This is a genomic window from Sinorhizobium chiapasense, from assembly GCF_045277575.1.
Classification (GTDB): Bacteria; Pseudomonadota; Alphaproteobacteria; order Rhizobiales; family Rhizobiaceae; genus Ensifer; species Ensifer chiapasense_A.
Map to the genome: position 1 here is coordinate 743487 of NZ_CP144206.1, position 114935 is coordinate 858421.

Genomic DNA, 114935 nt, shown 5'->3' on the forward strand with positions numbered 1-114935 from the left:
GGCGCGAACGAAGGGCCGAACGAGAAAGAGTGAAGTTCCTCCGAGGATGAGCAAGGCCATGCGTCAGATGCCGGGAGCGCCCGGGAGATTGGAGAAACAAGCGGGTGAAGCCCGTCGGAGCTCCAATCTTGACGAAGCCGAGCCCCCGCCACGGAACGGGAACGACACAGGCCTAACCTCAATCTCTCGAACCGCCCGGTGCGGACCCGCATGCCGGGTGGTGTGGCAGGGGTGCGATCACATCGATCGCCCCCTATGCCGATTTGGGCTTTTCCGGTTTACGCGCCGACTTCGGTCAGAGTTCGCCTTCCGTCGAGAAGTCGGCGGCGACGAGCTTCTTGTCGAGCCCGAACTTCTGCATCTTTTCGTAGAGCGTCTTGCGCGAGATGCCGAGCGATTCATAGACCGGCTTCAGGGCACCGCCATGGGCGGCAATGGCGCTGGCGATCAGGCTTTTCTCATAGGCGGCGACCTTGTCGGCAAGTCGCCCGCTATCTTCCTTCGCGGCATCGTGCGCCGCCGCATCTAGGCCGAGGACCAGACGCTCGGCGGCGTTGCGCAGTTCACGCACATTGCCCGGCCAGTCGCGCTCTGCCATTTCCGCCAGCATGGCTTGCGAGACCTCCACCTCGTCCCGGCCGTAACGGGCCGCGGATTCCCTGACCAGTTGCAGAAAGAGCAGCGGGATGTCGGCACGGCGTTGAGCGAGCGAAGGAACCCGAAGGGTCGCGACATTGAGGCGATAGAGCAGGTCTGCCCGGAAGCGCCCTGCGGCAACTTCCCTTTCAAGATCGACCTTGCTGGTGGCGATGAAGCGCACGTCCAACGGCACGACTTCGTTTGATCCGAGCCGGGTGATGACGCGTTCCTGCAGTACGCGCAGAAATTTCGCCTGCAGATCGAAGGGCATCGAGCCGATTTCGTCGAGCAGGATCGTGCCGCCGCGACCATGCTCGAACTTGCCGTAGCGCGGTCGGATAGCGCCGGGGAAGGCACCGGGCTCGTGGCCGAAGAGCTCGCTTTCGATCAGATTTTCCGGCAGCGCCGCACAGTTGATGGCGATGAACGGGCTGTTGGCGCGGGCGCTGAGATCATGCAGCGTGCGAGCGAGCACCTCCTTGCCGACGCCGGTGTCGCCGATGATCAGTGTGTCGGCGTCGGCGGCGCCGATCGCGCGGATACGATAGCGCAGATCGACCATGACCTGGCTTCGGCCGGGAAGCCGCTGCTCAATGTCGTCACGTTTGCCGGCCACTGCCTTCAGCCGCCTGTTCTCGAGCACCAGCGTCCGCCAATCGAGCGCCCGGCGGATCGTGCCGGCAAGCATCTGGGCTGCGAAAGGTTTTTCAACGAAATCATAGGCGCCCTCACGCATCGCGCGTACGGCAAGCTGTACGTCGCCGTGGCCGGTGACGAGAATGACCGGCACCTCGGCATCGATCTCGCGGACGCGCTGCAGAAGGGTCATGCCATCCATGCCGGGCATCCGGATATCGCTGATCACGACACCGGCAAAACTGAAACTGATGAATTCCAGGGCGCGTTCGGCTGCCGCAAAGGTCTCGACGCGAAAACCGGCGAGCTCCAGCGCTTGCGCACTCGAATGGCGCATATCCTCTTCGTCATCGACGAGCAGGATCCGGCTCTCGATCATTCGGCAGCCTCCCGGGCATTGTTGTTTTCGATGGCGAGTTCGATGCGGAACTCGGCGCCACCTTCCGCGAGATTGGTGGCGACAAGGCTGCCGCCGAAATCCTTGATAATGTTATAGGAAATCGAGAGGCCGAGGCCCAGCCCCTTGCCGACGCCCTTGGTGGAAAAGAACGGATCGAAGATGCGTTCGGCAATCGCCGGGGGGATGCCCGGCCCCCGGTCACTGATCGTCAGAACCACCTTGCCGTCTTCCCGCCGGGCACGAAGGCGAATGGTCCGGTCATCAAGCCCCTCGACCGCATCGGCCGCATTGGAGATGATGTTGACAAGCACCTGCTGCAAGCGGACGGAGCCGGCGCGCACGACGAGCGGTGCTTCGCCGAGGTCGATGTCGATGCTTGCCGCTGCGGCCTTCAGCCGAACCGAAACGATCTCCATCGTATCGCGCACCACCTCCTCGACCGGGACCGGCCCAAGCTTCTCGTTTGGTTTGCGGGCGAAGTTGCGCAGGTGCTTGCTGATTGCCGCCATGCGATCGACGAGCCCGGAAATACGCCGGATATTATCGCTCGCCTCGTCGGAGCGACCCCGTTCGATCAGCAGTGCGGCGCTATCGGCATAGGTCTTGGCGGCGGCAAGGGGCTGGTTGAATTCATGCGAGAGCGCCGCGGACATTTGCCCGAGGCCCGCCAGCTTGCCGGCCTGGATCAGATCGGCCTGGGTCCGGCGCAACTGCTGTTCTGTCAGTCGGCGCTCGGCGATCTCCTCCTCGATCTGGGCATTGACGCGCGCAAGGTCGGCGGTCCGTTCGTCGACACGGCGTTCAAGTTCCGCTTGCGCTTCCGCCTGCATCGAGATGCGTTCGTTGAGGCGGGCACGCCGTTGCAGGATAATGGCCACGCCGAGGCCGGCGAGGCAGATCAACAGAAGGGCGGCGGCGACTGTCGTCAGCGCTTGCGTGTAGGCCGAGGCCGTATCCACCAGGACGTTCACGGTCCAATCGGCATCGGGCATATATTGCGAAAGCACGAGATATTCGCGGCTTGAACCGTCGGAGGAGACGGTCATGAAGCGGTGGTCGGGCGAGTTGCTCTCCGCAATAGGAAGCGGTCGCAAGATGGTGTCGGCGTACCGCCTCGAGGCTTCGGTGCGCGCGAGCCGCTCCGATGTCAGCGGCAGGATGGAGGAATAGAGCCAGTCCGGGTCGCCGGACATGAAGATGATGCCTTCGGGGTCGGAAACGAAGATCCTGTATTCGCCGCCTTGCCAGGAGGCCTCGATGCTTTCGACATCGACTTTGAAGACGATCACGCCGCGGATTTCGTCGCCGATCTGGATTGGTGAGCCGAAATAGTAGCCGCGCTTCAGCGACGTGGTACCAAGCGCATAAAACCGCGACTGCTGTCCGCGAAGCGCTTCCTGGAAATAGGGGCGGTAGCTGAAATTCTGGCCGACGAAGCTCGTCGGCCCGTCATAATTGCTGGCCGCGATCGTATCGCCGTCCGGTGTGATCACATAGATATCAGAGGAGTGGAGCAGGCCGTTGATGTCTTTGAGATAGGCGTTCACCGCCTCCCGCAGTCGCCGGTCGCGCGGGCGGGTAACGAGTTCCTGGACATCCTCGTGATCGGCGATCAGGGCAGGCAATGCCTGATAGCGATTGAGATGGCCGTCGAGTGCAGTGACGGCGAGCCTAAGAGCGGTGGTCGCCTGAGCGGTCGCCTCGCGGAGATAGCCGTCGGTCGCGACTGCATAGCCCTTCCAGGCCAATATCGCCGCAAGCAACGGCAACAGCAACAATCCAGAGACCAAGCGATATTTCACAGAATGTCCGCGCGCCTCCTCGCGTGCTTGCGACCACTTGCCGCGCGGTGATCTTAAGCATCGGCGCAACGCGTCACAAGCGCAGCGCTGCCGGGTCTGTACTTGTTGACGAGCAGCCGGCGCCGTCAATGAAATGTTGACAATGCGTTTGGCCGTGGCCGGCTTTCGCTGCGGGCTGGAAGAGCGCATCTATGACGCAACGGAGCGCCCGGTGGCGCCGGAGAGAAAGGATCACGGCAATGCTCAATCAGATCAAGGGTCTGCATCACGTCACCTCGATGGCCGACGATGCGCGCGAAAACAATCTGTTCTTCACCAAGTCGCTCGGCCTGCGCCGCGTCAAGAAGACGGTCAACTTCGATTCCCCCGATGTCTACCACCTCTATTATGGCGACGAGGTCGGCACGCCCGGCACGGTCATGACCTACTTTCCGTTCCCGCAAATGCCGCGCGGCCGCGCCGGCACCGGCGAAGTCGGGACGACTGTTTTCTCGGTGCCGCAGGGCTCCCTCGGCTTTTGGAAAGATCGCCTGACGACATTGGGGGTAACCGGTCTCAAGGATGAAGAGACCTTCGGCGAGAAGCGCCTGAACTTTGCCGGTCCCGATGGCGACGGCTTCGCCCTCGTCGAGGTCAAGGACGACCAGCGTACGCCATGGACGGAAGGCGGCATCTCGGCTGATCATGCGATCCGCGGGTTCCATTCCGCAGCACTGCGCCTTCGCGACGAGGGCGCAACGGCCGAGCTCCTGAAGTTCATGGGCTACGAAGAACTCGACCGCAAGGACGGGGTCACGCGCCTGATCGTACCCGGCGGCAACGATGCCCGCGTCATCGACCTCGAGACGATGCCGAATATCGGTCGCGCTTCCCAGGGCGCCGGTTCGGTGCACCATATCGCGTTTGCCGTCGAGAATCGCGAGAAGCAGCTCGAAGTGCGCAAGGCCCTGATGGACACCGGCTACCAGGTGACCCCGGTCATCGATCGCGATTATTTCTGGGCGATCTACTTCCGTACGCCGGGCGGCGTGCTGTTCGAGATTGCCACCAACGAGCCCGGCTTTGATCGCGACGAGGACCTTGCGCATCTCGGCGAGGCATTGAAGCTGCCGCAGCAGCACAAGCACCTGCGCCCGATCCTGGAGAGCCATCTGCAGAAGATCGACGACTAGCACAGTCAACACCGAGGGCTCGCCCCGCCGGCGGGCCCTTTGCAACATTGGAATGCCCGGCAGATCATTCACAGTTTCGTCGAAACAGTGGATCTAACTCTTTGAAACAAAGCACTTCCGATAGCGAGCTCGTCAGGAGTTCGCCGGAATAGCGCCAGGAGACAAAAATGGTCGACTTTGGCTATGTCCACAAACTGAAGGCCGGCAAGCCCGGTCAGCCGATCTTCTTCGTTTTCCACGGAACCGGCGGCGACGAAAACCAGTTCTTCACCTTCGCGTCCGAGCTCTTGCCCGATGCGACGATCGTCTCGCCGCGGGGCGACGTATCGGAACATGGGGCTGCGCGCTTCTTCAAGCGCACGGGCGAGGGTGTCTACGACATGGGGGACCTCGCACGTGCCACCGAGAAGATGGCGGCTTTCGTCAAGGCGCTTGCCGCGGAGCATCAGGCTTCGCAGGTGATTGGCCTTGGCTATTCCAATGGCGCGAACATTCTTGCCAACGTGCTGATTGAAGAGGGTGTCTTCGACAAAGCGGTGCTCATGCATCCTCTGATCCCGTTCCGTCCAAAGGACAATGTGGGTCTCAAGGGGCGCAGAGTGCTGATTACGGCCGGGGAACGTGATCCCATTTGCCCGGCCCCGTTGACGCAGGCCCTGGCGGACTACTTCCAGGGGCAGGGCGCGGCGACCGAAACCGAATGGCACTCGGGCGGACACGACATCCGCCAGAACGAAATCACCGCGATCGCACAGTTTCTGAAGGAGTAGTGCTTTTGCGGCCGAAAGGAGTCGCTTCAGGCAATTCCGGCCGCAAAACCCCGTCTTTGCTGGAATTACCTGGCTATTCCAGCCGGCGGCGAAAAAGCCACGAGGCGGCCGAGAGGGTGACGATGGCGATCAGCAACAGCGGGATCGTCTGTCGCGCCACCTCGACCGCCGGTATGTCCTTCAGGAATACGCCCTTCACGATGACGAGGAAGTAGCGCAGCGGGTTGATATAGGTGATCGGCTGCAGCCAGGTGGGCATGTTTTCGATCGGCGTCGCGAAGCCGGAAAGCAGCATTGCCGGCACCATGAAGAGGAAGGCGCCGAGGATCGCCTGCTGCTGCGTCATCGACAGCGCCGAGATGAACAGGCCGAGGCCCACGACGGAAGCGAGGTAGAAGACCGCGCTGCCGTAGAGCAGGAACAGCGAGCCGCGCAGCGGTACGCCGAAAATGAAGACCGCCGCCAGAATGTAGATCGTGATGTGGAACAGGCCGATCATCATCGGCGGGATCAGCTTGCCGATCAGAATTTCGTGGGTTCGAAGCGGCGAGACCATGAGCTGATCGAAAGTACCAAGCTCGCGTTCGCGCGCGATCGACAGCGCGGTCACGATCAGGCCGATCAGGAGCGCGATGCTGGCGACGAGGTTCGGCACCATGAACCATTGATAGGTGAGGTTCGGATTGAACCAGTTACGCGCCACGACCGCGATGGCGCCGGATGCCATGCGCTTGCCGGCCGGTGTCTCGGCTCCCAGTGTTCCGACGATGCGCCCGAGATAGCCGGAAACAATCTGCGATGCGTTGGAGCGGCGTCCGTCGAGAATGACCTGTACCTCCGCCGGCCGGCTCGCCTCGATGTCGCGCGAGAAGGTGGGGCCGATTTCGATTGCGGCAATGACCTTTTGGGTGTCTATCGCCACACGCACCTCGTCCGGACTGTTGGTGAAGCGGATGCTGCGGAAAGTCGGCGCGCCGTCGATCTCGCGGACGAGATCCTGGCTCCAATGGCCGTTGTCGCGGTTCAGCACCATGATGTCGACATTCGTCACCTCCAACGTCGCGGCATAGGAAAACACCAGAAGCTGGAGGATCGGCGGGACGATCAGCACGGTGCGCCCCTTTGGGTCGCGCAACACCGCCAGCAACTCCTTGACGATCAGCGCCTTGAGCCTTGTCCACCACATCTTAGCCAATCCTCTTGCGGGTGCTGCGGGCGGCGAGCGCGAAGAAGACGCAGCCGATTAAGAGCATGACGGCGATGGCGCGTGTAAACATCGGCCAGATGTCGCCGGCAAGGAACACGGTCTGCAGGCTAGGGATCAGATAACGGGCCGGCACGATGAAGGTGATCCATTGAATAACCGTCGGCATCGAATTGATTTCGAAGAGAAAGCCGGAGAGAAGGAAGGCCGGCAGGAAGGCTGAGATCAGCGCGAGCTGTGAGGCGAGAAACTGGTTCTTCGTCGCCGCCGAGATCAGCAGGCCCTGGCCGAGCGCCGGCATCAGGAAGGTTGCCGAGAGCGCATAGAGCGCCGCGATCGACCCGCGGAAGGGAACGCCGAAGAGGAAGACGGCGAGCAGCACGCAAAGCGTCATCGACGTGAGCCCAAGGATAAAATAGGGCAGCAGCTTTCCGGCCAGCAGTTCGGCGGCCGATACGGGCGTTGCCATCATCGCCTCCATCGTGCCGCGCTCCCATTCACGGGCAACGACGAGCGAGGTGAGTAGCGTGCCGACGAGTGTCATCACGATCGCGATCGACCCGGGCACAAGGAAATTCCGACTGGTCAGCTCCGGATTGAACCAGAAGCGCTGCTCGGCCGAAATCGCCGGCGGCCGGCCGCCGCCGTCACTCAAGCGCTGGCGCTCCCAGTTGGCAAGGGTCGCCTGGGCGTAGTTCTGGACGAAATTGGCGGTGTTGGGGTCGGAGCCGTCGACGAGCACCTGCAACGCCGGATGCCGTCCCGCGGAATGATCCGCCGTGAAGCCGGCAGGGATCACGACGATGCCGCGCACGTGGCCGAGCACAAGGTCCTTTTCGAATTCACGCCGGTCGCGGCCGACCGTTACCTTGAAATAGCGGGAAGCCTGAAAACCCGCGGCGAGATCGCGCGTCAGCGGTGCCTCTTCCTCGATGACAAGTCCGACGCGGGTCTGGGTCGTATCGAGCGAGACGCCGTAGCCGAAAAGAAACAGGAGGATCATGGGCAGCACGAAGGCGATCAGGATGCTACTCGGGTCGCGGACGATCTGATAGCTTTCCTTGCGCACCAGCGCGGCAAAGCGACGGGCCCGGGCGGCGCGGCTTTCGATGTTGGAGGATTGCGCGCTCATGCCGCCTTTTCCTCCGAACCCTGAACCAGGGCGATGAAGGCATCCTCCATCGTCGGGTCCGGCAGCTTATCATTGGCGACCTGCGCCTTCAATTCGTCAGGTGAGCCGAGTGCGATCGACCGGCCGCGGTAGATCAGCGAAATGCGGTCGCAATACTCGGCCTCGTCCATGAAGTGGGTGGTGACGAGCACCGTCACGCCTTTTTCGACCAGGCCGTTGATGTGGGTCCAGAATTCGCGCCGGGTGATCGGATCGACGCCGGACGTCGGTTCATCGAGAAACAGCGCTTCCGGCTCGTGCAGCACGGCACAGGCCAGCGCCAGCCGCTGCTTGAGGCCCAACGGCAGATCCTTGGCCGACATGCCAAGCAGGCGGTCGAAGGCGAAGATCTCGATCATCAGCTGGATACGTTCGCGCTTGCGGGCGCCGGATAACCCGTAGACGCCGGCAAAAAAGCTGAGATTCTGGGCGACGCTGAGGTCGCCGTAGAGCGAGAATTTCTGCGCCATGTAACCGAGCCGGTTGCGTGCCTCGGCCGCGTCGCGGCGCAGATCGAAGCCGGCAACACGGCCTTCGCCAGCCGACGGTTTCAGCAGCCCGCAGAGCATCTTGAACGTTGTCGACTTGCCGGCGCCGTTCGGGCCGAGCAGCCCGAAGATCTGGCCGCGCGGAATATCGAAGGTAATGTCGTCGGCCGCCGTGAAGTCGCCGAAGCGTTTCGTCAGCCCGCGTGCCTCGATGACGGGTTTGCTGCTCTCCATTGCAAAGGGTGTCTGGGTTTCCGCCAGCCGCGAGCGGCCGCCAGGCCCACCGCCGAGCATATCGATGAATGCATCCTCGAAGCGGGGCGCGGTGACGGTCACACCAGGCGCTGACGAACCCTCGTCCGGCGTTGGTGGTTTGGCGTCCGGCTTCATGACCAGGCGGATCGCTTCACCCTGAATGACGCCGTCGACGACATCGTCCTCGTCGAGATAGCGCGCGAGCTTCTGGCGGCGTCCATGTGCGATCCCGGAAACCTTGAAGACCCGGTCGGCGACGCGATCGGTCAGTTCTAAGGGGCTGCCGGAAAACAGCAGCTCGCCCATATTGAGCAGGAGCACGCTGTCGCAGGCCTCGGCCTCTTCGAGATAGGCGGTGGACCAGACGACGCCGATGCCTTCGGCCGTCAGGTTTTCGACCATCTTCCAGAGGTCTCGACGGGAGATCGGGTCAACGCCGACACCCGGCTCGTCCAGGAGGAGCAGGCGGGGCTTGCGCAGGAGCGCACAGGCAAGGCCGAGCTTCTGTTTCATGCCGCCGGAAAGCTTGCCGGCAAGCCGTGCGGTAAAGCGCTTGAGATCGGTGAATTCGAGCAGTTCGTCGAAGGTCGCGGTGCGCTCGGCGAGCGGCAGGCCGCGCAGATCGGCGTAAAGGTTCAGGTTCTCCTGAACGGAAAGATCCTCATAGAGGCCGAAACGTTGCGGCATGTAGCCGATGGCCGCCTGGATGTCGGCCGCATTCGTGACCGTGTCGAAACCGAGCACCTCGACCTTTCCCTCGTCCGGCAGCATCAGCCCGGTCATCAGCCGGATCAGCGTGGTCTTTCCTGCACCGTCAGGACCGACGAGCCCGGTGATCCGCCCGCCGAGGATTTCGCCATTGATATGGTCGAGCGCCGGTGGGGCATCACCGAAGCGCTTGACCACATCCGCGATCCGGACGAAGGGTGCGTTGTCGCTCATCGCTTGGCCCCAGCCTGTTCCGGCAGCCGCACGGTCACCGGCATGCCCTGCCTTAGATCCGGGCCAGGCCTGTCGACGACAATACGCAGGCGATAGACGAGGTCGGTCCTGAGCTCCGGCGTCTCCACCGACTTCGGCGTGAATTCGGCCACCGGCGAGATGAAGCCGACCGTCGCCTTGTAAGGGCGATTCGGGGCGCCGTCCGACGTGACCTCGACGGGCATGCCGGGATGCACGCGGCCGAGGTCGGGCTCGGCGACATAGGCCCGGACCCAGACGGGCTCGTTCAGCGAAACGACATAGACCATGTCGGATGGCGCGACGATCGCGCCGACTTCGCGGACCCGCGAGAGGATCGTACCAGTGCTCGGCGCAAGAAGGCGCGTGTCGGCGAGCGATGTTCGGGCACTCTCGAGCTTGGCTTCTGCCGCCAGGACCTGTGCCTGAGCTGCCTCGATGTCTTCGATCCGGCTTCCTTCTTCGAGCAGGGCCAGGGCCTCGCGGGCGGACGTGGCGCGCGCTGCGGCCGCGGCCCTGTTGGCGCTCGCCTCGTCGAGGTTCGCCTGGGAGATGGTACCGTTCGGCCGCAACTGCCGGGCGCGCTCAAAGGCAAGGTCGGCATTCTTCAGATCGGCCAGCCGTTCCTCATGGACGGCCCGCGCCTGGGCGATTTCCGTAGGTCGTGCGCCGGCCTTCAGTTTTGCGAGATTGGCCTTGAGCGCGCCGAGTTCGGCTTCCGCCGCCGCCACTGCTTGCTCGAACGGAATGGCGTCGAGGGTGGCGAGAACGTCGCCGGGTTTCACCGCATCGCCTTCGTCGACGCCAAGGCTCGCAATGCGGCCATTGACGCGGAAGCCGAGCGAGACCTGGCGGATGTCGACATTGCCGTAAAGCACCGAGGTTCGTTCTGTGGCGGCCCAGCCGAGTTGCCGCGGCACATCGAACCACCACGCGCCGGCGGCGGCGCCGGCGAACAATAGGAGAGCGATTGCTGGCTTGTTCATGGCTGGCGCTCCTGCTGGCCGCCGAGTGCTGCGACGAGTTCTTCTACGTGGCGACGCAGAATATCGAGCTCGTCGCGACCGACAGCCTGCCAGTTCATCTGGCGGAGCATGGCCGCGTGGGCCATGCGGAAAACGAGGATGCTGCCGACGAAGGACAGGGTCTTCAGCCGGACATGTTCGGATTGCGGCGGTTCTGCGAGGATTGTTGCAACCAGCCTGCCGGCCATGCCAATCATCGGACCCATGACATTGGTGTAGACTCGTTCGAACGCCTCGGTCGGCTCCATCTGTTCGCGAATGATGAAGCGCGCCCAGCTTTCCGACTGCCGGCTGACGAAGATGGCGACCATGTGTTGCGCCATCTGGGTCAACAGGTCCCGGGCTTCCTCAGTCGACATTGCCTTGCCTTCGCTGTCGAGGCGGGCCAAGCGCTCGAGGATCACGTTTCGAAGTTCACTGACATGTCCAACAATGATCGACGCAAGGTGTTCTGCGGCAGCGATGTAGAGGCCTTCCTTGCCGCCGAAATAATAGGGGATCGCCTGCAGGTTCACGCCGGCGGTTTCCGCAAGCATGCGCGTGCTGGCGCCGTCGAAGCCGTAGCGCCCGAAGACATCGATGGAGCTCGTCAGAAGTTTCTCACGCGTGACGTCGCCGCGATCCTGCTTCGGTGTTTGTGTGGTGGATTTGTTTTTCATCATATCCTGAAATTACATCATTCCATCGATTAAGTCAATCGAATGAATTTGAAGTATTGTGCGCGATAGGGAGTTGGTAGCTCGTAGCGCCGGACGATCGGCGAACGGTCGGTTGCCCCGGCCGGGATCCAGATGGCAACGCAAAGAGCCGGCCGTCGGCGTCAGCGCAAATGGGCGCATGGCGCTAAAGGGCAGGGTCAGGAGGGGAGGGAGCCTATGCTCCCGGAGCGGCCAATTGGCGGGGCTCAGACCGCGGCGGAAAAGTCTATCGAGATCTTGGTTCCGCGCTCCGGCGCCGTATCGACCGAAATCGTCGCCTGATGCAACTCGCTGATGCGCCGGACAATCTTGAGGCCGAGCCCGAGCTGGCCGGAACTCTTCACGTAGCCGAGGTCTTCGTGGTGTTCGGGCAGATCGACGAGCCCTTTGCCATTGTCTTCGACGGAGACCACCGGGCCGGGACCGCAGGCGAGAACGATGCGGGTGCCCGGCGGATTGTGCTTCACCGCGTTCTCGATCAGATTTCGCAGCATGTTTTCGACGAGCGCCGGGATCGCGGTGACCGGTGGCGTGCCTTCGTCGACGAACTCGAGCGATTTGTCGTGGTCGAAGACGAACGGTGCGATGGCCTCCGCAACGGCGGCTCCGATCTGCGACAGGCTGGTGCGCTGGTAGGCGGAGGGATCGACCGCATCGGCCCGCGCCAGAGAGGTTAGCTGCTCAAGAATATGGGTCAGCGCGTCGAGGTCCCTTTCGGCGTTGCGAGCCCTCGGATCGTTGATGCGGCTCAACTCCATCTTGGCGATCGACACCGGCGTCCGGATTTCGTGGGCGATCGAGGACGAGAACAGCTTCTGCGACTGGATGAGGTCGGCCACCCGCGTGAGCATGCGGTTGACGGCAATGACCAGGCGGGCGATCTCCTGCGGCATTCGTGTCAGTGGCAGGCGTGCGCTGCTGTCGCGCGGGTCCAGCGCATCGGCCGCCCTGGCGGCCATCGCGACGGGCTTCAGTGCGCTGCGGATCGACCAGATCGTCGCGCCAATGACGAGACAGAACATCAGAGTCATCGGCACGATCATCGAATCGAACATCTCGTGCAGCAGCGCGCCGTACATGAAGCCGTTGGGATCGTTGAGAATCGCGAGTTCGATGAGCAGGGTGGTGCCGCCGCGTTCGAAAGTCTGGCCGCCGGCGACGCTGAAGGGCTTGCCGGGCGCGATCAGGCGCTTCCAGAATTGCGGTGCATCCATGCTGACCGGCAGGAAATGTCGGGCGCATTCGCTCGTGCAGTTCGAATAGACGATCTCGCCAGAGGCGGTGCGGATGCGGAGGAAGATCGAGCCACCGTTGTCATGACGGTCCTGATAACGCTCGCGCGTCTCGTGATTGGGCTCGTAGCTCACGACGCCATCGCGGACCTGGACGTAGGCCGCCACATTTTCGGTTTCCTGCTGGAGCATGAGGACGCTCAGCTTGTCGTCGTCGAACCAATAGTCGGCAAAGACGACGCCGATCTGAAGCGCCATGGCCACCAGCGAGAAGGCGACGATGCGGCGGGCGACGATGCCGATCAGCGACGGGTTGCGGGTTTTCATGAGGCGCGCCTGAGCAGATAGCCGATGCCGCGCACGGTCTCTATCTGTACGCCGGTGTCAAGCGGTTGCAGGCGCTTTCGGACGCGCGATACGGCGAGCTCGAGCGCATTTGGCGTGACTTCCTGACCGTATTCCGAAAGCGCCGTTTCGAGTTTTCGCTTCGGCACGACGCGGCCGACCTCCCGCATCAGGATTTCCATCAGCGACCGTTCGCGCGGCGGCAACGGCACGACGATGCCGTCACAGGTGAGGTCGGCGGTTGCCGGGTCATATCGCAGGGCGCCTGCCTCCAGCACCGGCTGGACGGCCTGCGGGTTGCGCCTCAGCATCGCGCGGCAACGGGAGAGAAGCTCCCGATGGTGAAACGGTTTTACCAGATAGTCGTCAGCTCCCGCATCGAGCCCGGCGATGCGCTCGTCGACGGATCCCTTGGCGGTGATGATCAGGACGGGCAGTCCCGGATAATCGTGTCGGAGCCGACGAAGCAGGGACAGGCCGTCGCCGTCGGGCAGGCCGAGATCGAGCAGCACGAGATCGTGTTCTCGTCCGGCAATTGCCGTCTCAGCGTCCGCAACGGTTGAAACGGCATCAAGCCTCCAGCCAGCGTCCCGCATGGTTTCGCCGACCAGTTCTACCAGTCGCGGACTGTCTTCAACCAGGAGCAGGCGCATTGAATCGTCTCGATATTACAGGGGCCGTTGTCGACCATATGGGCTTTCGCCTGGGCTGCCAACTCCTGGTCGCAATACCCACTGGCGCGTGCATGGAGCTGGCAACGAGCAATCTTGACGGGGTTTGGACAGCTTGTCCGTTGTATCTCGACCGATGAGGGAGAGGCTGCAACTGAACAGGTGGCCGTATTGCGGTCTCCACTTCGATGAAATGCCGGCGCTTGTGTCGACCATCTCTGATGTTCGCGCAGTCGCCGCTGGAGACCCGCTTTGATACTTTCGAGAATTCGCCGGCCAGAGATCGGTAGCATCGCTCTCAGCGCGCTCGTCAGCGCCTATCTGCTTCTTGTCACCAACAAATCTTTCTGGACCCACGCGGTCGCCTATTTCAACGATTCCGCCGCGGCGCTGCTCTCCTTCAGCGCCGCCCTCTGCCTGCTGACCTTTGCGGCGCTGACGACTGCCTCCGTCAAATATGTGATGAAGCCGGTGCTGATCTTCTTCATCATGGTGTCGGCGTCGGCCTCCTATTTCATCGATTCCTTCGGCGTCATCATCGACAAGGACATGATCGGCAACGCGGCCGTGACCACGCAGGCGGAAGCCGGTCACCTGCTGACCGGCAGCCTGGCGATGCATCTGCTGCTCTACGGCCTGCTTCCCTCGCTTCTCGTCGTCCTGGTCAAGGTCCGCCGCCGCCGCTTTCTCGCCAATGCTGCGGTCAATCTCGCGGTGATCATCCCATGCCTCCTCGTCAGCGGCGGGCTGGTCTATGCGAATTTCGCGAATGTCGCCTACGTGATCCGCGAGCATAAGGACCTGATGAAGCGGTTCAATCCGACCGGGCCGGTGTCGGCGGCGGTGCGATATGCCGCTTCGACCTACAAGGAGCGCAACATCGTCGTACAGCCGCTCGGTACCGATGCGCATCAGGGTTCGCGGATCGCAGCCGCCGGTAAGCCCGTGGTCGTTGTGGTCGTTGCCGGCGAAACCGCGCGCGCAATGAACTTCTCTTTGAACGGCTACGCGCGCGAGACCAATCCGGAACTGAAGGCGCTTGGTGTCGTCAACTACACCAACACGACGAGCTGCGGCACGGCGACGGCGATTTCGCTGCCCTGCATGTTCTCGGTTTATCCGCGCAATGAATATAGCGACTGGAAGGCGCGGTCGACGGAAAATCTGATGAACGTGCTGACGCGTGCCGGCGTCTCGACCACCTGGTGGGACAACAACACCGGCAGCAAGGGTATCGCCGACCTCATCAGCTTCGCCAGCATGACCAACCAGAAGAACAGTCCCCTGTGCAAGAACGGGGAATGCCTGGACGAGATCTTCCTCGGCGAACTCGACAAGAAGCTTCAGGCGACGACCTCGAACAGCGTGATCGTGCTGCACCAGCTCGGTAGCCATGGTCCGTCCTATTATCTGCGCTATCCCGAGCGGTTCCGCCGGTTCACCCCGGATTGCCGCACGCCGGAACTGATGAAGTGCTCGGTCGCCGAGATCACCAATGCCTACGACAACACGATCCTATACACCGACTACGTGCTGGCGAGTGTCGCCCGCCTTCTGGAGAAGCACCAGGACCGCGTCGCCGGGGCGATGATCTACATGTCCGACCACGGCGAGTCGCTCGGCGAAGACGGTATCTATCTGCATGGTGCGCCCTATGCGATCGCCCCGCGCGAGCAGACGCAGGTGCCGTTCGTCGCCTGGTTCTCGAAACCTTATCAGGCGTCCATGGGTGTGGATACCGCCTGTCTCGCCAAGGATACGGCGCAGCCGAAATCGCACGATAATCTCTTCCACACCGTGCTCGGCATGATGAACGTCGAGACCAAGGTCTACAAACGCGACCTCGATGCTTTCGCTAATTGTACGAGGAAGCCGCCCGCCGGCAACCCGGCCTTCCAGTCTGCCGATACCGCCAAGGACCTGCCGGCCGATACAACAGGCCCCGTCGCCTTGCCGGGCGCACTCTGATCTGACCACAAACGCGGTCGCATATCGCTTTTTTTCGGGTTCTCGGAACAAAAGCGCGTTTCGACGCTTCCTTGCATACATGTCCTCGACTCCGCACGGACGGTCGGCGACCCCGTTTGCCATGTCAGTCCGGTGGACAGAGGCGCCAATCCGCTTGCAGGAGGATTAGATGCGCGTCGTCGGTATACAGGTTTCCCCGGAACGGGCCGGTCGGGCCGGATTTAGTGTCGAGTTCGTCGGTGATGGCGGGGAAGTGGTGACCGTGATGTGCCCGCAGGATAGCGCCGGCTCGTTGAACCGGCTCAACGCCGTTGCAAAGGCAAAGGAGATGCTCAAGACGGCGCTCGACGCAGATGAAGCGTTGCAGGCCGCGGGCGCCCCGACGGGTTCGCTACGAGGTCCGCTGCTGAATGCCCGTCAGGCGCACGATCGGGATGCGATGGAAGAACAGCTCGACGAGGGGCTCGAAGATACATTTCCGGCGAGCGATCCGGTATCGATCGCCAGCTCGACGATCGCAAAGGGTCATTCCCGCCGCTGAGGGCTCAGCGGCGATGCCGCCTGTCCGCATCAGGGCGGCAGCCATGGCTTTGGTGAGTTCGTTCCAAAACGTACCTCCGCCTAGTTTCGGCCACCTCGGCGGACTATCGGCAAAATTGTCGGGCACTTTGACGTGATTCGGTTGTTTCGATCGATATCGCGCGCATACGTTTCGACGAAAGACTTGTTATAGTGTTTTGATTTATTGATATTTTCCCCTGGGATCAGCCCGGTCCGAGGGTATGGAGTATGTGTGGAGAGTAGACGCATGGCCGTCCGGCAACTCACCTTCGCGATCGGCGACATTCATGGTTGCCTTGAACAGTTGCGTGTGCTTCTGCACGAGATTGAAGCCTATGCGCCGGCGGGCAGGGTCATCTTTCTCGGCGACTTGATCGACCGGGGGCCTGACAGTCGCGGTGTCGTTGAATTGGTCATGGCCGGCCCCTCCAAGCCCGGTTGGACCTGGCTGACACTCAAGGGCAACCATGAAGATATGCTGTGGGGCGCCAGCAGCGGCGAGTACGACGTTGATTGGTGGCTCGTCAATGGTGGCCAGGAGACGCTGGTCTCCTACAACGGCGTCATTCCCGGTCGGCATTTGAAGTGGATGAAGGAACTCCCAACGATCCTTGTCGAACGACACCGTATTTTCGTGCACGCGGGTGTCGATGAGACGTTGCCGCTGGAGCAGCAAGGCGACGAGATCTTTCTCTGGATCAGGCGACCAGAGGACTATTCCGGCGAGTATTGGGGAAAGCATCTCTGTCATGGACACACACCCAGTACGGCCAACCCGCGTACGATCGGCAACCGGACCAATGTCGACTCCGGCGCCGTCTTCAGCGGCGTCCTGTCCTGTGCCGTTTTCGATGACGATCAGCCCGGTGGCCCGATCGATTTCCTCATGACGACACGAGTCCAGGCCGCGTGCTGAGCGAGGCCACTGGCAGTGCAGGCGCAAATAGCATTGTGTGTCTGATCGTCCGGTAGTAGGTGTGCCTTCTCCACGGGGCGATGTTGCTGCCGCCCGTTTCACCATCTCAGGGGATTGCCTTGGACGCCGCGCCTTCATCCGTTTTCACGAAGAATTTTGCTGCCCTATTGTTCGATATGGATGGCACCTTGCTGAACTCCATGGCCGTGGTCGAGCGTGTCTGGGGCGCCTGGGCCGTGCGCAACGGTCTCGACCCTGTCGAGATGATGAAGACCGTGCACGGCGTGCGCGCCGTCGATACGATCCGTAGCCTGCAACTGCCCGATATCGATCCGGAAAAGGAAGCCTACGATCTGGCGCTTGCCGAGATCGCCGATGTCGAGGGCATCGTCGAGATCCCTGGCGCCGTCGCCTTCCTGAATTCCCTGCCGCCGGAGAAATGGGCGATCGTGACGTCGGCGCCGCTCGACCTGGCGGTGCGCCGTCTTGCGGCTGCCGGCATCCCGACGCCGCAACTGATGATAACCGGCGAAGATGTTTCGACTGGCAAACCCGATCCGCAGGGCTATCGCATGGCTGCTGAGCGTCTGGGGGTGCGGCCGGAGGATTGCCTGGTGTTCGAAGACGCGCCTGCCGGTATCATGGCGGGCCTAGCGGCCGGCGCGGATGTCGTCGTCATCACCGGAGCCCATGAGGCTGCTGCCGACACCCCGCACATGACGCTTGCCCGCTACCATGACATCGAGGTGGAGCTTGCAAGTGACGGCATGCTGTCACTCCGCCGGACGCTCTGAATGCTTGCGAAGAAGCCGAAGGTCGTCACCGACCTTCGGCTTCTTTCTCATCTGCTAAGAGCGGAATGAGGAAAAGTGTTTTGCGGTTTTTCCACCGCATCCCGCTCTCACTTATGAGAATCGATCACGTGTACGGTTTTGGGGCGGTTCGCCCCCAAAGCCATCGTGATCTAAGCGTTGAGCCAGCATTTCGTCAGCGCGTGGCCACCCATCAGTTCGCCGTTCGGATCGTCCACCCAATCGCCGACCTTGTCGCTCGTCGCATCGATGTAGTTGTTGAACATCGGCGCGATGACACCGCCTTCGTCACGCAGAATCATGGCCGCCTGGCGATAGAGCGCCTTGCGTTTGGCCGTGTCGAGTTCGCCGCGGGCCGTGAAGATAAGCTTGTCGAAGTCCTCGCGGAAGAAGCGCGTGTCGTTCCACTCTGCCTTGGATGGATAGGCGATCGAATAGACCTGGTCCTGCGTCGGCCGCCCTGTCAAGTAAGACATGCTGAAGGGCTGCTTGTTCCAAACGTCCGACAGCGCCCGAATATTCTGTCGTCAATATTGTATACAATCATGTTGATGTTTGTATTCTGCTATCGTATGCAACTCATGACGTCGGCAATTGCGGGCCGGAGTCGATCGGTCAGGGAGGAGGCGTGCGATGAGGACCGCACGACCAGGGCCGGTCAGGACAAGGAAAAACCAAAGGGAGGGAATTCATGAAAAACAGGATCCTACAGCTTTGCGCGACCGTTGCGGGCATCGCCGTCGGGCTTGTGGCCGCGACGTCTGCGAACGCGGCGACGACGCTCGAAACGGTCAAGGCGCGCGGCAAGCTGATCTGCGGCGTCTCGATGAGCACGCCGGGTTTTGCCACCGCGGATGCGAAGGGGCACATGCAGGGCTTCGACGTCGACGTTTGTCGCGCTGTCGCCGCCGCCGTTTTCGGTGACCCGGAAAAGGTCGATTTCGTCCTGACGAACATCAACACGCGCTTCCAGGCGCTGCAGTCCGGCGAAATCGACATGCTGTCGCGCCAGACGACCCTTACCTTTTCGCGCGAAGTCTCGCTCGGCCTCGACTTCGGACCGACCGTCTTCTACGACGGCCAGGGGCTGATGGTGGCGAAGTCGCTCGGCGTCAATAGCGCCAAGGAGCTGACGGATGCGGCGATCTGCACGCTGCCCGGCACCACGACCGCTCAAAACCTCAGCGACTTCTTCCGCTCGATCGGCGGCAAGTTCGAACTGGTCGTTTTTGAAAACCCGGACGAAAACCGCAACGCCTTCTTCTCCGGCCGTTGCGAAGCGATCTCGTCCGACCGCTCGGACCTCGCTTCGATCCGCGCCGTCGCCAACAACCCGGACGATTACGTCGTTCTGCCGGAAACCATCTCCAAGGAGCCGCTGGCACCTGCCGTTCGCCAGAACGATTCCAACTGGCGCGACATCGTATCCTGGTCGGCCTGGATGCTGATGGCAGCTGAGGAGCGCGGCATCACCCAGGCCAATGTCGACGAGATGGCCAAGAGCGAGGATCCGGAGATCCAGCGCATGCTCGGCGTCAACGAAGAACTCGGCAAGATGCTGAACCTAGACAACAAGTGGGGCTACAACATCATCAAGGGCGTCGGAAACTACGGTGAAATGTTCGAGCGTAACCTCGGCACCAAGACCGCTCTCGGCCTGACGCGCGGCCCGAATACCCGCTGGAGTGAGGGTGGCCTGCTCTATGCACCGCCGTTCCGCTAAGGATTGACGGGCCCGCGTCTCGGCGCGGGCCCACCTTCCCGCTGCATGTTTCCCTGGATCGTCTCCGATTTGTGGAAGAACTGCGGACGTTCAAAGTGCCAAAGCGACCTCTGCGCCCAGATGAGATCCGCGGCGCTGTAGGTCCTGCCTAAGGGACGGGTGCCCGATGCCCCTGTTTTATGATGCGCGCATTCGCGCCTATCTCTATCAAGCGATCGCCGTCGGCATCGTCTTGCTCATCGCCTGGGTGATGTTCAGCACCGCGAGCGCCAATCTTGCCAAGCAGGATATCGCGACCGGCTTCGACTTCCTGGCGCGCCAGGCCGGCTTCGTCATCACGGAGACCGCGATCACCTACGAGCCAACGGATACGATCGGTCGTGCAATCCTCGTCGGCATTGCCAACACGGTCAAAGTCTCGCTGCTTGCTGCATTGCTTGGCACGATCCTCGGCCTGCTGGTCGGCATTGGGCGGTTGTCGCACAACCCCGTGCTTTCGCGACTGATGCTTGGCTATGTGGAAGCACTCCGCAACGTGCCGCTGCTGCTCTACCTGCTGCTTTGGTATTCGCTGATCATCTCCACGTTTCCGCCGGTCAAGCAGGCGATCCAGATGCTCCCGGGGGTATTCCTGTCGAACAGCGGCCTGGTCATGCCCGCGCTGCATTGGGAAAGCGGATTTGCGGCTTTGGTCACGGCTCTCGTCGTCGCTGTCGTCGCGGCCACTTTCGTCGCGCGGATCCTCGGCCGCAGGCGCGTCGTCACCGGAAAGGACATGCCGGTGGCCGCGATCACCACGCTGGCGTTCTTCCTGCCGATCGCTGCGGCGCTGCTGTTCGCCAACATTTCGGTCGCCTGGGACGTCCCAGTGCTCGGCCGGTTTCGTTTGAGCGGTGGTTATCACCTGCGCCCGGAGTTCGTGGCGCTTCTCCTCGGGCTGACGCTCAGCGTGTCGGCCAATGTTGCGGAGATCGTGCGGGCCGGCATCCAGGCGGTCAGCAAGGGGCAGTGGGAGGCTGCGACGGCGCTTGGCCTCTCACGCGCGCGCACCCTGAAACTGGTGATCCTGCCGCAGGCACTCAGGATCATCATCCCGCCGCTCACCAACACCTATCTGACCGTCTTCAAGAACAGCTCGCTCGCGATCGCCATCGGTTATCCGGACCTGGTGATGGTCTCGAACACGATTATGAACCAGACCGGACAGGCGATTGAATCCATTGCCATTTTCATGGGCGTCTATCTCGGACTGTCGATCCTCATCTCGCTGGTGATGAACTGGTACAACGCCAAGGTCGCGCTGAGGGAGCGCTGAGCCATGACACAGATCGATACCCTCATCAGCGGCTCGACGCTTACGTCCGATCGTGAAGTGCCACCGGCGCCGAAAGGTCGCTGGCTCGCCGCCTATTTCGGAACGCCAGGCAATGTGCTGATCACCATCGTCTGCCTCGGCACGATCTTCGCGCTTGCCAAGCTCGCAATCGGCTGGCTGTTCATCGACGCGACCTTTTCCGGCACGCCGGCGGAATGCAAGGCGACGAGTGGCGCCTGCTGGCCGTTCCTCTCAGCGAAGATGCGCTACATCTTCTTCGGATTCTATCCGTTCGAGGAGCAATGGCGGCCACTCACGGCGATGCTCTTGTTTCTCGGCGCCTGCCTCGTCTCGATGGTGCCGAAGGTCTGGGGACGGACGCTATTCATCGCCTGGATCGCAATCATGCTGCCGACGCTCTATGTGCTGATGGCGGGCGGGTTCTTCGGTCTGACCGTCGTCCCGACGGCGCAATGGGGCGGGCTGCCGCTCTCCTTCATGCTTTCCTTCATCGGTCTTGCCTTCGCGCTGCCGCTCGGCATCGCGCTTGCACTCGCCCGCGCCTCCAGCCTTCCGGCAATCCGCATCCTGGGGGTCAGCTTCATCGAGATCGTGCGCGGCGTGCCGCTGATCAGCATCCTGTTCATGGCAACGGTCATGCTGCCTCTGTTCATGCCAGACGGCATCACCGTCGATAAGCTCATCCGGGCACAGGTGGCGATCATTCTCTTTGCCGCCGCCTATATCGCCGAGATTGTCCGTGGCGGCTTGCAGGCGGTTCCCAAGGGGCAGGTGGAGGCCGGCCATTCGCTTGGCCTGCACTACTGGCAGATCATGCGGAAGATCGTGCTGCCGCAAGCGTTGAAGAAGGTCATCCCGCCGCTCGTCAGCCTCTTCATCGGGTTCTTCCAGGATACGACGCTCGTGACCATCGTCGGCCTGCTCGACTTCCTGGATACCGTGCGTACGGCCATGCGCGATCCGGAATGGCAGGGTATCGCGGTGCTGGAAGGTTATGTTTTCGCGGCCGTCGTCTATTTCGTTTTCAGTGCTTTCATGGGAGCTTATAGCCGTTTCCTCGAGCAATATTTCAGGACCACGCATGACTAAAGAGATCCACGTCATTCGCAATGTGCACACGCTCGTCGCCTTCGATCGCGAGCGCGACGGTCACGTCTATCTGCACGACACCGACATCGCCTATGACGACAAGGGCTTCGTCCATGTTGGCGGCCACTACGACGGGCCATTCGACAGCGAAAGTTCCGGCCGCGACCGGATGATCATGCCGGGCTTCGTCAACGTTCATTGCCATTCCGGCGAAGAGCCGATCTCCAAGGGTATTTTCGAGGACATGGGCACGGCCGCCCTTTGGGGCAACGCGCTCTACGAATACTCCAACCTTCTGGAAATCGACGACGACGCGATCGAGGCGTCGCTGACGGTCATGGTCGGCGATCTGATGCGCAGCGGCGTCACCACGCTGCTCGACATCGCGGGCCCGCATGAAAGCTGGCTGCCGACGCTCGCCCGAAGCGGCGCACGTGCCTTCGTCGCGCCCGGCTTCCGCGAGGCGCAATGGCATGTCGAAGACAGCCACCGCCTCGATTTCCGCTGGGACAAGGCGCGCGGTCGGGAAGCCTTTGCGCGGGCGCTGGAGGTCGTGGACGCAGCGGCGTCGCACCCATCCGGTCGCCTTGGCGGCGTCGTGGCACCGTCGCAGATCGAGACCTGTTCGCCGGAACTGCTGCAGGATGCCGTGACGGCTGCGCGCAAGCGCGGCATTCCGGTCACCATTCACGCCGCTCAGACCATGGCCGAACATGAGGAACTGCTGCGTCGCCACGGGTTGACCGCCGTGCAGTATCTCGAAAGTCTCGGCCTGCTCGGTAAAGATCTGATCCTCGGCCACTGCATCTTCGTCGACAGCCATTCCTGGACCCGGCAACGCACTGAGGTCGATCTGCGGCTGTTGGCCGACCGCAAGACGACCGTTGCCCATTGCCCGGTCACCTTCTCGCGCAGCGGCATGGCGCTGGAATCGGTCGGCCGCTACCGCCGGGCCGGCGTCAATGTCGCGCTCGGAACGGACAGCTATCCCTTCAACATGCTCGAAGAAATGCGCCAGGCGATGATCTGCGCACGGCTCGCCGGCAAGTCCGTCTTCGACGTCGCCACCGGTGACATACTGGAGGCTGCGACCATCGCCGGCGCAAGGGCCCTCGGCCGAGATGATATCGGCCGCATCGCCGTCGGCTCAAAGGCGGATTTCCTCGTGGTCGATCTTCGCCATCACGCGATGCAGCCGGTCTACGATCCGCTACGCAACCTCCTGCATTGCGCGGCTGAGCGGGCGATCGAACGGGTCTATGTCGACGGCACCTGCGTCGTCAGCGGCGGGCGGCCGACCTTGATCGACTACGACGGCGCGCGCGCGAAGCTTCAGGAGGCGCAGGACTATGCGTGCCGCAAGGCGCCCGAGAACGACCCGAGGGGCCGCGGCATGCGGACGCTCGCGCCGCTGTCCTTGCCGACTGCGGTTTCCGCAAAGGCGTAAAGCAAAACGGAACGTGGTTACCCCTGGACGGGTCGGGCAGGGCAGGGATCAGTAGAAAAGGCGGTGGGCGGCGAAGAGGCAGATCAGGACCGCAGCCGCCCCACCGGCAAGCGCGCCAAGCCGCCGCTCGAGAAAATCACGGATCTCTTCGCCAAAGCGGCGCAGCAGCCAGGCAAGCAGGAAGAAGCGCCCGCCGCGTGCAATGATTGCCGACACGATGAAGAAGCCGAGATTGATGTTGGCAGCGCCCGACAGGATGGTCACGACCTTGATCGGCGGCAGATGTGCCAAGCCTGATGTGATGAGCAGCAAGGCCAGCATTTCGGAGTCGACCGACGCCTTCAGATGCTCGAACGTATCGAGCTTGCCGTAGAACTCCAAGAGCGGCCTTGCCAGCGTATCGAAGGCATAGTGGCCGAGATACCAGCCGGCAATACCCCCAAGCACCGAAGCAACGGTGGCGACCAGCGCGTAGCGCCACGCCCGTTCTGGGCGCGCCAGCGCCATTGGGATGAGAAGCAGATCCGCGGGAACCGGAAAAATCGAGCTTTCGACAAAGGCGATGATGCCAAGCCACACAAAGGCGGTTTCTCGTGTCGCGAGCGACATCGTCCAGTCATAGAGGCGTCGGAGCATGAATGGTGCTTCGATGTTGGTGGTGCGCCTCTCTATAGACGACCGAGCAGGGTATAAATGTGGCCGGCTCCGGCATTTGAAGGATTTCTTACGGAAGACGATGCTCTGGAGCAAAGGTGCGGGAGCATCGTTGCGTATTCATCTCAACGCCAAGGCGCTCAGGCACTTGCCATGCGGGCATAGCGGCCGGGCGGCTGGCCGACGTGGCGGCTGAAGGCGGTGCTGAAGGTACTGGCCGAACCGTAGCCGACGCGCTCGGCGACCGAGGCGAGATCAAGATCGCGTTGCCGCAGCAGGTCCTTGGCGATCGCCATGCGCCATACGAGTAGGTACTCCATTGGCGGCACGCCAACGGCGCGGGTGAAGCGCTCGAAGAACACCGAGCGAGAGAGCGCCGCCTCGTTTGCGAGTTCCGCCACGGTCCACGCATGCGCCGGATCGGCGTGGATCTTGCGAATGGCCACCGCCAGCCGCGCGTCTCCGAGGCCACGCAACAGGCCGGGTGTTGCGCTTTCGCCCTGAATGGACCGAAGTGCCTCGACGAGCATCACTTCCACGAGTCGCGCCAGAACCAGGTCTCGTCCTGGCCGTTCGTCACGCGCCTCGTCGCCAACCAGGCGCACAAGCGTCGAAAGCCGATCGATCCCGCGCAGATGCATCAATGCCGGCAACAGTGAAACAAGCAGTCCGGCATCGGGCGAGTCGAGGACGAAATAGCCGCCGAGCAGGCGCACGTCCGGTTCGCCATGCTGCCTGCCGTGGCGAACCTCGTCCGTCGGCGCCGGCACTGCCTTGGGATCGATGAAGGTTGGTTGAACCGGGTCGAACCCCGAAAGGGTGAAGCCCGGGGTCGTTGGCAGCAGCACGAAGTCGCCGGCCCCCAGCGTGACGGGTGTCTCGCCATCGACGGCCAGCCGGCAAGCCCCCTCGACGACCGTGCAGAAGCTCGGCTCTCCGAATTCGGCATAGCGCACGGCCCAGCGGCCAGCGCCGCTGATGCCCTTGGTGAACACCGTGCGTGGGCGAAGAAGCTGGATGAGCTGTGAGAGCGGATCGATCATTCTCAGGACGATAGCAAATGAAATCAGGACTTCAAGCCGTAGATCGTCCTGGCTGTGAACGCTATCCGTTCTCCATCGAAACAACTGAGGTTTAAGCGATGAAGACCGTATTGATTACCGGCTGCTCCTCCGGCTACGGACTGGAGACGGCGCGGCGCTTCCATGCCGAGGGCTGGAACGTCATCGCCACGATGCGTACGCCGCGCCGAGACATTCTGCCGAAATCCGAGCGGCTCCGGGTCTTGCCTCTCGATGTCACTGATCCCGAGAGCATCTCAGCGGCGATCGAGGAGAGCGGCCCCATCGACGCGCTCGTGAACAACGCCGGTATCGGCGTGGTGGGTGCCTTCGAAGCGACGCCGATGTCCCATATCCGCAAGATCTTCGACACCAACACCTTCGGGGTGATGGCCATGGCGCAGGCGGTGATCCCGCAGTTTCGTACCCGCAAGGCGGGTGTCATCGTCAACGTTACGTCCACGGTGACGCTTGCCGCCATGCCGCTCGCCGCAGCCTACACGGCAAGCAAGACGGCGATCACCGGCTTCACCGGTTCGCTCGCCCACGAATTGGAAGCCTTCAACGTGAGGGTCAAACTGGTCGAACCCGGCTACGCGCCGACCACGCGCTTGGCCCACAACACAACGATGCGCGTCGAGAACCTGATCCCGGCCGCCTACGCCGATTTCGCCGCACCCATCTTCGCGCAGTTTGCGGCTCCGCCGTTGGTCACGACTGAAACCGATGTGGCGGAGGCTGTTTGGCGGGCGGTGAACGATCTTTCCGGCCAGCTCCATTTTCCGGCCGGTGCCGATGCGGTGGCGCTGGCCAAAGCAGGTTGATGCCGCCCTTCGGCGCGGATACGCCGACGGTGCGCGGTCCGGCCATCCAAGCGCTAAGCGATCAGGCGGGGGCGTGCATCCGTCTCCGTCTGATCGCGTAGGCTGGATGTCGTGCGGAAGCGCTCGACGAGGTCGAAGAGGCCGGACGCCTGGCTTGAGAGCCGATGGGTCATGGCGGTGCTGTCTTCGACCATCGCATTGTTCTGCTGCGTCACGGCGTCGAGCGAGAGCATGGTCTGGTTGATGTGTTGCAGATCGTTCGCCTGGTCGCGCGCATCGCCGGCAATCTGTTGTGTCTGCTCATTGATCGCATGGATTTGGCCGGAGATTTCGTCGAGCGCATCGCCTGCCGCCCGGACCAGCGAAACGCCCTTCGTCACCTCCTCGGCCGAGGTGGTGATGATCGCCTTGATTTCCCGGGCAGCGAGAGCGGATTTCTGTGCCAGCTCCCGCACTTCATGCGCGACGACGGCAAAGCCCTTGCCCGCTTCGCCGGCACGGGCCGCCTCGACCCCCGCATTCAACGCCAAGAGGTTGGTCTGGAACGCGATGTCGTTGATCGTGCCGATGATCTGGGAAATGGCGGCCGATCCCTTCTCGATCTGGGCCATGGCGCTGACGGCATTCATGACCACCTGACCGGAGCGGTCGGAACTGGCCTTGGCCGCAGCGGCGATCGTCGTGGCCGATGAGGCGTGTTCGGCAGTGCGCTCGATGGTCGCGGTGATTGCGCTCAGCGCTGCGGTTGCTTCCTCCAATGTCGCCGCCTGATGTTCGGTGCGCTTGGCAAGCTGGCCGATGGCGTCGCGCATCTCGCTGGTTTCGCCGTCGATGTCAGCGCTTCTCGCCTTCACGTCACCGAGTGTGACGGCAAGGCTTTCGAGCGACAGGTTGAAGTCCGAGCGCAGGCGATCGAAACCGGCGCCGAAGGGCCGGTCGATGCGTGCGGTCAGGTCGCCTTGAGACAGCCGCTCCAGCCCGGACGCCAGCATCTCCACCGCCTCGTTGATGTGGCGCGACACTTCGGACTGGGTCGTCTCGCGCACTTGCCGTTCCTCTTCGATCATGGTCCGCGTTTCCGTCGCCTCGGTTTCAAGGCGGGCGCGATCGAGAAGCGCATCACGGAAGACGAGGACGGACCGGGCCATGTCGCCAATCTCGTCCTTGCGGTCCCGGCCGACACCGCCGATCGTCGTATCGCCGTCAGCGAGCTGGCTCATATCACGGACGAGACCCGTGATCGGGCGCGTCAGCCGGCGTGAATACCAGATGGAAATCGCCAGCGCTGCCGCAAGGACGGCGAGGGCCGTCGCGAGCGTCCAGTTGCGCAACGCGGTGACGGCGGCAAAGGCCTCCCGTGAGGTCATCACCGCGGCCATGGTCCAGCGGGTGCCGAAAGCATCGAGGCTGGTGGCAGCCATCTGCGTTTCCTCACCGCGGAAATCGGCGAGCCTGCTGCTGATTATGCCATCTTCCCCTAGGTGATCGGCCACGATCCGGGCCTTGAGGATATCGTTGTCGGGTGTGACAGCGCTGTCGGCGAGGAAAAATCCGTTGCCGTCGAGAAGGATTGTTTCGCCAGTCTCGCCAAGGCCGGTGCGGTTGCCGACGATCTCGCCAATGCGTGCGTTCGGCATCTCCAGGATCAAGGTGCCGATCTTGCCGTCGATCGATTCCAGCGGGATGGCGATGAACGCCGCGGGGCTGCCACCGAGCGGCGAATAGGCCTCGTAGGACGCGAAGGCCAGCTTGCTTTTGTCGGTTCCTTCGGCGGTCTCCCGGAAAATCCGGCCAAGCCCCGTGTCCTTCCAGGTTTGGTCCTTCAGGTTGACGGCAAAGTCGCCCTTCTTGTTGAGCGAGTAGACGACGTCACCGCTGAGATTGGCGAGCAGCACGTCGCGATAACCGTGGGCCTCTGCGAAGCGTCGAAAGAATGGGTGATAGCGCGCGTGCAGGGCGTCGTAATCGTCGACACCGGCAGAACTGTAGAGCGCGCGCCTGTCTTCGGGGTTGGGGTTTTCCGAAAGGTAACGGCGCTGCAATTCGCTTTCGGCCTTGTCGCCGAAAGTGGCGGCAGCACCATTGAGATCGCTGAGCGCTTTGGAGACCGATTTTTGCGCCTGCAGATTGCGCAGGTCGTTTTCTATCGTGGTGAGGTAATGGCGAAGCTCGTTGCGGCGGGCATCGGCGAGCGCCTCCAACTTTTCGATTGCTGCGCGCGATGACAGGTCGCCGCTCACCGTCAGGCTGGCAAGACTGGTAGCAGCGATGGAGAAGGCAGCCAGAGCCGCCGCTGCGAGGGGTAGCTTCGCGGACAAACGCATAACAATCACCGGGCTTCAAGGGAGAGGGGCCATGCCGAAGGGCTGGTCGCGACGCCTCATGCGCCCGGCGAGAGCGTTCCCGCGCGAAGAGTTATACGGTCTCAGATTACAGTTTGATGACGTTTGGATGACAATGCGAAAGATTGGCTGTGGACTATCTCGGTAGGGTACCCGTCAGAAAAATTTCTGCGCAACGTTCCGCACGGGCCATGATCGTCGCCTCATCGATGCCGCCGATGCGGCCCATCATGACGGCGCGTTGCGGCTCCATCGCCATCATTCCGCGCAACATGCCCGCCGCCATATGGGGATCGTCGACGACGAGGCGACCGAGAGCCGCTTGCGCCCTCAGCCAGCGCTCCAGCGTTGCATTCGTCCGCTCGATCGCCCGCTCCCAGAAGGTGGCGGCGATCTCCGGAAAGCGCTCCGCCTCCGCGAGCACCAGACGTATGATGGCGATCGTATTGGCCGCGAGAACGAGGTGCCCATAGGCGGCAAGCAGCCGCACGAGACCGGTCTTCACGTTAACGGCGTCCAGATGCTCTTCGTCCGCTTCGAGCACGAATTCTGCGATCCTGAAGGAGATGACACACTCGAAGAGATCGGCCTTGGTGGGAAAGAGGCGGTAAAGCGTCTTGGTGGAGACGCCGGAATTCTGGGCGATGACGTTGATGTTGGCGGTCTCATAGCCGAGGTCGCAGAATTGCCTTTCGGCGGCCAGGATAATCACCTTGCGGGTCTCGTCGTCGGGGCGGACCTGGGGGCGGCCACGGGAGCGTGGCGATTTCTGCTTTTCGACCATCGTGACTTTCCAAATTCCTTGCGATTCTTAGTCGGTGCGACATAGGAAAGCAAACACTTTCCGAAGTCGGCATGAGCGTGGCCGCAGTATTCCCCGTGCCTTCGGTGGATATTGCGGCCTTTGCGAACACGTCCTAGCTTTGCGACATGGCGACGTCGAAGCTCACGGCCTACCGCGCGAAGCGGGACTTTTCCAGGACTCCGGAGCCCGCCGGAGAAACCGGCAGGGAGGGCAATCGTTTTGTCGTGCACAAGCACCACGCCACGGCCGATCATTATGATCTCCGGCTTCAGGTCGGCGACGTCCTGAAAAGCTGGGCGGTTCCGAAGGGACCATCTCTCAACCCCGCCGACAAGCGGCTGGCGGTCGAAACCGAAGACCACCCGCTCGACTATATCGACTTCGAAGGTGTCATTCCGGAAGGAGAGTATGGCGGCGGGCCGATGATCGTCTGGGATACCGGCGTCTGGGCGCCGATGGACGATATCGAAAAGAGCCTGAGGACCGGGGCCTTCAAGTTTCGTCTGGCCGGCGAAAAACTCAATGGCGGCTGGATGCTGACACGGCTGAAGCCGAAGCCGGGTGAGGGGGACCAGTGCAACTGGCTGCTCTTCAAGGAGCATGACCTTGCCGCCGACCCCGAGGTCGACATCCTGACGTTGCGCCCCGAAAGCGTAAAAAGCGGACGGCGGATCGAGGAACTGGTCGAGCCGCCGAAGAAGCCGGCAAAGCGGATCGTTCTCAGACCCGGCGCGCTGCCAGGCGCCGTGAACGGTCCAAAGCCGCAGCGGATCGAGCCGCAGCTTGCCAGCCAGACGCCGAAGCCGCCGGGCGGTCCGGGGGACAAGCAGGTTTGGCTGCACGAGATCAAGTTCGATGGTTATCGGACGATGGCGGATATCTCGGATGGCCACGTCCGGTTGATTACCCGCAGCGGACTGGACTGGACGAAACGCTACGGCGACTTGCCAGACGCTTTTCGGAAGCTGCCCTGCCGCGAAGCGATCATCGACGGAGAGATCGTCGTTCTCGACGACAACGGCATCAGCCGCTTCGCGCTTTTGCAGGACGCGCTTTCGACCGGCGCCGACAGCAAGCTGGTCTTCTATGCCTTCGACATTCTCTACCTCGATGGGTGGAACCTGACCGAAGCCCCGCTGGAAAAGCGGAAAGGGCTGTTGGCGCAACTGCTTCAGGGGCAGGTATCCAGCCGCTCGGCCATCCAGTTCAGCGATCATGTCGAGGGCGACGGGCACGGGCTTTACGACCAAGCCTCGGAATTGGGACTGGAGGGGATCGTTTCGAAGCGCGCCTCGGCGCCCTATCGAAGCGGCCGCACGCAGACCTGGACCAAGACGAAGGCGCTTCAGATCGGCGACTTCGTAATCGCCGGGTACACGACCTCGCAGGCGGCCGAAGGTCTTGCTTCCCTGGCTCTCGGCGAGTGGCAAGATGGCGAGCTGCAATATCGCGGCAAGGTCGGAACCGGCTTCGATGCGCAAACCGCCGGGCAGCTGCTCACCCGGTTGGAGGCGCTACACGGCGACGCGGCCGCGCTCGAAGGCGCGCCAAGGGAAATTACCTGGGTTCGGCCGGTGCTGAGCGCCCGCATCCATTACTCCAATCGCACCTCCGACAATCTCCTGCGCCATGCAGTGTTCAAGGGGCTTCGCGATGTCGAGCTTTCGGCGCCGGCGCGGCCGCCGCGCAAGCGGCTGATCACCGATGCCGATCTCGCAAGCATTCAGGTCACCAATGCCGACCGCCGGGTATTCGGCAAATCCGGACCGACCAAGCTCGACATTGCCCTCTACTACGCGCTCGTCGGCGACTTCATGCTGCCGCACATTCTCGGGCGCCCGGTGTCGCTCTTCCGTTGCCCGACAGGAAAACGCGCGGATTGCTTCTTCCAGCGTCATCCCTTCACCGGAATGCCCCCCTCGATCGTCAGCTTCAAGTCGACCAATTCCGAAGGTGAGACCAAGTCCTTTCTGTCGATCGAAGGCACGAAGGGGTTTTTGGCGCTGGCACAGTTCGGCGTGATCGAGCTTCACAGCTGGGGTACAAAGCGCGAGCGGCTGGAAAAGCCCGACCGCATCGTCTTCGACCTCGATCCCGGCCAGGGCATCGCCTGGCGCGACGTGGTCGAGGCAGCGATCCACATCCGCGGCGAACTGGAAGCGCTCGGTCTCGTCCCCTTCGTCAAGACTTCCGGCGGTAGCGGCATCCACGTCGTCGTGCCGGTGACGCCGAAGCTGGACTGGAAGAAGACGCATCAGGCGACGAGCGCGATCGCGACACGGCTGGCGGCGACAGCACCGCAGACCTTCACCACCACGATGGGCAAGGAGAACCGCATCAAGCGTATCTTCATCGATTTCCATCGCAATGCCCGCAGCCATACGGCGGCCGCACCCTATTCGCTGCGCGCACGCACAAATCTGCCCGCCTCGACGCCGCTCAACTGGGCGGATCTGGAGACGCTCGACGCTCCGGAGGATTTGAACTATTCTTCGCTGCCTGGACTTCTGGATACTTTCGGCGATCCTTGGGCGGATATCGACGACTTTGCCAAGGATTTGCCGCTTCTGTCCGAAACGAGGACGTAATGCGTTTGGCCGCGTAGGAGACAATCATGGCGCCCAGGGCAAGTTGGAAGGGTTATCTCAAACTCAGTCTCGTCAGTTGTCCCGTCAGGCTCTATCCGGCGACCAGTTCGAGCGAACGGATCAGCTTCAATCAGCTTCACAAGGACACCCACAACCGGATCAACATGAAGCCGGTCGACCCCGAGCTCGGCCTCGTCGAGCGCTCGGATCTGGTCAAGGGTTACGAATACGAAGACAAGAAATATATCATCATCGAGGACAGCGATCTCGAAAGCGTCAGGATCGAATCCAATCACACGATGAACATCGAGGCCTTTGTCGATGAAGGCTCCGTTGACGTGATCTACCAGGACGCGCCCTATTATCTGGCACCCGATGGCGCGATGGCGGAGGAAACCTTCGTGGTCCTGCGCGAGGCGCTGAAGAGGACCGGCAAGCTGGCGATCGCGCGGCTGGTTCTTTCGAGCCGCGAGCGGGTGGTGACCATCGGCGCACGCGAGACGGGGATGTTCGTGTGCACGCTGAGGAATCCGAGCGAAGTGCGTGGAACGGCTGAGTATTTCGGCAATATTCCTGTCGGTCATCCCGACCCGGAAATGCTTCAGCTTGCCGAGGCCCTGATCCAGCAGAAGATGACGGTCTTCGATCCAAAGAACTACGAGGATCGTTACGAGATCGCGCTGATGAAGATGATCCGCGAGAAGCTCAAAGGCCACAAGCCGATCATCGCCGCAGCACCTGAACGCGGCAACGTCATCAATCTCATGGACGCCCTGAAGGCGAGCCTTTCGCAATCGAAGCCGCCGGCAAAGAGCAAGACGAAGGCCGAACCGGCGGCCAAGGAAACCGCCAAGGCGACAGCCCCGGCCAAGCGTACGGCCGCCAAGTCTACCGCGAAGAAGAAAGCCTGATGGCGGTTGCTGGCCAGACATTCGGTATCGTTGGTGCTCTCTCGGCCTTCCCACGACGGCTGGTGGCGCGGGAGGTCGAGCGGCAATTCGGGCATCTGCGACGTGGCGTCACACGGCAGACGACATATCTCGTGTTCGGCCGCAGCCTGCTGGCGAAGTGGAGCGAAGCCGAAATCGAAGCCCGCTTCGAGGCGGAGCGTGCAGCCGGGCGGTGGCTCGTCAGCGAGAACGGTTTTCTCCGTCTCTTGGGGCTGCTGTCGGTGCCGGTGGCATCGGCGCTGACGCGCCAGTCGGTGGTCGATCAGGCCAAGCTCTCCCCGCGGGTCTTCGATCTCTTGTCCCTGTTCGATGCCTTCGAGCATGACAGCGAACCCTATTCGTTCCGCGACCTGATCCTCGCCAGGAAGTATGCAGAACTGATCACGAGCGGGGCGAGTTGGGGTGCAATCGCCCGGTCCGTGCATCGCTCCGGACAGGTCGCCTCGCTGACGGCGCTTTCCCTGCATCACGATGGTACCAATACGATATACGCTCGCAGCGCCGCGGGGCTGAGTGAGCTGAATGGACAGTTGCTCTTCGATCTCGACACGCCCGACGACGCCGCCCTGGAGGACCTCTTCGATCTCGCTGAGGAGGCGGAGGCGAATGGCGATTATGAGCAAGCCGCCGCCATTTACCAGCGCTACCTCGCGATGGACCGAACGGATTCAGTCGCGGCTTTCAATCGTGCCAACTGCCTCAAGGCCGCGGGACGAGACTTGGATGCGGCGCATGACTATGCCCGCGCAATCAAGCTCGATCCATCCTTTGTCGAGGCCTGGTTCAATTTGGCCGGGCTGATGAGCGAGCGCGGACGGATCGATGCCGCCCGCAGGCACCTCAAGAAGGCGATCGAGCTCGACGGCGACTATACCGACGCCGTTTTCAATCTGGCAAAACTCGAATTTGATGCCGGTGACCTTGCGGAGGCCAGACGCTGGTGGAGCCGCTATCTCGAACTCGACAGCGATAGCGAGTGGGCGCGAATGGCCGAACGCGGCGTGCAGTATGTCGATCTGCATCTGCGTCCAAGGACGGCAGGCTGACATGGGCGAAAAATTCCTCTTCGATGGACCTGAGGATGCGCCCGTCACCATTCTGCTCGCCCACGGTGCCGGCGCGCCGATGGATTCCGCTTCGATGAACGCAACCGCCAAGGCGCTCGCCGCGGCAGGCTTTCGCGTCGCGCGGTTCGAGTTCGGCTATATGGCAGCAAGACGAACGTCGGAGCGACGCAAACCGCCGCCGCGCGCTGAAACCCTCAACCCGGAATATGTGGCGGCCGTCGACGCGCTCGGCACGAAAGGCCCGCTCGTCATCGGCGGCAAATCAATGGGCGGGCGGGTTGCAAGCATGATCGCCGACGATCTTCATGCGTCCGGCAAGATCGTCGGGCTTCTCTGCCTCGGCTATCCCTTCCATCCGCCGGCAAAGCCCGAGCAGTTGCGCACGAAGCATTTGGCCGGCCTTAGGACGCCGACCCTGATCTGCCAGGGAACCCGCGACGAGTTCGGCACCTGCGAGGAGGTTCAAGCTTATACGCTTTCCGATGCGATCGAAGTCCTGTGGCTCGAGGACGGCGACCATGATCTCAAGCCGCGCAAGAGCATTTCCGGCTTTTCGACGGCAGATCACCTGAGGACCGTGGCCGACGCGGTTGCAGCCTGGGCCGCGCGGCTGACGCAATGATCTTGACGCCGGGATGAAGATCGCCACCTTCAACATCAACGGCATCAATAAGAGGTTCGAAAACCTGATCGCCTGGCTGGGACAGGCCAAGCCCGAAATCGTCTGCCTGCAGGAATTGAAAGCGACCGACCGCCAGTTTCCGCGATCGGCCATCGAGGCGGCCGGTTACGGCGCGGTCTGGCAGGGACAATCGGCCTGGAACGGTGTGGCGATCCTCGCCCGCGACAGCGAGCCGGTCTTGACCCGCATCGGGCTCGACGGCGATCCATCGGACAGTCAGGCGCGCTACATCGAGGCTGCCGTCAGCGGCACCCTGGTTGCCTGCCTCTACGCGCCCAACGGCAACCCGCAGCCCGGCCCGAAATACGCCTACAAGCTCGCCTGGCATGAGCGCCTGGCCAAACATGCCGCCGAGCTTTATGCCCTCGACCTGCCGGTCGTGCTTGCCGGCGACTACAACATCGTGCCGGAACCGCGCGATATCTACCCGACCACCTCCTACGATGACAACGCACTGGTCCAGCCGCAAAGCCGCGCAGCATTTCGCGAGCTCCTCGATCAGGGCTGGCTCGATGCGCTGCGCAAGATTTATCCGAAGCAGGAGCTTTTTACGTTCTGGGATTATCGCCGGAACCGGTGGCAGCGCGATGCCGGGCTTCGGCTCGACCACATGCTCCTCAGCCGCAAGCTCTCCCGCAAACTCATCGGCGCGGGCATCGACCGGGAAATCCGCGGTATGGAAGGCGCGAGCGACCATGCGCCGGTGTGGATCGAACTGCGCAATTGAGGCGGTCCTGTCTGCATGCAGCCAAAGTGCCGCTCCACGATAGAGAAGGCCCGGTCGCGGCACGCTATGCATAGCGTTACGTCCTTCCGGCTATGTTGCGGACATTCTGCGGAAATCGGGAAGGCAGGGCTGCCGAGCCGGGTGCCAAGGATCATGTGACGAACAAGGCGCCGCGCTGCACTACGATACAAATCCGCCCCGATCGGAAACATCGCCGATACGTCACGATAGTTCTCTGCCGCGCATGTCAAGCGCGATCGATGCCCTGGCGCATCGATCCAGTGCGGAGAACGATGATGATCCTGTTCGTTGTAGCCTATCTCGCAGGCGTGCTGACCATCGTCAGCCCCTGTATCCTCCCGGTTCTGCCATTCGTGTTTGCGCGGGCAGGGCAGCCCTTTTCCACGAGCATTCTCCCGATGCTGCTCGCCAAGATCGTGACCTTTGCCGGCATCGCTTCGCTCGCCGCACTCGGGGGCAACTGGGCGGTACAGGCGAATGCATTTGGCCGGTACGCCGCGATCGCGTTGCTCGCGGTCTTTGGCGTGACGCTTCTGTCGACGCGTGCCGCCGCTTTCGTGACGGGCCCGCTCGTCGCGCTCGGCAATCGCCTGTCCAGGAAAGCGGCAACCGGAGAGAAGGGGAGCGTCGGCGGCGCCATCCTCCTCGGCGTTGCGACCGGATTGCTCTGGGCGCCCTGTGCCGGTCCCGTGCTTGGGTTGGTGCTGACCGGTGCGGCGTTGAACGGGGCAAACGTTCAGACGACCTTGCTGCTCACGGCTTACGCGGGCGGCGCGGCCACATCACTGGCACTCGCGGTCCTTGCCGGCGCCAGGGTGTTTGCGGTGATGAAGCGTTTCCTCGGGGTTGGCGACCGTATCCGCCAGGTTCTGGGCGTTGCGGTCCTTACCGGCGTGGCGGCGATCGCTCTTGGCCTCGATACCGGGCTACTGGCACGCCTTTCCTATGCGGGCACGACCGGCTTCGAACAGGCAATTCTCGATAAGTTGCGTGGCAATGCCGCCCCTGTGGACGTCGCGGGCACCCGCTTGCCTCTTGCCGCAAAGGATACGCGCCAAGCGGCCTTTCGCAGCGACCTTCCTGTAGAAGGCACGTTCCCGTCGCTCGATGGCGCCGTTCAATGGCTGAATTCAAAGCCACTGACGCCGGCCGAGCTGCGCGGCAAGGTCGTTCTCGTCGATTTCTGGACCTACTCCTGCATCAACTGCATCCGCACCATCCCCTATGTTCGGGCCTGGGCGGAGAAGTATCGGGACCAGGGCCTCGTCGTCATCGGCGTGCACGCTCCAGAGTTCGCTTTTGAAAAGCAGATCGACAACGTCGAAAAGGCGGTTCGTGACCTCAAAATTGCCTATCCGGTGGCAATCGACAACAACTTCGCCATCTGGCGTGCCTTCTCCAACAGCTACTGGCCGGCCCACTACTTCATCGATGCCGAAGGGCAGATCCGCTACACCCATTTCGGCGAGGGCGACTATGAAGGTTCCGAGCGGGTGATCCAGGATCTGCTGGCGGAAGCTGCAGGCAAGCAAAAGGCCGAAAACAAATTCGTCACGCCGAATGCAAAGGGCGCTGAAGCGTCGCCGGACCTGGCCCGGCTTGGCTCCGGCGAGACCTATATCGGCTACGCACGGGCCGCGAACTTCGTCTCGCCGGAAGGTGTCTCGGCTGACACTGCCCAGCGCTACACCGTCGCCGAACCGGGTCTCAATGAATGGGGCCTTACCGGCAACTGGACGGTCGGCGCCGAACAGGCAAGCCTCAACGAAGCTGGCGGCGGCATCACCTATCGGTTCCGTGCCCGCGACCTGCACCTGGTGCTCGGCCCGCGCGCCGGCGGCAAGCCCGTACCGTTTCAGGTGACGGTCGACGGGCTGCCGCCCGGCGCAGACCATGGCTCGGATATCGATGCGGCGGGCAAGGGCACTGTCACGGAGACCCGCCTTTACCAGCTCGTTCGCCAATCCAGCGAAGCGCGCGAACGGACCTTCGAGATCCGCTTCCTCGAGCCTGGCGTCGAAGCCTTCGTTTTCACTTTTGGATGATCTCTGGACATAGCCTGACGGCGGTCCGCATTTCCGACGGCGCCTTTCTCTTCGTACATGCCGATACAATTTTGCGGCGCTCCGAACACAACAGCAATACGTGCGAGCCCGAAACTGGCGGCCAGATCGGTTTGGCCCGGTGAACCCATATCAAACAGGAGGCGACCATGCGCACCTTCATCGCAGCTTTTGCCATTACCGCGCTCGCAGCAACGCCCTGTGCCTGGGACAGTGACCCGAGAGAGCCCGGGCCCCTGGTGGTGATCTTTGCCAGTTCGATGTCTGAGGTGGCGAGCGGCGATGCCTTGCCGTCACAGGACGCCGCCTTTCCGGACGAGGTGCTGCAGGAGGAAGCCGAGGCTGGCCTCTAGGGCCTGCGTGTTCGCGGATGAAGCCGCTCTCACTACAAAACGCAGTGGCTCAAAATGCCGGAATTATGACATTTGAGCCATTCGCATTCGGCCTTACCATCGAGGCTCCAACCAAGGCAAAGGAGCTTGAAATGAACACGAATTCCAAAGGAACTGCATTGATCACCGGCGCGTCCTCCGGCATCGGCGCGATCTACGCCGATCGGCTGGCGCGCCGGGGTTTCGACCTTATCCTCGTTGCCCGTAACCGTGAGCGCCTCAATGACCTAGCCAATCGTCTTGCCGACGAGACCGGGCGCGCCATCGAAGTCGTGCCTGCAGACCTCGGCAACAAGGAAGATCTGAAGCGGATCGAGGCTCTGCTTCGAAGCGATGCGAGCATCACGGTACTGATCAACAATGCCGGCGTCGGCGCGACCGCGCCGTTGCTGGCGTCGGATGTCGACAAGATGGAGGAGATGATCACGCTGAACGTCAGTGCGCTCACGCGGCTGACCTATGCGGCCGCGCCGGGATTTGTCGCACGCGGTACCGGCACGATCATCAATATCGCTTCGATCGTCGGCGTTGCGCCCGAACTCCTGAACGGCGTCTACGGTGGTACGAAGGCCTTCGTATTGGCGTTCACTCTGTCGCTGCAGAAAGAACTGGCCGACAACAACATCCGTATCCAGGCCGTGCTGCCCGGTGCGACGGCGACGGATTTCTGGGGCATCGCCGGTACGCCGCTCGACCACGTGCCGAGCGAGATCGTCATGCAGGCTGAGGACATGGTCGATGCAGCGCTTGCCGGCCTCGATCAGGGCGAAGTGATCACCATTCCGGCGCTGCCGGATGCCAGTGATTGGGCGGCCTATGAGGTGGCCCGGCAGAAACTCATGCCGAACCTTTCCAGGAGCGCACCCGCCGCTCGCTACAACGTCGGGGGATAGCTCCGATCTTCTTCCGGGCTCCTCCCATCCCGGAAGCGCATGGCGATGCCGTCGGCATCGCCTCAACACTCGAACCAGGAGAATGATGATGTCCAGACGCCATTTGCCAATCGCCAAGGGCAGTCGCTTGGCCGCCTTCGCGCTGTCAGGAGCGATCGCAATCCTGCTTCCTCCGCTGGCTGCCCATGCCACGGGTGCTTCCTCCGCGGGCGGCGCCGAGATCGTGGCGGTCGCAAAGCCTACGGCCGACGAATCCATTCGGCCGTTCCAGTTCCATGCGAGTGACGTCGCGCTTGCCGACCTCAAGCAGCGCATCGCGGCCACCAGATGGCCGGACCGCGAGTTGGTGAATGACGGCACCCAGGGCGTGCAACTCGCCACCATGCGGAAGCTCGCCGACTATTGGGCTACCATGTACGATTGGCGGAAAGTGGAGAAGAAGTTCAACGACCTGCCGCAGTTCGTCACCAATATCGACGGGGTCGATATTCATTTCATTCACGTGCGTTCGAAGCACAAGAATGCGATGCCTCTCATCATCACCCACGGTTGGCCCGGCTCGATCATCGAGCAGTTGAAGATCATCGATCCCCTGACCAATCCGACGGCCCATGGCGGCAGCGAGGCCGATGCCTTCGATGTCGTCATTCCCTCGCTGCCGGGCTACGGCTTTTCCGGCAAGCCGAATGAACGCGGTTGGGATCCCGTTCGGATCGCGCGGGCCTGGGCGGTGCTGATGCAGCGTCTCGGCTATACCCACTATGTCGCGCAGGGCGGCGACTGGGGGGACGCGGTCACGGAGCAGATGGCCCTGCAGCGGCCGGGCGGCTTGCTCGGAATTCACACCAACATGCCGGCGACCGTTCCGACCGAAATCCAGAAGAGCCTCGATGCCGGCGGCCCGGCACCATCCGATCTTTCGGCCGACGAGCGCCGTGCCTATGAGCAGCTCGATTTCTTCTACAAGAACGGGCTGTCCTATGCCCAGGAGATGAGCAAGCGTCCGCAGACGCTTTATGGCATCGAAGACTCTCCGATCGGCCTTGCGAGCTGGATGCTCGACCATGACGCGCGCAGCTACGAACTGATCACCCGCGTCTTCGATGGCCAGTCAGAGGGTCTGACGCGCGATGATGTGCTCGACAATATCACGCTCTATTGGCTGACCAAGACCGCCGTATCGTCGGCGCGTCTCTATTGGGAGAACAAGCTGGCCTTCTTCCAACCGAAGGGCGTGCAGATCCCGGTGGCCGTCAGCGCCTTCCCGGACGAGCTTTATCAGGCACCGAAGTCCTGGGCAGAGAAGGCGTTCCCCAAGCTCATCCATTATAATCGCCTCGCCAAGGGGGGACATTTTGCAGCCTGGGAACAACCGGAGGCCCTGGTCGATGAACTGAGAACTTCCTTCAAGTCACTGCGTCAACCGAGCTGACGGAAAGGGGCGCGCGCAAGCGCGCCCGGCGTCGCAACAACAGGAGAAGTGTCATGACACGTGCAGATAGCAACAACAAAGCGCCTTCGGTTGACCTGAAGTTCGAGGTCGCCGTCATTCCGGTCTCGGACGTCGATCGCGCCAAGACCTTCTACGGTCGTCTTGGTTGGCGACTCGACGCCGACTTTCCCGTCGGCGATACGTTTCGCGTCGTCCAGTTCACGCCGCCGGGCTCGCTGGCGTCGATCCACTTCGGCACGGGGCTGACCTCGGCCACTCCCGGCTCGGCCGGCGGTCTCTATCTCGTCGTCTCGGATATCGAAGCTGCGCGTGCCGAACTCGTTGAACGCGGCGCCGAGGTGAGCGAGGTGTTCCACCGCGAAGGCCCCGGAAAGCCGCCGATCGCCGGTCGCGATCCGGCGCGCCGCAGCTACCGCTCCTACGCGACCTTCAGCGACCCCGATGGTAACGGCTGGCTGCTTCAGGAAGTGACCGAGCGTTTGCCCGGACGTGTCGATGGCGACGTTACGGGCTTCGCTTCGGTTGCCGATCTTGCAGCAGCACTGCGTCGCGCTGCCGCCGCGCACGGCGAGCATGAGAAACGCAACGGCGGTGTGCACGATCACAATTGGCCGGATTGGTATGCCGAATACATGGTCGCGGAGCAGGCGGGAAAGCCGCTTCCCGAATAGGCTGCGGCCTTGACTGCCGCGTTTCCCCTATGGCGCAAATATGGTATAAACGACCATTCCAGACAGGGTGTTTGACATGCACCGGATCGGCTATGTCGTCTTTCCAAGGTTTCAGCTCATGGGGTTCGCGGCGGTCACCGCCTTCGAAATCGCCAATCTGGCGCTCGGCGAACAGGCTTACGAGATCGAGTTGCTGTCGGAAGCGGGCGGCGAGATCAAGTCGTCCGCCGGCTTCGGCGTCCTGACGAAAGCCTTCGACGAGACGATCTATGACACCGTCATGTTTGGCGCGGGCACCGAAATCGAACCGGTATCTTCCGGGCTGGTCGCCTTCGCACGCCATGCGCTCAAGGCCTCGCGGCGGGTGGCCGCTCCTTGCACCGGTGCCTTCATCCTGGCGGAGTCCGGATTGCTCGACGGCCGTCGAGCCACGACCCATTGGGTATTCGCGCGTCAGTTGCGGGAGCGTTTCCCCGAGGTGCGGGTCGAGGAAGATCGCATCTTCATCGTCGATGGCAGCGTGTGGACCTCTGCCGGCATGACGGCCAGCATCGATCTGGCGCTGGCGATGATCGAGAAGGATCATGGCGAGGACGTCGCGCGCCAGGTCGCCCGCAAGCTGGTCGTCTATCACCGACGCGCCGGCGGCCAGTCGCAGTTTTCCGCCTTGCTCGACCTGGACCCGAAGTCGGATCGCATCCAGAAGTCGGTCAACTATGCCAAGGCCAACCTGCGCAACGTGTTGTCCGTCGAAGAACTGGCGGATGCGGCAGGATTGAGTGCGCGCCAGTTCAGCCGGGCCTTCCGTTCCGAGACCGGACAATCGCCGGCGAAAGCGGTCGAGCATTTGCGCGTTGAAGCGGCGCGCCTGCTGATGGAGCAGGGGCGCCACTCCATGGACGTGATCGCCGAGGAAACCGGCTTCGCCGACAGCGACCGCATGCGTCGGGCTTTTCTGCGCACGCTCGGACAGCCACCGCAGACGATCCGGCGCAATGCGCGCGAAGGGATCGCCTGATCTCAGACGCCAGAGAGCGGCCGCAGGATGATTGTATCACCGTGTATCCGAGATCTGCCTTTTCTACATGCGCTTTCAATGTGAGCCGCTGAGCACACGACCGCGATACATCGGCGCTCCATATCGGATGACAGTTCAGTTCACCGGAGGCAGCCATGTCGGACGAAATCAACCACCCACGCCGTCGTTTCATCGGCGCAATCGCGCTCTCGCTGGCGGCGACGCAGTTCGTGTCGGCAAGCGTCGCCAGAGCGCAATCGGGAAACAGTGAGGCTCAGCGCCTGCCGGCCATCACCCCCGGAACGAACAAATCCTTTGCTGCAATCAAGCAGATCGATGCGGGTGTCTTGAACGTCGGTTATGCCGAACTTGGCGCGAGCGACGCTCCGGTCGTGATCCTGCTGCACGGCTGGCCCTATGACATCCATACCTATGTGGACGTTGCGCCGTTGCTGGCAAATGTCGGTTATCGCGTGATCGTGCCGTATCTGCGCGGCTACGGCACGACCCGGTTTCTCTCCGCCGACACACCTCGCAACGGCCAACAGGCCGCGATCGGCGCCGATATTGTCGCTCTGATGGACAGCCTCAAGATCGAAAAGGCAGTCATCGGCGGTTGCGATTGGGGCGCGAGGACCGCCAACATCATCGCCGCCCTCTGGCCCGAGCGTTGCAAGGCGATGGTCTCGGTCAGCGGCTACCTTATCGGCAGCCAGGAGGCGAACAGGAAACCGCTGTCACCGCAGGCCGAGCTTGCCTGGTGGTACCAGTTCTACTTCGCCACCGAGCGGGGCTATGCTGGCTACAAGCAGAACCACAAGGAATTCGCCAGGCTGATCTGGAAGCTTGCCTCGCCCAAGTGGAATTTCGACGATGCCACCTTCGACAAGAGCGCCGAGGCGCTCGAGAACCCTGACCATGTCGACATCTCTATCCACAATTACCGCTGGCGCCTCAGTCTCGCCGAGGGCGAAGCAAAGTACGACGACCTCGAAAAGCAGCTCGCCGAATTCCCGACCGTTACCGTCCCGACCATCACACTGGAGGGCGACGCCAACGGCGCTCCGCATCCGGATCCTGCGGCCTATGCCAAGCGTTTCTCCGGCAAGTATGAGCATCGGCTGATCACCGGCGGCATCGGCCACAACCTGCCGCAGGAGGCGCCGTCCGCCTTCGCCGAGGCGATCGTCGACGTCGACCGTTTCTAGTTTTCGCCCACGGGTGCGTGGAGGCGCGGCTTCCGGTTCGCCGGTCCCGCGCTTTTGCGCTGATGCATCCTCTACACCTGCGGGGCGCCATCTGTGTCTCGACAGTCGCAAAAGGGCAATCGGGGTCCGGAAGGAACACCTGTCGAAAGGCAGAACAGCATGAGCGACGAACCCGGAGTAACTCTTTGCGGTCGGCCGGTCGACATGCGTCAACCCGCACTCTTGAATGTGACGCCAGCACACTTTTCGACGCCTGGCTGCGGCGGAATACTCAAACCTGAACGCACGCGGAAGCTTCTACACGGTCGGCGCGGAAACGTCGGCGTGATGGGTTGATGACGCAGAAGAGGCGCGCCGTGCGTATCTGGTGCGGAGCTTCAAGAACGGCTGTTCGATGCATCGGTAGCTGAGTGCTGCGAAAGGCAGGAAGAGCACGAAAGCCAGCAGGGAAAACAAAAGCGAAAGCCCAAAGGACAGCGGCCCGACATAATGCATCACCGCTTTCGCGACGGGGCCGTAGTACCAAAAGTGGAGCAGGTAGATCGAATAGGAGACCGTGCCCACGAAGGAGACCGAGGCCGATAGCCGCTTAGGCAGCATCAATTTCGATCCGTCGTAGGCGGCGATCATCACGGCGTAAAACGCGGCCTCGGCGGCGGGAAGAAAGATCCATACCGGCGATGCTTGGGTCCCATTGAAGCCGCCGCTGATGTTGAACCAGTGGTAGAAGGTGACGAACGCCATGGCGGTCGCAAGGACCGCCAAAGGCTGTACGCGTTCACCTCGGAAGAGGTGCCAGGCATATATCCCAGCGACGAACTGGTCCAAGTGGCTAATGATTGTCCAGTAGGCGGTTGGATGGATTTCCCAGCCGGCCATGAACAGGCTCAGGCGCAACCCGATGGCCGCAAAGATCAGCATCAAAGCCGATTCCCGCCGTAGGCCGACGACGAAGAGAAGCGCGGGAAGGATCAGGTAGAAGTGCCATTCTACCGCGATGCTCCAGGCGCCGTTCGGCCAAAGTGGAAGTACGCTTCCAAGCGCGATCTGAGCCGCGACCGCTTGAACCGAGGCCCCATTGGCAATCCAGACTGCCGCCTGCAGCAGCAGCGCGACCGTCAACAAGGGTAGCAGGCGAAGGGCTCGGTTCCGCAGGAAGCTCTTATAGTTGATCTGCTTGCCATCCAGCAGCTTGGCGAACAGGTAGCCGCTTAGCGTCATGAAGAGCGAAACGCCTGTATGGCCTTCCTCGAGCAATGAGAGCAGCGGCAAGGTCGGGACATAGCCTACTGGAACTCCGGCGGCATGGATGAAGTGCCAAGTGAACACCATGAAGGCGGCGAACGCTCGCACGTGATCCAGCTTTTCGAAGTATTGCTCTGAAGACGATTGCACTCGCCTGCCCCAACGACCCTGGCTGGAAGATAGCACGGGTCACATGGGCACGATACTCCCGACCACTGGTCGGCCCATCGACGTTGCCGAGGGGACAGTGCGCAGGCAATGAGAATCTCGCTGCCACCTGATTTTGCGCGCCACATATCCGGCGCAATCGCCAGAGGGCTGGCCGCGTCAGCGCGAGTCAGAGCCGCCGGCTTCGCTATCGTCTTGCAGGGTTTCAAGAAGCACGCTCATTTCTCCGAGTGCCATGGTTTGAGACATGGCGATGTCGAGAAGCGCATCTCTGAACCGGCTCCGCTGTGAGGCCTCGCGTCGCTGCCAGCCTCCAAAACGCACTGGGCAAAACTCACTCTCCGGGCGCGGCACGATCGGTAGCCTCCTGCATCACCTCGGATGAATGGCGCACCTGGCGCGACTGTCGTAGCAGATGGGACCCCAACTCTGCGGCTGCAGCGATATCGGCGAAGAGCAGGCCCGCCTCAGCCAGGGTGCCGTCATCAATCGCGTCTGTTTCGTTCGGGTCGAAATCACCAAGCAGTTCCAGAAGCGCTTCGATCCTTTGGCGTTGCCCGCCGGCCGCGGCGAGCAGGTTCCGCTCGATCCGCTCTCGCTCGAGCCTTTCGAGGTCGCGCAGCGCCTTGCCCACGCGGTCTCGGCATTCGCAGTCGATTGCGCTGCTCAGGAGCGCACCATGCATGCGCCCGATCGCGCCGCTGATCTCCTCCTTGGTTTGGGCCAATGTCATCGCAGGGTCCGCTGTTCGCATTGCATTTGTTCCATGTCCAAGGTTGCGTGGCGGCACTTCCGCCTCGGGGCAAGCTCGATCCGGCACTCTCGGCGTCGAGCCTAAGAGCAAGTGGGGCCGGGTTGTTTGAACCAGCGCAAAGACGGACAGTTTTTCGCTGCCAAGACGCCTGGTCAGGCAGCGGGCACGAGCGGGGGGATGGCCCTCGTCCTGATGTTTTGGGAAGATCGTGCAGCGCGCCCGGAGGGGCGGGACCTGCAGACGTCCAGATAGCAATCGTCGCGGCGATGGATGTCGTTGCTTGCGATACAGCAGACGGAGAGGGGACTCAGGGGAAGGATAATCCGGGAGTGTCTCGACCAGATTCGCGCTTAGGCCCGGCCGCTTGGGCGGCCGGGCAGGCGAGGATTGGGAATGCACGGTCGTGCCATTTGGGCCTCGCTCTCATTTGTCACGGTTTCGTGCTCGCCCGGCTTACTTCGAGCCGAGCACGGACGTGATCGCGTCAGAGGCCGCGTTCACGACGATGTCTGCCTCTTCCCTTGTGAGGCAGAGCGGTGGTGCGAAGCCCAGGATATCTCCTTGCGGCATGGCGCGGCCGATGACGCCGCGTTCGAGAAGGGCTGCCGCGACCTGCGGGCCGACCTTCTTTGCCGGGTCGAAAAAGATCCGGTCGTCCTTGTCCTCGACGAACTCGATCGCGGCCATCAATCCATCGCCGCGCACCTCGCCCACATGCTTGTGCCTGCCAAGCGCTTTCGTCAGTTCGGAGCGGAAATAAGCACCCGTGCTGCCCGCATTCTCAACGAGCCCCAACTCATCGATCAGTTCGAGATTGGCAACGCCCGCGGCCGCGCAGATCGGATGGGCGGAATAGGTCCAGCCGTGGCCGATCGCGCCCAGTTCGTCGGAACCCTGCACCAGCACCTGCCACACCTTGTCCGAAACGATCGTACCCGAAAGCGGCGCGTACGCCGAAGTGAGACCCTTGGCAATGGTGATGAGATCGGGCCGCATGCCGTAGTGGTCGGAGCCGAACATCGTGCCGAGCCGGCCGAAGCCGGTGACGACCTCGTCGGCGACGAGCAGGATGTCGTATTTTTCGAGCACGGCCTGGATCTTCTGCCAGTAGCCCTTCGGTGGCGGCACGATGCCGCCAGTGCCGAGGATCGGCTCTCCGATGAAGGCGGCGATCGTCTCCGGGTCTTCGGCCAGGATCATCTCTTCGAGTTTGTCGGCGCAATCCTGCGAGAACTGCTCTTCATCCATCGACCGGTCCGGGCGGCGGAAGAAATAGGGCGCTTCGGTGTGCAGGATCGGCGCCCGCGGCAGGTCGAAAGCGTTGTGGAAGAGATGAAGGCCGGTCAGCGAGCCGGTCATGACGCCGGAGCCATGATAGCCGCGCCAGCGGGAGATGATCTTCTTCTTTTCCGGACGGCCGAGGATGTTGTTGTAGTACCAGATCAGCTTGATGTTGGTCTCGTTGGCATCCGAGCCAGAGAGACCGAAATAGACGCGGCTCATGCCCTCAGGCGCACGGTCGATGATCATCTTGGCAAGCGTGATCGAGGCTTCCGTGCCGTGGCCGACATAGGCGTGATAATAGGCGAGGTTCTTCGCCTGCGCGGCAATGGCATTGGCGATCTTTTGACGGCCGTAGCCGACGTTGACGCAATAGAGGCCGGCAAAGGCGTCGAGGCTCGTCCTGCCGCTCGTATCGGTGATATAGACCCCTTCGCCGCCGCCGATGACACGGGTCGGCGTCTCGCCGCGGGCATGCATGCCCATATGCGTGGATGGGTGAAAGAAGTGATCGCGGTCCCAAGCCGTGAGTTCGTTGCTTCTGTCGAGCATGGTCTTTCCTTTCGCGTATGGATGTGGCGCCTTGGCTCAGGCGGCCGTGTCGATGCAGAGATATTTGAGTTCGGTGAAGGCCTCGATGCCGTGGCGCGAGCCTTCACGGCCGAGACCCGACTGTTTCCAGCCGCCGAAGGGGATCGGCCCGCCAGTGATCTTCACGCGGTTGATCGCGACCATTCCGTATTCGAGCGCGCGGCCAAGGCGAAACTGGCGTGCGCCGTTCTCGGTCACGACATAGGCGACGAGGCCGTAGTCGGTGTCGTTGGCGCGGGCGATCACTTCGTCCTCGCTGTCGAAGGCGGTGATGGCGGCAACCGGGCCAAAGGTCTCTTCACGCATGATCAGCGCATCGTCGGGTACATCCGTCAAAAGCGTCGGCTCGTAGAAGAGCGCGCCTGCCCGGTGGCGCTTGCCGCCGGTCAGGAGTTTTGCGCCGCGCTTCAGCGCATCGGCGACCTGTTCTTCCACCTTCGCGATGGCGCGCTCATGCATCAGCGGGCCGATCTCGACACCCGGCTCAAGGCCTGAAGCAACCTTCAGCGCTTCGATGCGCGCCTTGAAGGTCGCCGTGAAATCCGCGAGTGCGGAACGCTCGACATAGATCCGGTTCGCCGCGAGGCAGTCCTGACCGGACGTCGCGAATTTCGCGGCGATTGCTATGTCGGCAGCCTTCCCGATGTCGGCATCGGCAAAGACGATCAACGGCGCGTGGCCGCCGAGCTCCATGACCAGCCGCTTCATGGTCGAGGCACTCTGGCTCGCAATCAGCTTGCCGATTGCGGTCGACCCGGTGAAGCTCATGGCGCGAATGCGCGGATCGGCATTCATGCGGCTGACGATCGTGGCGGCGTCTCCCGTAACCACGTTGAAGACACCGGCTGGAATGCCGGCTCGTTCGCCGAGTTCGGCAAGGGCGAGTGCGGAAAGCGGCGTTTCGCTGGAGGGATGGGCAACGACGGTGCAGCCGGCAGCAAGTGCGGCCGCCGCTTTCCGGGTGATCATGGCGGAGGGAAAGTTCCACGGCGTCACGATGCCGACCACGCCGAGAGCCTCACGGCGGACGATCATCTCGGCTCCGGAAAGGTGGCTGGTGACGCCTTCGGCGTTAAGCCGTTTTCCTTCTTCGGCATACCACTCGATGAAGGACGCCGCGTAGTCGATCTCGCCGCGGGATTCTGCAAGCGGCTTGCCCTGTTCCAGCGTCATTAAGAGCGCAAGGTCCTCGCGGGCTTCCAGCATCAGGGCATGCCATCTGCGCAGGATCTGGGCGCGCTGTTGCGGCAGCATGCCGCGCCAGGCGCTAAGCGCATCGGCGGCGGCCGAGATGGCCTCTCCGGTCTGCTCGGCATCGAGGGCCGCGACCCAGGCGAGTGTTGCCGAGGATGCAGGATCGGTCACCTTGAAGCTCGCGCCTTCACGACCGGCGATCCAGCGGCCCCCGACATAGGAAAGCTCCCGTAAGAGGTGCGGGTCGGCAAGGCGGCTGAGGGCGTCGTGAAAGGTTGTGCGGGCAAATATGGCGGTCATGGCGGCCTCCTCCTGGTGTAAAGGAAGTCTGCCAGAGGGACGACGACAGATTGTCTATAGCCAGGGTGGTTGGCAGAGACTTGAGCCAAAGACAGGTGCAGTCGTAGACAATCTCTCTATTCGGAGGCGGGAAGCAGCATCTCGAGCGGCAGTACGGTCTCCTCCTTCACCGTCTTGGTGACGATGTAGGTGAAGTAGCGGTCGATGCCGAGTTCGCGGTCGAGCAGGCTGTCGACGAGGCGCTGATAGGCGTCGATGTCGGGCGCCATGATCTTCAGGATGTAATCGACGCCGCCGCCGACCGACCAGCAAGCGACGATCTCAGGCGTTGCTGTGACTGCCCGCTCGAATCGTTCGAAATCCGCCTGCCGATGGTTGGCGAGCGTCACCTCCATCATCACGCTGGCGACCGGTGCGACGCGCCGCACGGCGACGCGGGCATGATAGCCCGTCACGATGCCCGCTTTTTCCAGCTTTCGCAGGCGCAGCCAGCAAGGGGTTGGTGAAAGGCCCGCCTTTTCCGCCAGTGCCAGCTTGGTAATTCGCCCGTTCTGCTGAATCGCTTCGAGGATGCGCAGGTCAATGGCGTCGAGTTTCATTCGGGCGCCCTCCGGGCGAAGATCACGTCAAAGTGGAGAAAAAGACAATGGGAAGGCATTTTGGCGTTGTCAATTGAACTGATTTTGCGCACTGTTGAAATCATGACAAATTGGCGACCTGACATATCCCAATTGCGCCGGCCGGCCTATCTCTCCCTTGCCGAGCAGATCGCCCGTGCCATCCAGGAAGGCCATTTGCCGAACGGGACGCGCCTTCCGCCGCATCGAAAGCTTGCCGACGACCTGAAGCTTTCCGTGCAAACCGTCAGTCGCGCCTATGACGAGCTTATCCGGCGCGGGCTCATTTCCGGCGAGATCGGCCGCGGCTCCTTCGTTCAGACAAGGCCGAAGGAACCCGAGCCGCCCTATTTGCCCGAGCGTCTCGGCGAGCTGGTCGACCTCTCGATCCTCAAGCCCGTCTGCGAGCAGCTCCACCTGGAGCGCATGCGCGGGGCCTTCGGGTGGCTGGCGGAAAACCTGCCCTCGAGTTCGGCGCTCTCCTTCCGGCCGAACATGGTCTTCCCGCGCCATCGCAATGTCGCGGCCGACTGGCTGGCACGCTGCGGACTCGATATTTCCCCGCTCAACATCAGCCTCACGAACGGCGCCACCTCGGGCATGACGGTCGCGCTGATGAGCGTCGCGCCGCCCGGTTCCACCGTTGCGACGGAAGCGATCAGCCATCACACGCTCGTGCCGCTGTCCACCTATCTCGGTCTCCACCTCGAAGGCTTGCCGATCGACCGCGAAGGGATGATACCTGAGGCGCTTGATGAGGCCTGCCGCAAGGGTGTCATCCGCGCCGTATTTCTCCAGCCTTCGGTGATCAATCCGACCGCGGCGCTGATGAGCGCCGAGCGCCGGCAGGCGCTCGCGGAGGTCGCGCGGCGCCACGATATCGCGATCATCGAGAACGACATTCTGGGGCCGCTGGTGGAGGGGCGGGCGCCGCCGATCGCGGCTTTTGCGCCGGAGCGCACGCTCTACGTCACGAGCTTCACCAAGATTACGGTGCCGGGCCTGCGCATCGGCTATCTTGCCGCGCCGGATCGCTACGTCGCGGCCGTCGCCAACCGACACCTCGTCTCCAACTGGATGGCGACGCCCTCGATCGCGGAGATCGCGACGCTGTGGGTCAGCGACGGCACGGCGATGGAGCTCGTCAACTGGCAGCGCCGGGCGCTTGCCGTTCGCCATGCCATTGCGGAGGAGGCCCTTGTGGGCCTGCCTCACTGTTCCCACCCGCAGAGCCTGCATGTCTGGTTGCCGCTGCCGGAAGGGCATACGGAAGAGGGTTTCGTTTCTCAGGCACGGCTGCGCGGCGTTGCGATTGCGCCTGGTTCTTCTTTCCGCACGGCGGACCAGGGCTGGCATCCGGCGGTGCGCATTTCGCTCGGCTCGACGACCGAGCAGGAACTGCGCACGGGCCTCGGCATTCTGGCCTCTTTGGCCAGCGGAAACCCGGAGGCGCTGCTGCTCGCGATCTGAGGAAGATGCCTGCCAATTGGGCAGTACAACAATAATTGTACTGATATTATTATTCGGATTGACATGATTTTGATTGCCGCGCATCGTTGCTCCATCACTTGTCTCAACAGGGAGAGACATGCATGGCCGCGCCGATCATCCGCATCGACAACATTACCAAGCGCTACGGTCCCTTGACCGTACTCGACGGTCTGTCGATGGAGGTGCTGCCAGGTGAAAAGCTGGCGCTCATTGGCCCTTCCGGCTCCGGCAAGACGACGATCCTGCGCATTCTCATGACGCTGGAGGCGATCAGCGGCGGCCATATCGAGATCGATGGCGACCAACTCTATCACATACCGAAGAATGGCAGCCTCGCGCCCGCTGACGACCGCCATCTTCACAAGATGCGCGAGAAGATTGGCATGGTCTTCCAGCACTTCAATCTCTTCCCGCACAAATGCGTTCTCGACAATGTCACATTGGCTCCGATGTTGACGAAGGGCGTGGCAAGGGCAGCGGCCGAGAAACGGGCGATGGACCTTCTCGACATGGTGGGCATGGCCGACAAGGCGAAGAGCATGCCCGCGCAACTCTCCGGCGGACAGAAGCAGCGCGTTGCCATTGCCCGTGCGCTCGCTCTATCGCCAAAGATCATGCTGTTCGACGAGGTGACCTCGGCGCTCGACCCGGAACTGGTCGAAGAAGTGCTGAACGTCATGCGCAAGCTCGCCGTCGAGACCGACATGACCATGCTGCTCGTCACGCATGAGATGGGCTTCGCCCACGATTTTGCCGACCGGATCCTCTTCTTCGATCGCGGCAAGATCGTCGAGGAAGGCAAGCCGGACGAGATTTTCCGCAATCCCAAGCAGGAGCGCACGCAGACCTTCCTGCGCAAGATCATCGCGGCAGGGCACCGCGTCTGAGTGGCTTCGCCACCCGGAAACAATGCTCCAAACAACAACAGGGACAGCCAGAGGAGTTCGGAACAATGAGCATGAGGACCTTTTTGACCATGGCCGCCGGCGCGGGCGTCCTGACGGCGATCGTCGCCGCGGCGCCCGCTTGGGCCGACGACAGCAAGCTTGAGGAACTGCGGGAACAGGGGTTCGCCCGTGTCGCGATCGCGAACGAACCGCCCTTCACCGCGGTTGCCGCCGACGGCAAGGTTTCAGGTGCTGCACCTGATGTGGCGCGTGAGGTCTTCAAGCACCTCGGCGTCAACGACATCGTTGCCTCGATCTCGGAGTATGGCGCGATGATCCCGGGTCTTCAGGCCGGCCGGCACGATGTCATCACCGCCGGCCTCTTCATGAAGCCGGAACGTTGCGCCGCCGTCGCCTATTCCGAGCCGATCCTCTGTGACGCCGAGGCCTTCGCGCTGAAGAAGGGCAACCCGCTCAAGCTCAAGAGCTACAAGGATATCGCCGACAATCCGGATGCCAAGATCGGGGCGCCCGGCGGCGGTACGGAAGAGAAGCTCGCGCTCGAGGCTGGCGTGCCGCGCGAACGCGTCATTGTCGTGCCGGATGGCCAGAGCGGACTGAAGATGCTGCAGGATGGCCGTATCGACGTCTATTCGCTGCCGGTGCTTTCGATCAACGATCTCGTCGCCAAGGCGAACGATCCCGGTGTCGAAGTCGTGGCGCCGGTCGAAGGCGCGCCGGTCTATTGCGACGGCGCGGCCTTCAAGAAGGGTGACGAAGCGTTGCGTGACGCCTTCGACGTGGAACTCGCCAAGCTCAAGAAGTCGGGCGAGTTCGCCAAGATCATCGAACCCTATGGCTTCTCGGCTGCGGCCGCGATGTCAACGACACGCGAGAAGCTCTGCGCCGCCAAGTAAGCGCCGCAGCAATCCGTCCTCTCCCCAGTTCGGGGAGAGGCAGCCATCTCCTTGCTATATGGAAGAACGATGACCGACTGGTCCGGTTACATAGGACTGATCCTGCAGGGTGCGCTCGTGACGCTTGAGCTCACCGCGCTCGGCTCCGTGCTCGCTCTCGTCATGGCGTTCGTCGCCGGCCTCGGGCGCGTCAGCCGCTTCCTGGCGGTTCGCGCGCTCGCCACCACCTATATCGAATTTTTCCGCGGTACTTCGATCTTCGTCCAGCTCTTCTGGGTCTATTTCGTCCTGCCTTTCGCCGGGGTCACGCTGTCGCCGCTTCAAGCGGGTGTTCTGGCGCTGGGGCTGAATGTCGGGGCCTATGGGGCCGAAGTCGTACGCGGCGCCGTCAAGGCGATCGGCCGCGAACAGCGCGAAGCCTGCATTGCCCTCAATCTCTCGCGTTATCAGTCGATGCGTTACGTCATTCTTCCGCAGGCCCTGCCGCTTATGCTTCCGACCTTCTGCAACAATGCGATCGAACTTTTAAAGGGCACGGCCGTCGTTTCGCTGATTTCGCTGACAGACATGACCTTCCAGGCGCAGGTGGTACGCGCCCAGACCGGCAGCACGCTCGTTCCTTTCGCAACGATCCTCGTGCTCTACTTCCTGATGGCGCTTGCCATCTCCCACGGCATGCGCTGGCTGGAACGCCGGGTTACACGCGGCCTCGATGGCGTGAGGACCTGACGATGGAATGGGACTGGAACTTCGTCTGGGAAATCACGCCGACCCTCATCGAGGGCCTAAAGATCACCATTCTGGCCACCGTGCTCGGTGCGGCGCTTGCCGCCATCATCGGCCTCGTCTTTGCCATCCTGCGCATGACCGCCCCAAAGCCGATCGCCCGCGCCACGGCTTTCGTCGTGGAGTTCATTCGCGGCACGCCGCTGCTCGTGCAGCTTTATTTCATCTTCTATGTGCTGCCGGATATCGGCATTCGGCTGCCGGCATTGCTCGCCGGCATCATCGGGCTCGGACTGCACTACGGCACCTATGCGGCGGAGGTCTACCGCGCCGGCATCGAGAACGTGCCGCGAGGTCAATGGGAAGCGGCGAAGGCGACGAACCTCACGGGACGCCAGACCTGGATCCATGTCATCCTGCCGCAGGCGATCCCGCCAATGATCCCGGCGCTCGCCAACTATCTCATCGCCATGTTCAAGGAGACGCCGCTGCTCTCGGCCATCACCGTGCTCGAACTGATGAACCAGGCGAAAAGCGTCGCCAACAGCAGCTATCGCTATATCGAGCCGATGACGCTGGTCGGGGTGTTTTTCCTGATCATGAGCCTGATCTCTGTCGTCTTCCTGCGCTGGCTGGAGGAACGTTACGCCCGGGTGGAGGAACACTGATGCAGACGCTCGACCTTAGGCTCGCCGCGCGTGCGCCGAAATTGGATGATCGCCCGCTGGACAAACGCGTCGGCCTGATCGCCCTTGCGACCGACCACACGACGGAAGTGGACTTCCAGCGGATGGTGGCGAACGAGCGGATCGGCGTCTACGCGACCCGCATCCCCTACGCCAACCCGGTGACGCCGGCAAACCTCCGCGCCATGCAGCCCTCGCTGACATCGGCGGCTGCGTTGATCCTGCCGGACGAACCTCTCGACGTCGTCATGTATTCCTGCACCTCCGCTTCCGTCGTCATAGGCGACGCGGAGGTGCGGGCGGCCATCCGGGCCGCCAAGCCCACCGCCGCCGTCGTCACGCCCACGGCGGCCGCTGCTTCGGGCCTTAGGGCCTTTGGCGCGAAGCGGATTGCGGTGCTGACGCCCTACACGATCGAAACCAGCAAGCCGATGGCCGATTATTTCCTGGCGCTCGGCTTCGACATCGCCCGCTTCACCTGCCTTGGCCTCACCGACGATCGGGAGATGGCGCGCATTTCCCCGGAGGAAATCGTTGCCTTCGCGAAGGAAGCGACTGCGCCCGATAGCGACGCACTCTTCATCTCCTGCACGGCGGTTCGCGCGGCGGGGGTGGCGGCCGAAATCGAGGCCGCGATTGGCAAGCCGGTCGTCACCAGCAACCTTGCCACCGCCTGGGCCTGCCTGCGCCTTTGCGGTGACGAGACGGCGCGACCGGAACGCGGCCGCCTGATGGCGCTTGCCTATTCGGACCGGTGACCCATGTCGAACCTTCCCGTGACATTGGCGGATATCGAACAGGCGGCCCGGCGCATCACGGGGCGGGTTCTGCGTACACCCTTCGTGCCTTCCCCTTCGCTTTCCGAACGCTGTGGCGTGCCTGTCGGCCTCAAGCTCGAACACCACCAGACGACCGGTAGCTTCAAGCTGCGCGGCGCGACCAACGCGGTGCTTTCGCTGACGCCGCAAGAGCGGGCGAGGGGCGTCGTCGCCGCCTCGACGGGCAATCACGGCCGGGCGCTTGCCCATGCCGCCAAGTCGGAAGGCGCGGTCGCGACGATCTGCATGTCGCGGCTCGTGCCTGACAACAAGGTTTCGGAAATCCGCCGGCTTGGCGCGAATGTCCGCATCGTCGGCAAATCGCAGGACGAGGCGCAGGTCGAGGTCGACCGGCTGGTGGCCGAAGACGGCCTCGTCATGGTGCCGCCCTTCGACGATCGAGCCGTCGTGGCGGGGCAAGGCACGCTCGGCCTGGAGATCGTTGAGGCAATGCAGGACGTGGCAACGGTTCTTGTGCCGCTCTCCGGCGGTGGGCTTGCGGCCGGTGTCGCTGTGGCGGTGAAAGGGCGTTTTCCGAAAACCCGCGTCATCGGTCTCACCATGGAGCGTGGCGCGGCGATGAAGGCGAGCCTCGATGCCAGACGGCCGGTGCAGGTCGAGGAAGTGGCAAGCCTTGCCGATTCGCTGGGCGGCGGCATCGGCCTTGACAATGCCGTGACCTTTAAGATGTGCCGCGCTCTGCTGGACGGGGTGATCCTGCTTTCGGAAGACGAGATCGCGGCGGGCATGCGGCATGCCTATGCCGAGGAGCGCGAGGTGATCGAGGGTGCCGGGGCCGTCGGCATCGCGGCGCTGCTTTCCGACCGGCTCAGCCGACTGGACGGGCCGGTGGCGGTGATCCTCTCCGGTCGCAATGTGGACATGGACCTGCACCGGCGGGTCATCAATGGGAATGCCGATGCGTTGCAGGAGACAGCGGCATGACGACGATGAAAATTCTCACCGAGGCGGAACTCCGGCGCATTGTCCCGCTCGATCTTGAAGCCATTGCCTGTGTGGAGGAAGCGTTCCACGCGCTCGCCACCAAGGCAGTCGCCATGCCGCCGATCCTCAGGCTCGACATGCCCGAAGCGCGCGGCGAAGTGGATGTGAAGACCGCCTATGTGCCGGGCCTCGACGGTTTTGCCATCAAGATCAGCCCCGGCTTCTTCGACAATCCGAAGATCGGCCTGCCGAGCACAAACGGCCTGATGGTGCTGCTTTCGACGAAGACGGGCCTGGTACAGGCCGTGCTCCTCGACAATGGCTATCTGACGGATGTGCGCACCGCCGCCGCCGGCGCGGTCGCGGCGCGGCATCTCGCGCGCCCGGATGCCGCGGTTGCCGCCATCTTCGGGGCCGGCATGCAGGCCAGGCTTCAGCTCGAAGCCTTACGCCTCGTGCGGCCGATCCGCGAGGCGCGCATCTGGGCGAGGGACGCAGCAAAGGCCGAAGCCGCGGCAACGGAGCTGACGAGGAGCCTCGGTTTTCCCGTTCGCACGGTAGTCGATGGCAGGGCAGCGGTTGATGGCGCCGACATCGTCGTTACCACGACCCCTTCGGAAACACCGGTGCTCAAGGCCGAATGGCTCCAGCCTGGCCAGCATGTCACGGCCATGGGTTCGGATGCTGAGCACAAGAATGAGATCGAGCCCGCCGTGATTACCGGCGCCGGCCTCTATGTCGCCGATAGCCTCAAGCAGACGCGCAAGCTCGGCGAACTGCACCATGCCATAGAGGCGGGCCTTGTGAAGGAGAGCGCGATCTTCCCCGAACTCGGCGAGATCATCGCCGGGCGTAAGCCGGGCCGCAGCGGCCCCGATGAGATCACCGTGGCGGACCTTACCGGCACGGGCATTCAGGATACGGCCATCGCAACGCTTGCTGCCGCCCGCGCGGCAACGGCGGGCGCCGGCACGATCTTCGAGAGTTGAGACCGGCTTTTCGCCGGGTATAGAGGAAAAACCGATGAAACAAGCGAACCTGAAGTTTTCACTTCCGGAGTATGAAGCGCGTCTTCAAAAAACGCGCATTGCCATGGAAGCCAAAGGTATCGACGTGTTGATCGTCAGCGATCCGTCGAACATGAACTGGCTGACCGGCTATGACGGCTGGTCCTTCTACGTGCATCAATGCGTCGTCGTGCCGCCGACGGGCGAACCGATCTGGTACGGCCGCGGGCAGGATGCCAACGGCGCCAAATTCACCGCCTATCTGAAGCACGAGAACATCATCGGCTATCCGGACCATTATGTGCAGTCCACCGAGCGCCATCCGATGGACTATCTCTCGGCCAAACTCGCCGAGCGTGGCCTCGACAAGCTGACGATCGGCGTGGAGATGGACAATTACTGGTTTTCCGCCGCCGCCTTCGCCTCGCTCACGAAACACCTGCCGAATGCCCGCTTCGTCGACGCGACCGCACTCGTCAACTGGCAGCGCGCGGTCAAGAGCGAGGCGGAAATTCGCTATATGCGCAATGCCGCGAAGATCGTCGAGAAAATGCATGAGCGCATCTTCGACAAGATCGAGGTCGGCATGCGCAAGTGCGACCTCGTCGCGGAAATCTACGATGCCGGCACACGTGGCGTGGACGGCATCGGCGGCGACTATCCGGCGATCGTGCCGCTCCTGCCCTCGGGCGTGGAGGCCTCCGCGCCGCACCTGACCTGGGACGATCGACCGATGAAATCCGGCGAGGGCACTTTCTTCGAGATCGCCGGCTGCTACCACCGTTACCACGTGCCGCTCTCACGCACCGTCTTCCTCGGCAAGCCGACACAGGCGTTCCTCGACGCCGAGAAGGCAACGCTCGAAGGCATGGAAGCGGGCCTCGAGAAGGCGCGGCCCGGCAATACCTGCGAGGATATCGCCAATGCCTTCTTCGCCGTGCTCAAGAAATACGGCATCGTGAAGGACAACCGCACGGGCTACGGCATCGGCGTTTCCTATCCGCCGGACTGGGGCGAGCGCACGATGAGCCTGCGTCCCGGCGACCGGAGCGAACTGAAGCCGGGCATGACCTTCCACTTCATGACGGGGCTCTGGCTCGAGGATATGGGCTTCGAGACGACGGAAAGCATCTTGATTACCGGGACCGGCGTCGAGTGCCTCGCCAATGTGCCGCGCAAGCTTCTCGTGAAGGATTGAGCCATGCGGGACCTCACACTTCGTCCTTCGCCGATCAGCTCCACGGTCGATTTTTCGGCCGAAGGCGTGCAGCACGGTTTTCTGCGTCTGCCATATAGTCGCGACGATTCCGCCTGGGGCTCGGTGATGATCCCGGTCACGGTCGTCAAGAATGGGGAGGGCCCAACGGCCCTTCTCACCGGCGGCAACCATGGCGACGAATATGAGGGGCCGATCGCGCTCTTCGATCTCGCCCGCACGTTGAAGGCCGAGGACGTCACAGGCCGGGTCATCATCGTGCCGGCGATGAACTATCCGGCCTTTCTCGCCGGCACGCGCACCTCGCCGATCGACAAGGGCAATATGAACCGCAGCTTTCCGGGTGCGCCGGACGGCACAGTCACCCAGAAGATCGCCGACTATTTCCAGCGCACCCTGCTGCCGCTCGCCGATATCGTGCTCGACTTCCATTCGGGCGGCAAGACGCTCGATTTCCTGCCCTTCTGCGCCGCCCATATCCTGCCCGACAAGGCGCAAGAGGCAAAAGCCTTCGACCTCGTCAGCGCCTTCGGCGCCCCGTGGTCGATGAAGATGCTGGAGATCGACGCCGTCGGCATGTACGACACCGCAGCGGAGGAGATGGGCAAGATCTTCGTCACCACAGAGCTCGGCGGAGGGGGGACGGCCACGGCCAAAAGCGCTCGCATCGCCAAGACAGGCGTTTCGAACGTGTTGAGGGCGGCCGGTATCCTCAAGGGGACTGTTGAAAGTGCAAGGACCACCTGGCTCGACATGCCGGATGAAAACTGCTTTTCCTTCGCCGAGGACACCGGCCTCATCGAACCGCTCTTCGATCTCGGCGATCAGGTGAAGAAAGGGGAGGTTGTCGCCCGCATCTATCCCATCGGCCGCACGGGCGTTCGACCACTGGACGTCGAGGCGAAGATGGGTGGCATCCTCGCGGCCCGTCATTTCCCCGGGCTCGTCAAGGCCGGCGATTGCGTCAGCGTGCTTGCCGTCGAGACCTGAGGACGGAAGCGCGTGTGCTGCTCCTTGCAGGTGCCGTCCATCGGCGGACCCGCCGATGGAAGCGGGTCCGTTAGCTGAGATTGGGTCTGCTGCCCTTTCCGGTGATGCCGGAGGAGGGGTGCGCCTTCAGCCGTCAGACGTGGATGGCCATCTGCAGTTCGGCCTGGCGGCCGAGGGACGTCATCCACTCGCTGAACTCCGGGCGGCTCTTGATCTGGCGGCCGTAGTGGCGGCCGAGTGCAGTGGTGAGCTCGCCCGCGCGCCCGAGCAGTTCATCGGCAAAGACGATCATCTGGGAGTTCGGCCAGGCCTGCGGGCGGATGGCGGCGAGGCGGGCAAAGAGCTTTTCACCGGACTCCTCCGGATTTGCCTGCGCCATCAGGGTCAGCATGGCTGCCGTCGAGCGCGATACGCCCATATGGCAATGAACCAGCACATGGCTGGCAGCTTCCCGATCTTCACGCATCAGGAAATCTGTACCGAAGCGAAGGATGGCTTCCACATGGTCCGGGCGAGGCATCACCCGGTTCGGCGCCGCCTCAATGATATCGTGGAAGCGCAAGATCGTGCGGTGATGCTCACCGTAGGCGTCGAAAGCTTCCAGTTCCGGAAGTTCCGGATCGACGATCGACAGAACATGGGTCACGTTTCGGCTGCTCTGACCCGGCAGTTCCTCGATACCGCAAACGGTCAGCATTGGAGAAAGGGTCGTTTCCATGTCCGCTATCCTAGCATCGGTTTCATGAAGCGTCTGCCTCCCATTGCGTGCGAGCAGTGCAAAGAGCACGTCGAGCATCGCAGACATCGGGCGCGACCGGTCGGCACGATGGGGGATGGGGCGGCGCGTGGCAGGCGTTGAGATTGATGTTTCCATCGGCGAGGGAGGCGACAACGAAGCCGCCGGGGAGATGGAAACTATACGTGTGCCGGCTTTCTTGGCAACCTCGATGTTCGAAATAAGGTAGCTCGTTGCCTGCCGGAGTCTTGGTCGAGCAGCCTGGACAAGGAGGCCGGTCTGCCCGTGCAACGCATGCGCCGGGTCCTTTGCCTGCGGGAGAGGGCATGTCGACGCTTTCCTGTCCACATGCTGTCTGCAGCCGGTCCGTCAACGGTGCGGCCAGGGACGAGCTACGGTCTCAGATTCGGGCGCTCCTCAATCTCAGGGCGTTGCCGATCACGCTGACGGACGAAAGCGCCATGGCGGTGGCTGCGATGATCGGCGACAGCAGAAGCCCGAAGGCAGGGTAGAGCACGCCCGCGGCAACGGGTACGCCGGCGGCGTTATAGATGAAGGCGAAGAAGAGGTTCTGCCGGATGTTCGCCATCGTCGCGTGACTGAGCCGCCGCGCCCGGACGATGCCTTGCAGATCGCCTTTGAGCAGCGTCACGCTGGCACTTTCGATCGCCACATCGGTCCCGGTTCCCATGGCGATGCCGACGTCGGCGGCGGCAAGGGCAGGGGCGTCGTTGACGCCATCACCCGCCATGGCGACGATCCTGCCTTCCTTGCGTAGGCGGGCGACGATCTCGCTCTTGTGTTCGGGGAGCACTTCCGCCTCGACCTCCTTGATGCCGAGCTTGCGGGCGACCGCACTGGCCGTGGTCTTGTTGTCCCCCGTGAGCATCACCACGCGCACGCCATCCTTGACCAGCGCTTCGACCGCTGCCGGTGTCGTCGACTTGATCGGATCGGAAATTGCGAACAACCCGCCCAGGCGACCATCGATGGCGGCGAAGATGACGGTTGCCCCTTCGCCGCGCAGGTCTTCGGCTTTCTGCGAGAGGGCGGAGACATCGACTTTTTCCTCGGACATGATCCGGTGACTGCCGATGATCAGCCGGTGGCCATCGACGACGCCCGTCACGCCCTTGCCGACCGGACTGTCGAAGTCTTCGGCAGATCCGAGTTTCACATTGTGCTCGCTGGCGATGTCGACGATGGCGCTTGCCAGAGGATGCTCGCTCGCGCGCTCCAGCGTAGCGGCCAGCCGTAGTAGTTCGTCCTCCGATACCCCGCTCACGGCGACGATTTCGGTGACCTTGGGCTTGCCTTCGGTCAGGGTTCCGGTCTTGTCGACCACCAGCGTATCGACCTTCTCGAAGCGCTCGAGCGCTTCGGCGTTCTTGATCAGCACACCGGCGCCGGCACCCTTGCCGACGCCGACCATGATCGACATCGGGGTGGCAAGGCCTAGAGCGCAGGGGCAGGCGATGATCAGCACCGCGACTGCGGCGACCAGTCCGTGGGCGAAGCGCGGCTCCGGACCGACCAGCATCCACGTCGTGAAGGCGATAGCGGCAATCAGGATGACGACCGGAACGAACCAGCCGGAGACCTCGTCGGCGAGCCGCTGGATCGGGGCGCGAGAGCGTTGCGCCTCGGTCACCATGTGGACGATCCGAGACAGCATGGTATCCCGGCCGACCTTGCCGGCCTCCATGACGAAGCCGCCCGTCCGGTTCATCGTACCACCGATCAGTTTTGCGCCGACCTCCTTGGTAACAGGCATCGACTCTCCTGTGATCATCGATTCATCGATCGAGCTGCGCCCCTCAACGAGCGTGCCGTCAACCGGGACCTTTTCGCCCGGACGCACCCGCAGGCGGTCGCCGACGGCGACGGCCTCGAGGTCCACATCTTCGTCGCTTCCATCGCTGCGGATGATGCGGGCGGTTTTCGGTGCCAGGTCGAGAAGCGCCCGGATTGCGCCGCCGGTCTGCTCACGCGCCTGCAGTTCGAGCACTTGCCCGAGGAGCACCAGAACGGTGATGACGGCCGCTGCCTCGAAATAGATCGCAACTGCCCCCTCGCTGGATTGGAACGTTGTCGGAAACAGATCGGGGGCAACCGTTGCCACCACGCTGTAGACCCAGGCGACGCCCGTGCCCATCGCGATGAGCGTGAACATGTTGAGGTGCCGGGTGAGGATCGATTGCCAGGCCCGTTCGAAGAAGGGAGCACCCGCCCAAAGGACGACCGGGGTCGCCAGGAAGAACTGGATCCAGTTCGACGCCTGCGCGCCGAGAACCATGTGCAAATTGGTGAGATGACCGCCCATCTCGAGCGCCAGCACAGGCAGCGCCAGGACCAAGCCAATCCAGAACCGCCTCCGCATGTCGACAAGCTCCGCACTCGGACCCGCGTCGGCGGTGACGACTTCGGGTTCAAGCGCCATGCCGCAGATCGGGCAGTTGCCAGGGCCGTTTTGCCGTATTTGCGGATGCATGGGGCATGTGTAGATCACCCCCTCTTGCTCCGAGCTTCGCTTCTCTGTGGCCTTGGCAGGTACCGCACTCTTTTCGGCGTCGTGATGGTCGTGACCTTCATGTCGGTGGTGATGCTTATGGTCGTCCATTGGGGCGTCTCCGTAACGGTACTCGCCGATAACAAGGATACGGCCCGGCGCCTTCCCGTCGGCCGGGCCGTCTCATCCTCGTTACGTGTAGGCGACGAAGGACATCATTCCCGATGCCATGTGATAGAGGTGATGGCAGTGGAGCGGCCAGCGGCCCGGATTGTTGGCGTCGAACATGACGTTCACGCTTCCCATCGGCGGCACAAGAACGGTATCCCGCATGGCACCGCCGAGCGCCTTTCCGCCTATGCCGACGACCTGGAAGTGATGTCCGTGGAGATGCATCGGGTGGGACATCATCGACATGTTGCGCATGACGATCTCAATCCTTTCGCCTTCGCGGACCCCAAGGTCATCGCCGCCCTCGATCCGCCAGTCGTAGCCGCTCATGCTGCCCGTCAGGGTCAACTCGAACCGTCGGTCTGCAAGGCGAGCGGGAAGGGGCGTGACGGCCGCCAACCGCTCTTCGAGGTCGAGCCCGACCACCGGTCCGGGCTCCGTCCCATGCGATGCAATCTTGGCGATCTTTGCCCCTGATGGCGCCAGGATGATCCCTGTACGATGGTTAGTGCCTTCTCGCAGCGCGAGGATGGGTTGGGCTTCTGCTGACTCCGGAAGCTCAAGCCGGATATCGAGCCGCTGGCCCATGGAAATCGGGAAACGGTTCCCGGAAACCGGCTGCACCGACTGTCCGTCAACCGCGATCAACTGTCCGGTCAGGGTGCCGGTGTCGACCGTGAAGGCGGTAGCGGTTGCGCCATTGATGACGCGCAGACGGACACGCCCACCGTTTTCGACGGCGACGACTTCCGGATCATCGAGCGTACGGTCGTTCGCGAGATAGGCATCATACTCGATGTCGTTCTGATCCATGGCGGCCATGCCCGACATGGCCATCCCGGACATGTGGCCTTCCTGCATGTTGGATGCCATGCCCTGCATCATCGCGCTGTGGTCCATCCCATGACCGGTAGAAGATCCCTTCAGATCGGCGAGCAGTTCCTCGGCAGGCGTGAAGGAGAAGTCGTGCAACAGGATAACGACTTCCTGCTCGTCGCTCTGCCTGTCGTCGGCGGTTCGCACGATCAGCGGAGCGGCAAGCAGGTTCTGCTCCTGGAGCGTGTGCGCATGCATCCAGTGCGTGCCGCCCGCGCCCACCGGAAACGCGTAATGCCGGGTCTCCTTTGCCTTCAGCAGTGCTGCGGGATTGTCCGGTACACCGTCCATGTCCCATGGCGGCGCGAGCCCATGCCAATGGATGAGTGTTGCTTCACCGCCTTGGTTTGAAAGTGCGACGTCGAACGGGCTGTCGGCGTCGAGCGTCAGCCCGACGGCGCCATCCGGTTGGAGAAGCCCGAAGACGTTGGCGGCTCTGCCGTTCACCTCGATGACGCGTTTTGTGATTGCAAGTGAGCGCGCGCCCGCGCCCGAAGATGTTGCCTTGCTGGCCTCAGCCCAGCTTCTGCTTGGGTGTAGGGCGGCAGCCGAAGCGGCGACTGCGACGCCCGACATCAGTCCGCCCAGGAATTCACGGCGTTTCATTTTCATTGACCTCTTGTTCCATGCCGGGCAATGCCGGTGAAGACCGCGCCAAGCGGGCGCGACCGCGGAGGACCACCGCCCAACGGCGGCTGGCCTGGCTCATCTGATGGATCGAGGAGGGCCTATGGCGGGTCGGGAGATGACGCCGTCGAGGGGCGGTTGAGGGGCGAGGCCCCGGTGGCCGCCCGAGTTCAGGGTGACTGCACCGAAGGTTGGGGCCGGAAAAAGCGTGTAGCACAGGCCGCAGATGCGTTTGCAGCACGCTTTCTGATCGCCTGTTTCGGTCTTGCCGTGGAGATCGGCTTTGCCCTGTGAGGAAATGACATGTTGGCTGCCGGAAATGTGTGGCTCGCATGCGATGGGGGCCGCCTCGGCAATCGGCGTGACCAGAAACAGGATGGCGACCAAGGCGGCCAACAATCCCCTTGCATGTTTCCGGACGGTCTGGCTGGCGGCGATCATGTTTTCGTCCGACACCTCGTGCTGTATTCACTGAGAGTGCGCGATGCTCGCCGGCTTCGCCTTGACCTTGATCAAACGGCGACAACGGCACGGCGAAAGGATGGCACCCGAATGTGTTCGAATGCGGTTAAATCGTCCGGTCTCCTTCTTGCTGCGGTTGCGGTCATGTCGGTCTCGGCTGCGACCGCACAGCCTGGCGATGACGTCGTTCGTGAGAGGCAGCGGGACATGAAAGCCGTGGCGGCTGCCGCTAAGAGCATCGACGCCGTATTCAAAGGCACATCCCCCTACGATGCAAGGGCGTTCAAATCGGCCGCCGAAACCATCAGGGCGTTTTCGGGGAAACGCCTGTCGGAGCTGTTCGCCGGTCCGGTCGTCGCCGAGGGCTCCAAGGCCAGCGCCAATATCGAAGCGGAGCGACCGACATTCGACAAGCTGGCGACCGAGCTTGGGGCTTACGCCGAGGCGCTTTCAGTTGCAGCAGACCGCAATCCTGATGTTCTTGCGCCTGACATGCGGATGCACGGTGTCGATGCGCGGATGGGCGGGCCACTCGCCAAGAGAAACTCGGCGATGCCCGACCCGATGTCCATGTCCGCCGAGCACGCTTTCCACTTGATGCTGCAGGTTTGCACGTCCTGCCACGCCAAGTTCCGCACGAAAGACAACTAGTCGATGGCAAGCGGGCGTCGCAAAACCAGGATCACCCGACGTGGCTGCAGCAGGATTTCTTGAAGGAGGCCTGGTAGCCGGCTTCTGCGATCGCGGCAACGAAGGCATCGGAGGGGATCTCCGAGTCGATCGATGCGGTCTTCGCATCGAGGTCGACAGCGACCTTGGCGTTGGGATCGACCGACTTCACTGCCTTTTCGACCGCTCCGGCGCAGTGCCCACAGGTCATGTCGGGAATGTTGAGATGGTGCATTTGGAAACTCCATTTGATCTGACCTGTGTGAATCTGGAGCGTCCAACGGTGGCAAGGTCAAGAGCAAAGCGCATAAACAGTTTTCTTCTTCTTTGACATCTCGCCGTGCCCACGGCCGCTTCCGACGAACTCAGAGAAGGTGCAGTGACGCTCCGCCTATTGCGGTGACTACGACCACAATCCATGGCGGCGCCTTCCACACGACGAGCAGGATGAATGCGGTCAGGGCGAGCGCGAAGTCGTAGGGATTCAATACGGCGCTGGTCCAGACCTGGCTGTAAAGTGCCGCTCCCAGAATCCCGACCACGGCCGCATTCGCGCCGCGCATCGCAGCCTGAGCAAGGGGCCGTTTGCGAAAACTGTCCCAGAAGGGCAGAGCGCCGACGAGCAGCAGGAAGCCGGGCAGGAAAATCGCAACGAGGCAGATGCCCGCACCGAGGATGCCATTCGGTGCCGGTCCCATGACCGCACCGAGATAGGCGGCAAAGGTGAAGAGGGGACCCGGTACTGCCTGTGCTGCGCCATAGCCGGCGAGGAAGGCATCATTCGAAACCCAACCCGGAGCGACCACTTCGGCCTGGAGCAACGGCAAGACCACATGTCCGCCGCCAAAGACGAGAGAACCTGAGCGGTAGAATGCGTCGAATAGTGACCAACTCCGGGAAACGGCTGCACCGATCGGCAGGACGCCAAGCAGAATGAAGAAGGCCACGAGACAGACGACGCCGACTGGTCGCGTGATGCGGAACGTCAGATGCGTCGACCCCGCGACCGGTCCATTGCGGCACAGCCGGAGCCCGGCGAGGGCGCCAAATATGATCGCTGCGATTTGCCCGATTGCTCCCGCCGCAAACACGACGATCAATACGGCAGCAAGGGCGATGCTGGCACGCTCGCGATCCGGAGTGAGGCTCTTCGCCATACCCCACACGGCCTGCGCGACGACTGCGACGGCAACGATCTTCAGCCCGTGCAGCAGGCCCGTTCCGATTGGACCGTCGAAGGCCGTCGCCGCCATGGCAAAAATGATCAGCAGGAGGGCAGATGGCAGTGTGAACGCGGCCCAGGCGGCGAGTGCGCCCATCGGGCCTCCGCGCAGGAGTCCCAGAGCAAAGCCGACCTGACTTGAGGCGGGACCGGGCAGAAATTGACAAAGTGCGACGAGATCGGCATAGCCGGCTTCATCGATCCACTTCCGGCGCACGACCAGTTCGTCTCGGAAGTAGCCAAGATGAGCGATCGGCCCGCCGAATGATGTCAGACCGAGTTTCAAAAATGCCGCGAAGACTTCGGCTGGAGTGCCTCGATGGCCCCCGGCGACCTGCTCCTGCATAGCTTTCGCCGATGACTTCACCAACAACTCCTGGGTCATCTCGTTGACCAATTCCGGTGTCGCAAGCCAATTGGCCGCGTCTTCGTGGTATCACTTCTCTGCCTCGATACCGGAACCGACAGCAGAGGCAATGGGTTGGGGTTCATTCCGCCAAATGATGGCGGCCGATTGAAGCCGAAACCAAAGGAGAGCTTCCGATGGCCAGTGAAAGCGATCGCGATCTTCGTCAGCATACGCAAAGCATGCAAATGCGCCTGCAGGACACCATGGATCATCTGCGCGAAGATATTCTGAAGGTCGACGAGCCGCAGTTGAAGGCAATGTTCGAAACGGCGGCGGAGGTCCTGGGTGGTCTCAAAAAGGCGTTCAGCGACTACGAACAGAAGAACGAGGCAGCATGGCGGTCCCGCTAGAACTCGACCAGTGCCGCCAATGACACGCGCACGGTAGTGTCCGCCCAGCATCAAATCCTCGATCCTTGTTAAATTGGAGCCGAGATATTGCGGGCTTCGGTGACAGGCATGTGACTGCGACAGCTATGATGTCTTCATTGCCGGGCATCGGCTTGTCAGTATTCGAGATTGCGGCGACGGCCGGAGCATCGCGGCACGCAAATTCAAGAACCGGATGCCTCCTGGAGAGACCCGAGGCGCAGCACCTTGCCGGGATTGAGGATCGCGGCAGCGTCGAGCGTATCTTTCACTCGACGCATCAGCGCCAGCCTCACGGGGCCTGTGGTATCCAACAGTTGCCCCACGCGCTTGATGCCGATCCCATGCTCGGCGGAGAAGGCCCCGCCGATCGCAACGATATCCCGGTACAGGATCGTCTCGACGGCTTTTGCCTTTTCGGCAGAGACATCGCCGCCGGCGGCGTTGAGAACGATGTGGAGATTTCCGTCGGCGAGGTGGCCGAACACGTAAGGGTCAAGCGCTGCATCCAGATCCTTCAGGCCCGCAAGGCAGCGATCGAGATAGGAGCCGATCTCGGAGAGCGGAACCGAGACATCGTAGGACGGCGCATTCGGATGTTTTCGATAGATCAGGTCCGTGTCTTCGCGCAGCCGCCAAAGATCCGCTTCCTGCGCGCCCGAGGAGGCTATCACCGCCGAGGCGTCGGGATGATCCTCGGTGAGGTTTTCGTAGATGCGCTCCAGTTCCGATTGCAATGCTCCGTCTTCGAGCCCACCCAGCGAGACCAGCAGGTTGATCGGATGGTCGGGACTGTAGTCCACGGCCGACCAGGATTGATGGCCGGAGGTCAGGCGGAAATAGCCATTCCAGATTGCCTCCGCCGCACGCAGTTGACCATACTCGGCGTCGAGGCCTCGGCGGACAACCGCAAGCGCTGCATTCACGGACGGTAATCCGAACAGAACCGTGGCCGTGGCCGCGGGCTGGGGTTCGAGCTTGACGGCGATGCGCGTGATAATGCCGAGCGTGCCTTCCGCTCCGACAAAAAGATGCTTCAGATCATAGCCCGTGGCGTTTTTCACGACCCGTGTCATGTCCGAGTAGATGGAGCCATCGGCAAGCACGGCCTCCAGGCCGAGAATGCGGTGCCGCATGACCCCGAACCGAAAGGCAGCAATACCCCCGGCATTCGTCGACGCCATGCCTCCGATCGTTGCCGAGCCTCGCGACGGCAAATCGATCCCTGTTTCAAGACGATGTTCGGCAGCGGCCGCTTGCAGCGCCTGCAGCGTCACGCCCGCCTCCACCACCGCAACACGCTCAATCGGTGAAATCTGTAGAATTCGATTGAGGCGTGCCGTCGCAAGCACTAGTTCGCCTGGCCTGGATATCGCGCCGCCGACGAGCCCGGTTCGCCCTCCATGGGTGACGAGCGGAACCCCATTGGCGCGGCAACATTTGACGACTGCGGCGACCTCGTCGGTTGTTCTGGGGAACACGACAGCGCGTGCCCCCAGATTGTCGGGCGAGACTCCGTGGTCGATCGTGGAGACGGCCTCTCCGTCCTTGAAGTTTCCGTCACCGACAATTCTGCGAATTTCGGTTTTGAACTCGGGCTTTAGGCAATCCATACGATGCGACCTGCTGGTGGATGTCGGAAAATGTTGAGATGCTTGTGGTCTAGCGTTCAGGCAGTCTTTAGCGCGCCGCTCTTCTTCGCGGTCCATGTGGCGATGTAGTCCATCAGACCTGGGTTGAGGCAGTCATAGGGCTCCACCTCCAGTTCGCGCAGCCGGGCGCGCACGCTATCCATCCCGGCCGGATCATAGCCGCTCTCGACGATCGAGGAGACGAAAGCGGCAAAGCCCGGCTTTGCCCAGCCCGTTTCCTGGAAGCGTTCAGGATGGACGAAGGACATCCCCTTGAACGGGTGGTCGCGGTCGACCGGTCCATACATGTGCACGCCGCAGTCCTTGCACGCATGCCGCTGGATCAGTGCGGTGGCATCGACGACCGCGAGCTTGTCGCCGTTTTCGAGAACCTCGACATTGGCCGTCGGCGCCACGGCGACGACGGAGAACACCGCCCCGGCTGGCTTCCAGCACTTCGTGCAGCCGCAAGCGTGATTATGGGCGATGTCGCTATTGACCGTGACCTTCACGGGATTGCGCGCGCAATTGCAGACGAGCGTGCCGCCGGCAAAGGCGGCGTCCGTCGCCTTGAACCCGCTGTCGAGGGATGGATGGATGGCAAGGCTGGGCATGGGCTTCTCCTCCTTTTGGCCGGGGCTGAATGCCCGGCGGTTCACTGGTATCGCCGGCCGCCGGCGCGGCGGCGCGAGACAGGCATTTTCCGTCTGCAGGCGGGGTTGCTCCCGGTTCAGTAGAGCACCACGCCGCGGATGCTTTCGCCGGAATGCATCAGCTCGAAGCCCTTGTTGATGTCTTCGAGCGGCATGGTGTGGGTGATCATCGGGTCGATCTGGATCTTGCCCTGCATGTACCAGTCGACGATGTCAGGCACGTCGGTGCGGCCGCGCGCGCCACCGAAGGCGGTGCCCATCCACTGACGACCGGTGACGAGCTGGAACGGCCGGGTCGAGATCTCCTGGCCGGCACCGGCGACGCCGATGATCACCGACTTGCCCCAGCCGCGGTGGGCCGATTCCAGCGCCTGGCGCATCACCTTGGTGTTGCCGGTGCAGTCGAAGGTGTAGTCGGCGCCACCGATCAGGTCGCCATTGCGTTTCGTCATGTTGACGAGATAGGGCACGATGTCGTCGCCAACCTCCTTGGCATTGACGAAGTGGGTCATGCCAAACTTCTCGCCCCATTGCTTGCGGTCCGGATTGATATCGACGCCGATGATCATGTCGGCGCCGGCGAGCCTGAGGCCCTGCAATACGTTGAGGCCGATGCCGCCGAGACCGAAGACGATCGCGGTCGCGCCGATCTCCACCTTGGCGGTGTTGATCACCGCACCAATGCCGGTGGTGACGCCGCAGCCGATGTAGCAGATCTTGTCGAAGGGCGCCTCCGGGTTGACCTTGGCGACGGCGATCTCCGGCAGCACCGTGTAGTTGGCGAAGGTCGAGCAGCCCATGTAATGGTGGATCTTGTCCTTGCCGATCGAGAAGCGCGAGGTGCCGTCCGGCATCAGGCCCTGGCCCTGGGTCGTGCGGATCGCCGTGCAGAGATTGGTCTTCTGGCTCAGGCAGGAATAGCATTCACGGCATTCGGGCGTGTAGAGCGGGATGACGTGATCGCCCTTCTTCACGCTCGTGACGCCCGAGCCGACGTCGACGACGATGCCGGCGCCCTCATGGCCGAGGATCGCCGGGAAAAGCCCTTCCGGATCGGCACCCGACAGGGTGAAGTCGTCGGTGTGGCAGATGCCGGTGGCCTTGACCTCGATCAGCACCTCGCCGGCCCGCGGGCCTTCGAGCTGAACCGTCATGACCTCGAGCGGCTTGCCGGCCTGAACGGCAACGGCGGCGCGTACATCCATTGTATTTCTCTTTCTCTGAAGTTTCCAAAGGTTTCAGGCGGCAGGCTTATCTGGGCAGGTAGCGTGTCAGACGGGCTTCCAGGAGCCGTACGAGGGTGATCAGCACCAGATTTATGAGCAGATAGAGCATGCCGGCGATGGCGAATATTTCGAGGATTGCATAGGTCTGGCTCATCAGCCGCTTGGCATGGCCGGTGATCTCCAGGACGGTGATTGTCGAGGCCAGACTCGTTCCCTTGACGACGAGAATAAGTTCGTTGCCGTAGGCTGGCAGCGCTTGCCGGATAGCGAGGGGAAACGTGATCCGGCGAAAGCGCAGAAGCCGCGACATGCCGCAGGCCTGCGCCGCTTCGACGAGCCCTCCGGGAATGGACATGAGGCCGCCACGCAAGATCTCCGACGTATAGGCTGCGGTGTTGAGCGCGAGCGCCATGACCGCGCAGTGGGCGCCATCGCCGATAATCCACCAGAGCACGGGGTTGTCCCGCACGAAGGAGAGCTGGCCGAGGCCGTAATAGAAGAGAAAGAGCTGTACGAGCAGCGGTGTGCCGCGGAAGACAGTGCTGTAGCCCTTGGCAAAACCGCTGAGAGCCGCGTTTTTCGACAGGCGCATGACCGCAAGCGCCAAGCCGAGGTTGAATCCGATGGCGACCGAGGCGATCGTCAGGACGGCGGTGAGCCACAGTCCCTTGGCAAGGGTCGGAACCGCAAGGAAAACGAGTTCGAAATCCATGACCTATTTCCTCGTACGGGGGCGCAGAAGGCGTTCGATCCAGTCAAAACCACCTTGGCTGACCAGCGTGATCGCGAGGTAGACGAGAGCGGCGATGAAATAGAAGATGAAGGGATTGCGGGTCGAACCCGCTCCGACGAAGGCGGCGCGCATCAATTCCTGCAAGCCGACCACCGAGACGAGTGCGGTATCCTTGATCGTGGTCTGCCAGACGTTGTTCATGCCCGGCACGGCTATGCGCAGCATCTGCGGGGCGATGATGCGGCGGAAGATGCGCCTGCCTGGGATCCCAAGCGCCCGCGCGGCTTCGATATGTCCGCCGGGAATGGCGGCCAGAGCGCCGCGCACGACCTCCGTTGAATAGGCCCCCGATATCGCGGCGATCGCGACGACGGCGATGGTGAAGGCATAACCATTGCCAGCGAGCCCCTCATAGCCAAAGGCGGCGGCGACCTTGGCCACGAACTCGACGGAGGAGAAAAAGAGGAGATAAATGATCAGAAGTTCCGGCACGCCGCGCACGATCGACGTGTAGAGGTCCACCGCGAGCGTCAGCGGGAAAAGCCGCGCCCATTTTATCAGGCCACAGGCAACGCCGATGACGATGCCAAAGGTCATGCTCGCCATGCCGAGCGCGATGGTAATCGCTGCTCCGCGCAGGATCGCCGACACCCAGCCGCCTTCCCATACCTGCCAAAATCCAAGTTCCATCGAGACCCGCCTACCTTCGCATTGTCCTGTCGGATAAGGCCCCGGAGAAAGGCGACCGGTCGGTCTCTCTTTCTCCGGGGATGCCGTTGCCGTTACTGGCAGGGACGGGAGATGTCCGTCTTGAACCAGGTCTGGCTTGCCTTGCCGATCGAGCCGTCGGCGACCAGCTCACAGAGGGCCGTGTCGATACGGGCCTTCAGTTCGGTGTTCTCCTGCGCGATGCCGACACCAATGCCCTCGCCGAGCGTCGGGTCGAAGGTGCTCAACACCTTGACGTCGACGAACTGGAAGTCCTTGCCGTCGGGGCGTCCCAGGAAGTCCTGAAGGGCGGATGCATCCGCAAAGGCAGCCTCGACGCGGCCGCTGGCTAGGTCGATCTGCATCTGGTCGAGCGTGTCATAGGTCTTCAGGACCGCGGACGCGGCCCGCTTTTCCATGAAATGCGCGTGGGTAGTGCCAGCCTGGACGCCCACCGTGCGGCCGTCGAGCGATGTCAGCAGCGTCTCGATGTCCTTGATGCCAACAAGATCGGAATCCTTCTTCACCACGAACATGTTGGCGAGCTCCGCATAGCCGACCGAGAAATTGATCTGTTTCTTGCGTTCGGCGGTAATCGACATGCCGGAAATGATGATGTCGAAACGCTTGGCCTTCAGCGCCGGAATGAGACCGTCGAAGGCCTGCACGACGAAATGGCACTTCATTTCCAGCTTGGCGCAGAGCAGGTTTCCGACATCCGCGTCGAAGCCCGTGACGTTGCCGGCGGAGTCAGCCATGCTCCATGGCGGATATTCACCCTCCGTGCCGATCGACAATTCGCCCTCGGCGGCGTGGGCTGCGGTGAGACCGGTGGCGAAATATGTGGCGAGCAGTAGATTTTTCAGCTTCATGTTTTGGTTCCCCTTGCTGAGCATTCTTGTTGGCTCTCGTCCGGAGAGGTCTCCGGACGGGTGATGTCGGCGGAGCGTCAGAGCGTACGGGCCAGGAACTGGCGCATGCGTTCGGAGCGCGGGTTGGTAAAGACCTCCGCCGGGGCACCCTCTTCCTCAACCTTTCCCTGGTGGAGGAAGAGGATCTTGTGCGAGACCTCGCGTGCGAACTGCATTTCATGCGTCACGAGGATCATCGTATTTCCTTCTTCGGCCAGTTGCCGGATCACGCGCAGCACCTCGCCGACCAGCTCCGGATCGAGCGCGGAGGTCGGTTCGTCCAGGAGAATGAGCTTCGGGCGCATGGCGAGCGTGCGGGCGATTGCGGCGCGCTGTTGCTGGCCGCCGGACAACTGGCCGGGGTACTGCGCGTGCTTGTCGGTGAGACCGACCTTCTTCAGGAGGGCGTGGGCGTGGTCGATTGCTGCCTGCCGATTTTCCTTCAAGACATGCAGCGGCGCTTCGATGATGTTTTCAAGGACCGTCATGTGCGGCCAGAGGTTGAAGTTCTGGAACACCATGCCGACCCTCGAACGGATGCGCTCGACTTGCTTCATGTCGGCCGGTACGGCGCCTCCATCCGCCGTCTTCTTCATGCGGATTTCTTCGCCGTCGATGATGATGCGCCCGTCGTTCGGCTGTTCGAGCAGATTGATGCAGCGCAGGAAGGTGCTCTTTCCTGAACCGGAAGAGCCGATCATCGAAACGACCTCGCCCGGTTGCGCAGAGATGTTGACGCCGTTGAGCACGGAGAGTGGCCCAAAGCGCTTGTGAATGTCGTGCACCTCGATGGCCGGCCTTTCGTCGAGCCTCGGGGCTCCAGCTTGCGGGTGGGCGACGACGGTCACGGCCGGTGCGGCAGGAACGGGTTTTTCGGCTCCTGCGCCGCCAACTGCCTTGAGGTCCGCAAAGGCGCGGTCGAAGTGGCGCAGCGAAGCTGCAAGACAGGTGCGCTGCCAGTCCGGATCTTCGGGAATGAAGGCCGCGCGCAGTGTCTCCTTGATCCTATTGCCGAGCGGCGTATCGATCTTGCCGAACAAATGAAGCCAGTTGTCCGCCTGAACCGCATCGGAGACGGTGGCGCCGTCAAGGGTCCCGCACTCGACGACCAGTGGCAGGACTCGCGCCTGCGGCAGTGCGTTTCGCACCGCGGCTGAGACATAACCGGTGGCCGTCGCGGCAATGCCGGTATCCGTCGTTGCATTCTCGCCGGTAAGGACGATCGAGAGCGCGGGACCGAAGATGTGCCGTCCCCATTCGAGGCCAGCATGGTCATGCTCGGCAACGGAGAGAAGTGCAGGATAGCCATAGGGGCCGGCCCCCGTATGCAGGTCGAAGACGACGACCTCGGTCGCACGCTGCGCGAATGTCGACAGGATCTCGGTGAGGGTGCGGTTGGACCAGACGGGACCGTCGCCGCCGTAGAACAGGCCATCCGGGAAGTCGTACTGGCCGGCTTCGACGATCGGGGCGATGCCGGCATAACCGCCGAGCCGCTGCTTCGCTGCTTCGTAGGCTTCCGTTGCGGCATCACGCTCCGGCCCAGCCCAGGCGCGACAGACAAGGGCACCGTGGAGGGCGGCATAGCGTTCGTTTTTCGGCGGGCCCTTGAACCAGTCGATGAAGTTGCGGTTCAGATCGACGTTGTCTTCGTTCACCCTGCGCGTCCAGGCGGTGCCCCAGGGATTGATAAGGTGGATCGCCAGGACGGCAGTGTCGTCGGGAAGCTGCCAGGGCGAATTCTGTGAAAGCCAGGCAGTCTGGCAGGCCGAGCCGAAAGGGCCCTCGACGCCATGCGTGCCGGAGATCAGCACCAGGAGCTTCTTGGCATCATCGCGCCCAAGATAGGCGACATCGGTTGCGAGACGCTCGCCGTTCGGGCCGTGCAGCGGATGCAGGTATTCGACCAGGCTCGCCCCGGCGGTCCGTGCGGCGGAGAGAAACCGCGCGCGCAGGGCCGAGAAATCGCCGGCGAATAGGCCGGCAGGCGTTGATGGGGACATGCGGCTGGGCTCCCGGTTTACCTTGTAGAGACTTGCGTTTCCGCTCATTGTTCGTTCCCGCGGGGCTTGGCGTACCCCTTTGTTATGTGTGAGGTTCAGAGGCGGCAGGCTTCAGCCCTTGGCGAAAGCGCGAAGCGCATCGAGAAAACGGTCGTTTTCCGCAGGGGTGCCGATCGTTACGCGGATGAAAGTGTCGTAGCCCTTCTCCTTCCACGGTTTGACGATGATGCCGCGCGACAGAAAGTGCTCCATGGCTGCCAGGCTGTCCCGGCCGACGTCGATAAACAGGAAGTTGGTCTGCGATCTCGCTGACGAAAGTCCCATGGCTGCGACCGCGTCGAAGACACGAGCCCGCTCCAGCTTCAACGCTGCAACCGAAGACAACATCCATGCTTCGTCACCGAGCGCGGCGACGGCGGCGACCTGTGCGGCAGCATTGACGTTGAACGGCGTCTTGGCCGCTGTCACGGCGCGTGCAAGCCGCACATCGGACATCACCGCGTATCCGACGCGCAGGCCCGCAAGGCCATAGGCCTTGGAAAAGGTTCGCAGCACTACCCAGGAGAGGCCCGTGGCGGAAAGCGTCGCAAGACCGTCGGGCATGTCGTCGTCGGTGAACTCGAAATAGGCCTCGTCCAGCACGAGGAGCGTTTGAGGCGTGACTGCTGCGAGAACGCGCTCCAGGCCTTCGCGGTCGAGTGCCGGGCCGACCGGATTGGAGGGGGAGGAAAGAAAGAAGATCGCCGGTGCCCGCTCGAGCATGGCGACGATCGCCCGTATGTCGAAGTCTAGGTCCGCCCGCATGGCGACCTTCTCGACATTGGCGCCATTGGCCAAAGCCTCGATTTCGTGCAGCCCGAAGCCGGGACAGACGGTCGCCACCAGGACACCCGGACTAAGGACCGCGCGACATACTGCCGCGATCATCTCCTCCGAACCGTTGCCGACGACGATGCGATCATCGGAAGCGCCGAGCTTCTGGCTGAGCGCCGCGCGCAGAGCTGTACAGCCAGGGTCGGAATAGCGTGAGGGATCGAGGTTTGCGAGTGCCGCTGCGACACGCGGCGAACAGCCATGCGGATTCTCGTTGCTGGCGAGCGCCGCGATGTCTTGCCGACCGCTTTGCCGTCGCGCCGCAGCGATGTTCATGCCGGCATTGTATGGCGGCAGACCGGCCACGTGCGGATTGAGCGGGATTTCGGATTGAAGCGGTTTCGTCACGGATCCTCCTTCGGGGATTGGGCATCCTGGTTCGGGCTGCAGCCTCATGTCTTGAGCGGTCAGAGATCGAGCACGATCGAGGATTTCGGTCTGGTGCAGCACAGGAGCACCCGGCCCGGCGGCATCTGGTCGAGCGGTTCCTCGAAATAGTCGACTTCGCCGGAGACGAGGCCCTGTTCGCAGGTCCCGCAGACCCCCGCCCTGCAGGAGAATTCGGGCTCGACGCCCTGTGCCTCCAGGAAAGCGAGGATGGATTCGCTGCTGCCATCCCAAATCAGCTCGTGCCCCGACTTTTGAAGGACGACGTGCAGGCCATCCTCCCCGGTGGCTGCCTCGGTCGTGCGCGTCATCGGGGGCTGCGCCGTGGTTTGCTCCGTCTCCGAGAGGAGGCTCGCCGGCCCGAAGAATTCATAGGCGATGCGTTCCTTCCGCACCCCGAGGCTGGTCAGAATGCCGTAAAGGGCCTGCATGAAGGGCCGTGGCCCGCACATGTAGATGTCGTAGTCGTCGAGGGGGAGAAGGCCCTGAAGCGTGACGCGCGTCAGGAAACCCGCGGAGTGACACCGGCCCGTCTCAAGGTCACCGCTTTCGGCGAAGCGGTAGCAGACGTGCAGGGTAATGCCGGGCCGCAAGGTGGCCAATTCCTCGATCTCTGCCCGCAGGGCATGGACCGCCGCGCTGTCGCAGGCGTGAATGAACCAGACGGGACGGTCGCTTTCGCGTGCCAGCACATCCAGCATCGAGACTGTCGGGGTCAATCCGACGCCGCCGGAAAGAAGCACGACGGGGCGGCAGCTCGCCCTGTCGAGTTTGAATGCGCCGCGCGGCGGGTCGATCTCGACGACGGCGCCGGGCTCGATCTCGTCATGGAGCCAGCAGGAGCTCAATCCGCCGGGCACATCCTGCGCGGGTGCTGCCTCACGCTTCACGGTGATCCGATAGGTTCCCTCCTCGCGCGGGGAGGAGGAGACGGTATAGTTGCGCAGGACATGTCCGCCGTTGCGGTCGGGAACACGGATCGTCAGGAACTGTCCCGGCTCGAACGACCGCCAGTGCTGGCGCTCGAGTGGGGCGAGCCGGAAAGACGTGATGGTGGTGCTTTCGCGCACCTTCGAGACGACTTCGAAGGGGCGGAAGCGTGTAGCCGCGACATCGAGCATCCGGAAGAATTCCTATTCAGCCGCTGCGCTCGCCGGGCCGGCTTGCGTTTCGGCGGCAATCAGCTGGGCGAGTTTGCGCCGGAAGCGCATCGGACCGACGTCGATCTTCAGGTCAAGGTTCGGTGTCTGCATGTTGGCCATTCCCTGGTGGACGGCCTCAAGCACCACGCGGTCTTCCTCGAAGGCGCCGCGCACGGATTTGGCAAAACTCTCGGAGACCTTTGCGTCATCGGGCGCGAAGTTGCGCATCTGGAACCAGTAGTATTTGGTCCGGTTTTCATCGACCGGGGTCATGAAGTTGTAGCTGTCCATGAGGAAGGTGTTCTCAGGAAGCGTGCGGCCTTCACCGCCAGTATGGGCAGGCGCGAAGATCGCCTTGATGATCGCGTTGCTTGGATAACGCACCTCATAGTGCTGCTTGCGGTCGGTGTTGCCCTCGAACTGCAGGAAGGGCGCATAGAACGGGGCCGGTTCCGAGTCGATCATCCAGCGCCAGACGGTAACGCCGTCGTCCTTTACGGTCGTCTCAAGCGGCGTTTCCTCGCAGGCTGAGCTTGCGAAGGACGACTGGTGGACCCAGGCGACATGGGACGGGTCGAGCAGGTTGTCCGTCATGTAGAGGTAGTTGCAGTTCAGCGTCATCGACTCGCCGCGATTGATGCCCCAGGCGGGGTCGCCGAAATGCTCGACTTCGAAGATATCTTTCGGATCCGCCTTTTCGGCATCGCCCATCCAGATCCAGAGCAGACCATAGCGCTCGTGGACCGGGTAGGAACGTACCTTGGCGACATGCGGAATGCGCTCGGCGCCCGGCACGCGCGTGCAGGTTCCCGAACAGTCAAAGGTGAGGCCATGGTAGCCGCATTCGACGTCGTCATCCTTGATGCGCCCCATGGAGAGCGGCAGTTTCCGGTGGGGACAGGCATCCTCGAGGGCGGCGGCCTGGCCATCCCGCTTGCGGTAAAGCACGATGTTTTCGCCGAGCATCGTGACGGGTTTCAGCGCGCGGTCGACCTCGTGATCCCAGGCGGCGACATACCAGGCATTTTTGAGAAACATTTCGCTCTCCTTGCGTTTTGTTAAGTGAATGTTCGACGTTTTTTCTGTGCCAACAAGTTGCCAGCGCCTGCGTTCTTTTTTAGAAAATCTAAATTGGAGAGACTGGCTGAAGGAGTGCTTTGCGATGCCGAACCCGTCCTTGCGCGGCTTGCAGGCCTTCGAGGCGATCGGACGATGCGGCTCGGTTAGTGCCGCCGCTGAAGATCTTGACGTTTCGCCGGGCGCGGTCAGTCAGCTGGTCCGAAACCTGGAGCAGTGCCTTGGTCTGACCTTGCTGGAGCGACGCGGGCGGCGGGTTGAACTGTCCTCCTGGGGGCGGCTGTACTATCGGGAAGTCGCAAAAGGTTTCCAGCAGCTTTCCCACGCCGCCAACGTGCTCACCCGTGCCAGGAACGAGACCAGCATCGTTCTAAGCGCCCTGACGTCGGTCGCGAACAAGTGGGTCAATCGCAAGATCTTCGATTGGCAATCGCTCTGTCCGGAGTCGAGCGTGCGCATCCTCGGCCAGGAGCAGGAGCCCCGCATTGGTATCGAGCAGGTGGATTTCCGTATCACCTATGGACGGCGCTCCCACGTCCATGAACACGTCGCAAAGCTGTTCACCGACTGGGTGGTGCCGGCGTGCTCGCCCACGGTGATTGCCGGACACATCCTCGAATCGCCGCACGACGTCCTCAAGTTTCCCCTCCTCAATGTGGAGTGGGAGGCGGACTATAAAGCTTCTCCGCAGTGGAGGGACTGGGCTGCCCTGGTGCACGCCGACGGCGGCAAGGCGTTCTCGGGCCTTTCCTTCACCCTGTCGAGCAGCGCCATCGACGCTGCCGTGAACGGCAGGGGGTTTGTGCTCGCGCAGGTTTCCATGATCAAGGATGAGATCGCGTCCGGAACCTTGGTGGCCCCCTTTGACCTTCGCATGAAACTTCCTGAAAGCTATTACCTCGCCTGGGACCGGGCTGCTCTCGAAAAGCCGTTCGGGCAGAAGTTTCACAAGTGGCTGGTAGGGGTCGCGAGACAACAGGAACTGCTCTCCGCTCCGCCCTCAGGCTCAGCCGCCTGACGGCGGAACCGGATCAGGGAACCCGTACGCCCGCAGCCTGCCCGCGAGGGAACTGGTGATAATCGCGGCACGTCGACAGGCGCATTTCGCGATGGCGAAGGCATGCAGCAGCAACTTCGATAGGGGCTGCCACTCAGGCAAGCGCGAAGGTATCGTTCAACGTTCGGTTTAATTACAAGTTGGCAGCGTTGCCAGTTGCACTCGTCATCGAATGTGCGATGATCCTGAAAATAAACGACTTTAACTGGCTGCGAGAGCGCTCGTCACAGCGATCCGTTTCCGGGGGCACTTCCAGCGTACAGGGACTTCGAACATCCTAGATACTGAGGGAATGTGATCATGCGTAGAATTCTTGCGTATCTGACGATCGCGTCGTTCGTCTCGACCTCTGCCTTTGCGGATCCCGCCGTCCTGACGGCAAATGTGAATTTCCGGGTGGGGCCGGGCACCGGATTTGACGCGATGCGCGTTATCCCTCAGGGCGAGGAAGTCGATATCAAGGAGTGTGATGCGGAGGCTTCCTGGTGCGCTGTGAGCTATTCTGGCGCAAATGGGTTCGTCGCGGGCAAATATCTCAACCAGTCCGATGCGACAGCGCCGGCCTGGCCAAGGGTGTTCAACACCGACAAGGGCGCGACGATCACGCTCTTTCAACCGCAGATAACGTCGTGGAAGGATTTCAAGGAGCTTGAGGCGCTCGTCGCCACCGAACTCAAATCGGCCGCCGATGCGAAACCGGACTACGGGATCATTGGGCTTTCGGCCAAGACGGTGGCCGACGATGCATCTGAAAACGTCACGCTGACGGATATTCGCACCACGCGGCTCGATTTCTCCGCATTGGATCGTCAGCAGCTTACCGATCTGGCACTCGATATCGGCAAGCTCATTCCTACCGATCCGATCGTCGTGTCGCAGCAACGTCTGGCAGCGAGCCTTGCGGATTTCGAGCGGCTTGCAGATGTTCCAGATATCAAGGCTGATCCGCCACCGATCTTCGTCAGTGAGACGCCCGCGATCCTGCTGCAGACGGACGGCAAGGTCGTGACGGCTCCCGTCAAGGGCGTGGAGGGCCTGTCGTTCGTGGTCAATACGAACTGGGACCTGTTTAAAGTGGAACAGTCGGGCGACTACTATCTCCGAAGCGACAAGAACTGGCTCACGTCGAAGACATTGGAGAGCGGTTGGGTCGAGACGGAATCGGTTCCGGACCTGTTTTCCAAACTGCCTGACATCGAGAACTGGAAAGGGGTAAAAGCCTCCCTTCCGCCAACGCGCTTCAACGAGAACGAGGCACCGAAGGTCTTCTATTCGGAGAAGCCGGCGGAGCTTTTGATATTTGAAGGAAAGCCGGTCCTCGAACCCGTGGCGGGCGTAGGTCTCGACTGGGTTTCCAACACCACCAGTTCGGTCTTTTTCCATAGGGCCAGCAAGAACTGGTACACCCTTGTTTCCGGACGGTGGTTTTCATCCCTTTCGCTCGAAGGACCCTGGCGTTTTGCCACGCCAGATCTGCCGGAAGATTTCCTGAACCTGCCCGACGGTGCCCCATATTCCGCCGTACGCGCTTCGATACCCGGCACGTCCGAAAGCGCGATGGCGCGTCTGAGGGCGAGCATCCCGAAGCTTGCACGGGTTTCCACCGATGGGTCGTTGAAGGTGGACGTGCACTATAATGGCGAGCCGAAGTTCGAGCCGATTGAAGGCACGTCCCTGTTTTACGCCGTCAACGCCAACGAGCAGGTCATCAAGGTGGCGGACAAGTATTTCGTCCTCAAGGATGGCATCTGGTTCGTGGGTGATACGCCGACTGGCCCCTTCGCCGTTGCGCGTGCCGTAGCCGATGAGATCTACACGATCCCATCGTCATCTCCGGTCTATAATGCCACCTATGTCCGGGTTTACGACACCGAACCCGATGCCGTCTGGTACGGCTACACCCTCGGCTATCTCTACACCTATCTCGCTTGGGATACCGTCGTCTGGGGCTCGGGATGGTACTATCCGCCCTATTGGGATTACTACGACGACGATTGGCCCTACTATCCGCCTCCGATCAGCTACGGCTTTGGCGCCTCATATAATCCTGCCTACGGCACCTTTGGCCGCTATGGCTACGCATACGGTCCGGAGAGAGGCCTGGTATTCGGCGCGGCTTATAATCCTGTCACAGGGACCCGGTTCCACGGCGGTGCGGTGGCAGGACGGGCCGGCGAAAGAGGTTTCATCTCCGCTTACAATCCGCGCACCGGCAACGCGATGGTCGCGCGCGGCGGGCAGAATGTCTACGGTTCCTGGGGCAGCGTTGCCGTCAAGCACGGCGGAGAATTCGCGCGCATCAGTGGCGGAACGACGGGCAGTGCCGGCGGTCTGCGCTGGCGCAACACGGAAGGCAACAAGGGCTTCATCGTCGGCAGCAAGGGCGGTGACGTCTATGCCGGTCGAGACGGAAGCGTCTATCGTCGCCAGGACGGGCAATGGCAGAAGCACACACCGGATGGCTGGCAGCCCGTTCAGCGGCCGGACGGAGAGAACCTCAGGAATGCCGGTCAGCGTGCGGCGTCCAACAGGCCAGAAGCCACGCAACGCATTCAGAACAGGGTCGAGACGCGGCCGGCACCACGCCGCAATCAACAGGTTCGCCAGCGGGCGCCGGATCATCTCTCCTTTGACCGGGCCGGACGACAGTTCGGCAACCAGAATGAACTGAGCCGCAATTATGGCCGGCTCTATCAGGAGTCTGGCCGCAACTTCCAAAGCTTTGACCATGGCGGTGGCTATCGCGGCGGCGGCTTCCAGGGCGGCAGCCGCGGAGGCTTCCATGGTGGTGGCGGTCGGGGCGGTGGAGCAGCCTTCCGCGGCGGCGGCGGGCGTGGTGGTGGCGGTCGGCGTTAGGCACGCAAGGCGAAACTGGCCACAACCGCTTTCGGTCCGTCCGATATACAGGGGGGAGATCGCCGGTCGCGCCTTGCGACCCAAGCGACGGCGCTTCGAACGGGTTCCTCAAACACTTGGCGCCGTCATAAAGCAGTCCACAGGACAGTTAATGGACAGGGTGCGTCGCCTAGAACGGCGCCGGAAACACACGGCGTTGCCGTGTGTTGGTTCCCACGAATGGGGGGCGGGCGCGCGATGCTTTCCCGACACAAGGAAGGGCCCACAAGGCCCATAAGTCCCCCGACATGGTCATTCGCCGATAACGTCAGCAAAAAAAGGGAAACTAAAAATGCGGTTCACCCGAAACAAGCTAGCAGTGTTAACTTTCATCTGCATGACGTCGCCCGCGTTTGCCGCGACGACCGTCAACGTTGTCGAGAGCGGCGAGGCTGGCGGTTCGATGACGCTCACATTGGATCAAACGACTATCAAGGCCGGCGAAACGACCTTTTTGGTCCACAACGGCGCAATGACAGAAGAACACGAGATGGTGCTGATCAAGCTGAAGTCGGCCGACCAGAAGATCGATGTCGTCGCGGCCAAGCATCGTGTCAACGAAAAGCAGTTGAAGAGCCTTGGCGAAGTGTCCGATCTGAAACCGGGTGCCGATGGCCAGATGAAGGCCAAGCTTGCGCCAGGCTCCTATGTCCTACTCTGCAACATCAAGGGACACTTCGAGGCCGGCATGCATGCGATGCTGACGGTGACAAAGTAGCCTGTTGATCGGTGTGTCAGCCGATAAAAATGGCGGTCACCACCGAGTGGCCGCCATTTGTGCATCAGGATTGGGCCTGCGGACGTTCAACTGCGCCCGTGCAGTTCTCCGGCGACGAAAAGCGCGCTAGGACACCCGGTGTCAGCTCGAAGCCGGCTGAACCCCAACAAGCCCCTCGCGTCGCCCGAAGGAAAGCAGTTCTCGGGTGTAGGGATCAGCCGGGGCACTGATCACGTCTTTGGTATTCCCGAATTCGATAACATCGCCACGTCGCATGACCAGAAGCGTGTCGCATATGTGTGCCACGACCTTCAGGTTATGGGTTACGAAAAGCATCGACAGTCCGTGGCGCTGCTTCAGATCCGAGAGGAGATTGAGGATCTGTGCCTGTACCGAGACGTCCAGCGCCGATGTCGGCTCGTCGAGGATGAGGAGGCTCGGCTCAAGCGCCAGTGCGCGGGCGATCGCTACGCGTTGAGCTTGGCCACCGGAGAGTTCGCTTGCGCGTCGGTCGAGGAAATCGGCCGGCAGACCGCAGTCAGACAGCAGGCCCGCGATCTTCGTGCGCACGGCCGGGCCCTGACGGCTGCCTTGTGCCAGGAGCGGTTCGGCAAGGATTTCGGCAATGGTCAAACGTGGACTCAGCGAGAGGAACGGGTTCTGCAACACGACCCCGATCTTCTGGCGCTCCCGGCGCAGCGCGCCGCCTTTCAGCGCCAGCCAATCCCGCCCTTCGAGGCGAATTCGCCCACTTTCCACGGGAAGGAGCCGAAGGATGGCGCGTAGGAGGCTTGTCTTGCCGGAGCCGCTTTCACCCACGATGCCGAGGGTCTCGCCCTTGGCCAGACGGAAGCTTGCGCCGTTGACCGCTGGTTTTGGGCGAGCGGCGAAGAGACCGGTGCGGTAGCGGATAACGAGATCGTTGACGTCCAGTATCGGCGTGGTCATGCCGAACCCTCCGGCAGGTGGCACAGCCAACGGTGCGCGGCATGGCTGCGCTCCGGCGGTGGTGTGGCCGCGCATGCCCGCAGCGCCTGGGGACAGCGCGGCGCAAAGGCGCAGCCGGTGATAGCAGAGCGCGGCGGCGGTATGGAGCCCTCGATGGCTGCAAGCCTCGCCCCGCGCGGTGCGGCGTCGGGAAGCGCGGCGAGCAGGGCGCGGGTATAGGGATGACCGGGGTTTTGCAGCACGGCATCGACCGGGCCGGTCTCGACGGAGTGGCCGGCATAGAGCACGGTGGCGCGATCGCAGGCTTCGGCGATGACGTCCATGTCGTGGGTGATCATCAGCACGGTCAGCCCGCGTTCCGCCACCAGCTTGCGCAAAAGCGCCAGAACTTGCGCGGCGACTGAGACGTCGAGCGCCGTGGTCGGCTCGTCGGCAATGAGGAAGTCAGCCCCGGTCGCCAGCGCCTGGGCGATGACCACGCGCTGCTGCATGCCTCCTGAAAGTTGATGTGGATAGCTGCGGAGCACTCTTTCCGGGTCAGGCAGCCCGGTCGCGGCGAGAAGATCGGCCGCCTCCGCGCGCCTCGTCCGATGCGGCAGGTCGCGATGGGCGCGGATTACATCGTCCATCTGGGTGGCGATGTTGAGCACCGGATTGAGGGCGGCGGCAGGGTCCTGGGCGATCATGCCGATGCGCCGGCCACGCAGGTGGGCGGCCCGTTCCCGCAGGTCGTCGCCTTCGAAATGGAACCGGTCGGCAACGATGCGCGCACCGTTGGGGGCGAGGCCGAGTGCCGCCATCCCCGTCATGGTCTTGCCGCAGCCGGATTCACCGATGACACCGTGGATCTCGCCACGCTCAATCTCAATGCTGACCGCACGCACCGCGTGAACGTCGCCCTCCGGCGTCGGGATGCTGACTGAAAGGTTGCGGATCTCAAGCAGTGGCACGGGCAGCCCCTCCCTTGCGGTCGCGCAGCGCATCGCCGAGCACGCTGAAGGCGAGTGCGACGACGAAGATGGTGAGACCAGGCATGGCCGCGTACCACCATCGCGCGGGGAAGAACTTTCGACCGGCATCGACCATCTGCCCCCAGTCGGCGGTCGGTGGCAAGACGCCGAGACCAAGGAAGGAGAGGGCAGCCGCGGTCAGAAGCGCCGGCCCGACATCGAGCGCCGCCTGCACGGTGAGCGGCCTGGCTGTCGCCGGTAGGATATGGCGGAGGATGATGCGCCAATGGGAGACGCCAGTGAGTTGTGCCGCCTCTACGTAAGGTTGGCCGCGCAGCACCAGCACCTCTGCGCGAGCCAGCCGCGCATACCAGGGCCACCAGGTCACAGCGACGGCGATGACGCTATTTAAAAATCCTGGCCCGAGGGCGGCGGCCATCAGTACGGCCAGCAACAGTGCGGGGAAGGCGAGGAAGACGTCGGTACCGCGCATCAGCGCCTCGTCTATCCAGCCGCCGAAGTAGCCGGCGGCAAGACCTACGGGCAGGCCGATCATCAACGAGAAGGCGACGATCAGCATGCCGTTCGTCAGTGAGACCCGGGTTCCGTAGACAATGCGGCTGAGGATGTCCCGGCCAAGATGGTCGGTTCCCAGCCAATAGTTCGCTGAGGGTGGTGAGAGCTTGGCCACGACATTCGGGCCGCCGGCTCCTTGCAACGGATAGGGCGCGATCCACGGCGCCAGCATCGCAACGAGTACGAAAAGGAGAACGATAAAGAGGGCGAGGGTGCCCGGCCAGCCGAGGCGTTGGATGAGCTTTTTCATGACAGCGCCACCCGCGGGTCGACCAGGGCCTGGGTGATATCGATCAGAAGGTTCATGATCACATAGCAGATGGTCACAACCATGGTGACGGCGGCAATGACCGGAAAGTCCTTGGCAAGGATCGCTTCGGAGACATAACGGCCGAGACCCGGCCAGGCGAAGATGATCTCGATGAGCACCGCGCCGGTCAGTGCATAGGCGAAAGAGAGGCCGATCACCGTCAGCGCCGGCCCCATGGCGTTCGGTAGCGCGTGTCCGAAGAGGATGCGCGGTTCGGAAAGGCCGAGCGCCCGGGCGGCGACGATATGCCGGCGCTCGAGGATCTCGATCATCGCTGCGCGCGTCAGCCGCATGGCGACGCCGGCGGGATAGGAAGCGAGTGTCAACGCCGGCAGGATCAGGTGTGTCAGTGCGTCGCCGAATGCGTCGAACCGGCCGGCGAGCAATGCATCGATCAAGTTGAAACCGGTTACCATTGGCAGCGGCGCCGAGATCGCGATTTCTCTGGAAAGCCGCCCGGAAAGGGGGAGGATGCCAAGCCATTGTGCAAAGATGAGCTGAAGGATCATGGCCAGGAAAAAGGTCGGCATGGCGACGGCTGCGATGGAGCCGAAACTGCAGCACCTGTCCGCCCACTCGCCTTGCCGCGCCGCAGCGATGACGCCGAGTGGAATACCGATCAGGAGTGCGAGACCGGTCGAAAAGATGGCGAGTTCCAGGGTGGCCGGTAGATAAGCTCTGAGATCCTCGGCAATCAGACGCCGAGACTTATAGGAGACGCCGAAATCCGCGGAGACCATGGCCCCGGCGAACGTCGCGAAACGGGCGGGAAGGGGCGCGTCGAGATTAAGCTCCTGACGCGCCTTTTCGATTTGTTCGGCCGTGGGACGCGGGCCCGCATAGAGCGCTGCGGGGTCCGACGGAACGACCTGTGCCACGACGAAGACCAGGAAGGTCACACCCACCAGCACGAAGGCGGAAAGGAACGTGCGGCGCAGGATGTAGCGTAGAAGTTCCATCAGACCCCCGCGTGCCCTACCGGCTCAGATCGTTGACAAAGGTGATGTGCCCGTAGGCCGGATTGTCGGCGTAGCCCTTGATGTCCGTCCGGATGATATGGACGTTCGGCTGGTCGAGCATGAAGATCGCTGCCGCATCCTCGATGATCTTGCGCTGCGCCTCGATGAACAGCGCTTCGGCCTTCGCGCGGTCGGTGCCCGAGAGCTTGGCTGCTTCATCGATCTTTGCGTCCACTTCCGGATTGGAATAGTAGCCGAGATTGAAGTTCGGCTTCTCTTCGCTGTGGAACAGGTTGAAAAGGTAGTCGTAAGGGGTGACGAAGGTCGGCCACCAGAACATGACGAAAATGTCCTGCGCCGCCTCGGGGTTCGATTTGCCGAGCTGCCACTGCGCCTCCCATGCCATCGGCTGGAGTTTCAGCGTGATGCCGAGCGTTTCCAGATTGGCCTTCCAGAGTTCGCCTGCGACCGCCTCGATCGCCTGGGACGTGGAATAGGTCATCACGAGTTCCAGGCCCGGTTCGATGCCCTCTTCGGCCAGAAGTGCCTTTGCGGTTTCCAGGTCGGTCTTCGGGATCGGCGCATTGGCATCGTGGCCCCAGATGCCGGCCGGAACGACACCCTTGGCCCGCGTGCCGAAACCGCTTGTTCCCGCGGCGATCACATCGTCGTAGGGGAAGGCGAGTGAAAGCGCCTGACGCACTTTCACCTTGTCGAGCGGCGCACGTTTGACGTTATAGAGGCCGAACAGCGTTTCGAAGGAGGGGTTGACGACCACGTTCAGGTCGGGATTGGACTTTAGCGCCTCGAGGTTTTCGTAGGGAAGGCTGTAGGTCCAGTCGGCCTGGCCGCTCTCGATCATGTTCTGAGCGAGCGTCGCATCCTCGACGATCTCGAACGATATCGTCTGGAAGGCGCCATCCGGGACCTTGCCCCAATAGCCTTCGACCCTGTCGAGCACGGCGCGCTGGCCGGCCTCATAGCGCGAAATCTTGAACGCCCCGGTTCCTGCATCGTTACCGGCGTTGAACCAGGACGCTTCCTTGTCATGCGAGGAAGGCGCGTAGATCCAGGCGGCGAAGCCGGCGGATGCGATGAGGTCGAGCGGCTGCGGCTCGGAAAGGACGAAAACCACCTTCAGAGGCTCGGGCGTTTCGATGGACGAAACTGGACCCCAGATGAAGGAGGCACCGCCGCCGATCTTCTTGGTCCGCTCGATCGAGCCCTTCACTGCCTGTGAGGTCAGCGGGCTCCCGTCATGGAATTTCACGCCATCACGCAGGGTGAAGGTCCAGGTCTTGCCGTCAGCGCTCACGTCCCAGGAAGTGGCGAGCAGCGGCTCGATCTTGGCTTCGGCTGTGTCGGTTGCCGGGATGTAACGCGTGAGCCCCTCGTAGACATTGGCAAGCACAGCCCCGTCGTTGGAAAACGACGTTGCCGGGTCGAGGTCCGGAAAGCTGGTCGGATAGGCGAGGGTGAAGATGCTGCTCGTGCCTTCGGCCATCGCAAGGTTGAACCGCGACGAGGCGGCTGTGGCCAAAGCGGCGAGGGCGGCGGTTTTCAGGAAATTGCGGCGATTCATGTCGGGCTCCCAATCGAGTTCTGGAGGGGCGGACGCTCAGGCGTCTTCTTTGTAATGGGGGACAGCAGGCGCATCGGTGGACACGCCCATCGGCACGAAGTCGAAATCGTAGCCGAATGCCCGTGGGCCGACGGAGGCGAGCGCGATTTCGCTGCGCAGCAGAACAGGTGCGGGCATGGAGAGGATGTCGATGCGCAGGCCGTAGCGCAGTTCCTCCGTGCCGATGGCCCGTCCGGTTTCCGAATCCACGATGCAGATCAGGTCCGGCACCATGGTGATGATCTCTTCGCCTTCGCGTGCGATCAGATATTCGTTCTGGATGTCGACGGTGAGCGTGCGGCCGGCGTCTGCATCCAGGCCCGCAACGGTGAGCTTGCCGCGGGTAAAGCCCGCCATGACGCGGCGGCTGATATCGGTCACCTTGCCGCGCATCAACCGAACGCCGCCGGACTGCTTCAAGATGGCCTCAACCGGGTCCTCCTTCGCCGCCCGCGCGTTCATGACCGCGTCGCCGAGGCTCCACGCCTGGCTGGTGGTGTGTGGCACGCCGAAACGGCGGACGAATTCGCCGGACATTGGCGCCGTCGTCATCAGCGCTGTGCATCCCATGGCAATGGTGCTGGCGCGCAGCAGTTTCTCCAGCATCTTCGGCGTCGTCGCGTCGGTGACGACGAGCACGTTGCCGTCAGCATCGGCAAGTGCGGCGGGCTGCACCGCCTGGCCGTGGATGAAGAACGTCGTCATCTGCACTTCCGGAAAGGCGCGGCCCATGCCGTCCGCGTCGACAACCGGCAGGTCGACCATTGCCGCCGTCAGCATCGGCGCAATGCCGTTGCCGCCGCCAACCTCGTCGCCGAGCAGTGCATCGACCTTGCGGCCCAGATGCCGCTCGAGCGCGTTCAGAAGCCTGACGCCCTCGCTGCCTTCCGGGATCTTTTCGATACCAACCGTCGGGGCGCCGATGCCGCCGATACCGAGAATCTGGGCATCCGGCGCCATGTCGGCCGGGCGTACCATGCGAATGCGCTTGCCTTCACGTAAGAGTGCTTTGGCCCGCAGCAGGCCATGATAAGTACTGCCGCCGCCACCGGTTCCAAGAATCCCGCAGCCGATGGCGATGCGGTCGATATCTGCTTCGTTGAGCGTCCAATACTTCATGCCCGCAACTCCCCAATCACTTTCGCGGCGACGCGAACGGCATTGCCGGGCAGGTAAGCCAGCGGCGTTTCCTCGATTTCGGCAAGGGTGGTGGTCTCGGCATTGGCTCCTGCTTCCACCGCGCGCGCGCGTGCTTCCGCGACAATGGATTCCAGCGCAATTTCCCGCGTGGTGCCTTCGAGCGAAACCACGCTGTCCACCTCGCCGGAGACCTGCGCGATCGCCGCGCCGATGGCGTTGGCCGAACCGAAATGTTCCGGCTTCAACGAAACGGATGTTCCCTCCAGCAGCCCTTCGACGAGCACCGAACCGCCGCCGACGAGAATGGCCGGGATCGGATCGGCGCTTGGCTTCATGCGGTCCAACACCGTTTCGATGCTAGCCTTCATCTGGGCCAGCATCTGCTGCGCGAATTCCGGCGTGATGTGGCTGAGGCGGCTACGGTCGCCGAGGTCAACGAGGCCCGCCGCAACAGCGATGTCGGTCGCCGTCAGCGTGTCGCCTCCGAAGCAGAGAGCCTTTTCCGGCAAGCGGAAGCCAACAGAATCCGGACCGATCGTCGGGGACGGACCTGGGCGCACGATGCTGCCGCCGCCAAGGCCGAAGGAATAGACGTCCGGCACGCGGAAGTTCGTCGGCACGCCACCAATCATCGCGCCTTCGCTACGAGTGCGCGGGAAACCGGCGACCAGCATACCGATGTCGGTGGTGGTGCCGCCGATATCGATCACCGCGGCGTCGGAAAGCCCGGTAAGGAAGGCTGCGCCGCGCATGGAGTTGGTCGGTCCCGACGCGATTGTGAAGACGGGATAACGTTCGGCGAACTCGGCTGCCATCAGCGTGCCGTCGTTCTGCGTGAGGAAAAGCGGACAGGTAAGGCCGAGGGCAGAAAAGGCGGAGCGGAAGGCACCGACCGTCTCGCGTCCGAGCGTGTGGAGGCTCGCGTTGAGGATCGTGGCGTTTTCGCGAGGCAGAAGGCCGGTCCGGCCGACGCGGTGCGACAGGCTGATTGCAGCCCCCGGCATTTCCTCGGCGACGATTTCCGCCGCGTCGTTTTCCATCTTCGGGTCGACCAGGGCAAAGACCGAGCAGATCGCGACGGCGGAGATGCCGCGCGCGCGCCAGTCGCGGCACGCCGCGCGGATTGCCTCGTCATCGAGCGGCGCAATCTCCGAACCATCGTAATTCACCCCGCCGCCGACGAGCGCAGCACCTCCGTCGACGACGGGGCGAAGCGTGTCCGGCCAGTCGATCATAGGTGGGAGCGAGCGCGTCGCCGCACCGCAAAGACGGAGAACGCCAACCTTTTCGAGATGCCGACCTTCGACGATGGCGTTGAGGAAATGCGTGGTGCCGATCATGACCGCATTGACCGCGCCGGCGGAAATGCCTGCCTCGGCCAGGACGGTGCGGATCGCGGCACTGACGCCGGATGTCACGTCTGCGGTGGTTGAGGATTTTACTGTGGCCAGAACCTTGTCGCCGCGCAGCAGCGCCGCGTCCGTATTGGTACCACCGACATCCACTCCAATACGAAGCATGGCCTATCCCTTTTTCTTGCCGCCGAGGTCCGTACCGCGGCTGATCGCCGTCGTCCTCGTGCCGAATACCTTGTAGAGGCGCAGCACGACCGAGCTCGTGACGCGCTTGACGCCAGGCAATTTGCCCAGTTCCTGATCGATGAATTCGAGCAATGCCGCATGGTCGGCGACGAAGAGCGAAGCACTCAAGTTCGCCGTGCCGCTCGTGGCGGCAAGGTAGCCGATCTCGTCATACTCGGCGAGCAGGATGGCGACGTCTTCCTGTTTGCCGGGTTCGACTTCGATCAGAAGCTCGACCTGGACGTCGCGCCCGAGCGCGACCGGATCGGGAATGGCGCCGATGACGATCATCTTGGCCTGCAGCAGTCCGGCAATGCGATTGCGGATCGTGCGCTCCGAGACGCTGCCGATCCGGCCGGCGATCTCGGCCGCCGAAAGGCGTCCATCTTCGGTGAGATAGCGGATAATCTCGCGGTCCAGATCATCGACGAGGTAGCGTTGGGTCATTCCCGGTTCCATTTCGGCCTTGATGAGGGGAGTAAATTTCCGAAACGGAATTGTGTCAAGATTATTTCAGTTGTTGTTGGCAAAACGTGTCAAAAATTTCCCGTTTTAGGCATGGATTCTTCTGGAAGTTGCCGAATCGGAAATTGCGATGAGGTGAAGAAGCTGCCGGTACACCGATTTGGGGGGGCTGAATGCGTGAATTCCCGCTTGACGCGGCCTAGTAGGTCAGGCCGCTCACAAAACAACCGCATATTGAGGGGCGCAAGCATCACGTCTCCCTCATTTCATTTTCAATCGCTCATTGCGAGACGGATCGTCGCAAATCTGTCATAAACGAAGGCAAACGTCTGCTTACAATCCGTCGGAACCGAGAAATATGTCCGAGCAATTCTCGCCGGTATGCGAAGCGCTGTCACCAAATGCTGCGCGTTCAACGACCTGCGTCCAGCAAGCCGGCGCGATTTGTTTTCGAGCTTCTGCAGATAGCTTTCCGGAAGTGTTGCTTGTCGCTAGTCGGCGTAATGGCCGCTGGGGAATTCCCAAAGGCCGTATAGAAGCAGGAGAGACGTCGCGCGCCGCCGCGGCGCGCGAAGCGATGGAAGAGGCGGGAGTTCGAGGCAGGGTATCGATCGGTGCCGTTGGCTCGTTCCTTTACACGAAGGATAGCATAGATCTGAGCTACCACCTCAGCGTGCATCTACTCGAAGTCCACGAAACTTTTTCGGACTTTCCAGAGAGGCAAAGCCGGAGATTGCTGTGGGCGCCATTTGAAACTGCGGTCCGGGAAGTCTTTCATCCAAAGCTTCGCGAGCTGATGCTGGTCGCTGCAGAGAACGGGCTGCCTGTCGGGTTTGAACGCGAGGCCTGGTAGGTCTCCCAGTCTGGGGCACGGGATTCAGTTTGCGGCGTTCGCTCTTTGCAGGAGGACCTGCATCTCCTGAAAGCGTCTCTTGCGCTCGGGATCGTCCTCGTCGGGAGCGTAGCAAATACGTGAAACACAAAAGCGCAATATCCTCTTCGGCGCATTCGCATTGTCGAACTCGCAATCAAAGGTGTCCGTCATATCTGCCTTCTTGATGTCGGCTCTTTCGGAATATTTAAAGCGAGCGCCGGGCGGCTCAATCTCGGGAAAGGATTGCACCACCCCGACATTGAGGGCGTCTACCATGAAGAAGTTCTTGGCGACCGCCATGCACGTCGACTCGAGGGAGGGGCTCTGCGCGTAGGCAGGACCTGCCGCGATACACAGGACTGGGAGAAGCCATTTCATCGGATACTCCATCCGCAGAGAAGCCTTTGGTGTCGGCTCGCGCTGCTCCGACAACACGGGAAGGTGGAAATAGTTCCGCTGCGTGGCACTTAAAGCGTTGGCCCGGCTGTGATACCTGGATCCCACGTCCGGCCGGGATCGCAAACAGCGCGAGTTTTCGGGAGCAGGATCAGCCTATGACCGTTTTGCCAATTGGTGTTCGCGCCAGATCGTGAAAAGGCCCGCACCTACGACGATGAGAGCGCCGACGATCATGTTGTACGTGATCGTTTCGCCAAACAACAGGACGGCAAACATCACGTTGAGAACCAACTGAAAATAGGTGACCGGCTGAACCTCCGCTGCAGGCAGCAGCCCGTAGGCCCGGATGAGGAAGTAGTGGCTGAGAGTGCCGCAGACGCAAAGTGCTGCCAACGCGAACCAATCGGAGGGCACGACTTCAGTCCAGTAGAACGGACCGATCAGCGAAATCGCCAGTGCTCCGACGACGCCCGCATAAAAGAGGCTCGTCACAGCGGAATCCTCCCGACTGACTGCGCGCGTGGCGATGCTGTAAAGCGCGAACAGCACGGAGGCGACAAGCGGCAGCAGAAGCGAGATGTCGAAGTGAACGTCCACCGGATTGATGATCACCAGAACGCCGACCAGGCCAACCAGCACCGCAGTCCCGCGCCGCCATCCGACCACCTCCCCGAGAAGAGGTATCGATAGGATGGTGATGATCAGTGGTGTGGCCTGAAAGATCGACTGGCTCATGGCGAGCCCGGCGTGAACATAGGAAAAAACGATGACAACGATCTCCGCGACCAGCAGAAGTCCGCGGACGAACTGCAGCCAGGGATGTCGCGTTCGAACGGAACCCCGAATGCCCTTCGGCGACGACGCGGCAAAAGCAAACACGAAGACCGCGAACGCCCAGAAGCGGATCATCGTTATGAAGAGCGCCGGATAACGATCACCCAGATACTTGGTTATCGCGTCCTGGCCCGCGAAGATGCAGATGGCGAGGAAGGCAAACAGATAGCCGCGGGTCTTCAGACTCATCACACTGTAAACTCAGAATCGTTCGCCACTTGATTAGCATAGTCTTTCCGCAGGTGCTCGAACCAAACGATGGCCGCTTTTCAGCCGCCGCCTGCCAACACCTTCCATCCATCGGCTCAGTCGACGCGTCATGGTGACATGGTGCGGTCGAACTTTGTGCCGATCTGAATAGCGTCCTCCATCTGCCGTTCCGAGTCTCTTGCTTTATCAATCCATATGTGAGTAGTGTATTCATATAAGAAGAAGTTGATTTCGGCTGCTGGATACTCCTGGCGCCGGCAGCGGGAAATCAACTGACTTAGCTTTTTTCTACGCAAGGGTTTTCTCATGCATGAATTCACGCCCACCGTCGGGGTTGCCTCGACACATCCGACGGACATGCCGCAAGACCATGCCGCGCTGCCGGTGTGGAATGCCGAGAACTGGTTTTATGAGGATTGGCCCGTAGGCCAGCGCATCCGGTCCTTGCGTCGGACGATCGCCGAGGGGGACAGCCATCTGTTCAACACGTTGGTCGTCGACATTCACCCTTATGTCCAGGACCAGATGTTTGCCGTGCGCGACGGCATGTTCGGCCGTCGCCTTGTTGCCGGCGCCTTCGTGTTCTCCGCGGGTCTCGGGCTCGTTGCCACCAACTGCGTCAACGCCTTTTCCTACGGCTACGACAAGTTGCGTTTCATCAAGCCGGTCTTCATCGGCGACACGATCTACACAATACGGACCAACATGGGCAAAACGCCCCGCTACAAGGAGCTCGGGCTCATTCGGGCCAGCTACCAGGTGTTCAAGGGCGAGGGGGAGCTGGTGCTCTATTGCGAGCACTTGCAGACGGTGAAGTACAAGAACCCGGCCGACTTCGTCGGCAAGACCGAGAAATAGGATACCGATGACGGAAACAAACGAACTGCCGCTCGCCGGCCTTGTCGTGGTCGACATGAGCCAGTTTCTCTCAGGCCCCTATTGTTCCTTGCGCCTTATGGATCTTGGCGCGCGGGTGATCAAGATCGAACGTCCTGATGGTGGTGACCTGTCGCGCCGGCTCTATCTGAGCGATACGGAGATCGGCGGCGACTCCACGATCTTCCATGCCATCAACCGCGCCAAGGAAAGTCTGGCGATCGACCTTAAGAACGAGGCCGACCTTACCGCCTTGAAGGCGCTCCTCGCCAAAGCCGACGTCCTGATCCAGAACTTTCGCCCGGGGGTCATCCAGCGTCTCGGGCTCGACTACGAGGCGGTCAAGGCCATCAATCCGAAGATCGTCTATGCCTCGATCAGCGGCTACGGCGAAGAGGGCCCCTGGGTGAAGCGGCCGGGCCAGGACCTGCTGGCGCAATCCCGTTCGGGCGTCATGTGGCTGAACGGCGATGAGGGGCAAGGGCCGGTTCCCTTCGGGCTGGCGATCGGCGACATGCTTGCAGGCGCGGCGGCGGCTCAAGGCATCCTCGCGGCACTCGTTCGCCGCGGCATCAGCGGCAAGGGCAGCCTGATCGAGACCAGCCTGCTCGAGGCACTCGTTGACTTCCAGTTCGAAGTGCTAACGACGCATCTGAACGATGGCCGCCGTCTGCCGGCACGATCCGGCTTCCGCAGCGCCCATGCCTATCTCTCCGCGCCCTACGGCGTCTATCCGGCCAGGGACGGCTATCTCGCCATCGCCATGACGCCGATCCCGAAGCTGGCGGATCTCCTGGAAATGCCAGAACTCGATATCTATCGCGACGATCCGGCATCCTGGTTCTCCGAAAGGGACAGGATCAAGGCGCTGATCGCCAAGCGGATCGCCGAAAGCACCATCGACCATTGGCTTGGCGTGCTCGAACCCGCCGACATCTGGTGCGCGCGCGTTCTCAACTGGAACGAATTGCTCGAAAGCGAAGGCTTCCGCGTGCTCGACATGCTGCAAACCGTTGTGCGGGAGGACGACGTCTCGATCCTGACCACGCGCTCGCCCCTCAGGGTCAACGGCAAGCGCGCCCGGGTGGATCGTGCCGCACCACGCATCGGCGAGCATAGTGCGGCGATCCGAGAGGAGTTCGGCCTGTGAGCGTCACGTTGAAAGGTATGACCTGGAGCCACCCGCGCGGTTACGATCCGATGATCGCCTGTTCGCGGCTATGGCAGAAGCGAACAGGTGTTGAAATCCATTGGGAGAAGCGCTCGCTGCAGGATTTCGAGACCTATCCGGTCGACGAACTGGCCCGGGCCTATGACATCATCGTCATCGACCATCCGCATGTCGGCCAGATCACCAAGGAGAATTGCCTGGCGCCGCTCGATGTGGAAGGTCGCGAAACGGAACGGCGGGCGCTTGCGGATGCGAGCGTCGGACGCTCCTATTCGAGCTACACTTGGCAGGGCAGGCAATGGGCTTTTCCGATTGACGCGGCGACCCAGGTCCAGGCCTGGCGACCGGACCGGACGGACCGTGTGGAAAGCTGGATCGAGATGCTGGCGCTTGCTCGCCACGGGAAGGTGGCGCTGCCGATGCGGCCGCCGCATTCACTGATGTGCTTCTACACGCTTTCGGCCAATCTCGGTCATGCCTGCCGTGGCGACGGGGTGGGCCAGCTGATCGACGTCGATGCCGGCATCGCCGCCTTCGAACGTCTGCGCGAATTGACGGATCTGATCGATCCCGCCTGCTTCTCGATGGATCCGATTGCCGTGCTGGAAGCCATGAGCGATCCCGCTTCGAAGCTCGTCTCCACGCCACTGATCTACGGCTATGTCAGCTACGCCATGCCGGGATTCCGGCCGTCTCTCGTGAAGTTCGGCGATATTCCGGTCGCCGGGAACAATGGCCATTCCGGTTCCGCCCTGGGCGGAACGGGGATCGCGGTCTCGGCCTTCTCGCAATCGCAAGAGGCCGCGATCGACTTCGCCTATTTCGTCGCCAGCGGCGAGGTTCAGCGCGGCGCCTATGCCGCAGGCGGAGGGCAGCCCGGCCACGCGGCGGCCTGGGACGACGACGTCGTCAATGCCGCGACCTCGGATTTTTATCGCGCCACGCGCAAGACGTTGGAGGCGGCCTGGGTGCGCCCGCGTCACGATGGCTACATGGCTTTTCAGCAGGCGGCTTCGGATCGCATCAATGACGGTCTCCTGCGCAAGGATGTGCCGCGAACGGTCGTCGACGACCTCAACCGTCTGTTTGCGGAAAGCTTTGCCGCGGCCTGATACCTGGATCCGGGAAGCGAGCGCTTCCCGGACGTTCTCGAAAAGAAGCTCGGACTAAGCGAGCCTCCAGATCCGGCGTGCATTGTCGGTGAGCAGCTTGCGTTTCTCGTCCGCACTGCTGCCTTCGAGGAGGGCGTGGGTGGCGCCGACCCAGGTTGAAAGGTTGCCGCCAAGCGTGCAGACCGGCCAGTCGCTTCCCCAGACCACCCGATCCCAGCCGAAGACGCGGATCGTATGTTCGACATAGGGGCGCAGCGTCTCGACCTGCCAAGCCTCGTCGGCATAGGCAACGACGCCCGAGATCTTCGCCGTGACATTCGGTCGTCGTGCAATCTCGCTCATATGATCGCGCCAGGGATGCTCGGCGCCGGTGCGAATGTCGGGAACGCCGCAATGGTCGAGGATGAATTGAACGTCGGGCGCCAGATCGACAAGTGCGATGGCCTTTTCGATCTGATGCGGCAGGACGCAGAGGTCGAAGGTGAAGCGGCGCCCGCCGAGCCTGCGGATGTTATCGCGAAAGCGCGACGCTTCGGACAGGTCATCCGGCATGACATGCAGCACGCGACGGAAGCCCTTGACGAAATCGTTTGCCTCTTGCCGCTCGAGATAGGCCTCGAACGCATCGTCTTCTGGCCGGCAGGCGGCAATGGCACCCTTGAGCAGACTATCCGGCTCCTGCGCGAGCCGTTCGATTTCTGTGGTTTCCTTCTCGATCTCCGAAGGGGCGACATCGACCTCCATGTGCAGGCTTGCCTCGATGCCGAGCCGCCGCGCCTCACGCTCATAGGTCGCGTAAAGAAAGTCGTGGTCGAGCGCCGGCACACCGGAGAGCCAGGGATAGGTGAGCTTCGACCTGTCGATGAGGTGAAGATGGGTGTCGATGATCAAGGCGCTTCTCCTCCGGATAGAACTCTTACATAAGAATTGGCTATTCAAATAAGAATTAGTGCCGTCGGCCGTGGCCGTCAATCGGCTGCCGGAACCACGTCTGAACCTGCGAGAGTCGACAATTGTTCGGCGGTCTTCAGCAGCAAGGCAATCGTTTCGGTAATGTCGGGAGCCGAAGGCGCATTGACCAGAGCGATATAGGGTACTGTCAGTGCGGCGATGCCGCGGCCATCGGGGCCGAGGATCGGCGCCGACAGGTTATAGACGCCCGCCGTCTGCGCACTTGCCATCATTTCATAGCCGCGCTCGCGAATCTGGTCGAGGCGTGCGTAGAACTCCGGTCCGCGCACGATCTCGTCTTTGCTCTTGGCGTGTTCAGCGATCATCATCTCGCGCTCTTCGGCAGAGCGGAAGGCGAGCAGGATATGGCCGGAGCCGGTGTCGAACAGGCTGATGTGCGAGCCAACCCGGATCGAGATGCCCCAGTAATCAGGCGCTTCCTGCTGCGCGATGACCACGGCCGAGCCGCGGTCGAAGACGGCGAGGTGGTTTGCCTGCTTGGAGCGCTGCGCGAGGTCGCGCATCAGCGGCGTTGCATAGGACGCGAGCCTGCGCACCGGTGCATGCAGTTGCGAAAGCCCGAACAGTTTCAAGGTCAGGGAATAGCGGTCTCCGTCGATGCGGGTGACGTAGCCGCGCCGCACCAGCCGGTCGAGCATCCGGTAAAACTCGTTGGGGCTGCGGTTCAGGCGCTTGGAAATCTCGGCCTGCGTGAGGCCGCCGTCAACGCTGGCAAGCAGCTCGAGAATGTCGAGCCCCTTGTCGAGGGCGGGCGCGCGATAGCGGTCAGACTCTTCGGTGTCCATGAGATCCCTCCTTGGTGAATATTTGTATCCATATACGCAGAGAATGGCGTCGACAAAGGAAAGTTCGCCCTTGACGCTGGATAAATTTGTTGTTTGTATATGAATTAGTTTCTCACAAATGAGAACATCGCGCCGGGATGAGGGCGTGAACCTGGGAGGAGTGGATATGAGAAGGCTGCTATCCGGCGTGTCCGCCGGTGTCATCATGCTTGCCGCGGGACTGGGGACGGCCATGGCCGCGGACCTGCCCGGCAAGTTTGAGGGCGTCACGATCGACGCCAAGCTGATCGGCGGACAGCAATACGAAAAGCTCTACGAGCGCATCGGCGAGTGGGAGAAGGCGACCGGCGCCAAGGTCAACATCCTGTCGAAGAAGAACCACTTCGAGCTCGACAAGGAAATCAAGTCGGACATCGCGACTGGCGGCGTCAGCTGGTGCGTCGGCTCCAACCACTCTTCCTTCGCTCCGCAATATCCTGACATCTATACCGACCTGCTGGCGCTGCTGCCGCCCGAAGAGATCGCCAAGTTCGTGCCGGCCCTGATCGATGCCTCGACGCTCGACGGCAAATTGGTGATGCTGCCGCGTGCCCAGTTCGACGTGTCGGCGCTCTACTACCAGAAGAGCCTCTACCAGGACGAAGCCAAGAAGACTGCCTTCAAGGCGAAGTACGGCTACGACCTCGCGCCGCCGGACACCTGGGCTCAGGTCAGCGACCAGGCCGAGTTCTTCGCAGCCCCACCGAACTTCTACGGCACCCAGTTCGCCGGCAAGGAAGAGGCGATCAACGGCCGCTTCTATGAAATGCTGGTCGCCGAGGGTGGCGAATATCTCGACAAGGACGGCCGCCCGGCGTTCAATTCCGAAGCCGGCGTGCGGGCGCTCGACTGGTTCGTCAAGCTCTACAAGGACAAGGCGGTTCCGCCGGGCACCACCAACTATCTCTGGGATGACCTTGGTCAGGGCTTTGCGTCGGGCTCGATCGCCCTCAATCTCGACTGGCCTGGCTGGGCAAGCTTCTTCAACGACCCGAAGTCCTCCAAGGTCGCCGGCAATGTCGGCGTGAAGGTGCAGCCGGCCGGTTCCTCCGGCAAGCGCACCGGCTGGTCGGGCCATCACGGCTTCTCGGTCACCGAGGATTGCGCCAACAAGGAGGCGGCCGCCTCACTCGTCTGGTGGCTGACCAACGAGGACAGCCAGAAGCTGGAGTCGGCAGCCGGGCCGTTGCCGACCCGCACCGCCGTCTGGGAATACAACATCAAGGCTGCCGCAGGCGACGCCTACAAAACCGAGGTGCTTCAGGCTTTCCAGGAAGCCGCCAAGCATGCCTTCCCGGTTCCGAAGACGGCTGAATGGATCGAAATCTCCAACGCCGTCTATCCGGAACTGCAGGCCGCCATTCTCGGCGACAAGACGTCGAAGGAGGCTCTCGATGCCGCCGCCGAGAAGGCGACCGGTATTCTGGAAGACGCGGGCAAGCTCTGACCCCGACATAAGAGGCGGCGCCGATGCCTCAAGGGCGCCGGCGCCGCCTCAAGCCATTTCATGCCATCCCCAGGACTGCCCGATGAAGCTCAAGAAATTGTCAGCACCGGCCCTGCTTCTGCTTCCGGCCTTCGTCGTGCTCGCCGCGGTGATCGTCCTGCCGCTCATCTTTTCCTTCTATTCGAGCTTCACGCCCTTCCGCTTGACCAAGCCGGAGACGCTGTGGGTCTTCGTCGGCCTGCGCAACTACGCGACCGTGCTGGGTAACGCCGAGTTCTGGGTTGCTTTCGGCCGCACGGTGCTGTTGCTGACGGTGGCGCTCAACGCTGAAATGCTGCTCGGCCTCGGGCTGGCGCTGCTCGTCAACAAGGCGACCCATGGCCAACGCCTGCTGCGCACGGCGATGATGTTTCCGATGATGTTCTCGCCGGTGCTGGTGGGCTTCCAGTTCAAGTTCCTGTTCAACGACAATATCGGTTTCGTCAACAATGCGCTGCAGTCGCTGGGACTGACCGATCAGGCGATCCCCTGGCTGATCGACGGCAATCTCGCGCTTGTCTCGATCATCATCGCCGAGGTCTGGTCCTCGACCGCGGTCTTCGCGATCCTGATCCTCGCCGGCCTGCTCGCCATGCCCAAGGATCCGGTGGAAGCTGCCCATGTCGACGGCTGCACGCCCTGGCAGACCTTCCGTTATGTTACCTGGCCCTATCTCATGCCTTTCGCCTTCATCGCCATGACGATCCGGTCACTGGACGTGGCGCGGGCCTATGACATCGTCAAGATCATGACTGATGGCGGCCCGGCCAAGCGCACCGAACTGCTTTGGACGCTCGTCGGCCGCACCGCCTATGCCGATGCCCGCATGGGGCTTGCCAACGCCATGGCCTATGTCGCGATCCTGCTGTCGATCGTCTTCACGGTCTATTTCTTCCGCAAGCTTGCCGCAGCGCGCCAGCAGATCGGAGCCGAGTGGTAATGGACATCAACGCCTCGCATCGTCTGCGCCGCCGCCTCTTGAAGGCCGGCCACCTGATCGGCCTGTTCCTGGCGATGCTCGTCATCTGCCTGCCCGGCCTCTGGATCGTACTTTCGTCGCTGCGCCCGACCGTCGAGATCATGGCAAAACCGCCGGTCTGGATTCCGGAGAGCATTTCGCTTGATGCCTACCGCGCCATGTTCTCAGGCGCAGGGCAGGGCGGCGTTCCCGTCTGGGACTATTTCCGCAATTCGCTGATCATCTCGGTGACGTCGACGGTGATCGCGCTCGCGATCGGCATGGCCGGCGGCTACGCGTTTGCCCGCTACCGCTTCAAGGCGAAGTCGGCGATCTTTCTCGGCTTCATGCTCACGCGGGCGGTGCCCGGCATTGCCCTGTCATTGCCGCTCTTCATGATCTTCGCCCGCACCGGCATCATCGATACCCACTTCTCGTTGATCCTGACTTATGTCGCGCTGAACGTGCCCTTCACCATCTGGCTGATCGACGGCTTCTTCCGCCAGGTGCCGAAGGATCTCGCCGAGGCCGCGCAGATCGACGGCTGCACGCCCTGGCAAGCCTTCTGGCAGGTGGAGTTTCCGCTCGCTGGCCCCGGCATCGCTTCCGCCGGCATCTTTGCGTTCCTCACCTCCTGGAACGAGTATGCGCTTGCCTCGCAGATCACCCGCTCGGTCAATTCCAAGACATTGCCGGTCGGGTTGCTCGACTATACCGCCGAATTCACCATCGACTGGCGCGGCATGTGCGCGCTCGCCGTGGTCATGATCATCCCGGCGCTGACCCTTACCTTCATCATTCAGAAGCACCTCGTCTCGGGCCTCACCTTCGGCGCGGTGAAAGGATAATCATTCATGGCTCCTGTCACCCTCAGGAAACTCGTCAAGCGCTACGGCGCGCTCGAGGTCGTCCACGGCATCGACCTCGAAGTGAAGGATCGCGAGTTCATCGCGCTCGTCGGCCCGTCGGGCTGCGGCAAGTCGACGACGCTGCGCATGATCGCGGGGCTGGAGGACGTCAGCGACGGCGCGATCGAGATTGGCGGGCGGAGGGTCAATGACCTGCCGCCGCGGGCGCGCAACATCTCCATGGTCTTTCAGTCCTACGCGCTCTATCCGCATATGACGGTCGCCGAGAACATGGGTTTCTCGCTGAAGATCGCCGGGCGCTCGCCGGATGAAATCAAGGCGCGTGTCGCCGAAGCCGCGGCCATTCTCGATCTCGGCCATCTCTTGGAGCGTCGTCCGTCGCAGCTTTCCGGCGGCCAGCGCCAGCGCGTCGCTATGGGCCGCGCGATCGTGCGTCAGCCGGACGTCTTCCTGTTCGACGAGCCGCTGTCGAACCTCGATGCGAAGCTGCGCACGCAGGTGCGCACCGAGATTAAAAAGCTGCATGCCCGCATGCAAGCGACGATGATCTACGTCACCCATGACCAGGTCGAGGCGATGACGCTGTCCGACCGGATCGTCATCATGCGCGATGGCCATATCGAGCAGGTCGGCACGCCGGAAGAGGTGTTCCAGCGCCCGGCCACCAAGTTCGTTGCCGGCTTCATCGGTTCGCCGCCTATGAACATGAATGAAGCGTTCGTCGACAACGGCGCGCTGGTCTTTGTAAGTGGCGTTCGACTCCCCATCCCGCCGCGTTTCGGAAATTCGTTGCGCTCGGGCCAGAAGGTGACGTTCGGTCTCAGGCCCGACGATATCTATCCAAGCGGTCATGGCCTGCATGCCGGCGATCCGGCGGCCGTGCACGAGGTCGACCTGCCGGTTTTGATCACCGAACCGCTCGGCAACGAGACGCTCGTATTCATCCAATTCAATGGCCGTGACTGGGTTTCGCGCATGCTCAATCCGCGTCCGCTCGCTTCGGGGGAGAAGGTGCGCATGAGCTTCGACCTGTCGCGCGTGCATCTCTTCGACATCGAGACCGGCAAGGCTCTGGAAGGCTGACATGGCAAGAATCGAGAAAATTGAACTGCGCATGGTCGATTTGCCGCCGAAGGTGAAGCGGACCGATGCGATCCAGAGCTTCGTCAGCCAGGAAACGCCGATCGTTACCATCACCGATTCCGACGGGGCGACGGGCACGGGCTACAGCTATACGATCGGCACCGGCGGCTCCTCGGTGATGCGGCTTCTCTCCGATCATCTCGTTCCCATTTTGATTGGCGAGGATGCCGATTGCATCGAGGCGATCTGGCACAAGATGGAGTTCGCCACCCACGCGACGACCATCGGCGCAATTACCGCGCTGGCCCTGGCCGCAGTTGATACGGCCCTTTGGGACCTGCGCACCAAGAAGCAGAAGCTGCCGCTCTGGAAGCTGGCCGGCGGTGCCAAGGAAAGCTGCCCGCTCTACACGACCGAGGGCGGCTGGCTGCATATCGAGAAGGAAGCGCTGGTTGAGGATGCGCTCGCCGCCAAGGCCAAGGGCTTTTCCGGCTCGAAGGTGAAGATCGGCAAGGCGCATGGGGCGGAGGATTACGACCGGCTCGCCGCCATGCGCAAGGCGCTCGGCGACGGCTTCGAGATCATGACCGACTGCAACCAGGGCTTCAGCGTCGACGAGGCGATCCGCCGCGCGTCCCGACTGAAGGAGCTCGATCTCGCCTGGATCGAGGAACCGCTGCCTGCTGACGATCTCGACGGCCATATCCGGCTGACACGATCGACGCCGACCCCGATTGCGGTGGGTGAATCGATGTACTCGATCCGCCATTTCCGCGAATATATGCAAAAGGGTGCCTGCTCGATCGTCCAGGTCGATGTCGCCCGCATCGGTGGCATCACGCCCTGGCTGAAGGTCGCGCATGCGGCGGAAGCCTTCGACATTCCGGTCTGCCCGCACTTCCTGATGGAGTTGCATGTCAGTCTCGTCTGCGCGGTGCCGAACGGCAAATATGTCGAGTACATACCGCAACTCGACGACCTGACGACGAAAGGCATGGAGATCCGGAGTGGTCGCGCCATTGCGCCTTCCGAGCCGGGTATTGGCATCGCCTGGGATTGGGACGCGGTCGGCTCTCGCTCGATCAGCGAATTCACCCGCGAGTTCCGCGGGTAGGGAGGTCATCATGCAGCGAATGGGAATGGTGATCGGTCTCGAAGCGTCGAAGGTCGCCGAATACAAGGCCTTGCATGCCGCAGTCTGGCCGGAGATCCTCAGCCTGATTTCCGAATGCAACGTCACCAACTACTCGATCTTCCTCAAGGAGCCGGAGAACCTGCTGTTCGGCTATTGGGAATATGTCGGCACGGATTTCGAAGCGGACATGGCGAAGATGGCGGCGCATCCGAAGAACCAGGAATGGTGGTCGGTCTGCATGCCCTGCCAGAAGCCTTTTGAGACGCGGAAGGAAGGCGAGTGGTGGGCAATGATGGAAGAGGTCTTCCATCACGATGGCAAGGTATCTCGTCATGACTGATCGTTTCGACCCGGGCGCGCTTAGGCAATGGTGGCCGAAGCCGAGCAAGCCGCGGCCGATCGTGATCTTCGGCGCCGGCAGTATCGTCGGTGACGCGCATCTGCCGGCCTATCGCAAGGCAGGTTTTCCGGTTGCGGGCCTCTATGATCCGGACCATGCCAAGGCATTGCAGCTTGCGGAAACATGGGGCACTCGCGCCTACTCAAGTGAGGACGAAGCGTTGGCGACCACCGATGCGATCTTCGACCTCGCGACGCCTCCCGCCGCCCATGCCGCCATCCTTGCCAAGCTGCCGACCGGCGCGGCCGCACTGATCCAGAAGCCGATGGGTTCGGATCTTGAAGCCGCAACCGCTATCCTTGAGATCTGCCGGACGCGCCAGCTCAAGGCTGCCGTCAACTTCCAGCTCCGCTTTGCGCCGATGATGCTAGCTTTACAGGATGCCATCGCCAAGGGGCACCTCGGCGAGGTCGTGGATTTCGACGCTTGGCTTGCGCTTGCGACCCCCTGGGGCCTGTGGCCGTTTCTGAAAGGTCTGCCACGCATCGAGATCGCGATGCACTCGATCCACTATCTGGATCTGGTGCGCGGCCTGCTCGGTAATCCTCGGGGCGTGCATGCCAAGACCATCGGCCATCCGAACCACGAGGTCGCCCAGACGCGGACCGCCGCAATCCTCGATTATGGCGACCGCGTACGCTGCGTGCTCTCGGTCAATCACGACCATGATTTCGGCCGCAAATTTCAGGCCTGCGAGTTTCGTATCTCCGGCACGTTGGGTGCGGCCTACGTCAAGCTCGGCGTCAATCTCGACTATCCCCGCGGCGAGCCGGACGAACTTTGGTTCAGGCCGGCGGGTGGCAATGATTGGGTATCGGTGCCGCTCGAAGGCGCCTGGTTCCCGGACGCCTTCGTCAACCGCATGGCTAACCTGCAGCGCTTCGCCACCGGCGAGGATCAGGAACTGATCGGCTCGGTGGAGGACGCCTGGCAGACGATGGCCTTGGTCGAGGCCGCCTATCAATCGAGTGCCGCGCCGGCAACGGCGATCGCGCCACTTCCGAGACAATGACATGGCAGAACAGATCATCCATTTCGAAGATTACGAGCTCGGACACGAACGCCTGACGACCGGCCGTACGATTACCGAGACCGACTTCGTCGTTCATGCCGGCCATACCGGCGATTTCTTTCCCCATCACATGGATGCGGAGTTCGCCAAGACGCTGCCGGGCGGCCAACGTATTGCCCATGGCACCATGATCTTTTCGATCGGCGTCGGTCTCACGGCGTCGCTGATCAATCCGGTTGCCTTTTCATACGGCTATGATCGTCTGCGTTTCGTGCGTCCGGTCCATATCGGCGATACCATCCGCACCCGCGTGACGATCTCCGCCAAGGAGGACGATCCGAAACGGCCGAAATCGGGACGCGTCATGGAACGGTTAGAAGTTATCAACCAACGTGGCGAGGTCGTTCTCGCCGCCGACCACATCCTGGTCGTCGAACGCAAAGCATGAGGGATCGAAAATGACAGCGGATCTTAAAGGCAAGGTCGTCCTGATTACGGCTGCCGCTCAAGGCATCGGCCGCGCTTCGGCTTTGGCTTTTGCAAAGGCCGGCGCGAAGGTGCACGCGACGGATATCAATACGGATGCGCTTGCGGCACTTGCCAAGGAAGCCGATGTCGCGACGCACCGGCTCGACGTCCTCGACACGCAAGCGGTCGAAGCGCTTGTCGCAAAGATTGGCGCCGTCGATGTCCTCTTCAACTGCGCCGGCTTCGTGCATGCGGGTTCGATCCTGGAGATGAAGGATTCCGATCTAGAATTCGCCCTCGACCTCAACGTCAAGGCGATGATCCGCACCATTCGCGCGGTGCTTCCGGGCATGCTCGAGCGCAAGGATGGCGCCATCATCAACATGGCTTCGGTCGCCTCCAGCATCAAGGGCGTGCCGAACCGCTTCGCCTATGGCGTCACCAAAGCCGCCGTCATCGGCCTCACAAAGGCCGTTGCGGCCGACTACGTCTCCCAGGGCATTCGCTGCAACGCCATTTGCCCAGGCACCGTTGAAAGCCCGTCGCTGCAGGATCGCATGCGGGCCCAGGGCGATTATGAGACGGCGCGAGCCGCCTTCATCGCCCGCCAGCCGATGGGCCGCCTCGGCACTCCGGAAGAGATTGCCGCGCTCGCCGTTCATCTTGCGAGCGCTACCTATACGACCGGCCAAGCCTATGCCATCGATGGCGGCTGGACCATCTGACCACCGAGTTCAAGGATTTAAGATATGAAGCTTCTGCGTTACGGCGTTCCGGGTCACGAAAAGCCGGGTATTCTAGATGCGAACGGCACGCTGCGTGACCTTTCCGGTCATGTGGCCGACCTCTCCGGTGCGGCACTCGATCCCGACAAGCTGGCGGAACTGAAGTCGCTCGATCTTGCCGGTCTGCCTGCCGTTGTCGGCAACCAGCGGCTCGGCCCGTGTGTTGCCGGAACCGGCAAGTTCATCTGCATCGGCCTCAACTATTCCGATCACGCGGCTGAAACCGGCGCCACGGTTCCGCCGGAGCCGATCATCTTCATGAAGGCGACCTCGGCGATCGTCGGCCCCGATGACGATCTCTTGATCCCGCGCGGTTCGACCAAGACCGACTGGGAAGTCGAACTCGGCGTCGTCATCGGCCGCAAGGCGAAGTACGTGAGCGAAGCCGAAGCACTCGACTATGTCGCCGGCTACTGCGTTGTGCACGATGTCTCCGAGCGCGCCTTCCAGATCGAGCGGCAGGGCCAGTGGACCAAGGGCAAGTCCTGCGACACCTTCGGACCGACCGGCCCCTGGCTGGTAACCAAGGACGAAGTGTCGGACCCGCAGAACTTGCCGATGTGGCTGAAGGTCAATGGCGAGACCATGCAGAACGGTTCCTCCAAGACCATGGTCTATGGCGTTGCCTATCTGGTCTCCTACCTGTCGCAGTTCATGTCGCTGCAGCCTGGCGACATCATCTCCACCGGCACGCCGCCCGGCGTCGGCATGGGTATGAAGCCGCCGCGTTACCTCAAGGCCGGCGATGTCGTCGAACTCGGCATCGAGGGCCTCGGCAGCCAGAAGCAGTCCGTACACGCGGACGATTAAGTTCTACCGACTGGAGTGACCATGACCCGCATCACCAATCTGCGCGTCTTCGACCTGCGCTTTCCAACCTCGCAGGGCCTCGACGGATCCGATGCCATGAACCCGGACCCGGACTACTCCGCGGCCTATGTCATCCTCGACACCGACAAGGAGGGCGTTGCGGGCCATGGTCTCACCTTTACGATCGGCCGGGGCAACGACATCTGCTGCATGGCAATCAAGGCCATGCAGCACCTGATCGTCGGTCAGGACACGGCGGACATCCTCGCCAATCCGGGCCGCTTCTGGCGGCACCTCACGAGCGACAGCCAGCTGCGCTGGATCGGTCCCGAAAAGGGGGCGATCCATCTCGCGACCGGCGCAGTGGTCAATGCCGTCTGGGACCTGCTTGCCAAGGAGGCCGGCAAGCCGGTTTGGCGCCTGGTTTCCGACATGCCGCCGGAAGAGATCGCCGATATCGTCGACTATCGCTACATGACCGATGTGCTGACCCGCGACGAGGCGGTCGACATCCTCAAGAAGGCCGAGCCCGGCAAGGCCGAGCGCATCGCGACGCTCGAGAGCGAAGGCTACGCCTGCTACACGACCTCGGCCGGCTGGCTTGGTTATGGCGACGACAAGCTCAGGCGGCTTGCCCAGGAAGCGATCGACCAGGGTTTCAACCATATCAAGATGAAGGTCGGCCGCGATCTTGCCGACGATATCCGGCGGCTCACCATCGCGCGCGAAGTGATCGGCCCGGACCGCTATCTGATGATCGATGCCAACCAGGTCTGGGAGGTCGGCGAGGCGATCGACTGGGTGAAACAGCTTGCCTTCGCCAAGCCGTTCTTCATCGAGGAGCCGACAAGCCCCGACGATGTCGCCGGTCACCGCAAGATCCGCGAGGCGATCGGGCCGGTGAAGGTCGCGACCGGCGAGATGTGCCAGAACCGCATCATGTTCAAGCAATTCATCGCCGAGGGTGCGATCGATATCGTCCAGATCGATAGTTGCCGCATGGGTGGGTTGAACGAGGTTTTGGCGGTGCTGCTGGTCGCAGCCAAATACGGTCTGCCCGTCTGGCCGCATGCCGGCGGCGTAGGGCTCTGCGAATACGTCCAGCATCTGTCGATGATCGACTACGTTGCCGTCTCCGGCACGAAAGAGGGGCGCGTCATCGAGTATGTCGACCATCTCCACGAACACTTCGTCGACCCGTGCGTGATTGAAAACGCGGCCTATATGCCGCCGCAAATGCCCGGCTTCTCGATCGAGATGAAGCCGCAATCGATCGCCGACTACACATTTCGCGGGTGATAAGAAAGTTTATATAAGAATACGTTGTTCAGAATGTCGAAGCCGGAGTGATGACAACTCGCTGCGGCTTCTGCTTCTGTCGACGAAGGGTCATGAGTGGCGCGAGCGCTGCTCGGCGCCAGGAGCAGAGCGAACGCCGATCAGTTCCTAGAAGATCGTTCTGCAATCCTTCGGTCGGGATGGTTGCCATCCCGCCATCTTGACGTAGGACGTGAACCTCCCGATCGTCTCGACCTTTGTGTAGTTGGTGAAGACAGTAGCAAACGTCGGATCTACGGAGAGGAAACTGATTGGATCGAGACCGGCTGCTTTGGAACGCTCCAGGTTATCCACGATGAGTACGTCGGGAGGATTGCAGGTTAGGTCGATGACCGTCTGTCTGCGTACCAAGTTGGCCATCTCAGCCAGCTTAGGCGATAGCTCGCCGTTCTTTTGGAGGTCCTGGCTGAATGCCGTCAGCATCCAGAGTGCGAAATGGCGCGAAGGCCACACATAACCCCAATTATCGACCATGGGCCAGATTCTGCTCGGGTTGGCGGTGACCATCATCACTACGCTTCCACGACGTACATGTTGCAGCAACTGGGCGACCACACCTTCATTGGGGTTCCTATATGGAGCGAAAGCGGCGTATATCGCCAATGATATAGACGCAGCAACAACGAGAACAGCCTTCTGGAGAAGACTTACCTGGGGACGACGAAACTCCAACACCGATATGAGGGCTATGACGAGCATGCCGGTTGTTGGAATGGCGTGATATCGCCAGCCCTTCTGCTGTGCGAAATAGGACAGTGCAAACGCTACTGCGGTTAGCAACGCGGCCACAGTGAGCGAGCTCCGGTGCCGCCAACGGACGGAAACCAAACCCAATGCAGGTGCCCACCATAAAACCAATGGGTTCAACAACAACGTCGGCCAGGAAGATTCGTAGCCGAAGTATGCGCTCGCTAACATCGGAACGATGGTACTAAGGTAGTCTGGCGTTAACGTCACCAAAGCTATCCCGTAGAGGACCGCCGCGGCCCCCATGGCGACAACCTCCGGCCTCAACGGCCGCCATTTTCTTCTCTTTTTCGCTAACAACCACAACTCAAGAAGAACCGGAACGAGTGCAAAGTAGTGCTTCAGAGCCAACCCTGTCGCGGCGAAGCATCCTATCAGAAGTGCTTGAGCCCAATGGGGCTCACGACCATCCGTTCGGCGGGCAATCAGGGCTGCGTATGGGATTGCTGCAATCAGTGCTAGATGCTCGCGCTGTGCGAAATCCGGTAGTCCGATCAGTATTATCGCGAGAAACGCGGCAGCCAATAGGATTGCACGGCGGGCGGGCGCCAGGTCTCTCAACAAGCTGGCGAGAAGTGCGATGGATAGAGCCAGGTATCCGAAGGCGGCGCTTACAATTGCCGTCTTCGCGCTTATAGTGAGCTTCAAGGCGACCCACTCGACAGGTAACGCCATCCAGAACCAAAGAGGGGGGTTCAGCTCCAGAATGTCCTTGTAGAGACTGGCGCCGCCGAGCATCTGACGGGCGATCCACATCTGCCAAACCACGTCGTGCGACACCGGAATATTCCGTAGCAACACGTACGTAGCGATGACCGCGACGAGCACGCACAGTTCGGGCCAATTCTCCCCCCACGATAGGCCGAAGGGTCGGCCTTGCCCGAAAACAAAACGGGTCGCTCCCACGTAGAACAGAATAGTATAGGCCGAGATACCGACAAGGTGCACCAGCGGGTCGTCGACGAATCCCATCTCCCGGGCGGCGAGCACGATCGCGAGGTTCGCGCTGAAGCAGACCAAGAACACAGCAAGGTAGCGCGCAAAGGTGGCGTACGACGGAGACGCCCGAAAGGTCCAACGGCTGTTCAGGGCGAAGCTGATCACAAGCCCTCCGGCATAGCCAAGTGTGTTCGCCAGGATGTCGCCAAGTCCGGCAAACAGACCGGCTAAAATAATTGCGTAGCCCAGACCTGTGTTGGCGAGCCCGACGACGACGAAGCGAAATGCCTGCAAGCGATCAGCTGTCGCGCTTGATTGCGTGGACGTAGTATTGTGCACCAAGAGGAACCCCCCGAAGCATAGGCTCCAGCGCTCTCAACGCGCCCAGGAACCGCGGAAAGAAGATGCGGTAAGCAACCGAGCAGTCTGGCAGCCCAGCATCGCGCAGGCGCGCCGTCATGTCCGCCGCCGATAGCAGGACAGCGTTTTCATCGAATGGACAGTCGCGAACAGCCTTTCTCGTCAACGGATTGAGCGGATTGTGTTCGAACACAAAGAGACTGGCTCCTTGGCCCATTACGCGGCGGATCTCCTTGAGCAAGGGTACATGGAGCAAGCCTGGGATATGGTGGAAAACACAAGCGGCGAAAACGAGATCGAACGCGCCATCCTCGAACGGAATCTCGCCGCCGTCGAAATGCTGGAAAAGCGCCTTCCCAGGGTGGCGCGTGCGCGCCACGTCGAGCGACTTCGCTGAGGGATCCAGCAGAACGATCTCTGCTGCCGGAAACGCCTCCTTCATCGGGCCCAGCGAATTTCCCACCCCTGCACCGAAGTCCAAAATGCGCCGAGGCGTCGTCCCTGCCGCCCTTAGTGCTGCAGCTACGTCCTCAATCTTGTATCGGTGAAAGAACTCAGGAGCCTCGCCACTCAAGCGTATGCTGGCCGCATGCTGCTGGTAATATTCGTCGGCGAATCGATCGAACTCTGCCTCATCCATGCGCAGGCTCTTTCTGCGCTTCCTCGATCGCCGCTCGGGACACGACTTCGTTGACGATGAACAGCGGCCGCCGCTTGGCTTCCATGTACATCCGGCCGAGATATTCGCCGAAGATTCCCAGCATGAGCAACTGAATGCTGCCCAGAATGAGCGTGATCGAAGCAAGACTGGTCCAGCCGGGTAGTACATGGCCGAGCGCCCAGGCGAATATCGTGTAGGCCAGAGTGGCGATGCCAAGGAACCCGAAGGCGAGCCCTAAGTGAGAAGCGAGCCTCAACGGGGCGACAGAAAAGCTGGTCACTGCGTCGATTGCGAAGAGTACCATCTTCCGTAACGGGTAATGGGTTTCACCGGCAAATCGGCTATGGCGCCGATAAGGAAACGCGCACTGCCGAAGCCCGATCCAGCTGACCATCCCGCGAATGAACCGGTAGCGCTCCGGCATGGCATTGAGATGATCGAGGGTACGCCGGTTAATCAGGCGAAAATCGCCGGTATTCGCCGGAATGCCGACGTTGGAAAGCTTGCCGAGGATGCGGTAGAACAACGATGCACTCGCGAGCTTGAACCAGCTTTCTCCTTCCCGTTCCTCGCGTAACCCATAGACCACATCGTAGCCTTCATTCATTTTCGCCATCATCGGGCCCAACAGTTCCGGCGGGTCCTGGAGATCGGCATCGAGAATGAAGATCCTTTGGCCACGACAAAACTCGAGCCCGGCGCTCAGCGCGATCTGGTGACCGTAGTTTCGGGCGAGATCGATTCCTACGATATGATGATCGCGCTCGGCCAGTGCAAAAATCTTCTCTCGCGTGGCATCGGAGGAGCCATCGTTGACCAGTACGATCTCGTAGGTCTCGCCGTACTGCTCGCATGCCGTCGATACACGGCGATAGAGCTCATCGATACCGGCATCTTCGTTGTAGCAGGGCACCACCACAGAAAGCGATATACTCGGGCCATCTGCGATATCGTGCCGTAATCTCACTAGATTATCGAGTTCTTCGCGTACCCCTACCATGCCACCCCCTGGACGCAATAGGACCGAGAAAATATAAACTCCCACAACTTAAGAAGTAGTCAAGAATAAAGAATGCACACTTCTGGTCATGCTCAGCATGTTTCCGCAGCTCTCGCTGGTGGCTTCCGAACCTCGTCTATGGAACCGCCGCGGTTCAGTAGGTGCGATCAGACGGCCCTCCGCGTCGACGGAGGGCCTGCGCCTGTAGAGACGTTCGACCGGCTCCGTCAGGCGTCAGGTTCGTGACAAACCGCTTCGATGTTGTGCCCGTCCGGGCAAAGCACGAAAGCCGCATAGTAGTTCGCGTGGTAGCGCGGGCGCAGACCAGGCGCACCGTTGTCCTTGCCACCCGCTTCGAGAGCCGCGCGATAAAAAGCGTCGACTTGCTGCCTGCTGTCGGCTGCGAAAGCGATGTGAAGATGGGCCGGCGTCTCCTCGGTCTGGTGCAGGCACAATGAAGCCTTGCCCTTTGCACTGAGTTCGACACCGTAGGAAGGTTCGCCTTCCGCAATGATGGTCACACCGAGTGGCTCGAGTGCTCTAAGGTAGAAGGCCTTGCTCACTGCAAAGTCCCTGACGCCGAATTTGACGTGGTCAAACATAAGTTCTCCTGACATGTACCAGCCTGCCCGACCATAGGCCCGCAGTGCTGCTCGTGCTGCATATCGGTCCTTCCCGGCCAATTTGCATGGGACCTAGATGGCATGTATGGGCGATCAATCGCAAGGAGCGGAGGCAGAGAGCCCAAAGGCGCCAGATCGATAATCGGCGGTCTAATCGACCGTCGTTCGCGTTCAAAGCGCCAGGCTCCCTATATCCGGTAGGCTCCGGCGTGAGACTTTCGTCCGGTCAGCTCGCTTCCGCCGGTGAGGCGACATCAACGGCTTCTGAGATGTATATCGACCGAGGTCTGCTGCTTCAGCAGCGGATCGATCTCATCAGGCGCCATCAGCGAAAACGCCGTCGAAAGGGCATCAGCGGTCGAAGCCTCCGGCGCAACGACCGAAACGCGGGCGTAGCGCTTCGCGGTGGCGCCGCTTCGCGGGTCCAGAATGTGGCTGAAACGGCCTTCGGCGTCGAATTGGAACCCTCGCCCTGACGACGTCGCGACCGCGCGGTCGGTGATATCCAGGGTCGCGTCGACATCATTCGCATCCCCAAATTCGGCAAGGCCGATGCGCCAAGGTTGCCCATCGGCCCTTGAACCGATGGCGCGGTTCTCGCCCATGTCGACGAGGCTGCTGGTAACGCCGGCCTCACGCAACAGACCGACCACGCGATCAGTGACGTAGCCTTGGGCGATGCCGTTGAGCGTCAACGCCATGCCTCGTCGGGAGAAAGCGATGCGATTGCGGTCGATGCGCACTTGCGCAAAATCGGCCAAGGCCAGCGCTTCGCGCACCTCGCCATATGATGGTCCGGCAGGATCGGCATCAGGCTTCGCGAAGTGCCGAGCGTAAAGCGCCCAAAGTGGCTGTATCGCGGGTTCGAAGCGGCCGGCGGTGAGATCGTGAAAACGCCCGGATATCTCGAGGAGCTCCACAAGCTCCGTCGGCGGGGCCGCAAGGGCGCCAAGGCGATTCAGTTGGCTAAGGGCCGAATCGTCACGGTAAAGGCTGAAGATATCCTCCAGGCGCCGAACCTCTGCCACCACCCGGGTAATCAGCGCCTGGGCTTGCGCTCGGTCTTGATGATTGAGTACGAGTGTGGCCGGCGCGCCCATAGCCTGACCGTGCCAGACGACAGGCTCTGCCGGCAGCGCCGCCCACCCTTTTCCCCGCAGCAGCGGCAAGCCGGCGAAAGCAGCCATGATCGTGATGAAACGCCGGCGGTCGACGGGCTTATCCATGGTCGTGTTCTCTCGGTGCTGTGGCATTGTCGTCGCTCTCTTCACCTGCGCCCAGGATGTAGCTTTCGGGAAGATCGGCGAAACGCACGATGCGACCACCATTCTTGGCAATGAAGGCCTTTGCAGCTTCCAGTGAGGAGAAAGGAACCGCTTCTTCGGCGCCCATGCCGCCCCTAAGCCGGCTGTCGATGACAAAAACCGCCTTGCGCGCGTCAATCCAGTTATCGGCGCCGGGTTCTTCCCAGCTCGGCGCCTTGCCCATGTCGGATACATAGATGGCGGCGATTTCCTTGGGCTCGTCCGGCAACATGGTGAAGGCGACGGTGTCGCGCGCCGACGAGAACCATATCGCTTCCGGTATCTTCTCAAGGATGATCTGGCCTTTGGGGCCGGCATGTTCCAGGACGTTCATGCCACAATAGCGGCCCATGGCATCCTGGGTGAGGGTGTAGGGCGCAGGCATCTCGGCCTGCTCCTTGTTTTCGCAGGCAATAAGCAGCAGCGATGCTGCGACGGTGAGAGCGAAGCGGATGGGTTTCAAATATCCCTCCTGGAGAAAAGCAGAGTGGCAAGAGCGAG

The 114935-nt window shown here is 62.1% G+C and carries 106 protein-coding genes and 1 pseudogene (1 of these 107 only partly in view); 53 read left to right on the forward strand and 54 right to left on the reverse strand.

Annotated elements, in window-relative coordinates; all coding sequences use genetic code 11:
• Positions 1-295: 295 nt before the first annotated feature.
• Together QM996_RS22245 and QM996_RS22250 are read right to left on the reverse strand one after the other, a co-directional pair.
• On the reverse strand, positions 296-1654 hold the full coding sequence (locus tag QM996_RS22245; RefSeq protein ID WP_334198217.1) for a sigma-54-dependent transcriptional regulator: 1359 nt from the start codon (positions 1652-1654) through the stop codon (positions 296-298).
• The gene (locus QM996_RS22250; RefSeq protein WP_334198218.1) at positions 1651-3477 is read right to left on the reverse strand and encodes a sensor histidine kinase; all 1827 of its coding nucleotides are present in this window, start codon (positions 3475-3477) and stop codon (positions 1651-1653) included. The genes QM996_RS22245 and QM996_RS22250 overlap by 4 nt, the downstream gene beginning before the upstream one ends.
• A 239-nt stretch (positions 3478-3716) precedes the next feature.
• Here QM996_RS22250 and QM996_RS22255 point away from each other — a divergent pair, with 239 nt between their 5' ends.
• Complete coding sequence (locus tag QM996_RS22255; protein ID WP_247959652.1) at positions 3717-4649, forward strand: VOC family protein; 933 nt, start codon at positions 3717-3719, stop codon at positions 4647-4649.
• 167 nt (positions 4650-4816) lie between these two features.
• Positions 4817-5419, forward strand: a complete 603-nt coding sequence (locus tag QM996_RS22260; protein ID WP_334198219.1) for an alpha/beta hydrolase — start codon at positions 4817-4819, stop codon at positions 5417-5419.
• Between the two features lie 73 nt (positions 5420-5492).
• Here QM996_RS22260 and QM996_RS22265 read toward each other — a convergent pair whose 3' ends face one another.
• The 7 genes from QM996_RS22265 to QM996_RS22295 all read right to left on the reverse strand — a co-directional run bounded on the left by QM996_RS22265 (position 5493) and on the right by QM996_RS22295 (position 13450).
• Complete coding sequence (locus QM996_RS22265) at positions 5493-6605, reverse strand: ABC transporter permease (RefSeq protein WP_334198220.1); 1113 nt, start codon at positions 6603-6605, stop codon at positions 5493-5495.
• A gap of 1 nt (position 6606) precedes the next feature.
• Positions 6607-7755, reverse strand: coding sequence for an ABC transporter permease (locus QM996_RS22270; protein WP_334198221.1), 1149 nt, complete (start codon positions 7753-7755; stop codon positions 6607-6609).
• Positions 7752-9479, reverse strand: coding sequence for an ATP-binding cassette domain-containing protein (locus tag QM996_RS22275; RefSeq protein ID WP_334198222.1), 1728 nt, complete (start codon positions 9477-9479; stop codon positions 7752-7754). The genes QM996_RS22270 and QM996_RS22275 overlap by 4 nt, the downstream gene beginning before the upstream one ends.
• Positions 9476-10483 carry a secretion protein HlyD gene (gene hlyD, locus QM996_RS22280; RefSeq protein ID WP_334198223.1) on the reverse strand — a complete coding sequence of 336 codons (1008 nt, stop codon included), beginning with the start codon at positions 10481-10483 and terminating at the stop codon, positions 9476-9478. Before hlyD ends, QM996_RS22275 begins: the two co-directional genes overlap by 4 nt.
• Positions 10480-11184: a CerR family C-terminal domain-containing protein gene (locus tag QM996_RS22285; protein WP_334198224.1), complete on the reverse strand. Its 705-nt coding sequence runs from the start codon at positions 11182-11184 to the stop codon at positions 10480-10482. Before QM996_RS22285 ends, hlyD begins: the two co-directional genes overlap by 4 nt.
• A 242-nt stretch (positions 11185-11426) precedes the next feature.
• Positions 11427-12779: a sensor histidine kinase gene (locus QM996_RS22290; RefSeq protein WP_334198225.1), complete on the reverse strand. Its 1353-nt coding sequence runs from the start codon at positions 12777-12779 to the stop codon at positions 11427-11429.
• Positions 12776-13450: a response regulator transcription factor gene (locus tag QM996_RS22295; RefSeq protein WP_247959657.1), complete on the reverse strand. Its 675-nt coding sequence runs from the start codon at positions 13448-13450 to the stop codon at positions 12776-12778. The genes QM996_RS22290 and QM996_RS22295 overlap by 4 nt, the downstream gene beginning before the upstream one ends.
• Positions 13451-13720: 270 nt before the next feature.
• On the opposite strand from QM996_RS22295, the gene QM996_RS22300 reads away from it, so the two are divergent.
• From QM996_RS22300 to QM996_RS22315, 4 genes are all read left to right on the forward strand, one after another.
• Positions 13721-15436, forward strand: a complete 1716-nt coding sequence (locus QM996_RS22300; RefSeq protein ID WP_334198226.1) for a phosphoethanolamine transferase — start codon at positions 13721-13723, stop codon at positions 15434-15436.
• Between the two features lie 169 nt (positions 15437-15605).
• Positions 15606-15977, forward strand: coding sequence for a hypothetical protein (locus QM996_RS22305; protein WP_334198227.1), 372 nt, complete (start codon positions 15606-15608; stop codon positions 15975-15977).
• A gap of 267 nt (positions 15978-16244) precedes the next feature.
• A complete protein-coding gene (locus QM996_RS22310) occupies positions 16245-16913 on the forward strand; it encodes a metallophosphoesterase family protein (RefSeq protein WP_334198228.1) in 669 nt (222 codons plus the stop codon).
• Between the two features lie 80 nt (positions 16914-16993).
• Complete coding sequence (locus QM996_RS22315; protein WP_500270472.1) at positions 16994-17707, forward strand: HAD family hydrolase; 714 nt, start codon at positions 16994-16996, stop codon at positions 17705-17707.
• 170 nt (positions 17708-17877) lie between these two features.
• Here the strand turns inward: QM996_RS22315 and QM996_RS22320 are convergent.
• Positions 17878-18231, reverse strand: a pseudogene (locus QM996_RS22320) (ABC transporter substrate-binding protein); the annotation flags it as partial.
• Positions 18232-18416: 185 nt separating this feature from the next.
• Here QM996_RS22320 and QM996_RS22325 point away from each other — a divergent pair.
• The 4 genes from QM996_RS22325 (at position 18417) to QM996_RS22340 (ending at position 23320) form a co-directional block, all read left to right on the forward strand.
• Positions 18417-19448 carry an amino acid ABC transporter substrate-binding protein gene (locus QM996_RS22325; protein ID WP_334198230.1) on the forward strand — a complete coding sequence of 344 codons (1032 nt, stop codon included), beginning with the start codon at positions 18417-18419 and terminating at the stop codon, positions 19446-19448.
• 166 nt (positions 19449-19614) lie between these two features.
• Positions 19615-20763, forward strand: coding sequence for an amino acid ABC transporter permease (locus tag QM996_RS22330; protein WP_334198231.1), 1149 nt, complete (start codon positions 19615-19617; stop codon positions 20761-20763).
• Between the two features lie 24 nt (positions 20764-20787).
• Entirely contained in the window at positions 20788-21873 is a 1086-nt protein-coding gene (locus QM996_RS22335; RefSeq protein WP_334198761.1) for an amino acid ABC transporter permease, read from the forward strand.
• Positions 21866-23320 carry an amidohydrolase family protein gene (locus QM996_RS22340; protein ID WP_334198232.1) on the forward strand — a complete coding sequence of 485 codons (1455 nt, stop codon included), beginning with the start codon at positions 21866-21868 and terminating at the stop codon, positions 23318-23320. The genes QM996_RS22335 and QM996_RS22340 overlap by 8 nt, the downstream gene beginning before the upstream one ends.
• Positions 23321-23368: 48 nt before the next feature.
• Here the strand turns inward: QM996_RS22340 and QM996_RS22345 are convergent, their stop codons facing one another.
• Together QM996_RS22345 and QM996_RS22350 are read right to left on the reverse strand one after the other, a co-directional pair.
• Positions 23369-23956, reverse strand: coding sequence for a YqaA family protein (locus QM996_RS22345; protein WP_334198233.1), 588 nt, complete (start codon positions 23954-23956; stop codon positions 23369-23371).
• 158 nt (positions 23957-24114) lie between these two features.
• Positions 24115-25017, reverse strand: coding sequence for an AraC family transcriptional regulator (locus QM996_RS22350; protein ID WP_334198234.1), 903 nt, complete (start codon positions 25015-25017; stop codon positions 24115-24117).
• 98 nt (positions 25018-25115) lie between these two features.
• Between QM996_RS22350 and QM996_RS22355 the strand changes: the two genes are divergently transcribed.
• Positions 25116-25859 (forward strand): SDR family oxidoreductase, encoded by a 744-nt coding sequence (locus QM996_RS22355; RefSeq protein ID WP_334198235.1) that lies wholly within the window; start codon positions 25116-25118, stop codon positions 25857-25859.
• Positions 25860-25912: 53 nt separating this feature from the next.
• Here the strand turns inward: QM996_RS22355 and QM996_RS22360 are convergent, their stop codons facing one another.
• Complete coding sequence (locus QM996_RS22360; RefSeq protein ID WP_334198236.1) at positions 25913-28183, reverse strand: methyl-accepting chemotaxis protein; 2271 nt, start codon at positions 28181-28183, stop codon at positions 25913-25915.
• Between the two features lie 154 nt (positions 28184-28337).
• Positions 28338-28985 carry a TetR/AcrR family transcriptional regulator gene (locus QM996_RS22365; protein ID WP_334198237.1) on the reverse strand — a complete coding sequence of 216 codons (648 nt, stop codon included), beginning with the start codon at positions 28983-28985 and terminating at the stop codon, positions 28338-28340.
• Between the two features lie 146 nt (positions 28986-29131).
• Here QM996_RS22365 and ligD point away from each other — a divergent pair, with 146 nt between their 5' ends.
• The 12 genes from ligD to QM996_RS22425 all read left to right on the forward strand — a co-directional run bounded on the left by ligD (position 29132) and on the right by QM996_RS22425 (position 42739).
• Complete coding sequence (ligD, locus tag QM996_RS22370; protein ID WP_334198238.1) at positions 29132-31594, forward strand: DNA ligase D; 2463 nt, start codon at positions 29132-29134, stop codon at positions 31592-31594.
• Positions 31595-31620: 26 nt separating this feature from the next.
• Complete coding sequence (gene ku, locus QM996_RS22375) at positions 31621-32505, forward strand: non-homologous end joining protein Ku (protein ID WP_334198239.1); 885 nt, start codon at positions 31621-31623, stop codon at positions 32503-32505.
• Positions 32505-33590 (forward strand): tetratricopeptide repeat protein, encoded by a 1086-nt coding sequence (locus tag QM996_RS22380; protein WP_334198240.1) that lies wholly within the window; start codon positions 32505-32507, stop codon positions 33588-33590. Before ku ends, QM996_RS22380 begins: the two co-directional genes overlap by 1 nt.
• 1 nt (position 33591) lies before the next feature.
• On the forward strand, positions 33592-34233 hold the full coding sequence (locus QM996_RS22385; protein ID WP_334198241.1) for an alpha/beta hydrolase family protein: 642 nt from the start codon (positions 33592-33594) through the stop codon (positions 34231-34233).
• A gap of 13 nt (positions 34234-34246) precedes the next feature.
• Positions 34247-35020, forward strand: a complete 774-nt coding sequence (gene xth, locus QM996_RS22390; protein WP_334198242.1) for an exodeoxyribonuclease III — start codon at positions 34247-34249, stop codon at positions 35018-35020.
• A gap of 296 nt (positions 35021-35316) precedes the next feature.
• Entirely contained in the window at positions 35317-37086 is a 1770-nt protein-coding gene (locus QM996_RS22395; protein ID WP_334198243.1) for a cytochrome c biogenesis protein DipZ, read from the forward strand.
• 167 nt (positions 37087-37253) lie between these two features.
• Complete coding sequence (locus QM996_RS22400; protein ID WP_334198244.1) at positions 37254-37457, forward strand: hypothetical protein; 204 nt, start codon at positions 37254-37256, stop codon at positions 37455-37457.
• A 131-nt stretch (positions 37458-37588) separates the two neighbouring features.
• Positions 37589-38389, forward strand: a complete 801-nt coding sequence (locus QM996_RS22405; RefSeq protein WP_334198245.1) for an SDR family NAD(P)-dependent oxidoreductase — start codon at positions 37589-37591, stop codon at positions 38387-38389.
• An 88-nt stretch (positions 38390-38477) separates the two neighbouring features.
• The gene (locus QM996_RS22410; protein WP_334198246.1) at positions 38478-39821 is read left to right on the forward strand and encodes an epoxide hydrolase family protein; all 1344 of its coding nucleotides are present in this window, start codon (positions 38478-38480) and stop codon (positions 39819-39821) included.
• 53 nt (positions 39822-39874) lie between these two features.
• On the forward strand, positions 39875-40513 hold the full coding sequence (locus QM996_RS22415; RefSeq protein WP_334198247.1) for a VOC family protein: 639 nt from the start codon (positions 39875-39877) through the stop codon (positions 40511-40513).
• Between the two features lie 76 nt (positions 40514-40589).
• Complete coding sequence (locus QM996_RS22420; protein WP_334198248.1) at positions 40590-41531, forward strand: GlxA family transcriptional regulator; 942 nt, start codon at positions 40590-40592, stop codon at positions 41529-41531.
• A 155-nt stretch (positions 41532-41686) separates the two neighbouring features.
• Positions 41687-42739, forward strand: coding sequence for an alpha/beta fold hydrolase (locus tag QM996_RS22425; RefSeq protein ID WP_334198249.1), 1053 nt, complete (start codon positions 41687-41689; stop codon positions 42737-42739).
• 297 nt (positions 42740-43036) lie between these two features.
• Here QM996_RS22425 and QM996_RS22430 read toward each other — a convergent pair whose 3' ends face one another.
• From QM996_RS22430 to QM996_RS22450, 5 genes are all read right to left on the reverse strand, one after another.
• Complete coding sequence (locus tag QM996_RS22430; RefSeq protein WP_334198250.1) at positions 43037-44134, reverse strand: acyltransferase family protein; 1098 nt, start codon at positions 44132-44134, stop codon at positions 43037-43039.
• Between the two features lie 352 nt (positions 44135-44486).
• Positions 44487-44885, reverse strand: coding sequence for a hypothetical protein (locus tag QM996_RS22435; protein ID WP_334198251.1), 399 nt, complete (start codon positions 44883-44885; stop codon positions 44487-44489).
• A gap of 474 nt (positions 44886-45359) precedes the next feature.
• Positions 45360-46739, reverse strand: coding sequence for an aspartate aminotransferase family protein (locus QM996_RS22440; protein ID WP_334198252.1), 1380 nt, complete (start codon positions 46737-46739; stop codon positions 45360-45362).
• Between the two features lie 36 nt (positions 46740-46775).
• Positions 46776-48272 carry an NAD-dependent succinate-semialdehyde dehydrogenase gene (locus tag QM996_RS22445; protein WP_334198253.1) on the reverse strand — a complete coding sequence of 499 codons (1497 nt, stop codon included), beginning with the start codon at positions 48270-48272 and terminating at the stop codon, positions 46776-46778.
• 116 nt (positions 48273-48388) lie between these two features.
• Positions 48389-48871, reverse strand: coding sequence for an Lrp/AsnC family transcriptional regulator (locus QM996_RS22450; protein ID WP_334198254.1), 483 nt, complete (start codon positions 48869-48871; stop codon positions 48389-48391).
• A gap of 102 nt (positions 48872-48973) precedes the next feature.
• Here QM996_RS22450 and ehuR point away from each other — a divergent pair, with 102 nt between their 5' ends.
• The 10 genes from ehuR (at position 48974) to doeB (ending at position 58572) form a co-directional block, all read left to right on the forward strand.
• Entirely contained in the window at positions 48974-50359 is a 1386-nt protein-coding gene (gene ehuR, locus QM996_RS22455) for a MocR-like ectoine utilization transcription factor EhuR (RefSeq protein ID WP_500270473.1), read from the forward strand.
• A gap of 122 nt (positions 50360-50481) precedes the next feature.
• The gene (gene ehuA / locus QM996_RS22460) at positions 50482-51267 is read left to right on the forward strand and encodes an ectoine/hydroxyectoine ABC transporter ATP-binding protein EhuA (RefSeq protein WP_334198255.1); all 786 of its coding nucleotides are present in this window, start codon (positions 50482-50484) and stop codon (positions 51265-51267) included.
• A gap of 71 nt (positions 51268-51338) precedes the next feature.
• Complete coding sequence (ehuB, locus tag QM996_RS22465; protein ID WP_334198763.1) at positions 51339-52184, forward strand: ectoine/hydroxyectoine ABC transporter substrate-binding protein EhuB; 846 nt, start codon at positions 51339-51341, stop codon at positions 52182-52184.
• A 69-nt stretch (positions 52185-52253) separates the two neighbouring features.
• The gene (gene ehuC, locus QM996_RS22470) at positions 52254-52913 is read left to right on the forward strand and encodes an ectoine/hydroxyectoine ABC transporter permease subunit EhuC (protein ID WP_334198256.1); all 660 of its coding nucleotides are present in this window, start codon (positions 52254-52256) and stop codon (positions 52911-52913) included.
• A gap of 2 nt (positions 52914-52915) precedes the next feature.
• Positions 52916-53578, forward strand: a complete 663-nt coding sequence (ehuD, locus tag QM996_RS22475) for an ectoine/hydroxyectoine ABC transporter permease subunit EhuD (RefSeq protein WP_334198257.1) — start codon at positions 52916-52918, stop codon at positions 53576-53578.
• Complete coding sequence (gene eutA / locus QM996_RS22480) at positions 53578-54354, forward strand: ectoine utilization protein EutA (protein WP_334198258.1); 777 nt, start codon at positions 53578-53580, stop codon at positions 54352-54354. The genes ehuD and eutA overlap by 1 nt, the downstream gene beginning before the upstream one ends.
• Before the next feature lie 3 nt (positions 54355-54357).
• Entirely contained in the window at positions 54358-55359 is a 1002-nt protein-coding gene (eutB, locus tag QM996_RS22485; protein WP_334198259.1) for a hydroxyectoine utilization dehydratase EutB, read from the forward strand.
• Positions 55356-56348, forward strand: coding sequence for an ectoine utilization protein EutC (gene eutC, locus QM996_RS22490; protein ID WP_334198260.1), 993 nt, complete (start codon positions 55356-55358; stop codon positions 56346-56348). The genes eutB and eutC overlap by 4 nt, the downstream gene beginning before the upstream one ends.
• 34 nt (positions 56349-56382) lie before the next feature.
• Positions 56383-57564, forward strand: a complete 1182-nt coding sequence (doeA, locus tag QM996_RS22495; protein ID WP_173518500.1) for an ectoine hydrolase DoeA — start codon at positions 56383-56385, stop codon at positions 57562-57564.
• A gap of 3 nt (positions 57565-57567) precedes the next feature.
• Positions 57568-58572, forward strand: coding sequence for a N(2)-acetyl-L-2,4-diaminobutanoate deacetylase DoeB (doeB, locus tag QM996_RS22500; protein ID WP_334198261.1), 1005 nt, complete (start codon positions 57568-57570; stop codon positions 58570-58572).
• 133 nt (positions 58573-58705) lie between these two features.
• Here the strand turns inward: doeB and QM996_RS22505 are convergent, their stop codons facing one another.
• The 4 genes from QM996_RS22505 to QM996_RS22520 form a co-directional block, all read right to left on the reverse strand.
• Complete coding sequence (locus QM996_RS22505) at positions 58706-59290, reverse strand: tyrosine phosphatase family protein (protein ID WP_334198262.1); 585 nt, start codon at positions 59288-59290, stop codon at positions 58706-58708.
• Between the two features lie 418 nt (positions 59291-59708).
• Entirely contained in the window at positions 59709-61799 is a 2091-nt protein-coding gene (locus QM996_RS22510) for a copper-transporting P-type ATPase (RefSeq protein ID WP_334198764.1), read from the reverse strand.
• A 210-nt stretch (positions 61800-62009) separates the two neighbouring features.
• Positions 62010-63470, reverse strand: a complete 1461-nt coding sequence (locus QM996_RS22515) for a multicopper oxidase family protein (protein WP_334198263.1) — start codon at positions 63468-63470, stop codon at positions 62010-62012.
• Positions 63471-63569: 99 nt separating this feature from the next.
• Entirely contained in the window at positions 63570-63932 is a 363-nt protein-coding gene (locus QM996_RS22520) for a hypothetical protein (protein WP_334198264.1), read from the reverse strand.
• 228 nt (positions 63933-64160) lie between these two features.
• Here QM996_RS22520 and QM996_RS22525 point away from each other — a divergent pair, with 228 nt between their 5' ends.
• Entirely contained in the window at positions 64161-64604 is a 444-nt protein-coding gene (locus tag QM996_RS22525; RefSeq protein ID WP_500270474.1) for a cytochrome c, read from the forward strand.
• A gap of 31 nt (positions 64605-64635) precedes the next feature.
• Here QM996_RS22525 and QM996_RS22530 read toward each other — a convergent pair whose 3' ends face one another.
• Together QM996_RS22530 and chrA are read right to left on the reverse strand one after the other, a co-directional pair.
• A complete protein-coding gene (locus QM996_RS22530) occupies positions 64636-64857 on the reverse strand; it encodes a heavy-metal-associated domain-containing protein (protein WP_173518488.1) in 222 nt (73 codons plus the stop codon).
• 130 nt (positions 64858-64987) lie between these two features.
• The gene (gene chrA / locus QM996_RS22535; protein WP_334198765.1) at positions 64988-66190 is read right to left on the reverse strand and encodes a chromate efflux transporter; all 1203 of its coding nucleotides are present in this window, start codon (positions 66188-66190) and stop codon (positions 64988-64990) included.
• A 197-nt stretch (positions 66191-66387) separates the two neighbouring features.
• On the opposite strand from chrA, the gene QM996_RS22540 reads away from it, so the two are divergent.
• Positions 66388-66603 (forward strand): hypothetical protein, encoded by a 216-nt coding sequence (locus QM996_RS22540; RefSeq protein WP_334198266.1) that lies wholly within the window; start codon positions 66388-66390, stop codon positions 66601-66603.
• A gap of 203 nt (positions 66604-66806) precedes the next feature.
• Here QM996_RS22540 and QM996_RS22545 read toward each other — a convergent pair whose 3' ends face one another.
• From QM996_RS22545 to QM996_RS22590, 10 genes are all read right to left on the reverse strand, one after another.
• Positions 66807-68330, reverse strand: coding sequence for an FAD-binding oxidoreductase (locus QM996_RS22545; protein ID WP_500270475.1), 1524 nt, complete (start codon positions 68328-68330; stop codon positions 66807-66809).
• Positions 68291-68866, reverse strand: coding sequence for an S-(hydroxymethyl)glutathione synthase (gene gfa, locus QM996_RS22550; RefSeq protein WP_334198268.1), 576 nt, complete (start codon positions 68864-68866; stop codon positions 68291-68293). The genes QM996_RS22545 and gfa overlap by 40 nt, the downstream gene beginning before the upstream one ends.
• A 116-nt stretch (positions 68867-68982) precedes the next feature.
• Positions 68983-70110, reverse strand: coding sequence for an S-(hydroxymethyl)glutathione dehydrogenase/class III alcohol dehydrogenase (locus QM996_RS22555; RefSeq protein WP_334198269.1), 1128 nt, complete (start codon positions 70108-70110; stop codon positions 68983-68985).
• A 46-nt stretch (positions 70111-70156) separates the two neighbouring features.
• Positions 70157-70843, reverse strand: a complete 687-nt coding sequence (locus QM996_RS22560; RefSeq protein WP_334198270.1) for an ABC transporter permease — start codon at positions 70841-70843, stop codon at positions 70157-70159.
• A 3-nt stretch (positions 70844-70846) separates the two neighbouring features.
• Positions 70847-71554 carry an ABC transporter permease gene (locus QM996_RS22565; RefSeq protein ID WP_334198271.1) on the reverse strand — a complete coding sequence of 236 codons (708 nt, stop codon included), beginning with the start codon at positions 71552-71554 and terminating at the stop codon, positions 70847-70849.
• A 92-nt stretch (positions 71555-71646) separates the two neighbouring features.
• Positions 71647-72444 carry a transporter substrate-binding domain-containing protein gene (locus QM996_RS22570; RefSeq protein ID WP_334198272.1) on the reverse strand — a complete coding sequence of 266 codons (798 nt, stop codon included), beginning with the start codon at positions 72442-72444 and terminating at the stop codon, positions 71647-71649.
• Between the two features lie 77 nt (positions 72445-72521).
• Positions 72522-74486, reverse strand: a complete 1965-nt coding sequence (locus tag QM996_RS22575; RefSeq protein WP_500270476.1) for a DUF2817 domain-containing protein — start codon at positions 74484-74486, stop codon at positions 72522-72524.
• A 111-nt stretch (positions 74487-74597) separates the two neighbouring features.
• Entirely contained in the window at positions 74598-75635 is a 1038-nt protein-coding gene (gene hisC / locus QM996_RS22580) for a histidinol-phosphate transaminase (RefSeq protein ID WP_334198766.1), read from the reverse strand.
• Between the two features lie 131 nt (positions 75636-75766).
• A complete protein-coding gene (locus QM996_RS22585; RefSeq protein ID WP_334198274.1) occupies positions 75767-76867 on the reverse strand; it encodes an FAD-binding oxidoreductase in 1101 nt (366 codons plus the stop codon).
• A 12-nt stretch (positions 76868-76879) separates the two neighbouring features.
• Positions 76880-77926 (reverse strand): aromatic ring-hydroxylating dioxygenase subunit alpha, encoded by a 1047-nt coding sequence (locus tag QM996_RS22590; protein ID WP_334198275.1) that lies wholly within the window; start codon positions 77924-77926, stop codon positions 76880-76882.
• 124 nt (positions 77927-78050) lie between these two features.
• Between QM996_RS22590 and QM996_RS22595 the strand changes: the two genes are divergently transcribed.
• The 3 genes from QM996_RS22595 (at position 78051) to QM996_RS22605 (ending at position 82635) form a co-directional block, all read left to right on the forward strand.
• Positions 78051-78983, forward strand: coding sequence for a LysR family transcriptional regulator (locus QM996_RS22595; protein ID WP_334198276.1), 933 nt, complete (start codon positions 78051-78053; stop codon positions 78981-78983).
• Positions 78984-79322: 339 nt separating this feature from the next.
• Positions 79323-81878 (forward strand): SH3 domain-containing protein, encoded by a 2556-nt coding sequence (locus QM996_RS22600; protein WP_334198277.1) that lies wholly within the window; start codon positions 79323-79325, stop codon positions 81876-81878.
• Positions 81879-82209: 331 nt separating this feature from the next.
• The gene (locus tag QM996_RS22605; RefSeq protein ID WP_334198278.1) at positions 82210-82635 is read left to right on the forward strand and encodes a plastocyanin/azurin family copper-binding protein; all 426 of its coding nucleotides are present in this window, start codon (positions 82210-82212) and stop codon (positions 82633-82635) included.
• Between the two features lie 141 nt (positions 82636-82776).
• Here QM996_RS22605 and QM996_RS22610 read toward each other — a convergent pair whose 3' ends face one another.
• Genes QM996_RS22610 through QM996_RS22645 form a run of 8 tightly spaced genes read right to left on the reverse strand, consistent with a single transcriptional unit; the run spans position 82777 to position 91166 of the window.
• Complete coding sequence (locus tag QM996_RS22610) at positions 82777-83583, reverse strand: ABC transporter ATP-binding protein (RefSeq protein ID WP_334198279.1); 807 nt, start codon at positions 83581-83583, stop codon at positions 82777-82779.
• Positions 83580-84533 carry an ABC transporter ATP-binding protein gene (locus QM996_RS22615; RefSeq protein WP_334198280.1) on the reverse strand — a complete coding sequence of 318 codons (954 nt, stop codon included), beginning with the start codon at positions 84531-84533 and terminating at the stop codon, positions 83580-83582. The genes QM996_RS22610 and QM996_RS22615 overlap by 4 nt, the downstream gene beginning before the upstream one ends.
• Entirely contained in the window at positions 84520-85359 is an 840-nt protein-coding gene (locus QM996_RS22620; RefSeq protein ID WP_334198281.1) for an ABC transporter permease, read from the reverse strand. The genes QM996_RS22615 and QM996_RS22620 overlap by 14 nt, the downstream gene beginning before the upstream one ends.
• Positions 85356-86378 carry an ABC transporter permease gene (locus QM996_RS22625; protein ID WP_334198282.1) on the reverse strand — a complete coding sequence of 341 codons (1023 nt, stop codon included), beginning with the start codon at positions 86376-86378 and terminating at the stop codon, positions 85356-85358. The genes QM996_RS22620 and QM996_RS22625 overlap by 4 nt, the downstream gene beginning before the upstream one ends.
• Before the next feature lie 16 nt (positions 86379-86394).
• The gene (locus QM996_RS22630) at positions 86395-87960 is read right to left on the reverse strand and encodes an ABC transporter substrate-binding protein (RefSeq protein ID WP_334198283.1); all 1566 of its coding nucleotides are present in this window, start codon (positions 87958-87960) and stop codon (positions 86395-86397) included.
• Between the two features lie 36 nt (positions 87961-87996).
• Positions 87997-89118, reverse strand: a complete 1122-nt coding sequence (locus QM996_RS22635; RefSeq protein ID WP_334198284.1) for a DUF917 domain-containing protein — start codon at positions 89116-89118, stop codon at positions 87997-87999.
• Positions 89115-90659 (reverse strand): hydantoinase/oxoprolinase N-terminal domain-containing protein, encoded by a 1545-nt coding sequence (locus tag QM996_RS22640; protein WP_334198285.1) that lies wholly within the window; start codon positions 90657-90659, stop codon positions 89115-89117. Before QM996_RS22640 ends, QM996_RS22635 begins: the two co-directional genes overlap by 4 nt.
• Positions 90660-90662: 3 nt before the next feature.
• Positions 90663-91166: an Lrp/AsnC family transcriptional regulator gene (locus tag QM996_RS22645; RefSeq protein WP_334198286.1), complete on the reverse strand. Its 504-nt coding sequence runs from the start codon at positions 91164-91166 to the stop codon at positions 90663-90665.
• 376 nt (positions 91167-91542) lie between these two features.
• Between QM996_RS22645 and QM996_RS22650 the strand changes: the two genes are divergently transcribed.
• The gene (locus QM996_RS22650; protein ID WP_334198287.1) at positions 91543-92037 is read left to right on the forward strand and encodes an NUDIX hydrolase; all 495 of its coding nucleotides are present in this window, start codon (positions 91543-91545) and stop codon (positions 92035-92037) included.
• Between the two features lie 24 nt (positions 92038-92061).
• Here QM996_RS22650 and QM996_RS22655 read toward each other — a convergent pair whose 3' ends face one another.
• Together QM996_RS22655 and QM996_RS22660 are read right to left on the reverse strand one after the other, a co-directional pair.
• Complete coding sequence (locus QM996_RS22655; protein WP_334198288.1) at positions 92062-92358, reverse strand: hypothetical protein; 297 nt, start codon at positions 92356-92358, stop codon at positions 92062-92064.
• Between the two features lie 252 nt (positions 92359-92610).
• Positions 92611-93480, reverse strand: coding sequence for a DMT family transporter (locus tag QM996_RS22660; RefSeq protein WP_334198289.1), 870 nt, complete (start codon positions 93478-93480; stop codon positions 92611-92613).
• A 327-nt stretch (positions 93481-93807) separates the two neighbouring features.
• On the opposite strand from QM996_RS22660, the gene QM996_RS22665 reads away from it, so the two are divergent.
• The 3 genes from QM996_RS22665 to QM996_RS22675 are packed head-to-tail and all read left to right on the forward strand — an operon-like array spanning position 93808 to position 96660.
• Positions 93808-94359 (forward strand): MaoC family dehydratase, encoded by a 552-nt coding sequence (locus QM996_RS22665; RefSeq protein WP_334198290.1) that lies wholly within the window; start codon positions 93808-93810, stop codon positions 94357-94359.
• A 7-nt stretch (positions 94360-94366) separates the two neighbouring features.
• Positions 94367-95527, forward strand: coding sequence for a CaiB/BaiF CoA transferase family protein (locus tag QM996_RS22670; protein ID WP_334198291.1), 1161 nt, complete (start codon positions 94367-94369; stop codon positions 95525-95527).
• Entirely contained in the window at positions 95524-96660 is a 1137-nt protein-coding gene (locus QM996_RS22675; protein ID WP_334198292.1) for an extracellular solute-binding protein, read from the forward strand. The genes QM996_RS22670 and QM996_RS22675 overlap by 4 nt, the downstream gene beginning before the upstream one ends.
• 54 nt (positions 96661-96714) lie before the next feature.
• Here the strand turns inward: QM996_RS22675 and QM996_RS22680 are convergent, their stop codons facing one another.
• Together QM996_RS22680 and QM996_RS22685 are read right to left on the reverse strand one after the other, a co-directional pair.
• Complete coding sequence (locus QM996_RS22680) at positions 96715-97551, reverse strand: amidohydrolase family protein (RefSeq protein WP_334198293.1); 837 nt, start codon at positions 97549-97551, stop codon at positions 96715-96717.
• Positions 97552-97628: 77 nt separating this feature from the next.
• Positions 97629-98417 (reverse strand): IclR family transcriptional regulator, encoded by a 789-nt coding sequence (locus QM996_RS22685; RefSeq protein ID WP_334198294.1) that lies wholly within the window; start codon positions 98415-98417, stop codon positions 97629-97631.
• 166 nt (positions 98418-98583) lie between these two features.
• Here QM996_RS22685 and QM996_RS22690 point away from each other — a divergent pair, with 166 nt between their 5' ends.
• The 11 genes from QM996_RS22690 to QM996_RS22740 all read left to right on the forward strand — a co-directional run bounded on the left by QM996_RS22690 (position 98584) and on the right by QM996_RS22740 (position 108761).
• Positions 98584-99903, forward strand: a complete 1320-nt coding sequence (locus QM996_RS22690) for an ABC transporter substrate-binding protein (RefSeq protein ID WP_334198295.1) — start codon at positions 98584-98586, stop codon at positions 99901-99903.
• 82 nt (positions 99904-99985) lie between these two features.
• Positions 99986-100882 (forward strand): carbohydrate ABC transporter permease, encoded by an 897-nt coding sequence (locus QM996_RS22695; RefSeq protein ID WP_334198296.1) that lies wholly within the window; start codon positions 99986-99988, stop codon positions 100880-100882.
• A complete protein-coding gene (locus tag QM996_RS22700; RefSeq protein ID WP_334198297.1) occupies positions 100882-101748 on the forward strand; it encodes a carbohydrate ABC transporter permease in 867 nt (288 codons plus the stop codon). Before QM996_RS22695 ends, QM996_RS22700 begins: the two co-directional genes overlap by 1 nt.
• Positions 101749-101754: 6 nt before the next feature.
• Entirely contained in the window at positions 101755-102852 is a 1098-nt protein-coding gene (locus QM996_RS22705) for an ABC transporter ATP-binding protein (RefSeq protein WP_334198298.1), read from the forward strand.
• Between the two features lies 1 nt (position 102853).
• The gene (locus QM996_RS22710) at positions 102854-103966 is read left to right on the forward strand and encodes a mandelate racemase/muconate lactonizing enzyme family protein (RefSeq protein WP_334198299.1); all 1113 of its coding nucleotides are present in this window, start codon (positions 102854-102856) and stop codon (positions 103964-103966) included.
• Between the two features lie 10 nt (positions 103967-103976).
• Positions 103977-104327 (forward strand): L-rhamnose mutarotase, encoded by a 351-nt coding sequence (locus tag QM996_RS22715; protein ID WP_334198300.1) that lies wholly within the window; start codon positions 103977-103979, stop codon positions 104325-104327.
• Complete coding sequence (locus tag QM996_RS22720; RefSeq protein ID WP_334198301.1) at positions 104320-105399, forward strand: Gfo/Idh/MocA family protein; 1080 nt, start codon at positions 104320-104322, stop codon at positions 105397-105399. The genes QM996_RS22715 and QM996_RS22720 overlap by 8 nt, the downstream gene beginning before the upstream one ends.
• Before the next feature lies 1 nt (position 105400).
• Positions 105401-105847 carry a MaoC/PaaZ C-terminal domain-containing protein gene (locus QM996_RS22725; RefSeq protein WP_334198302.1) on the forward strand — a complete coding sequence of 149 codons (447 nt, stop codon included), beginning with the start codon at positions 105401-105403 and terminating at the stop codon, positions 105845-105847.
• Positions 105848-105857: 10 nt separating this feature from the next.
• A complete protein-coding gene (locus tag QM996_RS22730; protein ID WP_334198303.1) occupies positions 105858-106592 on the forward strand; it encodes an SDR family oxidoreductase in 735 nt (244 codons plus the stop codon).
• 24 nt (positions 106593-106616) lie between these two features.
• Positions 106617-107462, forward strand: coding sequence for a fumarylacetoacetate hydrolase family protein (locus QM996_RS22735; RefSeq protein ID WP_334198304.1), 846 nt, complete (start codon positions 106617-106619; stop codon positions 107460-107462).
• 21 nt (positions 107463-107483) lie between these two features.
• Positions 107484-108761 (forward strand): L-fuconate dehydratase, encoded by a 1278-nt coding sequence (locus QM996_RS22740; protein ID WP_334198305.1) that lies wholly within the window; start codon positions 107484-107486, stop codon positions 108759-108761.
• Between the two features lie 147 nt (positions 108762-108908).
• Here QM996_RS22740 and QM996_RS22745 read toward each other — a convergent pair whose 3' ends face one another.
• From QM996_RS22745 to QM996_RS22775, 7 genes are all read right to left on the reverse strand, one after another.
• The gene (locus QM996_RS22745; RefSeq protein ID WP_334198767.1) at positions 108909-110825 is read right to left on the reverse strand and encodes a GtrA family protein; all 1917 of its coding nucleotides are present in this window, start codon (positions 110823-110825) and stop codon (positions 108909-108911) included.
• Positions 110785-111486, reverse strand: coding sequence for a class I SAM-dependent methyltransferase (locus QM996_RS22750; RefSeq protein ID WP_334198306.1), 702 nt, complete (start codon positions 111484-111486; stop codon positions 110785-110787). Before QM996_RS22750 ends, QM996_RS22745 begins: the two co-directional genes overlap by 41 nt.
• Positions 111479-112507 (reverse strand): glycosyltransferase family 2 protein, encoded by a 1029-nt coding sequence (locus QM996_RS22755; protein ID WP_334198307.1) that lies wholly within the window; start codon positions 112505-112507, stop codon positions 111479-111481. Before QM996_RS22755 ends, QM996_RS22750 begins: the two co-directional genes overlap by 8 nt.
• 227 nt (positions 112508-112734) lie before the next feature.
• The gene (locus QM996_RS22760; protein ID WP_334198308.1) at positions 112735-113109 is read right to left on the reverse strand and encodes a VOC family protein; all 375 of its coding nucleotides are present in this window, start codon (positions 113107-113109) and stop codon (positions 112735-112737) included.
• Between the two features lie 275 nt (positions 113110-113384).
• Positions 113385-114230: an FAD:protein FMN transferase gene (locus QM996_RS22765; RefSeq protein WP_500270477.1), complete on the reverse strand. Its 846-nt coding sequence runs from the start codon at positions 114228-114230 to the stop codon at positions 113385-113387.
• Between the two features lie 118 nt (positions 114231-114348).
• Positions 114349-114897, reverse strand: coding sequence for a nitrous oxide reductase accessory protein NosL (locus tag QM996_RS22770; protein WP_500270478.1), 549 nt, complete (start codon positions 114895-114897; stop codon positions 114349-114351).
• On the reverse strand, positions 114894-114935 hold the end of the coding sequence (locus tag QM996_RS22775) for an ABC transporter permease (protein WP_334198310.1). The gene runs 786 nt beyond the window's last position; the window shows 42 of its 828 coding nt (coding positions 787-828); its start codon lies beyond the right edge, outside the window; its stop codon occupies positions 114894-114896. The genes QM996_RS22770 and QM996_RS22775 overlap by 4 nt, the downstream gene beginning before the upstream one ends.

Bases quoted from the DNA above. Each gene is read 5' to 3' on its own strand.
- eutB (WP_334198259.1), top strand. From the start codon at position 54,358: ATGTCGAACCTTCCCGTGACATTGGCGGATATCGAACAGGCGGCCCGG.
- xth (WP_334198242.1), top strand. From the start codon at position 34,247: ATGAAGATCGCCACCTTCAACATCAACGGCATCAATAAGAGGTTCGAA.
- doeB (WP_334198261.1), top strand. From the start codon at position 57,568: ATGCGGGACCTCACACTTCGTCCTTCGCCGATCAGCTCCACGGTCGAT.
- QM996_RS22515 (WP_334198263.1), bottom strand. From the start codon at position 63,470: ATGAAACGCCGTGAATTCCTGGGCGGACTGATGTCGGGCGTCGCAGTC.
- QM996_RS22295 (WP_247959657.1), bottom strand. From the start codon at position 13,450: ATGCGCCTGCTCCTGGTTGAAGACAGTCCGCGACTGGTAGAACTGGTC.
- QM996_RS22765 (WP_500270477.1), bottom strand. From the start codon at position 114,230: ATGGGCGCGCCGGCCACACTCGTACTCAATCATCAAGACCGAGCGCAA.
- QM996_RS22585 (WP_334198274.1), bottom strand. From the start codon at position 76,867: ATGCTCGATGTCGCGGCTACACGCTTCCGCCCCTTCGAAGTCGTCTCG.
- QM996_RS22705 (WP_334198298.1), top strand. From the start codon at position 101,755: ATGGCTCCTGTCACCCTCAGGAAACTCGTCAAGCGCTACGGCGCGCTC.
- ehuR (WP_500270473.1), top strand. From the start codon at position 48,974: ATGACAAATTGGCGACCTGACATATCCCAATTGCGCCGGCCGGCCTAT.
- QM996_RS22355 (WP_334198235.1), top strand. From the start codon at position 25,116: ATGAAGACCGTATTGATTACCGGCTGCTCCTCCGGCTACGGACTGGAG.
- QM996_RS22655 (WP_334198288.1), bottom strand. From the start codon at position 92,358: ATGGCGGTCGCCAAGAACTTCTTCATGGTAGACGCCCTCAATGTCGGG.
- eutA (WP_334198258.1), top strand. From the start codon at position 53,578: ATGCAGACGCTCGACCTTAGGCTCGCCGCGCGTGCGCCGAAATTGGAT.
- QM996_RS22620 (WP_334198281.1), bottom strand. From the start codon at position 85,359: ATGAAAAAGCTCATCCAACGCCTCGGCTGGCCGGGCACCCTCGCCCTC.
- eutC (WP_334198260.1), top strand. From the start codon at position 55,356: ATGACGACGATGAAAATTCTCACCGAGGCGGAACTCCGGCGCATTGTC.
- QM996_RS22740 (WP_334198305.1), top strand. From the start codon at position 107,484: ATGACCCGCATCACCAATCTGCGCGTCTTCGACCTGCGCTTTCCAACC.
- QM996_RS22365 (WP_334198237.1), bottom strand. From the start codon at position 28,985: ATGGTCGAAAAGCAGAAATCGCCACGCTCCCGTGGCCGCCCCCAGGTC.
- QM996_RS22555 (WP_334198269.1), bottom strand. From the start codon at position 70,110: ATGGATGTACGCGCCGCCGTTGCCGTTCAGGCCGGCAAGCCGCTCGAG.
- QM996_RS22405 (WP_334198245.1), top strand. From the start codon at position 37,589: ATGAACACGAATTCCAAAGGAACTGCATTGATCACCGGCGCGTCCTCC.
- QM996_RS22330 (WP_334198231.1), top strand. From the start codon at position 19,615: ATGCCCCTGTTTTATGATGCGCGCATTCGCGCCTATCTCTATCAAGCG.
- QM996_RS22605 (WP_334198278.1), top strand. From the start codon at position 82,210: ATGCGGTTCACCCGAAACAAGCTAGCAGTGTTAACTTTCATCTGCATG.
- QM996_RS22565 (WP_334198271.1), bottom strand. From the start codon at position 71,554: ATGGAACTTGGATTTTGGCAGGTATGGGAAGGCGGCTGGGTGTCGGCG.
- QM996_RS22345 (WP_334198233.1), bottom strand. From the start codon at position 23,956: ATGCTCCGACGCCTCTATGACTGGACGATGTCGCTCGCGACACGAGAA.
- QM996_RS22575 (WP_500270476.1), bottom strand. From the start codon at position 74,486: ATGTCCCCATCAACGCCTGCCGGCCTATTCGCCGGCGATTTCTCGGCC.
- hisC (WP_334198766.1), bottom strand. From the start codon at position 75,635: ATGAACATCGCTGCGGCGCGACGGCAAAGCGGTCGGCAAGACATCGCG.
- QM996_RS22600 (WP_334198277.1), top strand. From the start codon at position 79,323: ATGCGTAGAATTCTTGCGTATCTGACGATCGCGTCGTTCGTCTCGACC.
- QM996_RS22755 (WP_334198307.1), bottom strand. From the start codon at position 112,507: ATGGTAGGGGTACGCGAAGAACTCGATAATCTAGTGAGATTACGGCAC.
- ehuD (WP_334198257.1), top strand. From the start codon at position 52,916: ATGGAATGGGACTGGAACTTCGTCTGGGAAATCACGCCGACCCTCATC.
- QM996_RS22730 (WP_334198303.1), top strand. From the start codon at position 105,858: ATGACAGCGGATCTTAAAGGCAAGGTCGTCCTGATTACGGCTGCCGCT.
- QM996_RS22635 (WP_334198284.1), bottom strand. From the start codon at position 89,118: ATGAAGTATTGGACGCTCAACGAAGCAGATATCGACCGCATCGCCATC.
- QM996_RS22735 (WP_334198304.1), top strand. From the start codon at position 106,617: ATGAAGCTTCTGCGTTACGGCGTTCCGGGTCACGAAAAGCCGGGTATT.
- QM996_RS22385 (WP_334198241.1), top strand. From the start codon at position 33,592: ATGGGCGAAAAATTCCTCTTCGATGGACCTGAGGATGCGCCCGTCACC.
- gfa (WP_334198268.1), bottom strand. From the start codon at position 68,866: ATGCCCAGCCTTGCCATCCATCCATCCCTCGACAGCGGGTTCAAGGCG.
- QM996_RS22545 (WP_500270475.1), bottom strand. From the start codon at position 68,330: ATGGACCGCGAAGAAGAGCGGCGCGCTAAAGACTGCCTGAACGCTAGA.
- ehuA (WP_334198255.1), top strand. From the start codon at position 50,482: ATGGCCGCGCCGATCATCCGCATCGACAACATTACCAAGCGCTACGGT.
- QM996_RS22720 (WP_334198301.1), top strand. From the start codon at position 104,320: ATGACTGATCGTTTCGACCCGGGCGCGCTTAGGCAATGGTGGCCGAAG.
- QM996_RS22665 (WP_334198290.1), top strand. From the start codon at position 93,808: ATGCATGAATTCACGCCCACCGTCGGGGTTGCCTCGACACATCCGACG.
- QM996_RS22590 (WP_334198275.1), bottom strand. From the start codon at position 77,926: ATGTTTCTCAAAAATGCCTGGTATGTCGCCGCCTGGGATCACGAGGTC.
- ehuC (WP_334198256.1), top strand. From the start codon at position 52,254: ATGACCGACTGGTCCGGTTACATAGGACTGATCCTGCAGGGTGCGCTC.
- QM996_RS22325 (WP_334198230.1), top strand. From the start codon at position 18,417: ATGAAAAACAGGATCCTACAGCTTTGCGCGACCGTTGCGGGCATCGCC.
- QM996_RS22285 (WP_334198224.1), bottom strand. From the start codon at position 11,184: ATGATGAAAAACAAATCCACCACACAAACACCGAAGCAGGATCGCGGC.
- QM996_RS22420 (WP_334198248.1), top strand. From the start codon at position 40,590: ATGCACCGGATCGGCTATGTCGTCTTTCCAAGGTTTCAGCTCATGGGG.
- QM996_RS22275 (WP_334198222.1), bottom strand. From the start codon at position 9,479: ATGAGCGACAACGCACCCTTCGTCCGGATCGCGGATGTGGTCAAGCGC.
- QM996_RS22395 (WP_334198243.1), top strand. From the start codon at position 35,317: ATGATCCTGTTCGTTGTAGCCTATCTCGCAGGCGTGCTGACCATCGTC.
- QM996_RS22340 (WP_334198232.1), top strand. From the start codon at position 21,866: ATGACTAAAGAGATCCACGTCATTCGCAATGTGCACACGCTCGTCGCC.
- QM996_RS22260 (WP_334198219.1), top strand. From the start codon at position 4,817: ATGGTCGACTTTGGCTATGTCCACAAACTGAAGGCCGGCAAGCCCGGT.
- QM996_RS22400 (WP_334198244.1), top strand. From the start codon at position 37,254: ATGCGCACCTTCATCGCAGCTTTTGCCATTACCGCGCTCGCAGCAACG.
- QM996_RS22505 (WP_334198262.1), bottom strand. From the start codon at position 59,290: ATGGAAACGACCCTTTCTCCAATGCTGACCGTTTGCGGTATCGAGGAA.
- ku (WP_334198239.1), top strand. From the start codon at position 31,621: ATGGCGCCCAGGGCAAGTTGGAAGGGTTATCTCAAACTCAGTCTCGTC.
- QM996_RS22445 (WP_334198253.1), bottom strand. From the start codon at position 48,272: ATGACCGCCATATTTGCCCGCACAACCTTTCACGACGCCCTCAGCCGC.
- QM996_RS22725 (WP_334198302.1), top strand. From the start codon at position 105,401: ATGGCAGAACAGATCATCCATTTCGAAGATTACGAGCTCGGACACGAA.
- QM996_RS22760 (WP_334198308.1), bottom strand. From the start codon at position 113,109: ATGTTTGACCACGTCAAATTCGGCGTCAGGGACTTTGCAGTGAGCAAG.
- QM996_RS22670 (WP_334198291.1), top strand. From the start codon at position 94,367: ATGACGGAAACAAACGAACTGCCGCTCGCCGGCCTTGTCGTGGTCGAC.
- QM996_RS22415 (WP_334198247.1), top strand. From the start codon at position 39,875: ATGACACGTGCAGATAGCAACAACAAAGCGCCTTCGGTTGACCTGAAG.
- QM996_RS22715 (WP_334198300.1), top strand. From the start codon at position 103,977: ATGCAGCGAATGGGAATGGTGATCGGTCTCGAAGCGTCGAAGGTCGCC.
- QM996_RS22750 (WP_334198306.1), bottom strand. From the start codon at position 111,486: ATGGATGAGGCAGAGTTCGATCGATTCGCCGACGAATATTACCAGCAG.
- QM996_RS22450 (WP_334198254.1), bottom strand. From the start codon at position 48,871: ATGAAACTCGACGCCATTGACCTGCGCATCCTCGAAGCGATTCAGCAG.
- QM996_RS22540 (WP_334198266.1), top strand. From the start codon at position 66,388: ATGGCCAGTGAAAGCGATCGCGATCTTCGTCAGCATACGCAAAGCATG.
- QM996_RS22625 (WP_334198282.1), bottom strand. From the start codon at position 86,378: ATGGAACTTCTACGCTACATCCTGCGCCGCACGTTCCTTTCCGCCTTC.
- ehuB (WP_334198763.1), top strand. From the start codon at position 51,339: ATGAGGACCTTTTTGACCATGGCCGCCGGCGCGGGCGTCCTGACGGCG.
- QM996_RS22310 (WP_334198228.1), top strand. From the start codon at position 16,245: ATGGCCGTCCGGCAACTCACCTTCGCGATCGGCGACATTCATGGTTGC.
- QM996_RS22305 (WP_334198227.1), top strand. From the start codon at position 15,606: ATGCGCGTCGTCGGTATACAGGTTTCCCCGGAACGGGCCGGTCGGGCC.
- QM996_RS22525 (WP_500270474.1), top strand. From the start codon at position 64,161: ATGAAAGCCGTGGCGGCTGCCGCTAAGAGCATCGACGCCGTATTCAAA.
- chrA (WP_334198765.1), bottom strand. From the start codon at position 66,190: ATGCAGGAGCAGGTCGCCGGGGGCCATCGAGGCACTCCAGCCGAAGTC.
- QM996_RS22640 (WP_334198285.1), bottom strand. From the start codon at position 90,659: ATGCTTCGTATTGGAGTGGATGTCGGTGGTACCAATACGGACGCGGCG.
- QM996_RS22425 (WP_334198249.1), top strand. From the start codon at position 41,687: ATGTCGGACGAAATCAACCACCCACGCCGTCGTTTCATCGGCGCAATC.
- QM996_RS22695 (WP_334198296.1), top strand. From the start codon at position 99,986: ATGAAGCTCAAGAAATTGTCAGCACCGGCCCTGCTTCTGCTTCCGGCC.
- QM996_RS22650 (WP_334198287.1), top strand. From the start codon at position 91,543: ATGTCCGAGCAATTCTCGCCGGTATGCGAAGCGCTGTCACCAAATGCT.
- QM996_RS22315 (WP_500270472.1), top strand. From the start codon at position 16,994: ATGTTGCTGCCGCCCGTTTCACCATCTCAGGGGATTGCCTTGGACGCC.
- QM996_RS22595 (WP_334198276.1), top strand. From the start codon at position 78,051: ATGCCGAACCCGTCCTTGCGCGGCTTGCAGGCCTTCGAGGCGATCGGA.
- QM996_RS22560 (WP_334198270.1), bottom strand. From the start codon at position 70,843: ATGGATTTCGAACTCGTTTTCCTTGCGGTTCCGACCCTTGCCAAGGGA.
- QM996_RS22410 (WP_334198246.1), top strand. From the start codon at position 38,478: ATGTCCAGACGCCATTTGCCAATCGCCAAGGGCAGTCGCTTGGCCGCC.
- QM996_RS22440 (WP_334198252.1), bottom strand. From the start codon at position 46,739: ATGCTCGACAGAAGCAACGAACTCACGGCTTGGGACCGCGATCACTTC.
- QM996_RS22435 (WP_334198251.1), bottom strand. From the start codon at position 44,885: ATGACATTGGCCCAAACCAAGGAGGAGATCAGCGGCGCGATCGGGCGC.
- QM996_RS22380 (WP_334198240.1), top strand. From the start codon at position 32,505: ATGGCGGTTGCTGGCCAGACATTCGGTATCGTTGGTGCTCTCTCGGCC.
- QM996_RS22710 (WP_334198299.1), top strand. From the start codon at position 102,854: ATGGCAAGAATCGAGAAAATTGAACTGCGCATGGTCGATTTGCCGCCG.
- doeA (WP_173518500.1), top strand. From the start codon at position 56,383: ATGAAACAAGCGAACCTGAAGTTTTCACTTCCGGAGTATGAAGCGCGT.
- hlyD (WP_334198223.1), bottom strand. From the start codon at position 10,483: ATGAACAAGCCAGCAATCGCTCTCCTATTGTTCGCCGGCGCCGCCGCC.
- QM996_RS22700 (WP_334198297.1), top strand. From the start codon at position 100,882: ATGGACATCAACGCCTCGCATCGTCTGCGCCGCCGCCTCTTGAAGGCC.
- QM996_RS22255 (WP_247959652.1), top strand. From the start codon at position 3,717: ATGCTCAATCAGATCAAGGGTCTGCATCACGTCACCTCGATGGCCGAC.
- QM996_RS22290 (WP_334198225.1), bottom strand. From the start codon at position 12,779: ATGAAAACCCGCAACCCGTCGCTGATCGGCATCGTCGCCCGCCGCATC.
- QM996_RS22690 (WP_334198295.1), top strand. From the start codon at position 98,584: ATGAGAAGGCTGCTATCCGGCGTGTCCGCCGGTGTCATCATGCTTGCC.
- QM996_RS22530 (WP_173518488.1), bottom strand. From the start codon at position 64,857: ATGCACCATCTCAACATTCCCGACATGACCTGTGGGCACTGCGCCGGA.
- QM996_RS22265 (WP_334198220.1), bottom strand. From the start codon at position 6,605: ATGTGGTGGACAAGGCTCAAGGCGCTGATCGTCAAGGAGTTGCTGGCG.
- QM996_RS22685 (WP_334198294.1), bottom strand. From the start codon at position 98,417: ATGGACACCGAAGAGTCTGACCGCTATCGCGCGCCCGCCCTCGACAAG.
- QM996_RS22350 (WP_334198234.1), bottom strand. From the start codon at position 25,017: ATGATCGATCCGCTCTCACAGCTCATCCAGCTTCTTCGCCCACGCACG.
- QM996_RS22660 (WP_334198289.1), bottom strand. From the start codon at position 93,480: ATGAGTCTGAAGACCCGCGGCTATCTGTTTGCCTTCCTCGCCATCTGC.
- QM996_RS22520 (WP_334198264.1), bottom strand. From the start codon at position 63,932: ATGATCGCCGCCAGCCAGACCGTCCGGAAACATGCAAGGGGATTGTTG.
- ligD (WP_334198238.1), top strand. From the start codon at position 29,132: ATGGCGACGTCGAAGCTCACGGCCTACCGCGCGAAGCGGGACTTTTCC.
- QM996_RS22630 (WP_334198283.1), bottom strand. From the start codon at position 87,960: ATGAATCGCCGCAATTTCCTGAAAACCGCCGCCCTCGCCGCTTTGGCC.
- QM996_RS22610 (WP_334198279.1), bottom strand. From the start codon at position 83,583: ATGACCACGCCGATACTGGACGTCAACGATCTCGTTATCCGCTACCGC.
- QM996_RS22270 (WP_334198221.1), bottom strand. From the start codon at position 7,755: ATGAGCGCGCAATCCTCCAACATCGAAAGCCGCGCCGCCCGGGCCCGT.
- QM996_RS22510 (WP_334198764.1), bottom strand. From the start codon at position 61,799: ATGCATCCGCAAATACGGCAAAACGGCCCTGGCAACTGCCCGATCTGC.
- QM996_RS22245 (WP_334198217.1), bottom strand. From the start codon at position 1,654: ATGATCGAGAGCCGGATCCTGCTCGTCGATGACGAAGAGGATATGCGC.
- QM996_RS22360 (WP_334198236.1), bottom strand. From the start codon at position 28,183: ATGCGTTTGTCCGCGAAGCTACCCCTCGCAGCGGCGGCTCTGGCTGCC.
- QM996_RS22570 (WP_334198272.1), bottom strand. From the start codon at position 72,444: ATGAAGCTGAAAAATCTACTGCTCGCCACATATTTCGCCACCGGTCTC.
- QM996_RS22645 (WP_334198286.1), bottom strand. From the start codon at position 91,166: ATGACCCAACGCTACCTCGTCGATGATCTGGACCGCGAGATTATCCGC.